The organism is Vibrio maerlii (assembly GCF_003415655.1).
Taxonomy (GTDB): Bacteria; Pseudomonadota; Gammaproteobacteria; order Enterobacterales; family Vibrionaceae; genus Vibrio; species Vibrio maerlii.
Window position 1 is genome coordinate 403,700 of record NZ_QRHC01000003.1, and the last position, 115,343, is coordinate 519,042.

A 115,343-nucleotide genomic window follows, 5' to 3' on the forward strand; every position below is an offset into this window, starting at 1 on the left:
TTTCCAGCAGCGAAGCGATCCTGACTATCTTGCACAAAAAAGCGCAAACCGAACGAACGATTTGCGCTTCTATTCAAGCCAGTACTTTGACTTTAGCTACCTACGGGCGGTAAACCTTCACATTGCTGTAGCCTTGCTCTTGCAGGTATAGTGCCTGAAGACGGCTCATTACACCACGGTCACAGTACAGTAGGTACTCTTTAGACTGGTCTAGATCACCGAACTTAGTGCTTAGTTTGAAGAATGGGATGTGAACAACTTCGACACCATCGATCTCTAGAGGGCTTTCGTCCTCTTCTTCCACACTACGGATATCGAGGACAGTCGCATCGTTACCTACCGATTGAACTTGTTCAACTTCTGGCGCTTGCTCTTGACTCTCTTTCTCGATATCACGGATGTCCATCATGCGAGAGTCAGCAACAACTTGCTCTAGTACAGCAAAATCAAACTTCGCTTCTTCACGTTCAAGCTTCTCTTTTACTGCTTTTACTGTTGGCTTCTTGGAGATAACGCCACAGTACTCAGGCATTGTCTTAGCGAAGTCTTCAGTACCGATTTCACGAGCAAGATCGATAATGTCTTCTTTATCCCAGTTGATAAGAGGACGAAGAATCAACGTATCGGTCACGCCATCGATATGGCGCAGGTTCGTTAGCGTCTGGCTTGATACTTGACCTAGCGCTTCGCCGGTTACCAGTGCTTCAATACCGTACTTTTCCGCCAGCATACCACCAGCACGCATAAACATACGCTTCAGTACCACGCCCATTTGGCCGTCATCCACTTTCTCGAGAATTTCAGCGACAACAGGTTCAAAGTCCACAGACAAGAACTTCACTTTCGCTGAAGAGCCGTATTTGTTCCAAAGGAAGTGAGCAACTTGCTTAACACCGATCTCGTGAGCAGGGCCACCTAGGTTAAAGAAGCAGTAATGCGTTTTAGAGCCGCGCTTGATATGTAGGTAACTTGATACACCAGAGTCAAAGCCACCAGAAATCAGGCTCAATACATCTTCTTGCGTGCCAAGAGGGAAACCACCTAAACCTTTGTGACGAGCAATGATTTGGTTTAGCTTGTCATTCGCAATTTCAACCTTAACCGTCACGTCAGGATCTTTTAGCTTCACGCGAGCTGAATCTACCGCTTGGTTTAGACCGCCACCTACGTAACGCTCCAGTTCGATAGAGGTAAAGTCGTGCTTACCACGACGCTTTGCACGTACAGAGAAAGTCTTGCCTTCAATATCTGCACGGCTACGCTCTAGTACTTGTTCAAAGATATTGTGAAGATCAGTAAACTCAGATTGCTGAACTTCTAGAATATGGTGAATACCCGGAGTTTGCGTCAGGATCTCTAGTACTTCGTTGTAGTATTTATCACTCTCAGAAGTCACTTCAATATGATCTCTACGGTTGAATACCGCCACAGACTCCGTTCTGCGTTGAATGATGATACGAATGTTACATTCAAGAATTCTCGTAAAGCGTTTACGAACTGATTCACTTTTTACAAAAATTTCTGGATGTGGCTTAACAATAAATTTCATAATTTCTTCGCAGTTTAAGGACGGCCTACACTTTGTTCTCGAGAACAAAACTCTGACCATCTCAATCAAAATTCATTTAATTCGTTCTTATCTAAATAGACGTTCGATAAGAAAGGCGCAAGATTATACATGAATTGAATCAAAAATAACAAAGCGCCAGTGTATTTCTACGCTGGCGCTTTTCTAAAGGATTAACTCGATTACTGGTCGAGGGAGCGAACTTCTTCGCTGTATATGGGTTTGCCCTGCATCACATGGATTTCCACACGGCGGTTTAAGGCACGTTGCGCTTCAGTATCATTCGGCCCCAGAGGTTCGGTATCTGCCATACCGCGAACCCGGAGTCGTTGATGGGCAAAGCCATCGACTTTCTCCATCTCATGAGCAACAGATACAGCGCGCTGAGAAGAGAGATCCCAGTTAGAGCGATACAGTTCAGAATCGAGAATCGAGTTGTCGGTATGGCCTGAGACCTGAATAATTCCAGGAACATCTTTGACCATATCGGCAATCTGACGGACAAGAGGACGGAACTTAGGCTGCAAGAAAGCAGAACCCGCCGGGAATGCCCCCTTCTCACGAATGCGAATAACGAACTGTTGGCCAAGGTTTTCTAGCTCAATAGCACCCTCATCAATCTCTCGTTCAAGCGCTTTCTTGATACTCTCCATCACCGTTTCCATCTCTTCAGACATGGCTTCGGATTGCTGCTGTTCCATATCAGATTCAGAGCTTTGGTTATTTTTGGTTGCTGTATCGGCAGTTTGACCACCAGTCAACTTACCTTTATCACGCTGAGTACCACCAGCACGATCGGACTCACCTTCATGGAACTCAACAGTCTGCTGAGTAATATCGATGGTTTGCTGCATGATTACATCAATAGGCGTTGGTTCTGGGCGACCAGGACGGAATTCCATTGCGATAATACTCGTTCCCTTTGGAATATCTTTGACTTCCAAGCGGTTTTGCACACCAAAAGCGAACTTCATTGAACCAGCAATCTGTTTAAACTTAAGCACATCCATTTCGGAAAATGAGAGTAGAAGTACAAAGAAACACATTAACAGCGACATCAAATCAGCGAATGTTCCCATCCACTGAGGAAGACCGGGAGGTGGACATTTAGCTTTTTCTTCTTCCATTAACCCACCCTCCTATTAATCAACAGCGTCAAGTACACGCTTGCCTTCATTGAGGTAGTTTTTCAGGTAACCATCGATAACGCGAGGGTTTTGACCATCTTGGATTGCAAGCACGCCATCCATAATGAGGCGTCGGTTAAGCTTCTCTTGCTCACGACGAAGCGACAGCTTGTCGGCAATAGGGAAGAAAACCATGTTAGACAGGATTGCACCATAAAGCGTGGTCAAAAGTGCTACCGCCATCGCTGGACCGATTGATTTAGGATCATCCATATTGGAAAGCATAGCAACCAGGCCAACCAATGTACCGATCATTCCCATTGCCGGCGCAACATCACCAAAAGCACGAAATACAGCAGAACCAGCCTCATGACGTTCATCCGTTAGAGCAATATCTTTTTGCATCGCAGAACGAACAACATCCGCGTCATGACCATCAACTAACAAGTCGATGCCTTTTTGCATAAAGCTATTGGTGATTTCCATCTCTTCAAGCGCAAGGAAGCCACCTTTACGAGCTGCATCCGCCATCTCAACCACTTTAGCGATCAGATCTTCTGGAGTGTCCGTTTTAAACATAAAGGCTTTGGCCGCGATCTTAGCTGCACCAAAGAACTGCCCCATAGTAAATTTCATCATTACAACAAACAGCGAACCACACACAACGATCAAAATAGATGTTGTGTCGTAGAACATGCCTAGACTGCCACCTAAGATCATCGCCATGATTACAAAGGCAAAGCCACCGATTAGGCCAAGTAACGTTGCTAAATCCACAAAGCACTCCTCATGCTGTTTGTTCTTTTACGCTCTGTGCGTGAATACTTTATTTATCGACCGATTCAAAGGATCTTTAACAAAAAATTGAGCACAGCGTCTCATAAAAATAAACTGTGTCTATCTATCGCCCCAAAAGCGTCATTATTTATATCACCTCAACTGCGAGATATCATTACGCCACTTATATTTGTTCGACTTTTTATAACAAAACTGAGCGGTTAAATTTGACCAAGTGTACGGGCTAATGTAACTTTCGAGCATCCCTCACTATCGTGAATTATTATGGCGACGAAAAAACCAGAAAACATGACATTTGAAGCGACTATGGATGAGCTTGATACTCTGGTCGATCAACTTGAAAGCGGCGATCTAGCCCTTGATGATGCGTTGAAAAAATTCGAACGTGGTATTGCATTGGCGCGTGCAGGACAGACCAAACTAGGGGAAGCAGAGCAACGCGTTGCGATTCTTCTAAGCAATGATGACAACGCCCCTCTGAGTGAGTTTACTCCAGACGAGTAATGCGACCTGCAACCTCTCTCAAAGCAATTTTCATAACAAAGAATCCAATAGTATGAACAACACTTTATTGCACTATCAACAACGCAATAATCAGCAGCTTGAACAATGGCTAGACCAAATCCCTCTGCAAACTGAGCGCCTCGTCGAAGCGATGCGTTACGGCTTGCTATTGGGCGGCAAACGTGTACGCCCCTTCTTGGTTTACATCACGGGTAAGATGTTAGGTTGTGATGATCACCAACTCGACACACCCGCTTCTGCGATTGAATGTGTTCATGCTTACTCTTTGATCCACGACGATCTTCCTGCAATGGATGATGATGATCTTCGTCGTGGCCAAACCACTTGTCACATCAAGTTTGATGAAGCTACGGCGATTCTAACCGGCGATGCACTGCAAACACTGGCTTTTACTATCCTTGCCGAGGGTGAGCTTGCTCCTGAAGCAGAAATCAACCGTATAAAAATGGTGAAATCACTGGCGCAATCTTCTGGTGCTCAAGGAATGTGTATTGGCCAATCATTGGATTTAGCCGCAGAAGGCAAACAGGTTTCTCTGAATGAACTAGAGCGTATTCACAAGAATAAAACCGGAGCTTTGCTAAAATGTTCAATACAGCTTGGTGCTCTTGCTGCTGGTTCAAAGGGTGAAGAAATCCTTCCACAGTTAGAGCGTTATGCCGAGGCAATTGGCCTGGCTTTCCAAGTCCAAGACGACATTTTGGATATCATCAGCGACACCGAAACACTAGGGAAACCACAAGGTTCTGATCAAGAGCTTGATAAAAGCACTTACCCAGCCCTTCTTGGTCTAGATGGAGCGCAACAAAAAGCCAACGATTTGTTAAACGAAGCGCTTCTTGCTTTACAAGCAATCCCGTACAATACCCAGTTACTTGAAGAGTTCGCCAGATACGTTGTCGAGCGAAAGAATTAAAAAAGACAAATATGACTCTTGATATTTCGAAGTACCCAACTCTTGCATTGGTAGACAATCCGGAAGAGTTACGCACCTTACCAAAAGATACACTGCCTAAGCTGTGCGATGAACTACGTACTTACCTTTTAAATTCAGTAAGTCAGTCAAGTGGACACCTTGCTTCTGGATTGGGCACGGTTGAATTAACCGTTGCGCTGCACTATGTGTACAACACCCCATTTGACCAGTTGGTTTGGGACGTTGGCCATCAAGCGTACCCACATAAAATCCTGACTGGTCGCCGTGACCAGATGTCGACTATCCGTCAAAAGGATGGACTTCACCCGTTCCCATGGCGTGAAGAGAGCGAGTACGACACGCTTTCTGTCGGCCACTCATCGACATCCATCAGTGCCGCACTAGGCATGGCTATCAGTGCTGGTAAGGAAGACAAGGATCGTAAGGTTGTTAGTGTCATTGGTGATGGCGCTATTACAGCGGGTATGGCATTTGAGGCAATGAACCACGCAGGTGACGTTCACCCAGATATGCTGGTGATCCTCAACGACAACGAAATGTCGATCTCTGAGAATGTTGGTGCACTAAACAATCATCTTGCTCAAGTTCTCTCGGGTAACCTATACACTTCTATCCGTGAAGGTGGCAAGAAAGTACTCTCTGGTGTTCCACCAATTAAAGAGCTAGTACGCCGCACTGAAGAACATCTCAAAGGCATGGTCGTCCCAGGTACCATGTTTGAAGAACTCGGCTTTAACTACATTGGCCCTATCGACGGTCATGATGTTAATGAGCTGGTTAAAACGCTCAAGAATATGCGTAACCTAAAAGGTCCGCAATTCTTGCATATCATGACTAAGAAAGGCAAAGGCTACGCACCTGCTGAAAAGGATCCTATTGGCTACCACGGTGTACCTAAGTTCGACCCAGCAGAATCAAAACTGCCAAAAAGCACAGGTGGCAAACCAAGCTTCTCGAAGATCTTTGGTGACTTCCTATGTGATATGGCAGCGCAAGATCCAAAGTTGATGGCAATCACTCCAGCGATGCGTGAAGGCTCAGGTATGGTTCGTTTCTCGAAAGAGTTCCCTGAGCAATATTTTGATGTTGCCATCGCAGAGCAACACGCCGTAACTCTTGCTACTGGTATGGCGATCGCGGGGAATAACCCTATCGTTGCTATCTACTCAACCTTCTTACAACGTGGCTACGATCAGCTAATTCATGATGTCGCTATCATGAACTTACCGGTCATGTTTGCGATCGATCGAGCGGGCTTGGTTGGCGCCGATGGTCAAACTCACCAAGGTGCATTCGACCTCAGCTTTATGCGTTGTATTCCGAACATGGTTATCATGGCACCGAGTGATGAGAATGAATGTCGCCAAATGCTGTACACCGGCCACAAACACAATGGTCCTACCGCTGTTCGATACCCACGCGGTAATGGCATGGGCACTGAGATTGAACAAGAATTCACGCCACTAGAAATTGGTAAAGGACGCGTAGTTCGTCAAGCTGATGAAAATCAACAGAGCGATAAAGTGGCTATCCTGAGCTTTGGTACCTTCCTAGAAAGCGCTTTAGAGGCCGCAGACAAGCTAAACGCAACCGTTGCTGACATGCGCTTTGTCAAACCTCTCGATGAAGCGCTCATTCGTGATCTTGTTGCATCGCACGATGTCATCGTGACCCTAGAAGAAAATGCTATCGCGGGTGGTGCCGGTGCAGGTGTTATCGAGTTTATGATGCAAGAAAAACTGCTGAAACCTGTGCTCAACCTTGGCTTGCCAGATGAATTTGTGGCTCAGGGTACACAACAAGAGCTTCACAGTGAGCTTGGCTTAGATGCGGAAGGCATTGAGAAGTCAATTCGCGACTATATAGAGCTAGAGAGCTAGAGAGCTAGAGAGCTAGAGAGCTAGAGAGCTAGAGAGCTAGAGAGCTAGAGAGCTAGAGAGCTAGAGAGCTAGAGAGCTAGAGAGCTAGAGAGCTAGAGAGCTAGAGAGCTAGAGAGCTAGAGAGCTAGAGACAAAATAGGGGTTGACGTGAAAGCGTCAACCCCTATTTTTATCTTTGGCACTAAAAATCTAAATATCTAGTTTTCGAGCAGCAAAACGAACTAGTTATCTAACTGACGAAGTCTGTTCAAGTTCTTGAGCCAGCAACTAACCTTCTAACTCGCCTAACATAGGTGCATCGTAGTTATTTGGTTCATCGGTGTAGATACACACGTTAAACTTATCAACCAGACCAGTCTCAGCGACACACTGCTCTTGGAAGAAGGCTTTGATCTCTTCACGCTGACAGTGTGCTTCAAACGCTTCGTTGTCCGCCCAAATCTCATTGAATGCGATTGGGTAGCTCTCACCTTCGGCAAATGGTGTTTGGATATGACGAGTTACCGTATATTGCAGACAGCCATCTTCACGCATTGTATTCGGCTCTAGCGCTTGTAATACTTTAAATAGCTCATCCAGTTTGCCTTCTTTTGGCAAAAACTGGGCGATGCAATAAACCTTCTTAGACATAATTTTCTCTTTGTTTTTTTTAGGATTTATAGAACGGTTAACCCAACCAGCCAAGGTATTGGCCGATTAGCCATAACGCAATACCCGCCATTGCGCCAGCAACAATATCATCAATCATGATACCTAAACCGCCATGAATTCGTTTGTCCAGCCAGCCAATAGGCCATGGCTTGACCATATCGAAGAAGCGAAATAGCACGAAACCAAGCAGCAACCACTTCCACTCTGTCACTGGAATATTCAATGCAGGCACGATGATCATGGTAATCCAAAAGCCGGCAAACTCATCCCATACGATAGAGCCATGGTCATGTACGCCCATGTCATCAGAAGTCACCTGACAGATTTTCACTCCGATAATGCACGACACCAACACGACCACCAGGTAGATTGATAGAGGTAGCTGAGCTAGCAACAAGAAAAGTGGAATGGATGCCAGAGTACCCATAGTGCCAGGTACGATTGGAGATAAGCCACTACCGAAGCCCGTTGCTAACAAATGCCACGGATTAGAAAGTGAGATATGAGATAAAGGGTTCGACATAGTTAGTCCTTGAAGTGGTCAAAGCCAGAAAGTGAGTCGTGTAAACCACTCGGCTTGCCATTTTCTAAAAGTGTAAGCTCTCCGGAGCCATTAATCTGTCCAATACAGGTAAAAGGCGTTCTTGCATGAGCAAGTGAGCTTTCTAGCGCACCTTTGTTTTCTTCTGGCACGGTAAAGCAAAGCTCGTACTCTTCGCCGCTCGTCAGTGCATACTCAAAAACTTGCGTGGTTGAGTTGCAATAAGTCACTAGCTCAGGTGAAACAGGTAAAGAGGTCAACTCTACCTCAGCACCTACTTGAGAGCGATTCAAAATGTGTTTCAAATCTGAAATGAGGCCATCTGAGATATCAATGGCGGAGCTTGCGATGTGAGTCAGGGACTGCCCAGCAAGAACTCGAGGTGTTGATAGATAGTGGCGCTGCTCTAGGATTTCTTCCAAAGCGTTTACAGATTCGGCCTCGGATAACACCACATCCAAGCCAGCTTTGCTCTCACCTAGGTCACCTGTCACGTATATCCAATCTCCAGCCTGAGCGCCATCTCGACGTAGCGCCTTACCTTCTGCGACAAAGCCTTGTACTGTGAGTGTAAGGCTCAGAGGACCTTTGGTAGTATCGCCGCCAATCAATTGAATACCGTAATAATCCGCTAGTTCAAAGAAGCTATCGCAGAATGGCTTAAGCCACCCTTCATCAACACTCGGCATCGTCAATGCAAATGACACCCAAGCAGGTGATGCGCCCATAGCCGCTAGATCACTAATGTTTGATGCCAGTGCTTTATGAGCAACCCATGCAGGGTTGGCTTGCGGTAAAAAATGAGTGCCTGCAACCAAGGTATCGGTACTGATCGCTATCTGGACATTTTCGGGGGCTTTTACCAATGCACAATCATCACCAGCCGCAAGATGTACATCCTTACGCTGTTTCTGACGTCCTACAAAGTATTGCTCTATAAGGTTAAATTCGCCTGACATAACCGTATGATAATAGTGAAAAATAGAATGTGATTATTACAAAAAAGGCCAGCGTATGCTGGCCTTTTATAACTTGAACGAAGATTATTTCTTACGTACGTGAGGTGCCGCTTTATCAAGCACACCGTTAACGAACTTATGGCTATCTTCTGCTGCAAATACTTTTGCTAGCTCAATCGCTTCGTTGATAACAACCTTGTATGGTACGTCATCACGGCGAGTCATTTCGTACATTGCTAGACGTAGAAGCGCAAGCTCCATTAGGTCTAGGTCTTGCATTGGGCGAGACACGAATGGACGAAGTTTGCTATCCAGTTCCATGTGGCTTAGAGCAACACCAGTAAGTAGATCGCGGAAGTAAGCAACGTCTGTCTCAGGAGCAGCTAGAGCTGGCTCAGCAGCGTGATGTTGTTCTTCATCATACTTACCACCAGATAAGAACTGTTCTTCTACAGTTGCAATGTTTTCTTTAGTAATTTGCCAAGAATAAATTGCTTGCAGAGCAAATTGACGTGCGTTACGACGTGCGGCTGGTTTCACACTGGCCCCCATTAGGAATCGATTTCAGAAAGAACGTTGATCATCTCAAGTGCGCTAAGTGCAGCTTCTGCACCTTTATTACCAGCCTTGGTTCCTGCGCGTTCAATAGCTTGATCGATCGTATCAACAGTCAGCACACCGAATGCTACTGGAAGAGAGTATTCCATAGAAACTTGTGCCAGACCTTTATTACATTCACTACAAACATAGTCAAAGTGTGGAGTACCACCACGGATTACGGTACCTAGCGATACGATTGCATCAAACTTACCTGTTTTTGCAACGCGTTGTGCAACAAGTGGTAGCTCAACTGCACCTGGGCAACGAACTACAGTGATGTTGTCTTCGCTAACTTGGCCGTGACGCTTTAAAGTATCGATCGCACCAGAAAGCAGACTTTCGTTAATAAAACTGTTGAAACGAGAAATAACGATAGCAATTTTTGCATTTGGCGCTGGGAAGCCACCCTCGATCACTTTCATAAGCCTTCCTTTAACTACGTTTATCAAGTGAGAATCGCCGGATTCTATCACAACAATGTGATCTAATCCTAGTCTCTAGAGGTGAGAATATCTATTTTCCTCTAGGGACTAGGAACTCGACTCTCAGGCTCTACTTACAAACGTATTCAACAACGTTAAGACCAAAGCCACCCAATGCATGGTACTTCTTATCTTCAGAAGAAAGTAAGCGCATATCGTGCACACCTAGATCTTGTAGAATCTGAGAGCCAACACCTACGCGACGAGAAGTACCTTGTTTCTTAGCAAGCGTCGGTGCTTCGCCTTTATCTTGAGCTTCAAACATCTTCACGCGATGTACGAGAAGGTCTGTAGACTCTTCGTTGCCAAGGATAACCAATACGCCGCCTTCATCACCGATACGTTTCATTGCTGCATCTAGTGTCCAGCTACGGTCAGCATTACGGTTACTGTGTAGCAGGTCAGTGAAGGTATCTTGTAGGTGAACACGAACTAAAGGTGCGTCTTTAGAAAGGTCACCATTACACAATGCATAGTGCACTTGGTTATCGATGGTGTCACGGTAGGTCACAAGGTCAAACTCACCAAACTCTGTTGGCAGCTTGCACTTCGCTACACACTCAATCGTTGTTTCCGTGTTGTTGCGGTATTCAATCAGGTCCGCAATCGTGCCTAACTTGATACCGTGCTTTTCAGCAAAGATTTCAAGGTCTGGACGACGTGCCATTGTGCCATCGTCGTTTAGGATCTCAACGATAACACCCGCAGGCTCACAACCCGCAAGACGAGCTAAATCACAACCCGCTTCGGTATGACCTGCGCGAGTTAGAACACCGCCCTCTTGAGCCGCAAGTGGGAAGATGTGACCTGGCTGAACAAGGTCCGCTGCTTTTGCATCTTTCGCTACCGCAGCCTCTACAGTGCGAGAGCGGTCTGCTGCAGAGATACCTGTCGTGACACCTTCAGCGGCTTCAATCGATACAGTAAAGTTAGTGGTGTACTGCGCGTTGTTGTCTTGAACCATAGGAGGTAGACCTAGCATCTCACAACGCTCTTTTGTCATAGTTAGACAAATTAGGCCACGGCCATGAGTGGCCATAAAGTTAATCGCTTCAGGCGTTACATGTTCTGCAGCCATAATTAGATCGCCTTCATTCTCACGGTCTTCGTCATCCATCAAGACGACCATTTTACCAAGGCGAATATCTTCAATAATTTCCTGTGGAGTACTAATTGGCATTGTTGCTTCCTATGACAGCGGTAAATTATTTGATGTGTGCTGACAGGTTAAATGTCGTAAAAATATCAGCAAGCACAATAGGTTATCGTTTGCGTAACGATACTAAAAATAAGGGCACTCGCCCTTATGCAAAACCATTTTGTTGTAAAAATTCCATGGTAATTCGTGATTCAGGCTCGGCTTGTTGACCACGCAGTAGCTGCTCCATATAGCGAGCCAACACATCCACTTCTAAGTTCACCAATCGACCAACTTGAAAATCATCAATCGTCGTTTCAGATGAAGTATGCGGAACAATGGTCAGCTTGAAGGCATTTTTACGAAGAGCGTTGACGGTCAAGCTGATACCATCGACGGTAATCGACCCCTTCTCTGCCACATACTTTGACAGTTCAGCAGGCATCTCAACCCAGAACTCAATCGCGCGACCCACGCTGTTACGCTCGATGATTTTACCAACACCATCAACATGACCAGACACAATGTGACCACCGAAACGCGTGGTTGGTAGCATCGCTTTCTCAAGGTTAACCTCATCCCCAGCCTGGTACTGAGCGAAGCCAGTTTTGTTCAGAGTCTCTAGAGATAAATCCGCTTGATAGCTTTGACTGTCAAAGTCGATCACAGTCAGGCACACACCATTGGTTGCAATACTGTCTCCAAGCTTCACATCAGACATATCCAGACTACCGACTTGAACGGTCACCGTAACGTCTTCACCTTTTGGCGTAATTGCACTTAGAGTACCTACAGCCTCAACAATTCCTGTAAACATAACTTCTTCTTAATCTTTCTTTTTTACGATCTTAGCCGTCACTCTGATATCCGATCCTACCATTCGTAGATCTTGAATATCCAAGTTAATCACTTCACTCATCTCAGCAAAACCAAGCGAACTAAACAGCCCTCGCCCATCAGCACCCATCAGTTTTGGAGCAAGATAGATAATAAGCTCATCCACTAACCCTTGCTCAACAAAGCTCTTTGCTAGTGTTGCGCCAGCTTCTACCCACAGGTGATTAACGTTGTGCCTTGAAGCCAAGGTTTCAAGCAACTGAGGTAAATCAATTTTGTTATTTTCAACGACGATTGCGACATCACTACGGTCACTTTCGCTCACGATGAGCAACTCACCGTCGGTATGATGAATCTTTAATTCAGAATTGGCTGACAGTTGATTTTGGCGATCTAGGATAATTCTAGCAGGTTGGCGCAGCTGAGCCGGCTCAATATTGTCACTCACAGAGCTTGGTAAATCATCCCATCGAACATTGAGAGAGGCATTATCGTCAATAACCGTTTTACTGGTTGAGAGTATCGCACCACTTAACGCACGATAGCATTGAACATCTTGGCGCGCTTTTACTGCGGTGATCCACTGACTTTTACCGTTAGCAAGCGCCGTTTGCCCATCTAAGCTCGCCGCTAATTTCAGTTGAACGAAAGGATGCCCCGTTTCCATTTTAGTCAAGAAACCGGGATTAAGCCGACGAGACTCTTGTTCAAGCAAACCAACATCCACTTGGATCCCGGCCTCTCGGAGCATTGAAAAACCACGTCCAGCAACTTGAGGGTTTGGGTCACTCATCGCGCAGACAACTCGGCTGACACCTGCCTTAATCAAGCCTTCAGCACAGGGTGGGGTTCGCCCATAATGAGAACACGGCTCAAGCGTGACATAAGCTGTCGCCCCCTGGGTTTTATCGCCCGCTTGACGGATAGCGTGCACCTCAGCGTGAGGTTCACCAGCTTTGAAGTGAAAGCCTTCACCGACAATCTGATCATCGAGTGTGATGACACAACCCACGTTCGGATTTGGCGCGGTTGTAAAACGCCCTTTCGCTGCCAGCTTTATCGCCTTTGCCATCATTTGATGGTCTAAGGTGGAGAAATTAGGAGTCATCAGTGCCTACCTACGAAGTTAATCTTCTAGCTTGGCAATTTCTTCACCAAACTCACGAATATCTTCAAAGCTACGGTAAACCGAGGCAAAACGAATGTAGGCTACTTTATCGAGCTCTTTTAGCTGATCCATCACCAAGTTACCGATCATATCGCTCGGGACTTCACGCTCACCCGTTGCTCTCAACTGAGATTTAATCGTGCTGATCGCAAGCTCAATAGAATCCGCACTAACTGGACGCTTCTCTAAGGCACGTTGAAAACCACCCACCATTTTATCTTCATTAAATGGTTCGCGGTTACCATTTGATTTGATGACTTTTGGCATGACAAGCTCAGCGGTTTCAAAAGTCGTGAAGCGTTCATTACACGCTAAACATTGACGACGGCGACGGACCTGATGACCATCCGCCACCAAGCGAGAATCAATTACCTTGGTATCGTTCTCTGAGCAAAAAGGACAATGCATATCATCTCCATATCATGAGTTAGGTTTCGTCACACTAGTTTCTATTCATCTAGGTCACTCAAACCAATACTTTTGGCTTGCATATCTGCTTAAGTTTAACGGAATCGTAATAACTAAGGAAAGAAAAAGGGCCTATATAGGCCCTTAATTCAATGAAATATCATAATTTGAGTGATATGACTCACGGTAAGTAAATCACCTTATGAACGAATCAGGTAATCCGCTTTACCCACCCACTTGTAGCTAGTGAGCTCTTCTAGTCCCATAGGACCTCGAGCATGCAGCTTTTGCGTTGATACCGCGACCTCAGCACCTAGGCCAAATTGCGCACCATCGGTGAAACGAGTTGAAGCGTTCACATATACTGCAGCAGATCCCACAGAGTTAATGAATAGCTCTGAGTTTTGCAGACTGTTGGTCATTATGGCATCAGAGTGACTCGCGTTATGAACTCTCATGTGGTCAATAGCTTCTTTTACATCCGCAACCACCTTCACACCTAATGTGTAACTTAGCCACTCAGTATCAAAATCGCCTTCCTGTGCATCACGCACATCAGCGGCATTTGCTACCAAAGGTTTAGCTGAAGCATCAGAAACCAATGCCACTTTACCGTTCAAGCGCTCAACCAACTTAGGCAAGAACTCTTCAGCAACCGCTTTGTGTACTAGCAAGGTGTCTAGAGCATTACACGCAGATGGGCGTTGAACCTTCGAGTTTTCAACCACATTTAGAGAGCGCTCGAGATCAGCACTTTCATCAATGAAGATATGGCTGATACCAAATCCACCGATGATCACTGGAATCGTACTGTTCTCCTGACACATTTTGTGTAGACCAGCACCTCCGCGAGGGATAATCATATCCACGTATTCGTCTAACTTAAGCAGTTGAGCAACAAGCTCGCGATCTGGCTTCTCAATGTATTGCACCGATGCTGCTGGAAGTTCAGCTTTTTCAAGAGCAGATTGAATAACCTTAACCAGCTCCATGTTTGAGAAGAAGGTTTCTTTACCACCACGTAGAATACTTGCGTTGCCCGTTTTTAAGCACAGTGCAGCAATATCGATGGTCACGTTTGGACGCGCTTCATAGATAACACCGACCACGCCTAAAGGTACGCGACGACGAGACAACGCCATACCATTTTCAAGTACCTTGCTATCGATTTCGCTACCTACAGGGTCGTTTAAGCTAATGACATTACGTACATCGTTAGCGATACCAGTTAAGCGCTCTTCGTTTAAAAGAAGACGATCAAGCAACGCATCGGTCAAGCCAGCTTCACGACCTAACTCTATGTCTTTCGCGTTCGCCGCCAAAATCACTTCAGAGTTCGCTTCCAATTCATCGGCGATGATTGCCAGAGCTTTGTTCTTCTGCGCAGTCGATGCTGTCGCAAGGTGAAATGCAGCGTCTTTTGCTGCGATCCCCATGTTAGTTAAATCCACGTTTAACTCTCCTAAAATCTGTTTACGAAACGGGTTCGTGTTGTCATTGGTCTTTAAGTAGCATCTACTCTTGAATGACAACCAGGTCATCACGATGAATCACTTCAGATCCGTAGTCATAACCTAAAATATCGGTAATATCTTTACTGTGTTTGCCACTAATCTTAGCAAGGTCTTGGCTAGAGTAGCTCGAAATACCACGTGCAATCAGTTTGCCCTGGGCATTTAAGACGCGAATCACGCCACCACGAGAAAACTCGCCACTGACTCTCACTACACCTTTCGCTAACAAGCTACTGCCTTTGTTGATGACAGCATTGGTGGCACCATCATCGATCACGATGTCGCCTGCGGCGGCTGGCCCAGCTAAAATCCAACGCTTGCGGTTCTCTAAGGCCTCTTCCAATGGTAGGAATCGAGTACCTTGCGGGTTTGCACTTAATGCGTCAAACACCACATTCTCGGCGCTACCAGCTGCAATAATAACTTCAATACCAGCACGACGTGCAATATCTGCAGCTTGTAGTTTCGTCGCCATACCACCCGTGCCCAGAGTGGTTCCACTGCCACCAGCAATCTTTCTCAATGTATCGTCTATGGTTTTGACTTCTTTGATCAACTCAGCATTCGGGTCTTTACGAGGATCGGCGGTAAACAAACCTTTCTGGTCGGTTAACAGCAGCAGTTTATCCGCACCACAAAGAATACCTACCAAAGCAGATAGGTTGTCGTTATCACCAACCTTAATCTCGCTGGTCGCAACGGCGTCATTCTCGTTAACAATAGGGATGATGCCGTTATCGACTAGCGCATTGATGGTGTCGCGTGCATTCAAAAAGCGCTCACGGTCATCGAGGTCGGCGCGAGTTAGCAACATTTGACCAATTTTGAGACCATAAATCGCGAACAAGGATTCCCAAGCTTGGATAAGCTGACTCTGCCCTACTGCAGCGAGTAATTGCTTACTTGCCATAGAGTTGGGCAATGCGGGGTAGTTCAGATGTTCACGTCCAGCGGCAATAGCGCCTGATGAAACCATAACCACAGAGTGGCCTTGTTTAATTAGCTCTGCGCACTGACGCACCAGCTCAACCATATGAGCGCGGTCAAGTGCTAACGTACCGCCAGTAAGAACACTTGTTCCTAACTTTACGACGATGGTTTGGCGTTGAGATTGGTTTTGATTTGTTTCCACAATTGCCACTATATGCTGTTAGATTTTCGGCTAGAAAGCCAAATAATCACTTGGGACATGAAAAATGAAGATTTGGATGTTTTATCAATGACTGGAGGATTTCACAAGAAGAAAAGGTGCAAAATTGCACCTTTTTCGTTTGAATTGTTTGTTAGCGACTAAAATCAGACGAATTCGCTAGATGATTCGTGTAAAGCTACGCTCAGTTCGAACTCTTTTTGCAGCATCTCTTCAAGCTTGCTATGGAAGCTCTCTTGAGTGCGTAAAACCTCTTTCTTGGCACTATCTGGTAAGGCTTGCTCAACCCAATCCCCAGCTTGGTTATAGCAACCGATGCTATAATTTGCATCAAAGCCCGTCTCGGTGCGAGCGAGCTCTAACCACCAGCCCCAAAATTCACGCTCTTCTGGAGATTTTTTATCGTCAACACACACAGATAAGCAGTCAAAAAGATAGTGAGTTTCGTTTGACTCATTCTCTCTAAGATATGGGCCTATCGCTTTTAGCTTACTAAGTAAGCGAAAATGAGTGGGTACAGCCTTTTCTGACATTGAAAGGTCCTCTTCCTTGTTAAAGTTACCTACCACTTGTTTGTTATGTTATCAGTGGCAATGAAATTAATCCGTTAACAATATCTTTACATGATTCCGCTCAAAATGTCACCTAAACAATTCATCTTCAAGCCATTTTATTGCCAGAGCTAACGATTTTTCGTAACCACCAGACAAACTCTTCGAGTCGATCTTTTTCGCTTTACCGTATTGAGAGAACATTGCGACTAACTGATTGTCAGTGTGCGGTGATACCGGATCGCCATCTAGACTGAGTGCCAAAATAGGCACCTTGGTTTTCTTCGAGGTCAAGAAGCCTTGAACTTTTAACGACCAAGCCATCATTTGCGAAGCCAGAGAATTAATATCCAGAGGCACTTTATCAAGACGCGAGCCTAAAACATCTAGGTACATCTTAGACATTTGCTTCATCTTATTTGGAGAAGCTAAAACATCATGAATTGGTGCACCTAATGCAACACACGCCTTAACCTTTTCTTGCTCCAGAAATGCAAGGCGCACAGCAGCATTACCACCAAAACGATAACCAAATAGGCCGACCTTGTGTTGGTCAACCCACGGTAGGTTCGGCAATTCATTTAACACCGCTTGATGCACAGCACTGGAGTCTTCACTCAATGTCACATGAGCACTTTGGCCAAGGGCTGGCATATCAAGGGTAATCATCGCGATCTCTTTTGGCGCAAGGTAATCGCGGAAGATTCGCCACATGTCAGTTTGTAAGCTATCCAAACCAGCGCTGACAATGACAACTGGCAGTGGTCGGTCCGTATGAGGTAGGTGTAGGTTGGCTTTGATCGTTTTCCCTTGAATCGGGATATCGAGCGTCTTGATTTGATACTTAGACAACTTCGCGGCTTCTTGGAAAGCATTGTTCGCTAGAACCTGGGCTTGATTCGCGAGATTGTCTCCTTTCAAATGAGGATAGCCAGCTATAGAAAAACACAGGGAAGCATTGAACAGTTCTTCGGCGGCATCATCTCCCTGCATGCCATTTGCTTGCTTTTGATGGTGCATTCCAAGCTTTGTCCATTCATAAGCCCAGTTACCAGAGTGATACCCCATCACAGTATCTAACCAATCGTCTTCCGTTCGAGAGTGATCAGATGATGCTATACGCGACAACACACTCTCTTGTTCGATAGGATCCATCCCCAGCCAGATCCATTGCATGCGACGGACATGGCGATACCACGAACTTCGATCGGTTTTCTTTTTCGTTTCTAGTAGGGTTTCACTGCTCGGCATATAACGCGTCAACCCAGAGGTCTCTTTGGCTTGTTTATGCTTTACGAATAGGGTTTCTGATAGATTTTTACTGCTATTTTCAGACATATCGACTCACAATCTAGACGGGATCACCTTCCCAATAGGTCGATAATAGCAAAAAAAATGCCCCTAAGATTAGGGGCATTTAATCAATTCTTACCGAAGTTTATTTGATCTTACGGTTAATTGGCTCTGCGTACTGGATTGACATATCCCAAGGTTGCTCAATCCAAGTCTCTTGAGCGATATCAACTACGTAATCGTCAAGTAGTTCAACACCAGCAGGCTTAGCACATACCGCGATAAGCTTCGCTTTCGGGTACATTTCACGTAATTTACGAGCAGTGTCGCCGCTATCTACTAGGTCTTCAACGATTAGGAAACCTTCACCGTCACCTTCTGGTGCTTTAACTACGGTCATATCACGTTGGTGATCGTGGTCGTAGCTAGAGATACAAATAGTATCAACGTGACGAATACCCAGTTCACGCGCTAGGATCGCACCAGGAACTAGACCACCACGGCTTACCGCCCAAATACCTTTCCATTGCTCTGCTGGCATCTGTTTTTCTGCTAGTTCGCGGCAGTATGTCTGCATCGCATCCCAAGTGATAATGAATTTCTTGCTCATTGTAATAACCTAATAGTTTAAAGAGTCACTCATCCCAGTTACACCAATTGATGTACTTGCTTGAAAATGTGCAGTAAGCAAGAGGGGAAAAGTCGCGCAAACGTTTATTTTACCGAAAGCGCCTGACAATACCAACGGAGAATACCTCCACGGAAAAAAATTAATCGCCATAGTTAATCTCTAACTATGGCGATTGAACAACTTTTTATTTTGAGTACAGGTAGTTAGCTGCACTTTAGCCAACACGACACTTCATAAGAAATACGTGATGCTCTAAGCCACTCTTAAGTGACGAATCTACGCTTAAGCAAATAGATACTTAAGAACAAAGACTGCTGATAGAACCCAAACGCTGATAGATACGTCACGGCCCTTACCACTTAGCAGCTTAATTGCAGCGTAAGAGATAAAGCCTAGTGCAATACCTTCAGCAATTGAGTAAGTCAGTGGCATTAGAAGACAAGTCACTACAACTGGTGCTGCTTCTGTTAGGTCACGCCAGTCAACACTTACTAGACCAGACATCATTAGGATAGCTACGTAGAATAGCGCACCTGCTGTTGCGTAAGCTGGAATCATACCCGCTAATGGTGAGAAGAATAGTGCCAGTAGGAACATTACACCAACAACTACAGCAGTTAGACCAGTACGACCACCAGCTGCAACACCTGCTGTAGATTCAACGTAAGAGGTTGTGCTTGACGTACCTAGAACCGCACCAACAGAAGTTGCCGTTGAGTCAGCAAGAAGGGCTTTGCTTAGACGAGGAAGCTTACCATCTTCTTTGATTAGGTCCGCTTTTTGAGCAACACCAACTAGCGTGCCCGCTGTATCAAATAGGTCAACGAATAGGAAAGCGAATACGACAGAGATCATGCCAACTTCAAATACGTCAGCAATGTTCATTTCCATTAGCGTTGGCGCAATGCTTGGTGGTGTAGACATGATGCCGCCCCACTGTACATCACCCAAGATTAGGCCGATACCAGTGATCACTAGGATAGAGATCATTACTGCACCACGAACACCTCGATAAACCAAAGCGATAGTCAGGAAGAAACCTAGTGCAGCAAGTGCTTGTTGTAGACCTGTGATGTTGCCAAGACCCACTAGCGTTGCCGGGTTATCAACAACAATACCTGAATTTTGTAGACCGATGAACGCTAGGAAAAGACCGATACCTGCAGAGATACCTGTGCGTAACGACATTGGGATCGAGTTAATGATCCACTCTCGTACCTTAAAGATACTCAGTGCCATGAAGATAATACCTGATACGAATACCGCACCAAGTGCTACTTGCCATGAGTGTCCCATGCCTAGAACAACACCGTAGGTGAAGAAAGCATTCAGGCCCATACCCGGCGCTAGTGCAATTGGGTAGTTGGCAACAAAGCCCATGATGAAACAGCCGATAGCTGCAGCAAGACAGGTAGCAACAAATACAGCACCTTTGTCCATACCAGCATCTGCCAGCATTGCAGGGTTAACAAAGATAATGTATGCCATCGTTAGGAAGGTAGTGATACCTGCGATGATCTCAGTGCGCACGTTCGTGCCGTTTTCACTGAGTTTAAATAGCTTTTCCAGCATAATCGAGTTCCTAAAGGGTAAAAAGTAAACGGTTGCGTAATCGATTGGCTGAGGATTATAAAGTCATAAAATATGAAATTCCAGATAGAATTTTCACTCTAAACAAATTTTATCGAACAACGTTATGAAACCAAGATAGTAACTTCGCAATAAGTAAGCGAGTTAATCAATAACTTTCAATAACTTACATTTTGAAACTGTTCAGTATAAAAATGAATAAAAAACGTACCATGTTGTTTTCTTTCATCTTCAAATATCACTCACAACAAACATAAAATGAAGCATTTCATCTAATTGACTGGCGTTAAACGCAGAAATAAAAGAAAAGATTGGGTTGGAGTGCAAATTTGCACCACTAGGGTTGGATAATAAGATAAAAAAACGCCACTCAAATTGAGTGGCGGTGAATTCTTCAGCCAAATAGCTGTAAAAAAATTTCAATAATATAGGGGGGTGAACATACGTTCATATCACATGCTTGCGCATATGGCTTTTTGGCTTCAGTAGCCAAAAGTCGGGTTGTACACAAAGTTGCTTTTGTATAGAGAGTTAAACTCCCAAAACTTTGCAGACGGTAAACCATTCATTGCTATCACCTTTCAATCTAGTCGTAAATTACTGTTTGATTTCTCGGTTCCATGGAGGCGATATTCGGACTCATCCTTTGAGCATTTACTCTTCACTTGTGAAGTTGGTTATAAATATACCACCATGAAAAAAAATTACAACACAAAAGTAGACCCAACTCACAATTAGTCCTAAGATCGATAAGATCACAAGTAATTCTGTAATTTAATTACATAATTATATGCCAGATTTAGATTTGTATCAGTTTACAGCGCAAAGACGAGGGATTTGTGATTGCTAGCACGACAACTCCCCTATTCCACCTTGTTAGTAAATGGTATTCTTTCATGCTAAATCACTAAAGATACTCAGTTATATTGGCTAAATATGGGCCGATATATCGAATAGAGTACTACCAAACTATAGTAAAGGAGTCGTCCGTGTCGGAATTCCACTCAGAGATCAGTAAGTTATCTCCAGCACCTCTATGGCAGTTCTTCGATAAGATTTGTTCAATCCCACATCCATCTAAGTACGAAGAAGAGCTAGCTCAATACATCGTAAACTGGGCAACAGAACAAGGTCTAGAGGTTCGCCGAGATCCAACTGGCAATGTATTCATCAAAAAACCAGCAACTGCGGGTATGGAAAACAAGAAAGGTGTGGTGCTACAAGCTCACATCGACATGGTTCCACAGAAAAACGAAGACACAGACCACGACTTTACTAAAGATCCAATCCAGCCATACATTGATGGCGAGTGGGTAACCGCAAAAGGCACGACTCTTGGTGCAGATAACGGCATGGGCATGGCTTCATGTCTTGCGGTTCTTGCTTCAACAGAAATCAAGCACGGTCCGATCGAAGTTCTACTAACAATAGATGAAGAAGCAGGCATGACTGGCGCATTTGGTCTTGAGGCTGGTTGGTTAGAAGGTGACATCCTACTAAACACGGATTCAGAGCAAGAGGGCGAAGTTTACATGGGCTGTGCCGGTGGTATCGATGGCGCAATGACATTCGACATCGCTCGCGAAGCAATTCCAGCAGGCTTTGTGACTCGTCAGCTTACGCTGAAAGGTCTAAAAGGCGGCCACTCTGGCTGTGACATCCACACTGGTCGCGGTAACGCAAACAAGCTAGTTGCTCGTTTCCTAGCAGGTCACGCAGAGGAGCTAGGTCTTCGACTCGTTGAATTCCGTGGTGGTAGCCTACGTAACGCGATTCCTCGTGAAGCATTCGTTACAGTTGCACTTCCTCAAGAGAACGAAGCAAAACTTGCTGAACTGTTCGAGTTCTACACGACCCTTCTTCAAACTGAGCTAGGCAAAGTAGAAACTGACATTGTCACATTCAACGAAGCCATAGAAGCTCACCACGAAGTTATTGCTACTGCCGATCAAAAACGTTTTATCGCAGCACTAAACGCTTGTCCAAATGGCGTGATCCGCATGAGTGATGAAATTGAAGGCGTGGTAGAGACATCTCTAAACGTGGGTGTTATTACAACAGATGCTGATAAGATCACTGTGTTGTGTTTGATCCGCTCTCTGATCGACTCTGGTCGTGAACAAGTTGAAGGTATGCTTCATTCAGTAGCCGAACTTGCAGGCGCTTCAATTGATTTCTCTGGCGCTTACCCAGGTTGGAAACCAGATGCAGATTCTGAGATCATGGCAATCTTCCGTGATATGTACGAAGGCATCTACGGTCACAAGCCAAACATCATGGTGATTCACGCAGGTCTTGAATGTGGTCTATTTAAAAAACCTTACCCTGAAATGGACATGGTTTCATTTGGCCCTACTATCAAGTTCCCACACTCACCAGACGAGAAAGTAAAGATTGATACAGTTCAGCTATTCTGGGATCAAATGGTTGCGCTACTAGAAGCAATCCCTGAGAAAGCGTAACTCGTACTTTAGTAACAACCCGATACAACAAAGCCGAGCTATCGCTCGGCTTTTCTATTTTGCCTTACCCGTTACGCACTTTCAGCAGCAAGTTGCTCCAGTGCTTGGATCGAGGTTTCAGATACAAGCTGACCATCCATATAGTAGCTTACCTTGTCACCATCTTTAACCCCCATCAATACCGACGTTTCACCTGTATTGTAAGTAATATCCATTCGGAATGTATTCTCATCAATCTGATTCATCTCGCCTTTTTCAATCTGGCGGTTGTAGGAGATTGGAGCAACAGGCGCTTCTTTCAATGAATCATCTAGATCATCGTTGATATCAATCATAGTGTCTGTTTTTGTATCAAAGATGTGTGGGGAGCCAGTTAATGGGTTTTTACCAGTCCAGAATTCGAGTGAGTTAAAGACGATATAGTCGGCTGCTGTTGTAATTGCGTATACCGGAGCCAAAAGGAAGTTAACCCCAGCCCTTGCATAACGGTTATCCACTACTTCAACATTAAATTGCATCAGTTTACCGGTTACTGCGTTACTACCCACACAGCCCGAAAGTGCAACTGCCACTGCTGTTAATGCTACTACCTTTGTCATTGTCTTTTTCATAGCTTCCTCTTTTATGGTTAATTACATGTCACTTTGCCTGTTCATGTTACAACTCACTTTTGAGACTAGTTCAGTTCACAGAGATAACAAGTATGAAAAGACTCGGAATATTCTGATTCATAAAAGAAAACCCCAGAGCTCATGCTCTGGGGTTTTCTAAAATCGCTTGTTGAACTGAGTGAATTATTCAGTTTCTTCTGCTGCGCGGCGCTGCTCTGCCTCAAACTTCTTACGAAGTGCTGCTGCTTTTTGCTCTGCCTCACGCTCTTTACGTGCAACTGCTTTACGCTCGTTACGTGCAGCTTGGTTTACAACAAAACCCGCTAACTCTTTTTCAGCCCACTCTTGAGCAAGAGCTTCGGTATCAAATCCAGCTTCACGCTTTGATACGACGGTCTTGTTACGACTTACTTGGCGAGTGATCTCTGCACACCAACCGTTACGCTTTTCAGTTACACGGATGGCAAATTTTTTATTCGACATAATATGTTTCCTAAGGGATTAATTAGGGATATAGCCATCCCTTGGCAAGCGCGGTATTAGAGCATAAAACGCGCCAAAGAACACTTTTTATTTCTAGGAGCTAGAGAGCTAGAGAGCTAGAGAGCTAGAGAGCTAGAGAGCTAGAGAATATTGGAAGGTTGACGTTAGGGCGTCAACCCTTTGTCCATCTTCAGATTCAAAAATCTAGATATCTAGTTTTCTAGTTTTCTAGTTTTCTAGTTTTCTACAAGCGAAGCGCACTAGCTGTCTAATAAAAAGAAAACGCAGACCTTTCGATCTGCGCTTTTGCTTTCTAGGAACTAGCTTCTAATTAACTGGGAACTCATTAACCCACATTCTTACGTGCGTTCTGGAACATACGCATCCAAGCACCGTTTTCGCCCCAACCTTCTGGAGACCATGAGTTCGCCACTGTGCGGAATACACGCTCAGGGTGCGGCATCATGATAGTTACACGGCCATCTTGAGTCGTTAGACCTGTGATTGCATTTGGTGAACCGTTCGGGTTGTTCGGGTATTGTTGCGTTGCGTTACCGTGGTTGTCCACGTAACGTACTGCAACTGTTCCTGAAGCTTCAATCGCTGCTAGGTGGTCAGCACCACGTACTTCTACGCGGCCTTCACCGTGTGACACTGCGATTGGCATACGAGAGCCAGCCATGCCGTCGAAGAATACAGAATCAGACTTCTGAACTTCCACTAGGCTAAAGCGAGCTTCAAAGCGCTCAGATTCGTTACGAACGAAGCGTGGCCATAGGTCTGCACCAGGGATTAGCTCTTTCAGGTTCGATAGCATCTGACAGCCGTTACATACACCTAGTGAGAAGGTATCTTCACGCTGGAAGAAGCCTTCAAACTGGTTGCGAGCTTGCTCGTTGAACAGGATAGACTTAGCCCAACCTTCACCAGCACCTAGTACGTCACCGTAAGAGAAGCCACCACAAGCCACAAGGCCTTGGTACTCTTCTAACGCAGCTTGACCGGTTAGGATGTCGCTCATGTGAATATCTGTTGCTTCAAAGCCTGCACGGTCGAAGGCTGCTGCCATCTCAACGTGAGAGTTAACACCCTGCTCACGTAGGATTGCCATCTTAGGCTTAGCGCCTTTATTTATCATAGAACCGGCAATGTATGGTGCTGCGATGTCTTCGTTCACATCAAAGCTTAGGTTAACGTTCAGACCTGGGTCAGAGTTGTCTTTCTTCGCTTCATGCTCTTGGTCAGCACATGCTGGATTATCACGTAGACCTTGCATCTTGTGCGTAGTCTCAGCCCAGATTGTACGTAGCTCAGTACGGTTACGCTCAAGAACTACTGTTTCGCCAGAAGTGATCACTAGCTCATCTGATGCTTCAACGCTTCCGATTACGTGTGAACATGCTTCTAGGCCGTTCGCTGCTAGAGTAGCAAGTACAGCTTCTAGATCATCGTTCTTAACCTGAAGTACTGCGCCTAGCTCTTCGTTAAATAGTGCTGCTAATGCGTCATCGCCTAGGTTAGCGATATCCGCTTTCACACCACAGTGACCTGCGAACGCCATCTCAGCAAGAGTAACGAATAGACCGCCATCGCCTTTATCGTGGTAAGCCACAACTTGCTCGTTAGCAACCAACGCTTGAACACCTTCGTAGAAACCTTTTAGCTGAGCAGCGTTGTCTACGTCTGCTGGCTTATCACCTAGCTGCTTGTAAACCTGTGCTAGTGCTGTTGCGCCTAGACGGTTTTGACCGTTACCTAGGTCGATAAGAACTAGTGACGTGTTACCCTTGTCAGTACGAAGCTGAGGTGTGATTGTCTTACGAACGTCTTCAACACGAGCAAACGCTGTGATGATTAGAGAAAGCGGAGACGTTACTTCTTTCTGCTCGCCGTTATCTTCCCACTTAGTCTTCATCGACATTGAGTCTTTACCAACAGGGATAGTCAGACCAAGTGCTGGACATAGCTCTTCACCCACAGCTTTCACTGCTTCGTAAAGACCTGCATCTTCACCTGGGTGGCCTGCTGGAGACATCCAGTTTGCAGACAGTTTAATGTGCTTGATATCACCGATGTTTGTCGCTGCAATGTTGGTGATTGCTTCACCCACTGCTAGACGAGCTGATGCACCGAAGTCTAGTAGAGCCACTGGTGTACGCTCACCCATCGACATTGCTTCACCGTGGTAAGTGTCGTAGCTTGCTGCTGTTACTGCACAGTTTGCTACTGGAACCTGCCATGGGCCAACCATTTGGTCACGAGCAACTAGGCCTGTTACCGAGCGGTCACCGATAGTGATAAGGAATGTTTTCTCTGCAACGGTTGGTAGACGTAGAACACGGTCTGCCGCTTCGTTAAGCTCAATACCGTCGCGGTTAACCGCAGGGTTGTTCGCTTTTAGCGTCTTCGCATCACGGTGCATCTTAGGCGTTTTGCCTAGCAGGATGTCCATTGGCATATCGATTGGCGTGTTGTCGAAGTGTGAATCTTCTAGTTTCAGATCACGCTCTTCTGTTGCCACACCTACTACAGCGTAAGGTGCGCGCTCACGCTTACAGATTGCATCGAATGCTTCCATGTTCTCTGGAGCAACAGCCATTACGTAACGCTCTTGAGATTCGTTACACCAGATCTCAAGTGGGCTCATGCCCGGCTCATCGTTTGGTACGTCACGTAGCTGGAAGATACCGCCACGTTCGCCATCGTCTACAAGCTCTGGAAGTGCGTTAGAGATACCGCCCGCGCCCACATCGTGGATAAATGCGATTGGGTTGTCATCACCAAGCTGCCAACAACGGTCGATAACTTCCTGACAGCGACGTTCCATCTCTGGGTTTTCACGCTGTACTGAAGCGAAATCTAGGTCTTCTGCTGATTGACCAGATGCCATAGAAGATGCCGCGCCGCCACCAAGGCCGATATTCATCGCTGGACCACCAAGAACGATTAGGCTTGCTCCTACTGGGATCTCTTTCTTCTGAACGTGCTCGTCACGGATGTTACCCATACCACCGGCAATCATGATTGGCTTGTGGTAACCACGAACTTCTTCACCTGCGTGAGAGTTTACTTTCTCTTCGTAAGTACGGAAGTAACCAAGAAGGTTTGGACGACCAAATTCGTTGTTGAACGCCGCGCCACCTAGTGGGCCCTCTAGCATGATGTCTAGAGCGTTAACGATGCGACCTGGCTTACCGAAGTCTGTTTCCCATGGCTGTTCAAAGCCAGGAATACGTAGGTTAGACGTTGTGAAACCAACAAGACCCGCTTTTGGCTTACCACCAATACCTGTTGCGCCTTCGTCACGGATTTCGCCACCTGAACCTGTTGAAGCGCCCGGCCAAGGAGAAATAGCGGTTGGGTGGTTGTGAGTCTCCACCTTCATTAGGATGTGCGCTTTCTCTTGGTTGTAGCCGTACTGACGAGTTTCAGGATTCGGGAAGAAGCGACCAACATCAGAACCTACCATTACCGCTGCGTTATCTTTGTAAGCAGACAATACGTTTTCAGGTGTGGTTTCGAAGGTGTTTTTGATCATCTTGAACAGTGACTTATCTTGCTTAACGCCATCGATAGTCCAGTCTGCATTGAAGATCTTGTGACGACAGTGCTCTGAGTTCGCTTGTGCAAACATCATCAGCTCAATGTCAGTTGGGTTACGATCTAGCTTGTTTACAAAGCTGTCGTATAGGTATTCGATTTCATCGTCTGCCAGTGCAAGACCAAGCGTTACGTTTGCAGTAACCAGTGCTTCACGGCCGCCGTTTAGTAGGTCAACGTCAGCAACTGGTGCTGGCTCTGCTACTTGGAAAAGTGCCGCTGCTGATTCAAAATCAGTGAAGATCACTTCCATCATGCGATCGTGCAGGATAGCTTTCAGCTCAACCAGTTGAAGCTCTGAAAGTTCAGCAGACGTTTCGATGTAGTAAGCCGTACCGCGCTCAAGACGTACGATCTTATCTAGACCACAGTTATTTGCGATATCAGTCGATTTTGAAGACCAAGGCGAGATGGTGCCTGGGCGAGGAGTCGCAAGCAGAAGCATACCTTCTGGCGCGTGCTCTTCAATTGTTGGACCGTAAGTTAGCAGTTTTTCTAGTTTCTCAACTTCAGACGCATCTAGGTCTGCCGTTAGATCAGCAAAATGTGCAAACTCAGCGTAGATACCTGTTACAGGTAGGCCTAGTTCACGACAAAGCTCTAAAAGCTTGTTAACACGAAATTCAGATAGAGCTGGGGAGCCACGAAAAATTCTCATGTGCTTAGGTCTCTTATGCAATTGATTAAGGTGATATTGGAATAGATTCAGTGGGTTTTAGGAGTAACCTAACTGTTTTCTTCGAACATATGCCAATTCCACCTTTCGATGCGGGCGCATTATATAGGATTTTTTTTTGTGACGTAACACCAAACGCAACCGTTTGCGTCTTTTTTTTTGAATCTAGCCTTTTGGTCAGAATTGCGCCATTTTACGCATCTTTGTTTAAAGCTACTTTTTCAATATCTTGGGCTCTGCTATAAAGAGACCATAATGACACTTGTCCTCAAAATACGAATAAAATAAGCCATTACTTATGCATGTTAATAGGCGAAGCAAGATTTTGTGCTTCCTATCAAAACTAAATCTAAGAACCCTGTTCACCTCGTTGTCTATGTTGCTATCGATCACGATACTCTCCGGGTGTCAGATCGAGTCCGAGCCACCAAGCGAGTTAGACAAGATAAAAGAGCGTGGTGTCCTTCGTGTGGGGACTTTAAACAATCAACTTTCTTACTACATCGGTCCAGATGGCTCAGTCGGACTTGACTATGAGTTAGCACGAAAGTTTGCCGATGAGCTCGGTGTTAAGTTGGAGATGACACCAGCATTCAGGTTGTCATCACTCTTCCCTGCGCTAGAAAAAGGCGACATTGATGTAATCGCAGCAGGGTTCAGCCAGTCAGAACAACGCCTTAAGAAGTTTCGAGCCGGCCCTGCGTATTACTATGTGAGCCAGCAACTGGTCTACAAAAAAGGCCAATGGCGCCCTAGAAACATCGAACAATTGGTCGCCAAGCAAATTGAACTGAAAGAGCAAGGCGACTCTAGTGCTGTTGTGAAAATTGTTCGTGGCTCTCACTTTGAAAGTACGCTCTATCAAGTACAAGCCGAGCATCCAAGCTTTGAGTTTGAAATCGTTGATGACTCAGACGTCAACGACCTACTCAAAGACGTGGCTAACGGCGATCTTCTCTTTACTCTAGCAGACTCTGTCGAGCTATCCCTAACTCAGAGAATCTACCCAGATGTTGCACTGGCGTTTGAGTTAACGGAAGACCAGCCTATCTCTTGGTACATGAGAAAATCTGAAGACGAGAGCTTATATGCTCTGATGATCGAGTTTTTCGGTTTCCAAAAACAATCCGGTGATCTCGCTACGCTTGAAGAAAAATATATCGGTCATATCGGCAACTTTGATTACGTCGATACTCGCGCATTCATTCGTGCTCTGGATAGTAAATTGCCTGAATGGGCCCCACTATTTCAAAAGTATGCAGATGAGTTTGATTGGCGACTGATAGCAGCACTGGCTTATCAAGAGTCGCACTGGAACCCTGTCGCTAAGTCTCCAACAGGTGTACGCGGTATGATGATGCTTACATTGCCAACGGCGAAAAGTGTTGGAGTGACGAATCGACTGGATCCCGAGCAGTCTGTTAAGGGTGGGGTTGAGTACCTTCGTCGCATCGTAGGTCGAGTACCTGATTCTATTCCTCCGCACGAAAAGATCTGGTTTGCTTTGGCATCTTACAACGTCGGATACGGTCATATGATGGATGCGCGTCGCCTCACAAGATCTCAAGGTGGTGACCTTAACGCTTGGGCAGATGTGAAAGATCGCCTTCCCCTGCTACGTAAAAAGCAGTACTACAGCAAAACACGTTACGGCTATGCCCGTGGTGATGAGGCTCGCAATTATGTAGAGAATATACGCCGCTATTATCAGAGTATTATCGGTCATGTCGATCAGACTCAAGCGACTGAAGAGGATGTTTCCGTCGATGACTTGGTCGTGATACCTGCTCTAGAAGAAGCTCCAGAAGAAAGCCCAGAAACAGAGACTGTTGAGGGTGAGCAATCTGAAGCAACTGAAAGTTCAGAGCCCTAATGTTTGTCTCGTCCTAAACTAGAAAAGGCCTCTTCGGAGGCTTTTTCTATGTCTGCAGTTATGCCATTAAACCGTCATATTGCTTTCATCAATTAGTCACAAATCAAATCTAATAATGGAGGGATAAATTAAAGAAAACAATGACTGCATATAGGAACGATTATGCTTAGAAAACTTCGAACAACCAAGCGCTTGAGTAACACCTCTTGCACCAACCGCCGCAAACGCATGCTTGCTAACAACAAGAAGAAAGTCATCTGGCGTAACCGAGCCTTTATGCAAAACCTAGATTAACTTTCTGTCGCACTATAGCGTTAGTTACTTAGGCTTCACCTATTCATCCTTGAGTGCTTTCTGCTTTGCTTGTTTTAACGCTTTCTTCTCTTTACGGCGCTTCTTAAAAAATGCTTGCAGCTGATGGCGGCACTCTTCTTCTAATAGGCCACTTTCAACATCAGCATAATGATACGCGGCTTGGTGCTCAAACAAGTTTAATACTGTACCTGCAGCACCAGCCTTTAAGTCTGGGGCACCAAATACAATGCGCTTCACTCTGCTATGGAGTAGAGCTCCAGCGCACATTGGACAAGGTTCTAAAGTGACATACAAAGTCGTATCGAGCAGTCGATAGTTTTCCAACACCTGTCCAGCTCTGCGTAAGGTTTCCACTTCAGCATGCGCAGTCGCATCGTGAGTACCAATAGAGCGATTCCACCCTTCTGCTATCACCTCACCATCTTTAACCAGCACAGCGCCAACCGGCACCTCGCCTTCATTCTCGGCTTGCTCAGCGAGTTCCATAGCTCGGCGCATAAAGAATTCATCTTGCTGGGTGAACTGAGTATTAGACAAGGGAGGCTCCTTAAAAGTATGACACTAGGTTGCGAAGGATAGCGAATCTTACTCTTCGACGCTAACGTTGTTGCTCGGTGGTATTCATCAAATGTAAAACTCTTACTTCAATGATTCGATTGCTATCCGCTTTTAAGACTTCAAACTGCCACTGTTGGTAATGCACCACTTCACCTTCTGCAGGTAAGTGCCCCAAAAGCCACGTTAGCATGCCATTTAAGGTTTGAAAGCCCTCATCTTCACCCTCAATTTCAGACAGGTCTAGGCGGTTTTTGAGTTCACTCAAGGGGATCAATGCATCGACTACTAATGAGCCGTCTTCAAGCTTCTCTGACCACAGGTCTTGCTTTTCCATCGATAGCTCACCAGCGATAGCCTCCAAGACATCATAGTGAGTGACTAAGCCCTGGATATCACCATACTCATCAACGATAAACGCCATCTCAGCTCCCGTCTGTTTAAAGAAGGTAAGAAGATGCAGTGCCTTCATTGATTCTGGAACATATACCGGTTGTTTCACCATAGCGACCAAAGATTGGCAAGTTAGCCTATCATCATTGAGCATGCTCTTGGCCGAAACTGTACCAATAATTTCACCCAAATTTCCACGACATAGCGGGAATACACTATGTTTGGTTGCACGAATCTGCTTTAGGGTGCTTTCCATCGGCTTATCGATATTCAAGTAATTAATCCCTCGTCGAGGGGTCATCAAGGAGCTCACCAAGCGATCATCAAGCTGCAAGATGTTACGGATCATCTCTTGCTCTCCTTGTTCAATCGCGCCCGATTCAGAGCCTTCTTTGACTAACGCATGGATGTCATCTTCAGTGACCTCTTCTCCCTGACTCTTATCTCCAAAAAGCTTTAGAATCGTTTCGGTAGATATAGAGAGAGCAAATACAAACGGCTTGGTGAGACGTGATAACCAATAAATCGGCAGCGCAACCAACACGGCAATACTTTCTGCTCGCGATTGGGCAAATCGTTTTGGAACAAGTTCCCCGACAACGATAGCAAAGTAGGTAATACCAACAACCACTAACAAAGTAGATAACACTTCAGCAGTAGACGAATCCATGCCGCTTGAAATCAAGCTTTGTGCCAATGGCGCTGACAAGGTTGCCTCACCAACGATACCGCTGAGCAGACCAATTACGGTGATACCAATCTGAATCGTGGATAGGAAGATGGTAGGGTCATCTTTAAGTTGAAGCGCAATCTGAGCCGAGCGATGCTTTTCAGCCAGACGTTTTAGCCGACTTGTTTTCGCTGCCACCAACGCGATCTCTGACATCGCGAATAGACCGTTCAAAACAATCAAGCCAACCAATAAGAGCACTTTCATTTAATCTATATTCTCATCATCAGCACACATGTGCCGATCGCGAATATAGATCTGAATTGAAAAATAATAAATACCTAAAATTAAAAAAAGAGCCAACTCAGAGAGTTGGCTCTTAAAAAAGGAATTACTAAATAATTGTTGTTCTAGCTAGGCGACAAGCAAATCCAGCCCTATGAGCATAGGTCTCCTATGTGATTAGGGTGGATTTACGTAGTCAACAACGCTAGAGCAGCAAGTATGACGTTATTTTACATTGTGTAAGTGTAAGGTGCCTGAATACCTAGAGGAATACCGATCATCCAGTATGCGATTAGGAAGATTGACCAACCAATTAGCATCGCGATAGAGAATGGCATCATTAGAGACGCTAGAGTACCGATACCCGTCGACTTCACGTAACGCTGACAGTAAACAACCACTAGTGGGAAGAATACCATTAGAGGTGAAATGATGTTCGATACAGAGTCACCTACACGGTAAGCCGCTTGAGATAGCTCCGGAGAGATACCTACCGCCATTAGCATTGGTACTAGGATTGGACCAATTAGAGCCCATTTAGCTGATGCAGAACCGATTAGAAGGTTAACCATCGCAGTAAGAAGAATCATACCTACGATTGTTGCTTCACCAGGTAGGTCCATCGCTTTCAGGCCTTCTGCACCGTAAAGCGCAAGCATAGTACCGATGTTTGATTGACCAAATGCAGATAGGAACTGAGCACAGAAGAACGACATTACGATGTAAGCGCCCATTGTTGCCATAGTGTCTGACATCGCTTTGATTACGTCGTTACTTGTCTTAAATGTACCAGCAACTTTACCGTAAACGTAACCTGGGATGATAAACAGGATGAAGATCAATGGAACGATTGACTTCATGATTGGCGCAGAGAACGACGTTAGTTCGCCTTCTGGAGAACGTAGTGCTGAAGTTTCTGGCCATGCTGCTGCAACAAGAGCCGCGATACCAGCAAGCATTGCCCAACCCGCGTAACGGAACGCTTTAGATTCGATCTCTGTAAACGTGCCAAGATCTGGTGCTTGTTCTGCATCTTCATCAACAGGCGTGTTTGCTAGGCGAGGTTCGATGATTTTCTCAGTTACCCACCAACCGATACCAACAATGATGATTGAAGATAGGCCAGTGAAGAAAATGTTCGCTAATGGGTTGATCACGTAATCTGGGTCAAGAACGTTTGCCGCAGTTTGAGTGAAGCCCGCAAGTAGTGGATCGATACCTGAAGGGATGAAGTTTGCAGAGAAACCACCTGATACACCAGCGAACGCTGCTGCGATACCCGCTAGAGGGTGACGACCAGCTGCGTGGAAGATGATACCACCTAGAGGGATTACCAATACGTAACCCGCATCCGCTGCAGTGTGCGATACGATAGCAACTAGGATTAGCATTGGAGTAAGAAGTTTTGCTGGCGTGAAGTTCAGCATCTTCTTAAGACCCGTCGTGATGAAGCCAGACGCATCCGCTACACCAACACCTAGCATCGCTACCAATACGATACCTAGAGGGGCGAAACCAGAGAAGGTTGTCACCATGTTAGCAAGGAAGTTTGCTAGAGCTTCGCCAGTAAGAAGGTTATTAATTACCAGTGCCTCACCCGTACGTGGGTTGATTAAATCAAAAGAGACATTTGATAGAAGAGCTGACGTAGCCCAAGTAATGATTAGTGCCCAGAAGAACAGGATTGCTGGATCTGGGATCTTGTTACCTGCACGCTCAATCGCGTTTAGGAATCGGTCCATACGGCTAGTCTTAGCAGAAGGAGCCTGATTGACAGCTTGGTTACTCATGGTAGTTCCGAAGTTTATGTTGTGTTTGTGAGGCTAAAAAACGGCAGCCTCTCTTTGGCCGCACATCTTACCCTAGCAGCGAAATAAAAGCTTAATATTCTATAAAAATATTCATATTTGGAGACATATTTTGCAAAAACGCCACCCTGCAAATACATTTATTTAACAGCCTAAATAAGTATTAACCACACCTCGATAACTGGCACATAAAAACCCCCTCTTTAGCCCTTATGGGTTAAAGAGGTCAATTTGGATTAAATTCGTTATATTGTGAAATCATGGTTTCAAGGGTAACCGATTGCTCTTTCTGTTCTCTGTCTAACCAATAAGCCGACATACGAACCGTACTTACAGCGCCAGACAAATCGTTCAACTTGTTGGCTGAGCAACTCAATTGAATATGACTTGCCGCACTCACCTTGCTCATCCCATTACAGCCACTAATAATCTGTTCAAAGGTATAAGTTCCTGCTGCCGAGCTCATACCACCAGTTCGAAACAACTCAAGTTGAGTTTCAGCTAGGTTCAACGCGTCCATGCTAATCACTGCATAGCTAGCCTGCCTCTCCATATAAACTTGTAGCTGGATGAGCCCCAAGCTCCCCACCCCGATCAATAAAAACGAGAGCATCACCTCCAGTAGACTTATTCCAACCTGCAGCTTCTTATTCATCATGCCAAGATCCTTGTAACCATCTAGGTTGTTTAGGTCCTATAGCCTGATCGATTGCGTCTGCACTGTAGCGAAAATTCATCGAACTATTAGATAGCGCCAGCTCATTGCTGGTATCAAACACCACTCCCCCATTAAAAGTTATGGCACCAGATTGTAGAAACGTTGCGTTGCGAGGCACTATGGTTCTGTTAGCTCCATAAATAGTATCCAGTGAGGCATCAAAAACTGTAACGGCGCCATCAAGTGCGCTTTTACCTCGAGTATCATTCCAGTGATTTGGTTGATGAGAATAATCGTTATTGAAGTGGTAAAGCAGCCCGTTGATAGGATTAATCACACCCTCACTACCATCGTTATTCAAAGACAGAATTCCATTTTGAACGACAATCAAAGCAGGTGCTGTCGCCGTCATATCGTTGATTGCTTTTAAGGCTGTAGCATCTAGTTCACATGAACCTTGTACCCAGACATGATTGGCTTTTCCAGCATTCCTTCTGGCCCTTAGTGCCGCTAGAACACTGGCGCCACAAGCACTCACGCTCTGCGGAACAATAGCTTCATCAAAGTCATACTGCTCACTATTAAGTACCTTGATCCACTCAGTTTTAGGGTAATCAAACAGCGCTTGAAAAGGAGAAAGATCAGTCTGTTGAGAAAAGTCTAAACCAATGTTGAAATGTTGATTGCCTATGGGATGGCCATCGCTATCAAAACTGTCTGGCACAACTCCCGAATAACTAGAGCTTGAGGTTCGATAGCTTTGACTAGAGTTTGAGTGGGTTGCGCATGCTCCACCAGAGAAATCACCATAGGGTGAAGGCGTACCCACTAGCCCTTGATTCCGCACCCCACTCGAATAAAAGTAACGATTGAATACTACAGCTTTACATTCCCACCCATCGCTAGAAAGCGTGCCTGGATCGGGAGGGCTAAAAACTGTTGAGCCGTGCACGATTAAATCTGAAGTTGACTGAAGGGCTCCCGAACTCACAGTCCGTCGATAATCGATATGTTTATGTACGCTAGAATTACCGTAACTAGCGGTAAGTTGATATAGATTCCTCGACGTTTTAGTCGAATGGACTGAAAGTCCTGAATTTACGTTTTCACACTCACTCGACCAAAAATCCTCAGCAAAATCTGGATTGATATTGTAATAGTTTTGGTCAAAATACTTTGGTGAAACAAAGAGTACGGCTTTTGTGTAAGCGCACTCCAATCCCCCTTCGGCTAACCAATATTGTTGACGAGCATTGACTTCATTCTGTGCTCGTTTGATTTGATAAAATAGCCCTTTGTAGTATCCCAAGATAATCAAGAGCGATCCTATCAATAACGCACTTGTAACCAGTAAAGTGATGACACCAGATTGATTCTTTCTTGAAGATACCAGAAGATGACTCATTACATTTACTGCCAATTTCGCTGAAGAATCGTGCTCGTAAGCTCATGAACAATTTGGTTGTCGTACCGTAGATAAGCGCCCAAAGAGATTGTCACAAATGCAGAATCCACCACATCGCTAGAAACAGCGGCTTGTGTCACATCAAAATGGCTTACCCGAATCTGCCTTTCCGCAAAGAGGCTGCTACATCCGGAAACTGAGGCTAACGAAGACACATTCCATAAGGTCGCTTGTTCTGATTCACAATACATAATCTGGGTAGGCGTAGAATCACTCTGGCGATACATCACATTACGATATTCATACCCTCCTGACATCGTTGGGATCTGATAGGCATAAGCAATCAAGCCATCATTGGTACCATTATCTTCGACATAAATAGTATGGGTCGCACCGGGCAGTTTTAATGATTCCCCTTGCACTCCGTTGTAACCCGCTCGTTGCAGATCTTCTTTGAGCAGCTGAATTGTCGAGAACAAGTTTTGCTGCAATAACAGCTCTTTTCCTCGTTCTGTTGCCGATCTCTGAATTGAGAGAAACAAAGTACCAACCAAAATTAGAACCACTGCGCCTACTAATGAGGCAACACTCATCTCAAACAAAGAGGCGCCACTTTGATTACGCAAGGTAATTAGGTTTTGGGCTTTGGTGAGGTATGGGGGCTTAACACAATGCATAGTTGTAGAACCCCACTGTATTACGAGCGTTTGGATCAGGGTCGGCGCTGCAGATCCTCACTCTTCCTGAAATATTGGCCGCTTTTATTTGCAACCAATGTGCGTTGTTCCCAACCGGATGAAACTCAATGTTGCCGTTTGCTAAGCGACCTCTGACGCCCTCAACCTTAATCTTGGTTTGATTACTGAAGTTAAGTGCCACATTAATCCCATCAAATGGGCTTCCATTGAGCAAGAGAATCGTGTCATCAGCGTCGTAGCTCTGATCATCAGTGAGCACCAGTAACCATTCTCCCGTCGAGTTTTGCCTCGCACCTGACTGCGAAGGAACAATGAAGTGTGCGTAAAGAGAGCTGTTGCGCAAAACCGCCTCAGATCGCGCTGCCAACAAAAAACCATGAACCTCAGGGACAATGCGCTGCATCTTAGTGTTAACCATCATTGAAGAAAACCTAGGAGCAGCTGCAGATAATAATATCCCCAAAACCAATACCGAGATCAGAAACTCTAATAAGGTAAAGCCGCGATGCATTTCCAAAAAACCTGTGTAAGTGAATGAGAGCTGAATGATTGAGTTGATTTGATGCTAGCAGCCAACAACAATAGCGCTAGAAATCAGCAAGGAGTGCTGGAAATGATTCTTAGAAATGAATGTAAAGCGACAAGCAACCAACATCACGGCATGACATTGATCGAGTTATTAATTGTTGTTGCCATACTTGGGGTATTAGCTTCCCTCGCCTACCCAAGCTATACCCAACACATAATCCTGTCTCAACGAACATCTGCACTCGCTGATATGTCACGCATTCAATTGCAGTTAGAAAAGGATTTCGATGGCAATAGCTATAAGGCTACCAATGTCGTTAAAAGTAATTCAAACCAATGCGATACCGATGATTCTGATGGAAACGTTTTTTGTCATACCGCCACCGATAGATACGTTATTACTATCGCAACTACCACCACGGGATACACGATTACCGCCACAGCTCAAAGCGCAACCGGGCAAACAAATGATACGTGTTTAGGGATTGGAACAACGATGACGCTGAATGAGAAAGATGTGTTGATGCCAGAGGAGTGTGGGTGGTGAGAGCTAGAATCTTGAGGGTTGGCGTAAATGCGTCAAGCCTTTTTCACATCTAAAGGTAATATGAAACTAGATATGTAATTCTCTACGAGCGTAGTGCCTTAGCTATCTAAATAAAAAACCCCAGCAATGCTGGGGTTCCAAAACTATTCCAAACTAAACAATTAGCTTGTTAGATCATCAAAGAACTTCTTAACGCCGTTGAAAAATCCTTCAGATTTTGGAGAGTGCTTGGTTGCGGCTTCACCACCACACGACTCTTCAAACTCTTTAAGTAGCGCTTTTTGACGATTACTTAGGTTAACAGGCGTCTCAACGACTAGTTTAACGATAAGGTCACCAACACCGCCACCACGAACACCTTTTACGCCCTTGCCACGCATACGGAACATACGGCCAGTTTGTGTCTCACGAGGCACTTTTAGGCTTACACGACCATCAAGGGTAGGAACTTCAACCTCACCACCGATTGCCGCCATGCAGAAGCTTACTGGTACTTCACAGTAAAGATTGTTGCCGTCACGTTCAAAGATATGGTGCTCTTTTACGTGTACTTGAACATATAGGTCACCCGCTGGAGCGCCACGCTCTCCTGCTTCACCCTCACCGGATAGGCGAATACGATCACCAGTGTCCACGCCAGCAGGGATCTTAACGTTAAGCGTCTTCGTCTTCTGTTTACGACCTTCACCATGACAAGACTTACAAGGATTCTTGATGATCTTGCCTTTACCGTTACACGTTGGACAAGTTTGTTGAACAGCAAAGAAGCCTTGACGCATTTGTACTTGGCCGTGACCGTGACAAGTACCACAGGTTTCAACTGCAGAACCTTTCTCAGCGCCGCTGCCGTCACACGTATCACATTCAACTAGAGTAGGAACTTCAATCTCTTTAGAAACGCCTTTTACCGCTTCTTCTAGTGAGAGTTCCATGTTGTAGCGAAGGTCGGCACCACGTTGTGCACGTTGTTGACCACCACCACGGCGACCACCACCAAAGATATCACCAAATACATCACCGAAGATGTCACCAAAGTCTGCGCCAGCACCGCCGCCGAAACCGCCGCCACCGCCCATGCCGCCTTGTTCGAAGGCTGCATGACCGTATTGGTCATAGGCTGCTTTCTTCTGAGCGTCAGTGAGGATTTCGTACGCCACTTTTACTTCTTTAAATTTTTCAGCAGCAGAGTCATCACCCTGATTACGGTCTGGATGGTATTTCATCGCCAAGCGTTTATACGCTTTCTTGATATCACGCTCTGAGGCATCACGGCTTACGCCTAGTACTTCGTAAAAATCACGTTTTGACATGTTCTCTGTCACCAAATTAAAAACTACTAATGAGACTAGATGCTAGTTCCTAGTGCCTAGTCGTCTTTTAAACTAAGGACTAGGAACTAGTATCTTCAATCTGTTATTACAGACATACGGGCGTATGAGTTGCCTCAAACGCCCGCAATAAAGACTGTATTCAATTTCTAGGCAGATAAGCTTGCTCGCTTCCTCAGCGAAATCAAGCTACTCTGCGACGAAATTACTTCTTGTCGTCTTTCACTTCTTCAAACTCAGCGTCTACAACGTCGTCATCTTGAGCTTGTTGTTGACCGGCATCAGCGCCTTGCGCTTGCTGTGCTTGAGCTTGTTGCTGAGCGATTTCCATTAGTTTTTGAGCAGCTTGCATTAGCTCTTGAACTTTAGCATCGATCGCTTCTTTGTCGTCACCAGACTTCACTTCTTCTAGAGCTTTGATTGCTGCTTCAATCTTCTCTTTCTCGTCTGCAGGTAGTGCTTCACCAGCTTCTTCTACTTGCTTGCGAGTACCGTGAATCATTTGGTCAGCTTGGTTACGTGCAGTTACTAGCTCTTCGAACTTCTTGTCCGCTTCTTTGTTAGCTTCTGCTTCTTGTACCATTGCTTCGATCTCTTCCTCAGACAGACCGCCTGAAGCTTGGATAGTGATCTTCTGCTCTTTACCCGTCGCTTTATCTTTCGCAGATACGTTTAGGATACCGTCTGCATCAAGGTCGAAAGATACTTCGATTTGAGGCATACCACGTGGTGCAGGCTGGATACCTTCTAGGTTGAACTGACCAAGAGACTTGTTGTAAGTCGCTTGCTTACGCTCACCTTGTAGTACGTGGATAGTTACCGCGCTTTGGTTATCTTCAGCTGTAGAGAACACCTGATCCGCTTTTGTAGGGATAGTTGTGTTTTTCTCGATTAGCTTAGTCATTACGCCACCCATCGTTTCGATACCGAAAGATAGAGGAGTAACGTCTAGAAGTAGTACGTCTTTAACGTCACCAGCTAGTACACCACCTTGAACTGCAGCACCCATTGCTACTGCTTCATCAGGGTTCACGTCTTTACGAGCTTCTTTACCGAAGAACTCAGCAACTTTCGCTTGAACCATAGGCATACGAGTCTGACCACCTACAAGGATAACGTCAGTAATGTCGTTTACAGATAGGTCAGCATCAGCTAGAGCAACTTTTAGAGGCTCAAGAGAGCGTTGAACTAGGTCTTCAACTAGAGATTCAAGCTTCGCACGAGTTACTTTGATGTTCATGTGCTTAGGACCAGTTGCATCAGCAGTTACGTAAGGTAGGTTTACGTCTGTTTGCTGTGCTGAAGAAAGTTCGATTTTCGCTTTCTCTGCTGCTTCTTTAACACGTTGCATCGCTAGAGGATCGTTCTTAAGATCGATGCCTTGCTCTGATTTGAACTCATCTACTAGGTAGTTGATTAGACGGTTGTCAAAGTCTTCACCACCTAGGTGCGTGTCACCGTTAGTAGAAAGAACTTCAAAAGTCTTCTCACCTTCTACTTCATCGATTTCGATGATAGAGATATCGAATGTACCACCACCAAGGTCGTATACAGCGATAGTGCGATCACCACCTTGCTTGTCTAGACCGTAAGCTAGAGCAGCAGCAGTTGGTTCGTTGATAATACGTTTAACGTCTAGACCTGCGATACGACCAGCATCTTTAGTTGCTTGACGCTGAGCATCGTTGAAGTAAGCAGGTACAGTTACAACAGCGCCAGTAACTTCTTCACCTAAGAAGTCTTCTGCTGTTTTCTTCATTTTCTTAAGTACTTCAGCAGAAACCTGAGGAGCCGCCATTTTTTGGCCTTGTGCTTCTACCCAAGCATCACCGTTGTCAGCCTTAACGATTTTGAAAGGCATGATCTCGATGTCGCGTTGTACTTCTTCGTCTTCAAAACGACGACCGATCAGACGCTTAATAGCAAATAGCGTGTTCGTTGGGTTAGTAACCGCTTGACGTTTCGCTGGCTGACCAACTAGCGTTTCGCCATCAGTGTATGCAATTACCGATGCTGTTGTACGCTCGCCTTCTGCGTTTTCGATTACGCGTGGCTTGTCACCGTCAAGAACAGCAACACAAGAGTTAGTAGTACCTAAGTCAATACCAATGATTTTACCCATCAGGCTATCTCCGAATAAATTCTATATGATTTTCTATACCCACATATGTGGGGGGTGGTAAATCGGCTTTCAACCCTTTACCGAATAATTAATCAAGCAATGACAATTGCTCTTTCCATGCCACATAGATAAGGGCAGAGAATTGGTTTTCAAGGGAGCGAGTTAAAAAAAGTCCATTTTTTTGCAATTAAAAAAGCGAGCCCTAAAGAGCTCGCTCATCAAATTACTTTCTTTTAAATATAGCGACGGTTTATGCTTCCGCTTTTTGTAGTTCTACTTCTACATCAGCTTCAACACCGATTTCATTTTCAGATTTAGCAACGATTGTGTTAACCGCCGTGTCACCGACTACGTTAGAAGACGTACAGAACATGTCGTTAATACGGTCAACCGCAGCAACGATTGCTAGACCTTCTGGTGGTAGACCTAGTTGGTGAAGGATTACACCTACCATTACAACACCACCGCCTGGAACACCACCGGCACCGATAGACAGTAGCAGTACAGTGAAGCCGAGAGTAACCAAGTCACCCGTTGCGATAGGTTGACCAAATGCGTTTGCACAAAATACTGCTGCAATTGCGATATAGATAGACGCACCCGCCATGTTCATAGTCGCACCTAGTGGTACACCAAAACCAGCGACTGACTTCGATACGCCGATCTTGTCCGTAAGGGTACGCATTGTTACTGGAATAGTTGCGTTCGAGCTCGCTGTCGATAGTGAGAATAGAACTTGCTCACGAGTCTTACGAGAGAACTCACGTGCTGAGATACCAGTCGTTAGTTGAACCATCATTGGGTAGAACACGAAGATCCAGAACACAAGCATTGCGACGACTAGCGCAACGTAACCTGCTACTGACATTAGCGTGTTTGCGTCTAGCGTTGCACCTAGTTGAATCATCAGTGCGAATACACCGTATGGTGCAAGACTCATAACTAGGCCAATCAGCTTCATCATGATTTCGTTAGCCATCTTAAACGTCTTAATAGCCGGGCCACCTTTATGATCAAGCGCTTGAATAGCTAGACCCGTTAGGATTGCCATGAAGATGATTTGCAGCATGTCACCGTTTGCAAACGCCTGTACAGGGTTACTCGGTACGATGTTTACGACCATAGAGAAGATGTCAGGCGTTGTTGTTGAAGTGATTTCAACGGCATTAGCCACTGTACCTGACAGGTTAGCGTCCGCACCTGGTTGAACAATCATTGCAACTGTAAGAGCAGCAATAATCGCGATGATGGTATTCATAATGTAAAGACCAAAGGTTTTACCACCAAGGCGACCGAATGAACGGATGTCTTTTAGCTCAACGATACCGCATACGATAGATACGTACACCAGTGGAACAACGAGCAGTTTAATCAGCGATACAAACATACCACCGGCGCCTTCCGCTAGGCCTAGTAGGTACGTGTCGAAAATCGCTACGCCATTGAACAGGTACTGGATTGCAGTACCAATGATTAGACCAGTGAAAAGGCCTATAAAGATTTTACTTGATAGTGATTTGTCCATGTATAAATCTCCGGACTATTGTGTTTGCAATCTACTGTTTATAAGAATTTTCTCGCTCTTTTGGCGAGAATTGCGAAGCATTCTACAAGTCGGAGTATAAAAAGAAAGCATTTTTTACAGAAAATTCACATTTTTGACATCAAAATAAAATGTCAATAGATGACACCCTTTCATATAAAAAACGCCATACCACACTATGCAACAAGCAAACTCAAAGCATGATCATCTAGAAATAAAAAAAGGAGAGGCATAAGCCTCTCCTTTATTTGTAATTTAATAGTTAATAACTTTGCAAGTTACCGTCCATCAAACTATTTAGATACCATCACCATTGCTGGTCGGATCACTCGTCCATTTAGTTCGTAACCTTTCTGCATTACAAACATAACTGTGTTTGATTCGTGATCTGCGCTTTCCTGGATAGACATCGCCTGATGGAATTCCGGGTTGAACGTCTCACCTTCAGGGTTGATCTCTTTTAGACCAAACTTCTCTACTGCGGTGATGAATGACTTGTGTGTCATTTCAACACCTTCAAGTAGTGGCTTAATCGCTTCGTTCTCGGCATCAGCTGCTTGAATTGCGCGCTCTAGGTTATCGATAACAGGAAGCAGTTCTTCAGAAAACTTATTGAGAGCATATTTACGCGCCTTATCGATCTCTTGTTCTGTACGGCGACGCATGTTGTCTACTTCTGCTTTTGCGCGAAGTACAGAATCTTGCTGCTCTTTAATTTTCGCTTCGCTTGATAACAAAGCAGCCTCTAACTGAGCGATCTTCGCTTCTTGCTCATCAATCGCATCTTCAGTTGCCGCTTCTGCCTCTGCAGCAGCTTCTGCTTTCTCTGCTTCTTCGATGATTTGATCTAGCTCTTCTTCAGTTACTTTGTTTTCTTCGTTGCTCATGATTTCTCCACGTATTTCTATACCATGCGTTTTGACGTTTGGTTTAGCTCGAATAGCGCACATTTACGCCACAAATCAGCTCCAAATGAAACAAAAATTCGCATAAATCTGTGTCTTGCCTTTATTATGGGGACGATGTCCAATGATTCAAGCACATTTGAGCTGGAAAACACATGAAAAAGCCATTTGAAACTATCGCCATCATCGGTAAGCCTCGAGACCAAAAAGCAATTGCTACTCATAAAGAGTTGTTTCACTGGTTACTTGACGAAGGTTTTCAGGTCGTCATTGATGATAGATTGCGTGAGATCTTAAATGACATACCAGCTCAATATTTCACTAACTTGATTGCTATTGGCAAACAAGCTGACTTGGCTGTCGTGGTCGGTGGCGACGGAAATATGCTGGGGGCAGCACGTGTTTTGTCACGCTTCGATATTTCAGTGATTGGTGTTAACCGCGGTAACCTCGGCTTCCTGACCGATCTCAACCCAGAAGAATTCCAAACCGCTTTAAAGGAAGTACTCGACGGTAAGTTTATCGAAGAAGAGCGCTTCTTACTTGAAGCTGAGATTCACCGACACGGCCAAGTGAAAAGTCACAACGCTGCATTGAATGAAGCGGTGCTCCACCCGGGCCAAGTAGCGCGCATGATTGAGTTCGAAGTCTATATCGATCAAACGTTCGCGTTCTCACAGCGTTCAGACGGCTTAATCATATCAACTCCTACCGGTTCAACCGCTTATTCACTGTCTGGCGGCGGTCCAATTCTATCTCCTAGCCTCAATGCAATCTCACTTGTGCCGATGTTCCCGCACACACTATCTAGCCGACCGTTAGTGGTTGACGGTAATCGTAAGATAAAACTGGTTGTCTCTCCTGATAATAGAGGTACTCAAGAAGTAAGCTGTGACGGTCAAATCTCACTACCCGTTTCACCTGGTGATGAAATCCATATCTATCAAAGCCCGAACGTACTTAAGCTAATCCACCCAGAAGGCTACAGCTACTATCATGTCCTTAGAAATAAACTCGGTTGGTCGAGTAAGTTGTTTTGAGAAGGGCTAGAGAGCTAGAGAGCTAGAGAGCTAGAGAGCTAGAGAGCTAGAGAGCTAGAGAGCTAGAGAGCTAGAGAGCTAGAGAGCTAGAGAGCTAGAGAGCTAGAGAGCTAGAGAGCTAGAGAGCTAGTAAAGTTTGAGGGTTGACGCGAAGGCGTCAACCCTTTTTAACATCTAAAGTAAACCTGAATCTAGATATCTAGTTTTCTAGAAACAACGCGTCCTATCAATCCGCTATCAAAATTTCTCTCCTGATCACTTTACTGTATAGAAAACCAGTATATACTGTCCATATCAACAGTATGTTTGGTTATACAGGTAATTTGAGATGCTGGCACATTTGAGTGTAAATAACTTCGCAATCGTAAAGTCACTTCAGTTAGAGCTTTCTGGTGGCATGACAACTATTACAGGTGAAACTGGTGCAGGTAAATCCATTGCGATTGATGCGCTTGGCCTTTGCTTAGGTGGCAGAGCAGAAGCAGGGATGGTCCGCCAAGGAGAAGAAAAGACCGAAGTCAGTGCGGCATTCTTACTCGATAGCAACTTACATGCGACTCGCTGGTTAGAAGATAACGAACTGTTGGACGGTTCGGAGTGCATCTTACGCCGTGTGATTACCAAAGAAGGGCGTAGCCGTGCCTTCATTAATGGTAGCCCAGTTCCTCTTGCACAACTGAAAAGCTTGGGGCAATTACTGATCAATATCCACGGACAGCATGCTCATCATCAACTAATGAAGAGCGATCATCAGCTAGCGATGCTTGATCAATATGCAGGACACAAATCTTTATTGAACAACACCAATCGTGCGTATCAACAGTGGCGACAGGCTGACAATCACTTCAAACAATTGATTGAAAACAGTCAACAAAACCAGGCACAAAAGCAGTTGTTGGAATACCAAATCAAGGAACTGAATGAGCTGGCAATCAATGAAGATGAATTCCAAGAGCTCGAACAAGAGCATAAACGACTATCCAATAGCGGCGAGCTTGCCTCAAGCTGTCAGCAAGCCATCGAACTTATTTATGAGGGTGAAGAGGTTAATGCGCTTGGTATTCTCCAATCAGCCAGTCACACCCTGATTCAATTAGCCGAGTTGGATGAAAAGCTTGCCGAGCTTCCGAGCATGTTGTCTGAAGCGATTATTCAGGTAGAGGAAGCGAACGGTGAGCTGCGTAATTACCTAGACTCAATCGATGTTGACCCTGCTCGCATGGCTTATGTTGAAGAACGTTTCTCAAAGATCATGTCGATTTCTCGCAAGCACCATGTACTACCTGAAGACCTTTATGCTCATCATCAAGATCTATTACAACAGATCGAATTGTTAGATTGCTCTGATGAAAAGCTTGATGCGATTCGTGAAGATGTTGAACTCAAGTATCAACAATTCTCAACTCAAGCTGAAAAACTGAGCAAATCACGTTCTCGATATGCCAAAGAACTAAACAAACTAATCACAGCAAGTATGCACGAGCTGAGTATGGAAAAAGCTAAATTCGAAATTGAAGTGGCACAACAAACCGCACACTCGTCACCATTAGGTATTGATAACATCTGTTTCACGGTTTCAACTAACCCAGGTCAACCACTTCAACCAATCGCTAAAGTAGCGTCAGGCGGTGAGCTTTCACGTATATCACTCGCTATTCAGGTGATTACCGCTCAAAAAGTGGATACTCCAAGTTTAATTTTCGATGAAGTGGATGTGGGTATCAGTGGCCCAACAGCAGCCGTCGTTGGAAAAATGCTACGTACGCTTGGTAAGTCGACACAAGTATTGTGTGTAACGCACCTTCCTCAAGTGGCGGGATGTGGTCATCAACAACTCTTCGTTGCCAAGTCGACAAAAGCAGGCAAGACAGAAACACAGATGCGTGAGCTTAACGAGGAACAACGCATAGGTGAACTTGCACGTTTACTGTGTGGTACCGAAATTACCGATTCGGCACTTGCCAATGCAAAAGAGTTGTTAATGGCAGCTTAACTTCCCTCTTTCAGCGCCTCAAATCACTAATATGTGAACTTTGAGGCGCTTAGCTCGTAATTCTTAGCTAAAGATTGCAACTAAATTCAAAAAACTCGGTCAGAATGTTGCTCTCACAATTTAGAGCTTTTACATCTGGGCGAAGCTTGTTTATCATCTTCCCAGTTTCATAAATATCAGATTAAGAATTTACCTATGCGATTGAACAAGTGGTTAGTAGCCGTTCCGCTATCACTAACATTATTGACGGGCTGCTCGTTGCTAGAAAAACTGGTGTATCGAATAGACATCAACCAGGGCAACTATGTTGAGCAAGAAGCTGTAGATAAACTTCGCTTCGGTATGACGAAAGAACAAGTCCGTTTTGTTATGGGCTCACCTATGCTGATTGAAAACGGCTACCCAGATACTTGGTACTACATCTACCACCACACCAAGGGACATGAAGATTCAATTCAAAGAAACTTGGTTGTTAACTTCAATAGCTCAGGCACACTCGTAGATGTCACCGGTGATTTCCCTGCGGGTGATGCTTTCTTCGAGAGTTTGAACTAAGAGCTAGAGAGCTAGAGAGCTAGAGAGCTAGAGAGCTAGAGAGCTAGAATGTTGAAGGGTTGACGCTCAGCGTCAACCCTTCTTTGTAATTGGAGCCTCGTTATCAGGCTTTCTATGAGCAAAACGACCTAATCTTCGATTACTTCGCCTTCGCTTGCTCTGCTCGTTTACGCCGAATCTCTTTTGGATCAGCAAGTAGTGGTCGATAAATCTCGATGCGGTCTTTATCGCGAACCATTGCATCCAGCTTCACGTTACGGCTAAACACACCCACCTTATTTTTTTTCAGGTCAACGTCTGGGTACAGGGATAACACGCCAGACTGTTGGATGATTTCTTCAACCGTCATGTTCTTGTTTACAACAAGTGTAAATACACGCTGCTCATGTGGTAGTGCATAAACCACTTCCACATGGATCATATCGGATTCAATACTCATCTATTGATAAACCTGCTTAGCACGGTGTGTAAAAGCGTTAACCATATTACTGGTCAGTTCATTGAAGATCTTGCCAAAGGCCATCTCGATCATCTTACTTGAGAATTCAAAGTCGAGTTTCAGCTCAACCTTACAGGCTTGCTCATCAAGCTCGGTAAAGTACCAACCGCCTTTTAGCATCTTAAATGGACCGTCCACCAGCTCCATAAGGATCGCTTCACCTTGTTGTAAGGTATTAAGCGTGGTGAAAGACTTACTGATCCCAGCTTTCGATACGTCAACAGAAGCGACCATCTTATCGCTTTGATTTTCTATAATTTCAGAGCCAGAACAACCAGGTAAGAACTCTGGGTAACTTGCTACATCATTAACCAAATCATACATCTGCTCTGCACTAAACGAGACCAGTGCGGAACGAACGACTTGAGCCATAAAAACTCCTTCAAACACCTGATAAATATCAGACGCATTTTAATATCTATGATGAGAGTAGAATAAAAAGGATTCCCCATTATGGGAGCAACCCGTATAATGACGCCATTATGGCAAAGAAAAAATCAAAAACCAAAGCTGGTAGCAATACAATTGCGCTAAACAAGAAAGCTCGCCACGAATATTTCATCGATGATGAGATAGAAGCGGGCATGGAACTGCAAGGTTGGGAAGTTAAGGCAATTCGCCAAGGCAAGGTCAACATTGCAGAAAGTTACGTATACATCCGTGATGGTGAAGCATTTGTAAGTGGTATCACCATTACCCCACTAAACCAAGCATCGACACACGTGGTAGCTAATCCTACTCGTATTCGTAAGTTGCTAATGTCACGTCGTGAGTTGGATAACCTAATTGGTCGTATCAACCGCGAAGGTATGACACTGGCTGCACTTTCTATGTACTGGTCACGCTCTTGGGTAAAAATCAAGATTGGTGTAGCGAAAGGTAAAAAGCTACATGACAAGCGTACTGACATGAAAGAAAAAGATTGGGCTCGTGATAAGGCGCGTATTATGAAGAGTAAGCTGCGTTAATCTTGAGCATTTGAATCTAATGGTGCTAGACAGGCGAAGCTTTTCTGGTACTATGCTCTCAAACACTTTGGGCCTGATTTAGGATTCGACGGGAATGCTGAAGTCTGAGGTGCATGCCGAGGTGCGGTAGGCCTCGTTAATAAACCGCAAAAAAATAGTCGCAAACGACGAAAACTACGCACTAGCAGCTTAATAACCTGCTCAGAGCTCTCTCGCCCTAGCTTCCGCACGTAAGACGGGGACCAACGAGAGATCAAACCCAAACGCGCTAGCTCGGATTCTCCCGCCTGAGAGATGAACAGCGAATTATAATTCAGGATAGTCATTTACTAGCGTGTCGGTTCGCAGGTACTTGGTGAATTTAAAGATCGACTAAGCATGTAGTACCAATGATGAATGGTTTTCGGACGCGGGTTCAACTCCCGCCAGGTCCACCAATTCAATGAATTAAGACGTCCTAGGGCGTCTTTTTTTATGCTCGCAACAAAGTAAAATCAATCACTTAGCTTCCATTGGCGTTTTCTAACATCCAATGACTTCTTTGCATTATGGGTACATCCATGGGCACACTATCTAAAGTTCGTTAATTTGGTGTACCCAAAATGGCAAAAACTACAACTAGACTGACTGACTGACTGACTAGGAAATCAAAGCCTATGGCTTTGATAAATCTACTTTCTTCCCTAGCCTACTACCTTGCACCATCTTTACTAATATACTCCCCCCAATCACTGACCATTCTCTCATATTGCCCTAAACTTATTGATAACTTAAAGTGTCACTAAAACCTTAAAATCAAAACAATGAGTAGATTAAGTTACTTAATTTAAGGTAACATGACTTTATGAGTAAAATAACTCTCATAAATCAGGAGATATTGATGGAATCACTCACGATACAAGCTTATTTATCAGATCAATGGTCTGATATAGCTCAGGTTACCTTCCCGAAAAGTGAGGAAGGCAACTTCTTTACAACTGAAATTCACTACCTACCTGATTACGCTATTGAGTCGATTGATAAAGATGATATGCATTCCGTATCACTAAACCACCCTGTTAGTTTCTTCTTTGATGATAAAGGACGTCCAGGTTGGTTGAGGTTTCTAGATGACATAATGCCGAGTGGAGCCAGTAGAAGATACTGGGTCAAACAGCTTGATATCGAAGATCTTCCCATTGATCAACAAGACTTTATCCTATTGAAATATGGGACAATATCTCCCGTTGGTAACCTCAGAATTAAAGAGTCACTTCCAAATCGCTCAGAAAAGTCTGACTCACTATTTTTCTCTACGTATGACGTTATCAATCGTGGTAGTGATTTTCTAGATTATGCGCAAGAAAGAGGGGCTGCGGCAGGCGGTGCAACGGGTGCTGGAGGAGAAGCGCCAAAGTTATTATTGCGCTGCTCTACAGAAAATAGAATTTGGATCGATAGCTACCAAGACGACAACAAAAATCAAGATACGCACTATCTAGTCAAATACCCTAGAGGCTCAAGAGGCAATACTGACTGTAACATTCTACGAGCTGAATATCATTTCTACCATGAACTAACAAGCTTAGGGATAGAGACTATTCCTGTAGAGTTCATGAGATTAGAAGAAGGAGAAAACTACCCTTCTCTTTGGCTACCGAGATTTGATGTCTATATCGATCAACAAGGAATCATGCAGCGTTTCGCTATGGAATCAGTCTACTCTATTTTAACTAAAGGACCTGCTAGCACTCTTGATCATGAAGAAACCATTAGAGCACTGATTGATAAAATCATGAATAGCCATATAGTAACTGAACAAGGCTATCAGTTTGATATTCAAAACTTTGTTATAGAGTGGGTAAAAAGAGATCTCGTAAACATCCTCTTTGGTAACAGCGATAATCACGGAAGAAACACTTCTTTTGTTAAAGGGGATGGGTTTATCAAGCTCGCCCCTGTCTATGACTTTGCCCCAATGAAAGCCGATCCAGAAGGGATACCTAGAGCAACCAAATGGAAATCACCACTTGAAGTAGGTGGAGAGTATGACTTCGAAGGTATTACAGACGCATTATCAGATTTAGTGCCGCAAGAAGTGCTTATGCATGAGCTAAAAGTGTTGGCAAAGAGCTGTCTAACCTTAAAAGATAGGCTTCAAAAACGAGGCGTACCTGAGCAAATCTTAGCAATGCCAAGTATCGGTATGGACTTCATTGAATCAAAAATAGAAAAATGGGGATTGCTATGAGTAATAACGACTCAAAACGCCAAGATGAACATACTTCGAATTCCTCATCAGAGTCCGTGCATGACACCATCGCACGACTCCGCTCAAATCAAGCTCGTTTAAATACAGTTGGTTCCGCACAGAGTTCTTCAGAGCAAACTTCTAGCACTTATACTAAAGGCGTGCAGAAAAGAGCCTCTAAAAATGCTCAAGCGGTTTCTGCACTTGAAAGACAAAAACGGATAAATAAGGTTATTCATGCTTTGCTATTAAGAGAATTAACACAAGGTCAAGCTCTTAAAGAACTGAGAATGGAAGTGCTAGGCATCAAGCAAGACGCTTTTGCCAAGATGGTGGGTGTATCAAGAAAAACCATCTCAGAGATCGAGAATGACCGTGGAGCGTTTAAAACCGATATTCTCGACAAAGTGTTTAAGCCGTTTGGACTAAGAGTTGGACTTGTCCCTGTTTCAGCGAGCCTCCTACATTCTGTACTTCAAGAGCAAAGCTAATCAACATTACAGGTATGAGGCATTCTTTCAACATAGAAAGCACAAAGAGCAGAAGCTCTTTGTGTTCCCTACTTGGTAGCTGTTGGCTGCGGGTTCAGTTCCCTATCTCGCAGTTGAACTGAGTAAAATCGTAAGAAAAACGTGATTAAGATAACAAAAACACACATAAAATCACGGTCTTCCCAGTTTATTCCCAAGCCGACCTTCGAGTACCACAAATCCCTATACAACAAGGGATAGAGCCTCCAACTTGCTTTTCCAAGTGCTCCACCAAACGTTTGGAAAAGGTGACCTTTTTTGTATCTGAGCTTTATTCCACACTCAGAGCACTACTGCTCTACCAAAACTGGCTCATATCCCAGAGTTTCAACGATCTGTTCAACGTTCGCCTCAACCCAAGCTCTATCAATCGGCCCCCAGGACTTAATTTCATAATGGCCGTTTCTTAACGCTCCAGTAAAATCACACTCAATATCCAATTCAATTAAGGCTTGAATCGTGTCTTGAGCTGTCCTTCTTGGAATCTCAATCAGTTGTTGGATCTTGGGGATGGTGTTGTAGCCCGTATCTATCAGGTAAGCGATATAGAGGCGGCGATAGAATGAAGACTTTGTTTTGCTAAGCATTAATTTCTCTTTCCTTGATATAACAAAGCCTCCGTACGGAGGCTTTGGCTTGATAACTCTCCAGTAGATGGCATTTCTATCCATCTACCGATTAAGCTTAAGACATTACTTGCCTTTCGGCTTGTCTTGATACATTTCTTCGATTTCATCTTGGTAACGGTCGTTAATCACCTTACGACGCAGTTTCTGCGTTGGTGTTAACTCACCAGAGTCCATCGAGAATGGTTTATGCAGCAGCTTGAACTTCTTCACTTGCTCAAATTTCGCCAACTCACCTTGTAATGAGCTGATGCGTTTTTCAAACATCTCAACTACTTGATGGTTCTTAATCAGTTCCATACGGTCGTGATATTTGATATTAAGCTCTTTCGCGTACTCTTCTAGAGTATCGAAACATGGTACAACTAGCGCAGATACAAACTTACGAGTGTCGGCAATGACTGCAATTTGCTCGATGAAGTGGTCTTTACCGATAGCACCCTCAACAACTTGAGGTGCAATGTACTTACCACCTGAGGTTTTCATCAGCTCTTTAATGCGGTCAGTGATGAACAAGTTACCGTTCTCATCGATATGACCCGCATCACCCGTTTTAAGGAAGCCATTTTCGTCAAATGTCTTCGCAGTTTCTTCGGGCATTTTGTAGTAACCGCGCATCACCATTGGACCACGAACAAGAATCTCATTGTTCTCGCCAATTTTCACATCCGCACCTGGCATCGACATACCGATCGAATCAGGGTTGAAACAACGATCATCCCAACAAGATACGGTGGCTGTAGTTTCGGTCATGCCATAACCCAGCTTTACGTTGATACCGATAGCGTGGAAGAAGCGACCAATAGTCTCATCTAACTTAGCGCCACCACATGGCATGAAGTTAATATTACCGCCTAGTAATGCTCGCAATTTAGACATCACAATCTTGTCAGCAAAGGCATGTGACTTCTTAAGTAGGAATGAAGGCTCACGACCTTCTTGGTGGCATGCAGCAACCTTAGCGCCCATGTTTACCGCCCAGGTAAACATGACTTTGCGATGGATAGGTGCTCGTGCCACTTTCTCATGAATAGCAGAGAATATCTTCTCGTAGAAGCGAGGTACCGCACACATCACCGTCGGCTTAACGTCGCTTAGTGCATCACGTACTTGCATCGTGTCTTGCAAATAGCAGTTAGTACCGCCTTTATAGAGCACGTAGAATGTCCATGCTCGCTCAAAAACGTGTGAAAGCGGCAAGAAGCAGAGTGAGACATCTTTTTCGCTCAAGCTTAGACGCTCATCGTGACCGACCAACTGCGCGGCAATGTTGGCGTAATCCAGCATAACCCCTTTCGGTTGACCGGTTGTGCCTGAGGTGTAGATCAGCGTCAGCAAGTCTTCTAGATTCGCATCTTCGATTCGTTGATTGAACTCCGCTAGCTGAGCTTCGCTACCTCGAGCCATAAAGGCATGCCAGCTGATACCGGCTGGGTGGTTCTCAAGGTCCACATCGTCAGACATCGCAACAATAAGTTCTAATTGCTCACACTCATCAAAGATAGAGAGCGCAGCATCGTATTGGTCTTGTTCACCAACAAACAGAACACGTACGTCAGCATTCTGAATAATATAAGAAGACTGCGCTGCAGTATTAGTTGGGTAGATAGGAACAGTTACAACTCGCGCTTGAAGCGCGCCAAAATCAGCAATTGTCCACTGAGGCATGTTATTAGAATAAATGCCGATCTTATCTTGAACTCGTAATCCTTGAGCCAATAGCGCTAACGACAGCGCATCCAAATCTTGACCAAACTGCGTCCAGCTAATACCACGCCATACGTCTCCAACTTTATGTTTAAGAGCGATGCGATCAGCGCCTTTAGCAACCTGCTCACGAATACGTTTTACGATATGAAAATCTAAATTGGCCATCTCTTTCACCTAAGGCTTACATTTGTAAGCTAATTTGAGCGCACAAGTGTACAGTTGGCACTTCAAAAGACAACTAGCTACCTCTCAAAATCGCAACCCTCTTCGCCTTAAGCCTTTACTTTATTGAGTTTAAGCTCTGATCTGACCAGTTGACTGTATTGTTAATAAATTTTAAAGAGGTATAAATGAGAGGGTGAGACCAGATTGCTCTATCAAGAATGGTAATCAGGAGTCGCAAAAGTAACAGATACCTAATAGGAAAAAGCGCCAGCTATAAAGCTGACGCTGATAGATAGTTTATAGAATTGAGACTACTTTTTTATCAACCCAGCAAGGAAGAGTAGCAAGACTGCACCCACTGTTGCGCTGACTACTGAGCCGATAAACCCACCAAAAGATAAACCGATTAATCCCAAAACAAACCCACCGATAAATGAACCTACGACACCAATAATGATGTTCGTTACGAGCCCAAATCCAGAGCCTTTCATTAACTGACCGGCAAGCCAACCTGCAATCGCACCAATCAAGATAAAAACTAAGATGTTCATTCACACTCTCCTTTTGTCGATGATTACGTTATTGCTAAAGCTAAATAACAATCGAATCACTTTCAACGTAGCAAAGAAGTACATAACATCAAGTCAGTCTATAAATCTTCTTATGACCTTTAATACCTATTTATGGTCGAGTGAGCACACTGTGCACGGGCCTGCTGTGCATCTTTGAAGCTACCTTGAATCACACAATCTCGGTAGCTCCGAGTGTACTGCTCGAATAGTTTCATCGCTTGGTTCTTAGGTAGCGAGACCAGCTTATTGACGAATGCTCTTGAGCCAACTTCAAAGTGTTGGGTATCGATAGGTGTATTCCAATCCCCACCCCATATCAAGAAGCCATGATGAGCAAAGAGATCCACAACCTCTTCCGCCATACCCACCCTTTTGACTTCGGAGCGAGCGCGATACTCCTTTCGATTCACGTATTGTTTGAGAGATTGAGGCGGCTTTACGGTAATGGTTCCGTCTGGCGCGAATGCAAGATAGGGGTTTTGAACCGGGTTAATATCTATCGCAACGCCATAAGCATGCTTTGACCAACCGGAGCCACCCGTAATGGGTCTTGCGTTGAATGCGCTGGAGTTATTAGCTGACATAGAGGCATTGTCGTCCCCTTTAAACTCGCGCATCAGACGTGCAGAGTTCAGAGGGAAGTGGCGCTCTCTTAAACCAACAAAGATCTGCTCAACGGAGGGGGCAATAACATCCAAAACAATCACACTGCCTTGCTGGACTTTGTGCTCAAAATCAACGAACTCAAAATCAACCTTGGATAACCGATCACACCCTACCGGCGCGCTCTCTGCCAGTACGCCTGTTTTTTTCATCATTCCGCACTGCCAGTCCGAGACGGGTGCGACTTTGGCGTGAATAAACGAGCTGAACAGCAATACTGTTATTGTGAGGAATATCTTTGCCTTGTTCATTAGATTGGAATTAATAAGACTATGTCACTGAAGAGTATATGAAAGTGTCGCTAAGTCATAATCCTCACAATAATTTTTCGCAACGAGATCGTTAAGCTTTTCAAACTCTCCATTGAGGTCCTGAAGTGCTTCATTTTGACCTAGCTGATAAAGAAGTGAAGAGTAAAGAGTGTCGTGATACAAAACCCATGGTGTGTCAATTCTAGGGTTTCGCTCACCAAGTTCTTGCATACATTGTTGCCAACCTGATAAGGCAGCAAACAGGCTAATGACCTCTTGTTCGAGCAGGTTGATAGACTCGTCGAGTTCCAACTGATGCAGTGCACGGTAAACAAACGAAGCGTTCAGCGCCAAGCGTTGCAGTTCTGTAGAAGGATAAGTGTGAAGCACTTTGAATTCCAAGCGATCTTTAATGTGATTTCGATTGATGTCCTCACCAAGAATAAATTCAACAGAATGGGGTAGATGGCGGTCAACATCAGAGATTCCAGTCACATTTAGATAGTCATCTGAAGCTAACCTGCGCCAATACCATGATTCTGCAGGCAACTCATTCCTATTGCCCCATTTAGCAAGATAAATGTCCCCATAATATTCAACCACATCACCACTGTCATAATCCGAGCCCCAATTAAACCGGGTAATTTCTGCTTCAACAAGTAGCCAGCCATCCCAATAGGTATTGCTAGGTTTAGGAGCATTTGAAAGATTCCAATGAGTAGAAACGTATTGAATATCTTGGTAGAAAACTCGTTCACCAGGAGAGTAGCGCTTGTGACTATTCCAGCTTTCCAGCGCCAATATTGGCTCAGAAAAACATAAACTAAGTACGAGTAACGTCCTGAACATGTCATCCCTTATCTGTCGCTATAGGTTATAGCAAGAGTGATGCTTTACATCACGGGAGCAAGTTAAATGGCTACATTCTCGACCGACTCTGCATTAACACGTATCTTACTCTCAGTAAATTACACGGTATTACCGAGCGATATCACTCAGGCTGCCAATAAATAATCTCTTGGGAGGTATCCGCTGCAATACTCTCATGCTTACCAGGAAGGGAAGTGAGTTGCGTAGAATTAATCGCCACCAGCAAGAGCGCTAGTGCGTCAATCAAATCATCCGCTGCGGCATAAGACTTCTTGGTTGATTCAAGCGCGGCTTTAAGAGTAGGAATCCAATCCGGTTTATAGCGAGCAATGATTTCCATTCGCTCCTGTTGGCCATCAAGGATTTTTTTGCTGAACGCTAAATGTTCCCCCTGAAGTGCTTTAAATACAACTTCCGGGTGCGACTCTCTCAATTGAATTTTTGTATTCTTTGCCAACAGCGCATCGACTTCTCGCACCTTAGGTAATATATACCAAGTCTGTTTAGAGAGCTTCTTCCCAACAGTATTAAGGTTAATCAAACACGCTTGTTGGTAATCTTCGGCGTACGCGGCTTCACGGCAAGGAACTGGGAATACTGACGAGCCTCGTTTCGGTGACAAGAACTTGCGCGCAGCCTTATCACAAGGACGATCTGGGTTTTTCTCATCACTAAAGCCAATTGGGATATCAATCATAGCGATCCCCTGCTCTAGCTCAGATTCAATATTGGATAGGTTGTGGACAAGCTTCATGAATGGTCTATCCCCCTCTAAGGACCATACTACCCAGCCAGTTTTACAACCATCGATACCGAAATACTTCATTCTTTTTCCTCTTTGGCGATCGCCAAAAAGATCTTTATTCATTAGTTCAGATAATTCAATACGATTCCGAGCGACCTCACAGACAAAGTTTATTGAGTCGCTATAAAACCGATTAAGATATTTTCAGGCATGCGTGGTGCAATGGAACAATGAGGGGTTATATGCAGGTGATTCATCATGGTGGCAAAGATACCGTTACCGGCTCTTGCCATGAACTAAGACTCGATGACCAATCTATTTTAATTGATTGCGGATTATTTCAAGGGGCAGACTCTCGCAACCTAGAGATCGATTTTAGCACTAGGAACATCGTAGCCCTTTTACTTACCCATAGTCATATTGATCATGTTGGTCGCATTCCTTGGTTGCTCGCTAAAGGCTTTGAAAAGCCTATCATCTGTACCAAAGCCACAGCAGAACTACTGCCTTTGATGCTTACTGATGGCCTTAAAATACAAGGACTTAACAATAGGCAAACAGAACGAGTACTGAGAAAAGTAAAGCGTATGGTCATCGCTTGTGAATACAATGAATGGATTGCAATTCCCACTCCATTCAAGATGGGTGTACAGCTTAATAACGGAAAGGATCATAGTAGGCCAAATACTCTCTATGCTCGGTTTCAACCTGCGGGACACATCTTAGGCTCAGCATACATTGAGGTAAAGCTACCCAATCAGGAAGTCATCGTCTTTTCTGGTGACCTCGGCCCAAGCCACACGCCACTTCTCCCCGATCCCCTCCCGCCAGAGCGTGCTGACTACTTGTTTATCGAATCAACCTATGGAGATAGACAACATGACGACATTGCTACACGTGGACAAAGACTCAAAAAGATTATCGAGCGTTCTTTGAGAGATGGTGGAACCATCCTCATTCCTGCTTTTAGTGTCGGGAGAACTCAAGAATTGTTATTCGATATTGAACAGTTGATTTACCAACACGACATTGACATCTCCATGCCGATCATTCTTGATTCTCCAATGGCAAGCAAAGTCACACGCTCCTATCAGCGCTTCAAGAAGCTTTGGGGAAATGAAGCGAAAGCAAAGCTCGAGGCCCATCGGCACCCGCTTGAATTTGAACAGTGTATTACGGTTGAAGACTATCGAACCCATCAAAGACTGGTTAATAGGCTCGCTTCAACAGGTGAACCCACAATAGTGGTTGCCGCTTCAGGTATGTGCCAAGGGGGAAGGATCATGGCATACCTAAAGGCATTGCTCAGCGACAAGCGTACCGATGTTATCTTTGCTGGATATCAAGCCGATGGAACCTTGGGTGCTGAACTACAGTCTGGAACCAGTGAGGTTGAGATTGATGGAGAGATGATTAAGGTTAAAGCACAGCTTCATACTATGTCAGGTTATTCTGCCCATGCCGACAAAAATGATCTGATGGAATTTGTCTGTGGAATCGCAAACAAACCGAAAGAGATACATTTGATACATGGTGTTCCTAAAACTAAATCATACTTTGCGAAGGAGTTAAAGAAGCAGGGTTTTGACGTACGCTGATCTCTATAACGAACCAGCTTTTACAAGTAGTCTCAACATCAAATAGAACAAAAAGGGTTTAGCAAAGACAACTCATATAAATGTTAGAGATATGTAACTACTTTTTGTTATATAGCCATATGAAATAACACACCAAATCGCATGCTATATTGCAGTCCATTTTAATAAATGGATTTATAACAATGTCACAAGCTATTGAATTTACCCACCACCAAGCGACCATCGACCATGTCGGTATCGTTAATAAAAAACTGGCTATTTCTACAGAGATCTTTGAAGCATTAGGCTTTAAATCAGGCAAAGCATCAAAGCTTGATGTCGGTCTAAATGAGCTCAACATCTGCCCTATCAATATCCACTATATGTTTGATAACTCTTACATTGAAGTTATTGAAACAACGGGTAAAGACTACCTACTAGACCTATTAAACTCTGACTGCGCCTTGCATATGTCTCTGCTTGTATCAAAAGATATTGCAGCGACTCACGCTAAATTTATGGCAAGTGATATTGAGGTAAGCGACCCTATTACCGATTCGAGTCGCCCTGCGGATCACGGTGAGTTAAAAGGTACGGCTAAGTTCCAGTGGTTCCGTTTTATGCAGCCAGTATTAGATAACAACGGCATGGTGGCCGTGATGCAGCACCACACACCAGAGCTAATCTTCCAACCTAACCGCTACCAGCATGGCAATGGCGTATACGCGATGGAAGCCATCTATGCCGATATCACAGCAGAACAAGGTGAGAAACTTACTGAGCTAAGTAGCTACATGGATGGTGACTTTACGACTGAAAACAGTATTCAGTCACTGCGTGTCGTAGATTGTGATCAGGTAAACAATGCTTTAGATATTCAGTTAGATAAGACTCGTAGTCCATACGTTGGCATGACCTTCCTAACCCAAGATATTAGCTTAACTAAATCATTTATCGAGCGTTCTGGTTACTCGTTCCGTGAAATCGACGGCTCTCTATTTGTTGACACCAGCAAAGAGATGAACCTGTTTTTAGAGTTTAAGCAGGCATAAACTCACGTAAGTAAAGGATTTTACGATGAATTTAGGATTTAAAGAGCTGGTTACGATTGGTCTTGGTTTGATCATTGGTGGCGGCGTTATCACAGTAACGGGCTATGGTATTGGTTATACCGATACCGGGATATCACTGGCGTATCTGGTTGCGGGCATTGCGTTTATCTTCTCGATGATCCCAACTCTGATTGTTGGCTTAACCATTCCACGCACGAGCTTTTCGTACACGGTAACCAATGAGCTTATGTCACCATTTGCCGGTGGTATGTTCCTGTGGATCTTCTTTATTGGCCGCATCATCATGGCGTTCTTCGGAGTTGCCTTTGCGAGCTATGTGACTTCTATCCTGCCGGATCTCAATGCAACCTATGTCGCGGTTGGTGCGATTACCCTGTTCTATGTAATCAACCTGCTCGGCGCGCAATCCGCAACGAAGATCCAAAAGGTACTTAACGTGGTGCTGATTGTTGCTTTGGTTTCATTTTCAGCACTTGGAATCATGAAGCTTCAGCCTGATGCACTTACTGCTGAGCGCCTGTTTCCAAATGGCAGTGACGGCTTTATCTCTGCGGTAACCATGCTGATGTTCTCGATGGGCGGAGGTTTGGTTCTGCTTGAGTTCGGTGGCATGGTTAAAGAACCGCAAAAAGTACTGTTTAAAGCAATCCTAACGGTAACCGCGATTGCGACGGTGCTGTTTGCTTGTATTGGCTTAGCTGGCTCTGGCGTTCTACCTTACGAACAAGTGGCTAACAAACCAATGACTTACGCAGCTGAGACTATCTTCGGTAATGAGGCTGGTGTGCTGTTCTTTGTTATTGGCGGTGCATTAATGGCACTAGCAACGACAATGAACTCTTCATACATGTGGTACTGCAATACGATGATCAAAGGCTGTGAAGATGGCTGGTTCCCAACCTTCCTTGCGAAGAAGAATCGCTTTGGCACGCCTTACATCTTACTGACTATCTTTTGGTTGATGGGAGTAGCGCCCGTTATCGCCGGAATGGATATTGGCGTACTTGTTCGTGTCGCAACAGGCCTTGCGCTGCTATTCTTCGCCATTCCAAACTTTGCGCTACTTGGCCTACCAAGTAAGTACCCACAAGAGTGGCAAGCATCTCGCTTCTATATCAAGAGCAAAGCAGTTCTTGTGACATTAACCGTTGTGTGTAATGCCGTATTCCTTGGTTTGATCTTTAAGAGCTTCTCAGGCTTCAGCTCAAGCATCTTGACGATTATCGCTGCAACCGTTGGTGTTGGCGTGATCTACATTCTGTTTAAGAACAAGCAAATGAAGGCACAACAACAGCTAACACCAGCTACTGAAGTGTAATTAATTTCTTCACTAAAATGAAAAAGCGCCGCTGATGAGAGTCAGCGGCGCTTTTATTTGTATTCGAGCCTAAGCTATTAGACGTTATCTAGCTGACCTGTCATTGAAAGTGCTACAGCTTCAGCTACTTTAATACCATCAATACCCGCTGACAAAATACCACCAGCGTAACCTGCGCCCTCACCTGCTGGGAAAAAGCCTTTTAGGTTGATGCTCTGGTAATCTTTACCACGCTTGATGTTTACTGGTGATGATGTACGCGTCTCAACACCCGTTAGTAGTGCATCTGCACTTGCGAAGCCTTTGATCTTACGGTCAAATGCAGGGATCGCTTCACGGATAGCTTCGATTGCAAAGTCTGGTAGTGCTTTCGAGATATCCGTTAGGTGGATGCCCGGTGTGAATGAAGGTGCGACATCACCAAGCTCACTCGGGTTAGCACCTTTCAGGAAGTCACCGACTTTTTGCGCCGGTGCATCGTATGTCTCACCACCGAGTACATACGCACCAGACTCAAGCTTACGCTGCAGCTCGATACCTGCCAGTGGATGACCTGGGAAGTCACGCTCAGGATCGATTCCCACTACGATAGCGGCGTTTGCATTACGTTCTGCTCGTGAGTATTGGCTCATGCCGTTGGTTACGACACGCTTCTCTTCTGATGTTGCCGCAACAACGGTACCACCCGGACACATACAGAAGCTGTAAACCGTGCGACCATTCTTACAGTGGTGAACCAGTTTGTAATCCGCAGCGCCAAGAATTGGGTTGCCTGCATTTGGACCAAAACGTGCTTCGTCGATCATTGACTGTTTGTGCTCAATTCGGAAACCTACCGAGAATGGCTTCGCTTCCATGTATACGCCGCGCTCGTAAAGCATCTCAAATGTGTCACGAGCACTATGGCCAACCGCTAGAACCACGTGACGAGATTTAATCTCTTCGCCGTTTGATAACGTGACGCCTGTGATTTGACCATCTTCCATATGAAGATCATCAACGCGAGTGCTAAAGCGAATCTCACCACCAAGTTCGATGATTTTTGCACGCATTTTTTCGATCATCGTCACCAGTTTAAAGGTACCGATGTGCGGTTTGCTTACGTAGCGGATCTCTTCTGGTGCGCCTGATGCAACAAACTCTTCAATTACCTTGCGGCTGTAATGCTTAGGGTCTTTGATTTGGCTGTAAAGCTTACCGTCAGAGAACGTACCTGCACCGCCCTCACCAAACTGTACGTTTGATTCAGGATTCAGGTTACGCTTACGCCAGAAGCCGAAGGTGTCTTTAGTACGCTCACGTACCTCTTTACCGCGCTCAACCACAATTGGCTTGAAGCCACTTTGAGCAAGAATGAGTGCAGCGAATAGACCAGCAGGGCCAAAACCAACAACCACTGGGCGCTCTGTAAGATCAGCAGGTGCTTGCGCAACGAACTTGTACTCCATATCCGGAGTCAATTTTACGTGAGGGTCCTGAGTGAATTGCTCAAGTAAAGCAACTTCGTTCTCTACCTCCACATCCAGAGTGTAGATCAGTAGAATCTTAGCTTTCTTACGAGCATCGTAGCCACGTTTAAATACATTGAAAGAAAGGATTTGTTCTGGCGTAAGACCAAGCTTTTTCTCAATAGCAGCTTGGATTTCGCCTTCTTCATGATCAAGTGGAAGCTTGATTTCAGTTAAACGTATCATTCGATGTCTCGCATTTCTTGGGTAGGTGTCTTAGCCAATGAGTTACCAATTGGGTTACTGGTAGCCAAAAGCTCACAATGGCGCGCATTCTACGATAACTTCGAGGTGGTGTCATACGAAATCCACCCTTACATCTGATTATAAAAGCATCACTATCTATACTTAACTGTATATTGATATTTACATGGGGATCAGTATCATCGCCCCTCCGCAATTAGACACTCACACAATCAAATAAGAGCAAAGAACCATGGCGTTTGTCGTAACTGATAACTGTATTCAATGTAAGTACACCGACTGTGTGGCTGTATGTCCTGCCGATGCCTTCCACGAAGGCCCAAACTTTATGGTAATCAATCCAATTGAGTGTATCGATTGTGGTCTGTGTGTTCCGGAATGTGATGCCCAAGCCATCTTCCAAGAAGACGAAGTACCCGCCGATCAAGAGATCTTCATTGAAATGAATTCAGTTTTATCTGAAGTATGGCCAGTACGCACTGAAGTGATTCCAGCAATGGAAGACGCAGAAAAGTGGAACGGTGTAGAAGATAAGCTTGGTAAAGGGATGTTGGAGAAATAGGATTAGATTCCTAGGTTAGAGTTCCTAGTTCCTAGAAGCTGGTTCCTAGAAACTGCTTCCGAGAGACTTGCTCCCAGATGTTCGTGCCTAGAAGAAGATCTGGTGTCGTACTCCTCTTCTAGGAACTCGTTAACTAGGCACTAGGATCTTATCCATGCTGCCTACGCAAATTATCCAAAATAATCCCAGTCGCCATTGCCACATTCAGTGATTCTGCACCGCCAAAGGCTGGGATAGTGATTTTGTCAGTCACAAATCTCTCTGCTGCTGGACGCACGCCGTGAGATTCACTCCCCATCAATAAAATACCTTGTGCTGAGAATTCCGTTTTATGCACGCTCTCGCCTTCCAGAAAAGCCCCATATACAGGAATGCTTGCTTGCTCTAAGTAGCTAGGAAGATCCAATAAACTTACCTGCACGCGGCCAAAGCTGCCCATCGTTGCGCGGATAGTTTTTGGATTGTATGGGTCCGCACAATCTGAGCTAGCCACAATGTGCTGAATATCATACCAGTCGGCAATTCGGATAATAGTACCTAAGTTTCCAGGGTCAGATACGCCATCAAGGGCTATCATCAAACCTTCGGCTTTTGGTGCTTCAACCTTTGGGATCTCAACAATCGCGACCGCCGCGTTGTTGCTCACTAGACTGCTTGCTTTAGTCAGCTCATCAAGGCTTGCTTCAACGCATTCATACTGGCGAAGTATATTCGCATGCTCAGCTAAAAACTCACTGGTTGCGAAAACCTGTTGTACGGTCAGCGGTGAATCAACCAACTCAAGAACGTTCTTCTCACCCTCCACAAGAAATAGGCCATGAGCTTTACGCTGCTTTTTTTGCCCCAAAGCGCGGAGCAGTTTTAGTTGGTTCTTTGAAATCATAGTGAAGGGTCTCAGGTTGGTTAAGAGAGGCATTTTACTCATAATACTAACTAGTTCCTAGAGCCTAGTCCTTAGAAACATAAATAGAGATATAGATAGAACAATGCCTAGTCTGCTATGAACTAGGCATTTGTTGTTCTTCTAGGTACAAGAAACTAGCCTCTAGAACCTCTATGCATTCAACGCTTGCTCCAGATCGGCAATAATGTCATCAATGTGCTCAATGCCTACTGATAGGCGGATCATCTCTGGCGATACACCCGCTTGTTTTTGCTCGGCTTCATCTAACTGACGGTGCGTGGTTGAGGCAGGATGACAAGCCAATGATTTTGCATCACCAATGTTTACTAAGCGCTTAAAGATCTTCAGAGCATCATAAAAGCGTACCCCTGCGTCATAGCCATCTTTTAGACCAAACGATAAGATCGCCGATGGCTTACCCTTCATGTATTTTTCAGCCAGTGGATAAAATTCAGAATCCGTTAAGCCCGCATAGCTAACCCAGCTCACCTTCTCGTGTTTACTCAGGTATTCCGCGACTTTTAAAGCGTTCTCTGTGTGACGCTCCATACGCAGAGAGAGCGTCTCAAGGCCTTGCATCAACATAAACGCATTCATTGGTGATAAGGCTGAGCCCGTATTACGCAGCGGCACAGTGCGACAGCGGCCAATAAATGCAGCATCACCAAAGGCTTCACTATAAACAACACCGTGATAAGAAGGCTCTGGTTGGTTAAACACCGGAAATCGTTCTTTGTGCTCTGCCCATGGGAACTTACCAGAATCGATAACGATGCCACCTAAGGTTGTACCGTGGCCACCAACATACTTAGTTAATGAATGCACGACAATGTCAGCGCCAAACTCAATCGGCTTACAAATTGCTGGGGTCGCAACGGTATTATCGACGATCACAGGAACACCTTGGGCGTGAGCAAGCGTTGAGATCGCTTCAAGATCGACAATGTTACCCGCAGGGTTTCCGATACTTTCACAATAAACAGCTTTGGTATTTTCATCGATAAGTTCAGCTAAGCTCTCAGGTTTATCATCTTTAGCAAACTTAACCTGAATACCTTGGTTAGGAAGCATATGGGCAAAAAGAGTATAGGTGCCGCCGTAAAGCTGAGGAGTTGATACTATGTTATCGCCTGCTTGCGCCAGAGTTAGGATCGCATAGTTAATTGCAGCACTACCAGCGCTCACCACCAGCCCAGCAATACCACCCTCTAAAGCTGCCATTCGCTTTTCAAGTACGTCATTGGTTGGGTTCATAATGCGGGTGTAGATGTTGCCCGGAACTTCTAGATTAAAGAGATCAGCGCCATGTTGGGCATTTTCAAACTCATACGCGACTGTTTGATAGATTGGCGTTGCTACAGATTTAGTTGTTGGATCAGTCTCGTAGCCGTAATGGATGGAAAGGGTCTCGTCTTTCATTGTTCTTCCTTGATGATTATCCTTACTATTTTTGTTGATATTCAGCATCTCGTGTTAAAGATCGAAAGTCAACCAAGAGTAAAGCGTAAACCATCACGGCGTGATACGCAGATTCATCGCGTCATTTTCTTAACGAACACCACAACAAACAAAGCCATCGTAAAACTTCCAAGAAAAGCTTCAAGCGCAGCAATAAAGCGGGCAAAACCAACTGGAGAGATATCCCCGTAGCCTAAGGTGGTAAACGTCACGACACTAAAATAAAGCGCATTGAAAAACTCAAACAGATAGTACTTCCAACCAGTAACCCCCTCATAGATAGGATGAGCACTGGTGGTATCTAGCGCAAAGTACGCAAGTGCACAGGTAAAAATAAGAGCAATAGAGAATGTCACCACTCGCAGCGGATCTTCTCCGTAACCACAGAATAGATCGACGACTTTAGACACCATGCGCTTGAAGCTCATACGTGGCATCTGAAAACGACGAAAGCGCATCTCTCGCTTAAAGAAGTCCCCTGCAATCTCAAACAGCCCTTGTTTTTCGCACTGTTTGCGAATGTTACGACAAACCTCTTCTGCCTCCTGATAAAGCGAAAGCGATTTTTCTTTGTTGCCTTGCTTTCTTGCTTGTTTAGCCGCTAACTCTTGCTTGAGGTTATCGCCCCAATCAACATTCTCAATTTTCGTTCGTCCAAGTATCATCCCGAGTAAGTTGCAGTTATCGAGCTTAGCGCAATGCAAATTAGCGCCGATGAGCTTTGCCTTCATTAAGGATGAACCACGAAGATCAATCCCAAACATGTGAGCTTCACTAAGGTCTGCTCGATAGAAGTCTGCATCACGACAGGAGTAGCCCTTTTTACACCCTTTGTTCACCAAATTGATATCTTCGAGCTGAGTTCTTGCCAACTGAAAACCATCGAGTGGTTTTCCCGATGCCGCCCACTCCTCAACCGCGCATTTAACATCGTCATTGCTTTTATCAACCTTGGGATCATGCCAGTAACACAGCCCAGACTCCCCGGCAGGTTCGTCACAGCACCAACCTTCAGAATTCTGATATTTACACTGCTTTGTTGTGGAGCCCATGACCACTTCCTTACAACTCTAAAACATCCGTTTATTCGGTTAAGTTTAGAAGAAAACCTTCCAATCATTCATTGGATAATTAACTTACTTACTGTCCAATAAACCATTCATTATACTATTAATTAACATTTTTGCAGCATTTTGTGCAAATGGTCACGATAATGAGACTCAGATCTACATTTCTCTTAAACGACTGAATTTTAAAGGTTAACATTCGACTGGGATTTAAATTTATAAAACAATAACAAGGAATATGTTATGCAGTCATTTGTTGATTTCATGAATGGAATCATCTGGAGCCCAGCACTTATCTATTTATGCTTAGGTGCCGGTTTGTTCTACTCAATATTAACCCGCTTTGTCCAAGTTCGACACTTTGGAGAAATGTGGCGCTTACTCTTATCAGGAAAAAGCTCCACTAAGGGGATCTCCTCTTTTCAAGCGCTCGCAGTTTCACTGTCCGGTCGTGTCGGTACAGGTAACATTGCTGGTGTCGCTGCCGCTATTGGCTTTGGTGGGCCGGGTGCGGTTTTCTGGATGTGGATGGTAGCGTTTTTCGGCGCAGCTACAGCATATGCAGAATCGACCTTAGCGCAAATCTACAAAGAAGAAGATAATGGCGAGTTTCGTGGTGGCCCTGCTTACTACATTGAAAAGTGTATGGGGCAAACTTGGTACGCGGTGATCTTTGCTATTGCAACCATCTTTGCTTGTGGTTTCTTACTACCGGGCGTGCAATCAAATAGTATTGGTAACGCCGTTGAAGCAGCATTTGGTTCTGGCGACATGATTGAAACCGCAGTTGGAACTTTCAGCTTTGCTAAGATCCTAACGGGTACGATCATCTCAATTATTCTTGCATTCATCATTTTTGGTGGTGTTAAGCGTATTGCGAACTTCACTCAGGTCGTGGTGCCATTCATGGCACTGGCATACATCATCACAGCATTCATCATCATCTTACTGAATATCAGTGAAGTACCACGTATCTTCTCTATGATCATTTCAGATGCATTCACACCAATGGCAGGCTTTGGTGCCGCAATTGGTTGGGGTGTAAAACGCGGGGTTTACTCGAACGAAGCGGGTCAGGGCACAGGTCCTCATGCAGCAGCAGCGGCGAATGTTGATCACCCAGCACAGCAAGGTTTGGTTCAATCTTTCTCTATCTACATCGATACACTGCTAGTATGTTCTGCGACTGCCTTTATGATTCTTATCACAGGTGCGTATAACGTCCATGGTGCAGAGGATTTCTTGATTCAAAACGTTGGGGCAGACATTGCAGCTAACGGTCCAGTCTTCACTCAAATGGCTATAGAGAGCGCGCTACCAGGCATTGGTAAACCGTTCATTGCTATCGCCCTGTTCTTCTTTGCTTTCACAACGATCCTTGCGTACTACTACATTGCAGAAACGAATGTGGCTTACATCCGTCGCTTTATCAAAGTAAACGGCTTAATGTTTGTTCTTAAGTTAGCTTTGATTGCTGTCGTATTCTATGGAACAGTGAAGACGGCCAACCTTGCATGGGCAATGGGTGATGTCGGTGTTGGTCTCATGGCGTGGCTCAACATCGTCGGTATCTTGGTGATCTTCTTTATGGCGAAGCCAGCAATGAAGGCACTGAAAGACTACGAAGAGCAGCAAAAGCAAGGTGTTGAAGCGTACACATTCAACCCTGTAAAACTAGGTATCAAAAATGCCGATTATTGGGAGGCTCGCTATCGTCGTGAAACAGGTAAAGATCCTCAATCAGAAGTGCAGAAAGAAACGGTAGAACAGCCTTCTACTTAACGCTCTAGTCACCTAATAGCAAAAAAGGGGTGTTAACCATTCGGTTAACACCCCTTTTGTTTTTCACTTCAATCTAGTGCTAGAAATTATTCCCACTCGATTGTTGCTGGTGGCTTACCAGAGATATCGTAAACCACGCGAGAGATGCCATCGACTTCATTGATGATACGGTTAGAAACCTTACCTAGGAAGTCGTATGGTAGGTGTGCCCAGTGAGCAGTCATAAAGTCGATCGTCTCTACAGCACGTAGTGATACAACCCAATCGTACTTACGGCCATCGCCCATTACACCCACAGAGCGAACTGGTAGGAATACCGTGAACGCTTGAGATACTTTGTGGTAAAGGTCTGCTGCGTGCAGCTCTTCAATGAAGATAGCGTCTGCGCGGCGTAGCAGATCACAGTACTCTTTCTTGATTTCACCAAGAACACGAACACCTAGACCAGGACCTGGGAATGGGTGGCGGTAAAGCATGTTGTAAGGAAGACCTAGCTCTAGACCGATCTTACGTACTTCATCTTTAAACAGCTCACGTAGTGGCTCAACAAGGCCCATTTCCATGTCATCAGGAAGACCACCAACGTTGTGGTGAGATTTAATTACGTGCGCTTTACCCGTCTTAGATGCTGCTGACTCGATTACGTCTGGGTAGATAGTACCCTGAGCTAACCATTTAGCGTTCTTAAGTTTCTTAGACTCTTCATCGAAGATATCTACGAACACGTGACCGATGATCTTACGCTTCGCTTCAGGATCGTTCTCGCCTTTCAGCGCTTCTAGGAAACGGTCTTCAGCGTTAACGTGAATAATGTTTAGGCCGAACTTGTTGCCGAACATATCCATAACCTGCTCTGCTTCGTTTAGGCGAAGTAGGCCGTTATCTACGAATACACACGTTAGCTTGTCGCCGATTGCACGGTGAGCAAGCATCGCAACCACTGATGAGTCAACACCACCAGATAGACCAAGGATTACCTCGTCATCGCCTACTTGCTCTTTAATACGAGCAACTGCGTCTTCAATGATTGAAGCAGAAGTCCATAGACCTTCACAGCCACATACATTAAGAACAAAGTTCTCAAGCATTTTTAGGCCGTTCTTCGTGTGTGTTACTTCTGGGTGGAACTGAACGCCGTAGTATTTCTTCTCTTCGTTCGCCATTGCTGCGAATGGACAAGTTTCTGTTTCACCTGTCTTAACGAAGTCTGATGGGATTTCTACAACTTTGTCGCCGTGGCTCATCCAAACATCTTGAGATGCATCTAAACCAGCAAACAGTGCTGACTCTCCAGAGATTTGTACTGCTGCGTAGCCGAACTCACGTTCAGTAGACGTTGCGACTTTACCGCCAAGCTGTTCAGCCATTGTCTGCATGCCGTAACAGATACCAAATACAGGAACACCTGAATCGAATACGTACTGAGGTGCACGAGGAGAGTTTGCTTCTGTTACGCTTTCTGGGCCACCAGATAGGATGATGCCATCTGGGTTGAATTCACGAATATCCGCTTCTTCTACATCCCAGCTCCAAAGCTCACAGTAAACACCGATTTCACGAATACGGCGTGCTACTAGCTGAGTGTACTGAGAACCGAAGTCCAGGATCAGAATACGTTGGTCATGAATATTTTTAGTCATTTTGAGCAGTCTTTTTAGTTAATACTGATGGCAACCGGGCAGATTTCACCAGTATAGAAATGTGATCGGGGGCGAGTTTACCCGCCCCACAGAAATGCTTCAAGAAAAAAGCAAACGTTTACGTAAGATTTCTTTTACCTCAATTCAGGTAAAATCTCGCAACGATTTAATTAACCCAAACGGTAGTTTGGTGCTTCTTTCGTGATCTGAACGTCGTGTACATGCGACTCTTTCATACCTGCGCCTGAGATACGAACGAACTCCGCTTTAGTACGCATGTCTTCAACTGTTGGAGAGCCAGTTAGACCCATGCTTGAACGAAGACCACCCATTTGTTGGTGAACGATCTCTTTTAGGCGACCTTTGTATGCGATGCGACCTTCGATACCTTCTGGTACTAGCTTGTCTGCTGCGTTGTCAGACTGGAAGTAACGGTCAGAAGAACCTTGAGACATTGCGCCAAGTGAACCCATACCACGGTAAGACTTGTAAGAACGACCGTTGTAAAGGATAACCTCACCCGGTGCTTCTTCAGTACCCGCAAACATAGAGCCAACCATTACACATGATGCGCCAGCTACGATAGCTTTACAGATGTCACCAGAGAAACGGATACCGCCGTCAGCGATAACTGGAATGCCGTATTCGTTCGCAACTTCCGCAGCGTCTGCAATAGCAGTAACCTGAGGAACACCAACACCAGTAACGATACGAGTTGTACAGATTGAACCAGGGCCGATACCAACTTTAACGGCGCTTACACCCGCTTCGATAAGAGCACGTGCGCCTGCACCAGTTGCTACGTTACCACCGATGATGTCTAGGTCTGGATATGCTGCGCGAGTTTCGCGGATGCGGTTCAGAACACCTTCAGAGTGACCGTGTGAAGAGTCGATAAGTAGAACGTCAACACCCGCTTCAACTAGAGCTGCTACGCGCTCTTCGTTACCTGCGCCTGCACCAACTGCAGCTCCAACACGCAGACTGCCACGTTCGTCTTTACATGCATTTGGTTTACGTTCTGCTTTATGGAAATCTTTTGCAGTGATCATACCGGTTAGTTGGAACTCATCGTTCACTACCAGCACTTTCTCTACACGTGCTTCGTGCATTTTCTCTTGCACTTCTTCACGAGTTGCACCTTCTTTAACAGATGCTAGACGCGCTTTTGGCGTCATAACTACTTCAACTTTCTTAGAAAGATCTGTAACAAAGCGAACATCACGTCCAGTAATGATACCGACTAGTTCATTGGTATCCGTTACCACTGGGAAACCAGCGAAGCCGTGTTTTTCAGTTAGAGCAACAACATCAGCGATGGTTGCATCTGGATTTACTGTTACAGGATCAGTAACAACACCCGCTTCAAATTTCTTAACCGCACGAACTTCTGCTGCCTGCTGCTCAATAGACATGTTCTTATGGATAAAACCAAGACCACCCTCTTGCGCTAGGGCAATAGCTAGGCGAGCTTCAGTCACTGTATCCATAGATGCAGAAATCATTGGGATGTTTAGCGTGATGTTTTTAGTCAGCTGTGTGCGAAGATCAGCTGTGTTTGGGAGAACAGTGGAGTGTGCTGGCACTAGCAGTACGTCGTCGAATGTCAGCGCTTCTTTGGCAATTCTTAGCATTTGCAATATCTCACAATAGAAAGTGTGTAAAAGGAGTTAATCCATCTCATCGTTTCGCATAATGAGAGTAACCAAAAAGAATTATTCAGTTACTTTGGATTAGATATTGCGGTGGGATTATACGGTCAAGGTAATCGCTTGGCTACACATTTTTCTATTTTTAATTTGCATTCCCCCCCTTGATATGTATTATATTGCCGCTATCTTCCATACTCACGTCTGGTGAGTAACTTCTTCTAGGATGATAGTCTCCTCATGAGCAACCCCAATATTTATACCGTCTCTCGCCTCAACTCTGAGGTACGTCTGTTATTAGAAAATGAAATGGGCATCGTTTGGTTAGTTGGTGAAATATCTAACTTTTCTGCGCCGGTTTCTGGTCACTGGTACCTGACCTTAAAAGACAGCCGCGCCCAAGTGAAGTGTGCAATGTTCAAAGGCAGCAATCGTCGAGTCACTTTTAAGCCGCAGAACGGTAATCAAGTGTTGGTAAAGGCACGCCTCTCTTTGTACGAACCACGTGGTGACTATCAACTCATCATCGAGAGCATGCAACCGGAAGGTGATGGTCGACTTCAACAAGAGTTTGAAGCCCTTAAGATGAAATTGGCGGGAGAAGGCCTATTTTCTCAAATCGGTAAACAGCCCCTACCGGAACACCCACAGCGTGTAGGTATTGTGACCTCAAAAACGGGCGCTGCTCTTTATGACATTCTTGACGTGCTAAAACGTCGTGACCCGACTCTCCCGGTTGTGGTTTACCCAACCTTAGTGCAAGGTGATGAGGCTGCGATTCAGATTGCTCAAGCGATTGGACGAGCTAATGAGCGTCGAGAATGTGATGTACTTATTGTTGGGCGTGGTGGTGGTTCATTAGAAGACCTTTGGTGCTTTAACAATGAAATCGTTGCGCGAACCATTGCCGCAAGTCAGATCCCAATCATTAGTGCAGTTGGTCATGAGGTTGATGTCACCATTGCTGATTTTGTTGCAGATATGCGTGCCCCTACGCCATCTGCTGCTGCTGAGATTGTGAGTCGCGATCAAAGCCATAAACGCCAACAGATCGATACTCGCTTAAATAAGCTACGTAGCGCGATTCAGTATTTCTTGTCTGGTCAGCAACACCAACTGACTAAGCAGTTGCATGCGCTAGAAAAGCAGCATCCCCAGCAAAAGCTTAATGAGCAGAGTCAACGCCTTGATGAACTTGATTCACGATTAAGAAATGCAATGCAACGCCAACTAAATCAGAGTCAGCAACACCTAGAGCGCAAACAACACAGGTTAGAACGCCACTCGCCAACCGAAAAACTGTCAGGGCAAAAGATCAAACTATCTGTATTGGAACAAAGACTGAAAACGGCTATCAATCGAGATATCACCGCTAGGCAACATCAGTTGGCAATCGCAGCAGAAAAGCTCGACACCGTCAGCCCTTTAGCAACCTTGATGCGCGGCTATTCCATCACTAAGAATGAGCAAGACAAAGTTCTCACTAAAACCTCAGAGATCAAAAAGGGTGACACTCTGGTCACCCGTTTGTCTGATGGCGAGGTTCGCTCGACTGTAATCTAGTAAACACCTGCGTCAACTAGCTATTATGGGATGTTAAGCGTGCCGCTTAGCATTCCAACTTCTAGCTCTCTAGCTCTCTAGCTCTCTAGCTCTCTAGCTCTCTAGCTCTCTAGCTCAATCCTAAGTTTCCATCTCATGAAACTCAAATCGAATACGGGATTTAGACTTCAGCTCATTGCAGTCGTTGCAGAAATAGTTCGCAGCACCGCACGCTTGAAGCTTCTCTAGGCGCCCTAGACACTCTGGACAAAAGGCGATCTTCTTAAAGTCCGTTGAACACTTCTTGCAATGATATTGACCTTCCCATGTCAGCTCTTCATTGCACTCAGGACACTTGTTTTCGCTCATTGACGATACCTCTATCAATATTCACTAAGCTAGGGTCTATTGACCCTCGCTATATCTCGAACTAAAAACTTAGCAGATACTTGTCCCGAAACTATGATCTCTGTCATCTATGCCTGTACTGCGACATCAACACATTAAGATCTTTTAGCGATCTTTGGCTTTATCTGATCTGATCAGCGATCAGCCCCTAAAAGAACATTTATATAACCACACACCGAAAGCATAAGTTACATATCCTGCATATGGATTTTAAAAAGAATAAAAATCCATTTAAAAAACCAAAAATCAATGCAAACAGGATAACGTAAAAAGATCTCGATTTTAATGATTAGTTACGGTCGTATGCATTTCTATAGTTTGAGCATCAATCTGATGTAGTTCAACCGAGATAGCTGAATATTCATCAGTATGGTTAATATGTGTCCCTCCACACGGTAACTCAAGGGCTTTTCCATCTAAAGTAGTGCTCCAATAACGCGAATCTGTCAGGCTTTCTCCCTCCAAACGCATCGAAACGGCACTGCCCGTAGCTAACCATTGTTTTACTTGTTCATTTACAGACAATGTAACTTGCTCTAAGTCTTCCAGCATATTTGCGCTGTTTAAGCCTCGTTTACGCAATGTTTTACCTAAACGATAAGTATCAACGCATCTATCTGGATGCACGAAACTGGTTTCTTGAGCGTAGCTATTGAAGTCATAATGACCTAATGGGTCTTTACGATCGGCATCCTTGCGCCAGTATGCTTGGTTAAGTACTTTATTCAGAGCCAAGTAAGCTATATGACCAGCAGAATGGCCGCGACTCAAGCTCTGTTGGTACTCTTGGTCTACGTTCAATTGAATCTCGTCACCTGACTCAACGTTAATCTCTTCCAAAGGTGTCGTAAGTTCATGAACAACGACAAACGCCCACCCTTGTGTATCACGTTTTACGGGGATCGCTTTATCAACATACAACTCGCCATTCTCTAGATCGACGGCACCTACTAAGCAATTCTTGACGGAGTAAACTTTATCTCCATGACGTACTTCACCTTGGTCGGCAGGGTGATCAGGCCAAATATGACTGACTGGGTGAAATGGCGTTTTGTCGGCCACAAGATAAACGCCATTATCGATGCTTGGCACAACTAGCTGTACTTGCGCAGCTGAATGCCACTGGTTGTGACAAAAAAGGATCTTGGTTGGGGTTATTTTCATCTTTAACTCATTCTGATAGATATAAAAAAACGCCTGCTATTGCTAGCGAGGCGTTTCTTAATTGTCTTACGCGTTACTTGTTGCGACCTTTCATCGCACTCATTAGGCGTTTACGCTTACGCTCTTGTGAAAGAGTCAGCTTGTTGGTCTTACCCTCAAATGGGTTTGCGCTATTTTGGAAACGGATACGAATCGGTGTACCCATGATTTCCAATGAACGACGGTAGTAGTTCATCAGGTAACGCTTGTATGAATCCGGAAGATCCGTTACTTGGTTACCGTGGATAACAACGATTGGTGGATTGTAACCACCTGCGTGCGCATACTTCAGCTTCACGCGACGGCCACGTACCAGTGGTGGTTGGTGATCATCTGTCGCCATCTTCATGATACGAGTTAGAACAGAAGTACCAACACGAGTCGTCGCTGACTTATAGGCTTCTTCTACTGATTCAAATAGGTGGCCAACACCGGTACCGTGAAGTGCAGAAATAAAGTGGATACGAGCAAAATCAACGAAGCCTAGGCGACGATCTAGCTCTTTCTTCACCGATTCTTTGACGTCATTATCTAGACCGTCCCACTTGTTCACTGCGATAACAATCGAGCGACCCGCGTTCAGAGCAAAGCCCAATAGGCTGAGATCTTGATCTGAGATATTCTCACGAGCATCAATAATCAGTAACACAACGTTCGCATCTTCAACTGCTTTCAGCGTTTTAACGACTGAGAACTTTTCAACGGCTTGGTTGATATTCTTACGACGACGGATACCTGCAGTATCGATCAACACGTATTCACGATCATCACGTTCCATTGGAATGTAGATAGAGTCACGCGTTGTACCCGGCATATCATAAACAACTACGCGCTCTTCACCCAGAATACGGTTAGTTAGCGTCGACTTACCTACGTTTGGACGACCAATGATAGCGAGCTTAATCGGTTGATCCTGTAGACGTTGGAACTCCGCTTCAGCTTCTTCTTCAGTAAAGTCTAGTTGCTCTTCTTCTGCATCTTCAAACTCAGTCAGGTCAGTGATTTCGCCCTGCTCTGCATTTAGCTTTTCAGCAAAAGGATTAAGTGCATGCTCGATAAGTACTGTTACACCACGGTTATGTGCCGCCGCGATTTGGTACATATCATCCACACCAAGCTGCCAGAAATCAGCACTTGCTGCATCAGCATCGATACCATCAACCTTGTTCACTACAAGGATCGAAGGTTTCTCAAGCTTACGAAGGTGTTTTGCAATTGCTTCGTCAGAAGGAGTAAGACCAGCACGGCCATCTACCATGAATAGAACGACATCAGCTTCATCAATCGCTGCTAGCGATTGTTCTGCCATTTTCGTTTCTACACCTTCTTCTGTGCCATCGATACCACCAGTATCAATAACGATAAATTCGTGTTCACCAAGCTGAGCTTGGCCGTATTTACGGTCACGCGTTAAGCCAGGGAAGTCCGCAACAAGTGCATCACGTGTGCGAGTCAATCGGTTAAATAGCGTCGACTTTCCTACGTTGGGACGCCCTACTAAGGCAACAACAGGTACCATAACTTACCTCTACATTCTGTATTTACTTGTGATGTAGCTATAGGTAAATGCTTTATATACAGACACTTACCTATAACTACATACTCTCTCTTCTAGAGTTCTGCTTGGTAATCCCTCACAAGCATTCACTCAATAAAACGGCTCCTAACTGTTGCCAGCGAGGAGCCAAGTGTGAATTATATCACGGATTTTCGCCTCAGCGATAATCCTATTCTGCTTCAGGTAATGATAGCTTGCGAATATCACCGTTACGAGTCACCACTAGGTAACCGTCATCCATCACTACTGGACCTACCGAGAAGCCTGAATCGTTCACTAGCTGCTGAGCAACAAACTCACCCGTTAGGCGATCAATCCAGTGTAGGTAACCTTCTGCGTCACCGACAACCACGTAGCCATCAATAATAACTGGACCAGTCAATAAGCGGTTTTCTAGCTTATCGTTAGTCCAAATCTCTGTGCCACTACGTGCATCGACTGCAACCATGTGATCAGAATCCGTCACAAGGAAAAGACGGCGGTTATCTGTCGCCATATCAATTGCAGAAGAGTAGTTGCGCTTCCAGGTCGGTTTACCCGAGCGAAGATCAATAGAGATCAACTGACCATTAATACCTACAGTAAATAGGTTACTGCCAATCACAATTGGCGACGCATCGACATCAACAATACGGTCAATCTCTGTTGCACCTTTTGGTGTACCAACCGGTTGTTGCCAGATCAGCTGTCCGCGCTCAGCAATTGCTGCTGCAAGGCGACCATTAGCCGTACCCCAGAAAACACCACCAGCAACCGCTACCGGTGAGCTATCACCACGTAGCGTCAAGTTGGGAACCTCAGTACTGATGTTCCACTTCTCTTCGCCCGTTTCAGCATCAAGTGCTGTCAAGATACCGCGGCTGGTATTCACAATCACTAGGTTACTGTCGACAACAGGACGAGCAAGCACTTCACCGTTAACTGTGCTGCGCCATTTCACTTCACCTGTTTCAGCCTCTAATGCGATCACTTCACCGTTTTCAGAGCCGATAAAGAGAGCGCTATATGCTGCAACGATGCCACCAGACAAACGAGCGATAGTCTCGTCTTCTAGATCAATGCTCCAAAGTGTTTTACCGTTCTCTGGATCTAGAGCTTTGACTTCACCATCACGGCTACCAACAAACACTTTTCCGTAAGCAACATCTGGCGAGAGCTGAGAGAAGAAGTGACCAACACCATTACCAATAGAGCTTGTCCACTCGCTCTTCGGAGTAAACTCACTTTTCACTGCCGGTACCGGCGCCATGATTACGGTGTCTTCTTCGCTAGAACAACCAACAATGGCTCCTAACAGTAAAGAACATGACAACGCTTTAGAAAGAATCTTCTTCATGTCGGCCCTTACTTGGCTAGGTCATCCAGCTTCATTTGTAGCATTTGGCTCGCATCAGAAGCTTGTTGTGCTTCAACGTATGCTGTGTAAGCCGCTTCAGTATTACCACTGCGTAGTTCAATATCTCCACGTAGTTCTGCAACGCGACCTTTCCAAGCTTCATCTTGAATGCCAGATAGTTCAGTAATTGCTGCTGTGTACTGCTCAAGCTCAGCTTGAACACGAGCAACACGGTAAGATGCCAATGGTAGAATTGCTGGATCTTGAGTATTTGCTTTTGCCCACTCTAGTTGAGCAAGTGCTGCATCAAGATCGCCCGCCTCTACTTGTGCTTTAGCCAGTTGTAGCGCAGCCAATACTGAGTATTCAGATTTGCTGTTTGCATCAATAAAGCCTTGTACTTGCGCCGCAGCGTCAGCACCTTGAGCTTGTAGAGTGGTCGTTACTTGCGTGTAGCTATGTGACGCTGCTTCTTTATCAGCGATCACAGAGTCTTGGTAAAAACGCCAGCCAAAGATGCCGCCCAAACCAACCACAGCGCCTAAGATCACAGCTTTGCCGTTCTCTTTCCACCACTCTTTAATTGCTTCTACCTGTTGTTCTTCAGAATCGTAGAGTTCCACTTCCTGTCCTCTTATATCGATGCCAGCTTAGGTACTTACCTATTTCGAATGCTCTGGCATTTAAAAAGTGGTGATATCGAAATACCACCACTTACATAAACTAAATTTGATTAGACTAGCTCAACAAGCTTAGTCACAACCTCTGCTTGAGAATAAGTCTCTTGTGTACCGCCAATTAGGTCTTTCAGTACCACAGTATTGTCAGCGACTTCATTCTCACCAAGCACGAGTGCAACAGCAGCACCCGCTTTATCAGCACGCTTAAACTGCTTCTTGAAGTTACCGCCACCAAAGTGACTCATAACTCGCAGGCCTGGTACTTGCTCGCGAAGTTGTTCCGCCAGCTTCATCCCCGCCATCATAGTGCCTTCGCCCGCTGTTACCATGTAAACGTCGACGCTGCGGCGCACATCGTTTAGCTCTAAAGTTTCAAGCATAAGTACTAGACGCTCTAGACCCATAGCAAAACCAACTGCTGGAGTATCTTTACCACCTAGCTGCTCAACAAGGCCATCGTAGCGACCACCGCCACATACTGTGCCTTGAGCACCTAAGCTTTCGGTAATCCATTCAAATACAGTGCGGTTGTAGTAATCCAGACCACGAACTAGACGCTCGTTAACTGTGTATTCGATGCCAGCTGCGTCTAAAAGTTCACACAGACCAGCAAAGTGTGCCTTAGATTCTTCACCTAGGTATTCAGAAAGGCGAGGTGCGTCACCCAAAATAGCCTGAACATCTGGATTTTTGGTATCTAGAACACGTAGTGGGTTAGTGTGCATGCGGCGCTTACAATCGTCATCTAAGACATCAACGTGTTGCTCTAAGAAAGCAACCAGCGCAGTACGGTAGCTTGCACGATCCTCTAGAGAACCAATGGAGTTCAACTCAAGACGGACGTGTTCATTGATACCAAGTTCACGCCATAGACGTGCGGTCATCATGATCAGCTCTGCGTCAACATCGGGACCGTTCAGGCCAAAGACTTCCACACCACATTGGTGAAATTGACGGTAACGACCTTTCTGTGGGCGTTCATAACGGAACATTGGGCCCATGTACCATAGACGTTGCTCGTCACGGTTAATCAGGTTGTTTTGAATACATGCACGGACACAACCAGCTGTACCCTCTGGGCGAAGTGTTAGGCTATCACCATTACGGTCTTCAAAGGTGTACATTTCTTTTGAAACTACATCTGTCTCTTCACCAACCGCACGACTAAATAGGCTTGTTTCTTCAACGATAGGCATACGTACTTCGTTGTAGCCGTATGCGCTTACAACGCTCTTAACCGCATTTTCTAGCTTCTGCCAAAGTGGAGATTGAGTTGGAAGGCAATCGTTCATGCCTCGAATAGCTTGGATTGTTTTTGCCACAATAAATACCGTATATGTTTAGGCTTATCGCTGATAACAGTGAGCCATCAGCGATAAGATTAATCTTGTTGTTTGATGTCGATGCGGTTTGCTTCGTCTAATACCGATGCTTTAGCACGGATTTTCGCCTCGAGTTGGTCGACCAAATCATTGTTGTCGAAACGCTCTTTTTGACGCTTGCCATCTTCGTAGAACGCACTCTTACGAGCACTGCCAGCTAGACCAAGATGTGATACTTCTGCTTCACCTGGGCCGTTTACCACACAACCGATGATTGATACATCCATTGGCGTAATAACGTCCTCTAAGCGCTCTTCTAGTGCATTTACAGTACTGATTACATCAAACTCTTGGCGTGAGCAGCTTGGGCAAGCAATAAAGTTAATACCGCGAGAGCGAATACGCAGCGATTTAAGAATATCAAAACCGACTTTGATCTCTTCTACTGGATCAGCTGCCAAAGAAATACGCAGCGTGTCACCGATACCTTCTGCTAGAAGCATACCAAGACCAACTGAAGACTTAACAGCACCAGCACGCGCGCCCCCCGCTTCAGTGATACCTAAGTGAAGAGGCTGATCAATCTCTTTTGCGAGCAAGCGATATGAATCTACGGCTAGGAATACATCTGATGCCTTAACGCTCACCTTAAACTGATCGAAGTTAAGGCGGTCAAGGATGTCAACGTGGCGCATTGCAGATTCGATTAATGCCGCTGGTGTCGGCTCAGTATATTTCACCTGAATATCTTTCTCTAGTGAGCCACCGTTAACACCGATACGGATTGGAATGTTCTTATCACGTGCACAATCCACGACGGCACGGATTCGATCTTCCTTACCAATATTTCCTGGGTTGATACGCAGACAGTCAGCGCCGTACTCTGCCACCTGAAGTGCGATGCGGTAATCAAAGTGAATATCCGCGACCAGTGGGATATTGACCTGCTGTTTGATCTGCTTGAACGCTTCTGCTGCATCCATAGTCGGTACAGAGACACGAACAATATCAGCGCCTACATTTTCAAGCGCTTTAATCTGAGCGACAGTCGCTTCAACGTCTGTCGTTCTGGTGTTTGTCATCGATTGAACGGCAATAGGTGCACCGTCACCGATTGGCACGTCACCAACATAAATTCGCGTTGAAGGACGACGCTTAATAGGAGATTCGTGTTGCATAGTAATTTCTAAGGTAAAGTGATTCTTGCTACTTTGCCTGAAGTATACCCAGAAAGGTCGACAGGTTCACTTCCAAATGTCATTGAAACAGCCTCAGGAGCACCTAAAACAACTTTTAATGGTCTTTCACCGTCTAAGTTGAGAGTTTGTCCTGCTTTCTTAATGCCCGTCGAAAGTGTTTTACCACTCGCATCCGTCACTTGGATCCAGCAATCCGCATTGAATGTCATAGCTAATAATGTATTAACCGCTTCAATAGGAGTCGTCGTTTCTTCCACTGCAACAGGCGCAGATTCCGTAACTACGTTATTTTGAATTTGAGGCTCTGAAGCTTCTACTGGCTCATCAACCGATGCTGTAGTCTCAAGCTCTGGCTGGTCAGTCGTTTCCATTAATTCTGGTTCGAGCGGTTCAATCTCTTCTGCTGGAGCTTCTGTTACTGAAGGCTCAACTGCAAAATCCGCCGCAGACGGACCCGAGTCTGTTAAACTTGTTGTCTCGATTTGCGCAGCCTGACCTTCAAGCACTTCTTGCGCCACCTCTGGTGAGATCTCTACACTATTATCTTGGTTACTTTGCCAGTACCAGGTTGCAGAAATACCCACCACAATCAAAGCAATACCCCAAGTGATCTTCATGATATGGCTATCATGCTTATCCCGCTTAGTTTTACGAGAAAAGCTCTGCATATTTTGCTCAGCATGCTGTGCTTCTCCACGAGCATCTAAGGTTGCCAGTAACTTTTTCTCATCCAACTGAACAAGTTTTGCATAAGAGCGCAGGTAGCCACGAGTAAAGGTCGCTACTTGACCGTCCTCAAAAGTGTTGCTTTCGATGTTATCAATAACTGAAACTTTTAGGCGCAAGCGATCCGCAATTTGCTGTTTAGTAAATCCAAGCGCTTCACGACGCTCTTTAAGTAAATCACCTGCATTAATCAGAGTCGAATCTTGTTGTGAAGGGGTTGCTGGTTGTGTTTGTTCTGTAATGTCTTGCTCAGTACTCATTGTGCCGTACTTCTCTACGTTAATAGTTCTCGTCAATCCGTTTGTTTTTTTCTGTTAGTACTTGGACAAGAATGAAAATGAAAAATTGCCAACGCTATTATAGGCTAGCGCAATAATAAGCGAATGTACCACGATAATAGAAACGATTTACTTCAAAATTCACAACAAGCTCAAGGTTTTGCGCAATATTGACATCAATAGACCTGCCATATTCCATAAACTATTGAAATAGGGCTTAACATTAATTGAGCCAAATATAAAAAACGCCCCGAATCACTTCGGAGCGTTTTCTACAAAACAGAGGTTCTAGCTAGGTTAAACCGCTTTCACTGGGATATCGCCTTGCTGCTTTTGCTGAGTACGTTTCGTACGGTCAATCACATCACCCACCAGCTGACCACAGGCTGCATCAATATCATCACCACGAGTCTTACGAACCGTCACGGTGTGCTCATATTGCATCAGCGTTTTTTGGAAACGGTCAATACGTGAGTTGCTTGGCTTGTTGTATGGTGAGCCTGGATACGGGTTAAATGGGATCAGGTTGATCTTACACGGCGTATCTTTCAATAGCTCAGCAAGTTCGCGAGCATGGTCCATATCGTCGTTCACACGATCGAGTAGCACATACTCAACCGTCACCTTGCCACGGTTCGCATTCGAAGATGCAATATAGCGACGCACAGAAGCTAGGAAGTCTTGGATATCCCAACGATCGTTGATTGGCATGATGTCACTACGGATTTTGTCGTTTGGCGCGTGCAGAGAAATAGCCAATGCTACGTCAATCGTACCAGTCATTTGATCCAGACCTGATACCACACCAGATGTAGATACAGTTACGCGACGCTTAGATAGGCCAAAACCCAAATCATCAAGCATAAGCTCAAGCGAAGGAATCAGGTTCTTCATGTTAAGTAATGGTTCACCCATACCCATCATTACCACGTTAGTAATTGGGCGGCGACCTGTTTCTTTCTCTAGACCAACTTCACGAGCAGCGCGCCATACCTGACCGATGATTTCCGATACTTTCAGGTTACGGTTGAAGCCTTGTTGAGCGGTTGAACAGAATTTACATTCCAATGCACACCCCACTTGTGACGAAACACATAACGTTGCACGGTCATCTTCTGGGATGTATACCGTTTCTACGTCTTGGTCGCCTACTTTCATCGCCCACTTAATTGTGCCGTCTGAAGAGTGTTGTGCTTCAGAAACAACAGGAGCTTTCACTTCACAGCGATGTTTTAGCTTCTCACGCAGTTTCTTATTGATGTTTGTCATATTGTCGAAGTCATCTACACCAAAATGGTAGATCCACTTCATTACCTGTTCTGCACGGAACGGCTTCTCACCTAGCTCTTCAGCAAATAGGTTACGTAGGCCCTTACGGTCATAATCAAGTAAGTTAAATTTTGCAGTGGTCATGATGCCTCACAAATGACGGAACAATATTAAGGGCGCGAATTGTACAGCCTTTAAGCGGGTTCAACAAGGGCGATAAAACCGTGAATTTATTAAGGTGTTAATAATTCAGTGATTAAAGTTTGAGCGGAGCTAGAGAGCTAGAGAGCTAGAGAGCTAGAGAGCTAGAGAGCTAGAGAGCTAGAATTTTGGAAGGTCGGTATGAGAACGTCAATGCAACATTGGTGCTGCAGATTAAAAGAGGCTAGATATCTAACCTCTATAGGACGAAGTCCGTTCTTATTATTACGAGAATTGCTTCTCTGGGCGCTCGCAGATTTCTGCTTGAGGGAAGAAATATTCAATCTCTCGTGCTGCAGACTCTGGAGAGTCAGAGCCGTGTACAGAGTTGTAACGCATGCTTAGTGCGTAGTCAGCACGGATACTGCCACATGTTGCTTCTTCCGGGTTTGTTTTTCCCATTAGCTCACGGTAGCGTGCGATTGCATCTTCACCTTCCAACACCTGAACCATGATAGGTCCAGAAGTCATAAATTTAAGAAGATCTGGGAAGAACTCTTTGCCTTCGTGTTCAGCATAGAAGCCAGCTGCTTGTGCTTCCGTTAAGCGAACCATTTTTGCTGCAATAATGCGAAGGTTTGCGTTCTCAATACGATGATAGATTTCACCAATTAAATTACGCTCAACTGCATCAGGTTTAACGATTGAGAATGTTCTTTCTAGAGCCATTGGTTTTCCTTTACTTATAATAGGTCTGACTTTGAGTATATTTATAGTTATATCAAGCAGTGAGAAGGCTCTCACTGCTTGTTGCTAGTAATTGTGAGCTAACCACGACAAATTCAGTCCCGTGGTAATCAAAAGGCTGTAGGCAATTACTTTGCTTGTTCCGTCAAAATTCGCGCAAGTGTGCGAACACCCATACCAGTCGCACCAGCTGCCCACTTGTCGGTTGCTGACTTACGGTAGGTACCAGCACAATCCAAGTGCAACCAACCTTTCTTGTAATCATCAACGAAGTAAGACAGGAATGCCGCTGCAGTACTTGCACCTGGCGTGTAATCACCCGAACTGATATTAGATAGATCCGCAAAGTTAGATGGCAGCATACCACGGTGGAAATCCGCCAGAGGCAAAGGCCATAGACCTTCTTTCTCTTGATTTGCGGCAGTTAGCGCTTGGTGAGAAAGTTCATCATCAAAACTCATCAGTGCATGATAGTCATTACCTAGCGCGTTCTTTGCAGCGCCGGTAAGTGTTGCACAATCAATGATAAGCTCCGGGTTTTGCTCACTCGCGTAAAGCAGACCATCCGCTAGAACTAAACGACCTTCTGCATCGGTGTTCATGATCTCAACCGTTTTACCATTCTTGTAGGTAATGATGTCGCCAAGCTTAAGCGCGCGGCCAGAAATCATGTTCTCAGCGCAACATAGGATCAGCTTCACACGCTTGTTTAGACCGCGCATGATTGCAAGACCTAGACCACCAGTAATGGTACCTGCGCCACCCATATCAGCTTTCATCGCAGTCATGAAATTAGAAGGTTTAATGCTATAACCGCCAGAGTCAAAGGTAATCCCCTTACCTACCAGACATGCCCACACCGGTGCGTTCTCATCACCTGTAGGGTTGAAGTCCAGTTGTAGCATGGCTGATGTTCGTTCAGAGCCTCGGCCTACCGCGTAGATACCTTCCCAGCCTTCTGTTAGTAGGTCTTTGTCTTTAACGATCTTCGCCGTCACAGTGCCTTGAGGAGCAACAGACTTAATAAACTCCATTGCCATTGTCGCTAGCTGACGCGGAGCAACTTCTTCAGCTGTTTTATTGATGATGTCACGAGTAAACTCGGTAGAAGTAATACGCGCTTCCAGTTCAGCTTGTTCGTCTTCAGCTAATGGAGTCCAAGTCACTTGATTGGCTTTTTTTGGACCACGGTAACCCTGGTAGAAAGCCCAAACACTTTCTAGATCCCAGCCTTCACCTTGAAGTTCAAGAGACTTAATACCTTGTGAATCGAGTTTACGAGCGGCACGCTGAACTGCGCCAAGATCATGGCCTTCACCAAGGTGGATAGTTGCACCGTTTTCAGTAAACGAAAGAATAGCTTTCTCACCCCATTGTGGTTGAGCAGCTTCGCGACTAATAAATACAGACATGTTTGTCGACATGTTTTCTCCTTGCCTTTTTGTGTGGCTTATTTCTTTGTATTAAATAGGGCTTATCGCCCTAATATTGTCTACGATGTTAACACCTTGTAGAGACAAAATGTTGTAGGCATAAAAAAAACGAGCAAAATCGCTCGTTTTTTTAGTAATAATTGTTAACTTTCTACTTTCAGCAACATTAATCGGCTTCATCCATCCAACACAGGATCACCGCTTCAAGGATCTTTTCATTTGAACGATTAGGATCGTCATCGAAATCTTCCAAGTCCAGAATCCACTGATGAAGGTCAGTGAAACGAACGGTTTTCGGGTCCGTATCTGGATATAGGTCGCAAAGCTCAATCGCAATATCGCGAGAATCTGTCCATTTCATCGTTGCTCTCCTTGTTTATCGTTAACCTGATGACTGAAGATTAATGGTCTTCTGATGCGTGGTTCAGCGTGTACTTGGGAATCTCTACAACAAGATCCTCATCCGCTACTTTCGCCTGACAACCTAAGCGTGATTCCGGCTCTAGACCCCACGCTTTATCGAGCATGTCATCTTCCAGCTCTTCGCTCTCTTCTAGAGAGTCAAAACCTTCACGAATAACAACGTGACACGTTGTACACGCACATGATTTCTCACACGCATGTTCAATACCAATACCGGCTTTTAGCGCTACATCTAGGACTGTTTCACCTGTTTCTGCTTCCAGCACAGCACCCTCTGGGCAAAGATCTTCATGTGGTAAAACTACAATTTTAGGCATGACTGCTTCTCTTACAAAGTAATTTGCTCTGGTATACCGAGCTTTTAAATATCATCAACCGACTGGCCAGAAAGTGCGGCACGAATCGATTTGTCCATTCGACGTGAAGCAAACTCTTGGCTTGCCTTGTCTGTGTCCTTAATACCTAGTTCAATCGCATCGGCATTATCGCCATTACGAAGCTCGATAAGAGCCTCGATGCTTTTCAGAAGGTTTTGACGTTCTTGCTCAGCAAGTAGTTCATCACCATCCGCTTGCATCGCTGCAATCAAACCCTCGATAACACGGTCTGCTTCAACACGTTGCTCTGCCAGTGCACGAGCATCCATATCTTCCTTAGCGAATGTCATCGAGTCTTTTAGCATGCTAGCCACTTCATCGTCACTCAAACCGTAAGATGGTTTCACCTGAATCTCAGCTTGAACACCCGTACTCTTCTCCATTGCCGTGACAGACAAAAGGCCATCCGCATCGACTTGGTAGGTCACACGAATATGTGCAGCACCCGCCGCCATTGGAGGAATACCTTTAAGCGCAAATCGTGCCAGTGAGCGGCAATCGTCGACCATTTCACGTTCACCCTGAACGGTATGAACGGTCATAGCGGTTTGACCATCTTTGAACGTTGTGAATTCTTGTGCGCGAGCCACAGGGATCGTGGTATTGCGTGGGATGATTTTCTCAACGAGACCACCCATCGTCTCTATACCGAGAGAGAGTGGAATTACATCTAACAGTAACATCTCAGAGTCTGGCTTGTTGCCCGCTAAAATATCCGCTTGAATCGCAGCACCAATCGCCACAACTTCATCAGGATTAATGCTGGTTAATGGTGTACGGCCGAAGAAATCACCAACCATGTCACGAACAAGAGGCGTACGTGTAGAGCCGCCAACCATGACAACCTCAAGTACATCTTCAGCATCGACCTCTGCATCTTTCAATGCTCGGCGGCAAGACATCAGCGTCTTTTTCACCAGGCGCTCAATAATTGAGTTAAATGTTTCGCGTGTTAGCGTTCCCGTCCAATCAAGAACAGAAACCTTTGCGCTGTCTGCATTTGACAGTGCAATTTTCGCTTGAGTTGCGGCATCCAATAGCGCACGGTTTTGCTCTGCTGTTAACTCACTTGTTAAGCCCATCTGTTCTTTGAAGTAGTCTGCAACCAAATGGTCAAAGTCGTCCCCACCTAGAGCTGAATCACCGCCTGTCGCTAGCACTTCAAACACACCTTTAGATAGGCGAAGGATAGAGATATCAAACGTACCACCACCAAGGTCATAAACAGCGATAATACCTTCTTGGCCAGAATCTAAGCCATATGCAATTGCAGCAGCTGTTGGTTCATTCAGTAAACGAAGCACATGCAAACCAGCAAGGTTGGCCGCATCTTTAGTGCCAGCACGCTGCGCATCATCAAAATATGCAGGAACCGTAATAACAACACCGGCAAGCTCACCGCCAAGGGTTTGCTCAGCACGCTGCCCTAGTTTACGTAAAATATCTGCCGACACTTGAATTGGGTTTTTATCGCCCTGCGCCGTCTCAATCACTGGCAAACCATTTTCACTTTGCTTGAATTGGTATGGCAGAGATGGGTAGCGTGATTGGATATCTTCTAGCGAGCGACCTAGCAGGCGCTTTACTGAAATAACCGTGTTCTTAGGATCTGTCTGAGCATGCTCACGTGCCGCATCACCAACGCTCAGCTCATCTTGGTTGTAGTAAACCACTGATGGCAAGATACTTTTACCATTACTGGCTGTCAGGGTCTTTGCTTCACCACTGCGCACCGATGCAACCAATGAGTTGGTCGTGCCAAGGTCGATACCTGCAGCTAGCTTGTGTTCGTGTGGGGCTGAACTTTGTCCAGGCTCGGCAATTTGAAGTAATGCCATGAGAGATCCTTGTACTTTTAGTCTTTAGTCGAGTAGATGATCTTCGACTTGCTCGATTTCTTTCTTGAGTTTTGCGATAAATTTAAGCTTACGTACACCGTCTGCCGCCGACATCCAATCGGCTTGGTTCAGCTGAGCTTCGAGCTCCGCCAAATGTTGTTTGTACATTTTGCTAATCTTGCTATCAAAATCAAATAGCTCGTCTGCACCATCAGGACTCGCTGCAATATGCTCTAGCTCCTCACGCAATTCCATTTGCTCCATCAGGAACATAGGATCTTGCATGGTTTGTTGCTCACCACGAATCTCTACGCCGTTTTCGGCCAGCAGGTACTCTGCTCGTGAAATAGGATTCTTAAGTACTTGGTAAGCATCATTAATCTGAGCCGCTTTTTGAACAGCTAGCAACTTGTCACGCTCAGAAGCGGTCGCAAAGTTGTCTGGGTGAAAGCGCTTTTGTAGTTCTCTAAATTGAGAAGAAAGAAGGCTACCATCCAGCTCAAACTGGATCGGTAGCCCAAATAATTCAAAGTGATTCATTCAAATGGTCCTGTTCCTTAGCCGCGAGGTGCTAAGTTAACTGAGCATGCTGAGTTATTCAATCTCAGCCTACTCTTAAGAATGATTAAACGTTGAAGCTCTCGCCACAACCACATTCACTTTTCGCGTTAGGGTTGTTGAATTCAAAGCCTTCGTTAAGACCTTCTTTTACATAGTCTAGCTCGGTGCCATCTAAGTAAACGAGGCTCTTAGGGTCAATAATCACCTTTACGCCACTGTGTTCGAACACTTCATCTTCTTCATTCAGCTCATCAACAAACTCAAGGACGTAAGCCATGCCCGAACACCCTGTTGTCTTCACGCCTAGACGCAAACCGATGCCTTTACCTCGGTTTTCTAGGAATGTTCTAACGCGACTTGCCGCGGTGTCTGTCATTGTGATGGCCATACTACAACCTTAAATCTGGATATCTATTTGAATGAAAAGTAGGGAGTGAGTTTTCACTCCCTGACGATATTAATCGTGTTTTTTCTTGTAATCAGCAACTGCTGCTTTAATTGCATCTTCTGCAAGGATTGAGCAGTGTACTTTTACTGGTGGAAGCTCAAGCTCTTCTGCAATTTCAGAGTTCTTGATTGCAGCCGCTTCATCGATGCTCTTGCCTTTAACCCACTCTGTAACAAGTGAGCTTGATGCGATTGCACTACCACAGCCGTACGTCTTGAACTTCGCATCTTCGATAATGCCTTCTGGCGTTACCTTGATCTGAAGCTTCATAACGTCACCACATGCTGGTGCACCAACCATGCCGCTACCTACATTTGGATCTTCTTTATCGAATGAACCTACGTTACGCGGGTTCTCGTAATGATCGATTACTTTTTCACTATATGCCATAACTATTACCTCGAATCCTCTACCTTAAGGATTAGTGATGAGCCCACTCAACGGTGCTCAGGTCAATCCCTTCTTTGTACATATCCCATAGAGGAGACATGTCGCGTAATTTGTTTACTGCTACACGAATTTGCTCAATAGCGTAGTCTACTTCCTCTTCCGTCGTGAAACGACCGAATGAGAAGCGAACAGAGCTGTGTGCAAGTTCATCATCTAGACCAAGAGCACGTAGAACGTAAGATGGCTCAAGGCTTGCTGATGTACATGCAGAACCCGAAGATACTGCTAAGTCTTTGAGAGACATCAGTAGTGACTCACCCTCAACGAAAGCAAAGCTCACATTTAGGTTATGAGGTACACGCTGCTCTAGGTCACCGTTTACTGTTACTGCTTCAAGGTCTTTTACGCCGTTCAATAGACGATCGCGTAGTGCTTTAGCGTGGTCGAAGTCTTTTTGCATGTCTTGCTTAGCAATAGCAAACGCTTCACCCATACCCACGATTTGGTGAGTAGGAAGCGTACCAGAGCGGAAACCACGCTCATGACCACCACCGTGCATTTGAGCTTCTAGACGGATACGTGGCTTACGACGAACGTACAGTGCGCCGATACCTTTCGGTCCGTAGATCTTGTGAGCAGAAAGAGAGATCAGGTCTACCTTCATCTCTTGCACGTCGATTGGTAATTTACCTGCAGATTGTGCTGCATCAACGTGGAAAATAATCTTGCGAGAGCGGCAAAGCTCACCGATTTCAGCAATATCTTGGATTACGCCAATTTCGTTGTTCACATGCATAATTGACACAAGCACAGTGTCTTCACGCATTGCAGCTTCAAGTTTCTTAAGATCAATAATGCCGTTCGCTTCTGGCTCAAGGTAAGTCACCTCAAAGCCTTCACGCTCTAGTTGACGACATGGATCAAGTACTGCTTTGTGCTCAGTCTTACAAGTAATTACATGCTTGCCCTTCTTGCTGTAGAAGTTAGCTGCACCTTTAATTGCAAGGTTGTCTGATTCTGTTGCACCAGATGTAAATACGATTTCACGAGGATCTGCGTTTAGTAGATCTGCGATTTGTTCACGCGCAGTATCTACGGCTTCTTCTGCCTGCCAGCCATAACGATGCGAACGTGACGCTGGGTTACCAAAAGTACCATCCATCGTCATGTACTGAACCATCTTTTCAGCAACACGCGGATCGACCGGGCAAGTTGCTGAATAGTCGAAATAAATAGGCAGTTTCATTTTCTACTCCAATGTAATGACATTGCCGCTATGAGCGAACATTTACACCGATGGGTGCGGCGCTTGTATTTTTTTGTGCAAACCCATGGTTCACGGCAAGATCAATATCTTGTCGATCAGAAATTTCTAGGACTTCATTATCATTCATCAGCTCACCGAGCGTGATGTTGTTTAGGAAATCACTAATACGAGAGCTTAAGTCTCGCCATAATGTGTGCGTTAAGCAGCGTGTGCCACCTTGGCAATCGCCTTTGCCGTTGCATTTTGTTGCATCTACCGACTCATCAACCGCAGCAATCACTGTACCGATTGAGATCGTTGTCGCGTCTTCACCTAGTCGGTAACCACCACCAGGCCCGCGAACACTTGCTACCAGACCAGCTTTACGTAACTTCGAAAAAAGCTGCTCTAGATAAGATAGAGAGATGCCTTGACGTTCCGAAATATCGGCTAGCGGTACAGGGCTCTGCTGCGAATGCAGTGCTACATCGAGCATGGCTGTAACCGCGTATCTTCCTTTTGATGTCAGTCTCATATCACACCGTATCCACATTGATTGTATGGATAGGAGTTTTTCATACCCGACTATTTTGGTCAAGTATTTATTTGACTAAAACAGTCAGGTATTTAACCATGAGCTTTAAATGGTTATTTATTGCACAAATTCTTTTCAATTGAAGATAGAATTCCACGTAAAATATTGAGCTCTTGAGCTTCTGGACGTGCTCGTGTGAATAAACGTCGCAGCTTATTCATAACCATGCCTGGCTTGTCCTTGGATATAAACTGGGTATCGGTAATCACGTTTTCAAGGTGTTGATAGAACATTTCTAGTTCTTTATGGCGTGGATACTCGTTTTCTGCTTGAGCTGGGTAGCGACTCTTCTCTCTATTCAAATGCGCGACACGCACTTCGTAGGAAATGGTCTGTACGGCCATTGCTAAGTTCAATGAGCTGTATTCTGGGTTTGCAGGGATGCATACATGGTAATGACATCTCTGTAGCTCTTCATTGGTTAGGCCGATACGTTCACGACCAAACACTAACGCCACTGGGTATTTTTCGCCTTCCACCGCGAATAACTCGCCACACTCACGAGGTTCAAGCATCGGCCACTCCAGTGTACGAGAACGAGCACTTGAACCGACAACCAAACCACAATCGGCAACGGCTTCTTCCAAGGTGTCCACAATCGTTGCATTAGCAGCAATATCTGCGGCACCTGCTGCTAATGCAATAGCTTGATCATCGACTTCACACTCAGGGGCAACTAAAACCATTTGGCTAAGTCCCATGACTTTCATCGCTCTCGCTGCTGAGCCAATATTACCGGAGTGAGAGGTGCCAACGAGGACAACTTTTACGTGATCAAGCATGGATAGTTCCGTGTCAAAAATAAAACCGAGGGATAATAACACAATAAAAGGCATAGAGTGATTAGCTTGTTTCATTTACGTAATTAACACGATATCGATTGCATTAGCTCGTACAAAAAATAACCACTTCCCTTTCCTGAAATGTTTGGTTATACTCCACGCCGCTTTTTATTGTTCTTTAACATCCGTTGGGTATATTTGTATGCATCCTATGCTAAACATTGCGATTCGCGCTGCGCGAAAAGCAGGCAATCACATTGCTAAATCTCTAGAAACAGCTGACAAAATCGAAACTTCTCAAAAAGGTAACAATGACTTTGTTACTAACATCGATCGCGAAGCTGAAGCGCTAATCATCGATACTATCAAGGCTTCTTACCCTGACCACACTATCGTGGCAGAAGAGAGCGGTCTGACTGAAGGTAAAGACAGCGCGGTACAATGGATCATCGACCCACTGGATGGCACTAACAACTTCGTTAAAGGTATCCCACACTTCTCAGTATCTATCGCAGTTCGCATGAACGGCCGTACTGAAGTTGCGTGTGTTTACGACCCAATGCTTAACGAGCTATTCACTGCACAACGTGGTGCTGGCGCTCAACTAAACAACGCACGTATCCGTGTAAACCAACTTAAAGATCTTCAAGGCACTGTTCTTGCGACTGGTTTCCCATTCAAGCAAAAGCAACACTCTGAATCTTACATGAAGATCCTATCTGCTCTATTCGTAGATTGTTCAGACTTCCGTCGTCAAGGTTCTGCTGCTCTAGACCTATGTTACCTAGCAGCTGGCCGTGTAGATGGTTACTTTGAACTTGGCCTAAAACCTTGGGACATGGCTGCTGGCGAACTGATCGCTCGTGAAGCAGGTGCAATCCTAACTGACTTTGCTGGCGGTACTGAGTACATGAAGTCTGGCAACGTAGTAGGCTCAAGCGCACGTGGTGTTAAGGCTATCCTTAAACACGTTCGTGAAAACGGCAACGAAGCTATCCTTAAGTAATAGCCCAGATAAAAAGCACCGTCACTGCTGAAGTTGGCTGGTTATCCTCAACACTATAATGATGGAAATGAGCCAATAAAAAAGCCGAAGCTAATTAGATTAGCTTCGGCTTTTTGTTTTTCGGTAATAGATAATAGGACGCTTCGCTAAAGGTAAAAGCTCTTATCACTTTAACCTTATACCTATTTACCTTAACTCTGTTCTTCTTCGCGGAACACTACAAGACGCTTTGGTGCGATCTTACCGTCATCGTTCATTTCAGCAACGCCGATGAAAGTACGCTCGGCACCTGAAGTCATGCGGATCGAGCCTTCACTTGGTGCACCAAATACTTGAACCGGTTGACCGTGTTGAACCATGTTTGTTAGCTCTGCATTCAGATTCACTTCTGGTAGGTCTTCTACCGCAGTATCCATTGGCAACAGAAGAGGATCTAGCAGATCCTTTGGTGCAATCTCTTCACGCTTCGCTTGCTCAAGTAGCTCATTTAGTTGCTCAAGCGTTACCATGCGTTCGTATGGGTATTTTGCAACCCCCGTGCGGCGCAGCATAGTAACGTGAGCACCACATCCGAGCATTTCGCCAAGGTCGTCAGTGATCGTACGAATGTAAGTTCCCTTCGAACAGTGAACTTCCATCTCTACCTCATCACCTTCAAAGCGCAGTAACTCAATTGAGTAAACGGTGATCTTACGCGATTCACGTGGCACTTCGATACCGGCACGAGCATATTCGTACAACGGTTTACCTTGATACTTAAGTGCAGAGAACATCGATGGGATTTGGTCCGTTTCGCCTTTAAACTTCTCAATACACTCTTCAAGGAATTCGCGAGTTACGTTAACTGGACGAGTTTCTACCACTTCTCCATCAGAGTCAGATGTATTAGTACGCTCACCAAGTTTTGCGATAACCACATAACGCTTATCTGAGTCCAATAAGAACTGAGAGAACTTGGTCGCTTCACCCAAGCAGATCGGTAACATACCAGTCGCTAAAGGATCAAGCGCACCAGTATGGCCTGCTTTTTCAGCAAAGTAGATACGTTTTACTTTTTGCAGTGCGTCGTTAGAAGAGATACCCGTTGGCTTATCAAGTAAGACAACGCCATTAATTGGGCGACCTTTACGACGGCGAGCCATTACGCTTCACCTTCGCTGTCAGACTCATCAGAGCGGCCAGCTTCTGCTTGCTTCGCTTTATCTTTACTTACAACTTCACTTACTAGGTTAGACATACGCATACCTTCAACAAGTGTGTTGTCGTAAGTAAAACGAATCTCTGGAGTCAGACGTAGGCGGATACGCTTACCTAGCATCATACGCAGTGATGGCTCATGCTCTTTCAACGCTTCAAGGCTTGACTCTGGCGTCTGATCACCGACACACAGGAAAGTAACGAATACTTTTGCATAAGCTAGGTCACGAGAAACCTCAACGTCTGAGATTGTAACCATACCGATACGTGAATCACGAACTTCACGTTGTAGCATTACTGCTAGTTCTTTTTGTAGTTGTTGCGACACGCGTTGCGTGCGGCTGAATTCTTTTGACATTTTCTCTTTACCCTAAATAAAAAAGGCCTAATAGAAAGAATGGGGGGATGGTTAATACCAGCCCCCCAGGTGTATTCAACAACCATTACATTGCCAAGGGCTCTGTAATTTTAGTCAATTTATCGTTGATAAGACGAACTCTTAGTCTAGAGTACGCTTAACCTCAACGATTTCGAATACTTCGATTTGGTCACCAACGCGAACGTCGTTGTAGTTCTTAACGCCGATACCACACTCGTAGCCGTTCTTAACTTCTTGAACGTCGTCTTTGAAGCGGCGTAGAGATTCTAGCTCACCTTCGTAGATTACAACGTTATCGCGAAGAACGCGGATTGGGTTATTACGCTTGATTGTACCTTCAGTAACCATACAACCTGCGATTGCACCAAGCTTAGGCGACTTAAACACGTCACGCACTTCAGCAAGACCAATGATCTCTTGCTTGAATTCTGGAGCAAGCATACCGCCCATCGCTTGTTTCACTTCATCAATCAATTGGTAAATGATTGAGTAGTAGCGAAGGTCTAGGTTTTCAGTTTCGATTGCACGACGCGCAGTTGCATCAGCACGAACGTTGAAACCAAGGATGATAGCGTTAGAAGCAGCTGCAAGTACCGCATCAGTCTCAGTGATACCACCAACACCAGAACCAACGATGTTAACTTTAACTTCGTCAGTCGATAGCTTACGAAGAGAATCTGCGATTGCTTCAACAGAGCCTTGTACGTCAGCCTTAAGTACCACGTTAAGCTCAGCAACTTCACCAGCAGCCATGTTAGAGAACATGTTCTCAAGCTTAGCTTTTTGCTGACGTGCTAGTTTAACATCACGGAATTTACCTTGACGGTAGTTCGCAACTTCACGTGCTTTACGCTCATCACGTACAACTGTAGCTTCATCACCCGATGCAGGAACACCAGATAGACCAATGATTTCTACAGGGATAGATGGACCAGCTTCAGTGATCTCTTTACCGTTCTCATCGCGCATTGCACGAACACGACCGTATTCTTGACCACAAAGTAGGATATCACCCTTGTTCAACGTACCTGATTGAACCAGTACCGTTGCAACTGGACCACGACCTTTATCTAGGCGAGATTCAACAACAACACCAGAAGCCATACCTTGATCTACCGCTGTTAGTTCAAGAACTTCAGATTGTAGAAGGATAGTTTCTAGAAGACCGTCAATGTTTGTACCCTGTTTCGCAGAGATGTGAACAAACATGTTCTCACCGCCCCACTCTTCAGGGATAACATCGTACTGTGCCAGTTCGTTCTTAACGTTATCTGGGTTCGCGTCTTCTTTGTCGATCTTGTTTACAGCAACAATTAGAGGAACATCAGCCGCTTTTGCGTGCTGAATCGCTTCAATCGTTTGTGGCATTACGCCATCGTCCGCTGCTACTACAAGAACAACGATATCTGTCGCTTGAGCACCACGTGCACGCATAGCGGTAAACGCTGCGTGTCCAGGAGTATCAAGGAAAGTGATCATACCGTTGTCAGTTTCTACGTGGTACGCACCGATGTGCTGCGTAATACCACCCGCTTCACCCGAAGCAACGTGTGCTTTACGGATGTAGTCAAGTGTAGACGTCTTACCGTGGTCAACGTGACCCATGATAGTAACAACAGGAGCACGAGATACTGCTTCTAGTGTTTCATCACGATCAGACAGTACTGCTTCTTCAAGCTCATTTTCTTTGCGTAGGATTACCTTGTGACCCATTTCTTCTGCGACTAGCTGAGCAGTTTCTTGGTCGATCACTTGGTTGATAGTCGCCATTGCGCCCATCTTCATCATTACTTTGATTACTTCTGTCGCTTTCACTGCCATCTTATTAGCAAGCTCAGAAAGTACGATTGTCTCACCAATTACAACATCTGCTTTAGCAACAGTTGCAGTCTTGTCGAAACCTTGTTGCATTGAAGTTGGCTTAGCCAGCTTACCGCGGTTACGACCTTTACCACGTTGGTTGTTGCGACCGCCACGGTCGTCGTTACCAGCTGCTTTCTTCTTCTTCTTACGGCGACCGCCTTCTTCTTTACGGTCCGCTGCATCTTCTGCTTCACGAGCGTAAGTAGAAGTCGTCACGTGGTAGTCAGAGTTCTCTAACTCTTTCTTTTTCTTTTCTTCTTCAGTCCAGCGAGCTTCGTTCTCTTCAGCTAGCTTACGAGCTTCTTCTACAAGCTTCGCTGCTTCTGCTTCTGCTTTACGCTTCGCTTCTTCGTCTTGGCGACGTTTTAGTTCATCTGCTTCTTTCTGCACGGCTTCTTGCTTCGCTATATCTTCAGCAGAACGTGATGCATCTGCTTCTTCACGTTTTGCTTTTGCTTCACGCTTAGCTTTATCTTCCGCTTCGCGTTTCGCTTTCTCTTCAGCTTCACGCTTAGCTTTTTCTTCAGCCTCGCGTTTTGCTTTCTCTTCAGCCTCACGTTTTGCTGCTTCCTCAGCTTCACGTTTAGCCGCTGCCTCTGCTTCGCGTTGTGCTGTTTCTTCAGCTTCACGCTTCGCTTCATCTTCAACCGTACTACGTTTTACGTATGTACGTTTTTTGCGCACCTCTACTTTAACATCTTTGCTCTTACCACCGCCAGCGTTAACGCTTAGGGTGCTGCGAGTCTTACGTTGTAAAGTAAGGCGCGTTGGCTCAGTTTCACCTGATGTGTCACCGTGTTCTTTCTTAAGATGAACAAGCAATTGCTGCTTTTCTTCATCAGAAACTGTGTCGGTGCCCGCTTTCTTCATGCCTGCATCAGCAAGTTGTTCAATCAAGCGGTCTACTGGCGTGCCAATTTCCTCACTAAGTGCTGTAACTGTAAGTTTCGTCATGCCATTACCTCCTTGCTGATATTATTCTTCGTCACCGAACCAACAGATGTTACGCGCAGCCATGATCAGTTCACCTGCACGCTCTTCAGTTAGACCTTCGATACCTTCTAGGTCATCAATGCCTTGGTCGGCTAAATCTTCTAGTGTTGCTACGCCCTTCGCTGCTAGTTTGAACGCCATTTCGCGCTCTAGACCTTCAAGACCCAGTAGGTCTTCAGCAGGCTCTACACCATCGAAAGACTCTTCTTGTGCTAGCGCTTGAGTCGTTAGTGCATCTTTCGCACGGTTACGTAGCTCTTCAACGATCTCTTCGTTTAGACCGTCAACTTCAAGTAGTTCATTTACTGGAACGTAAGCCACTTCTTCTAGCGTAGAGAAGCCTTCTTCAACAAGCAGTTGAGCGAAGTCTTCTTCGATATCTAGGTGCTTCATGAAGTTTTCGATTGAAGCAACAGACTCTTCTTGGTGCTTCTTCTCTAGGTCTTCAACCGTCATTACGTTGAGTTCCCAACCAGTCAGTTGAGACGCTAGACGTACGTTCTGGCCAGAACGACCAATCGCTTGAGCTAGGTTGTCGGCTTCTACCGCGATGTCCATTGAGTGTGCATCTTCATCAACGATGATAGAAGCAACGTCAGCTGGTGCCATAGCGTTGATAACGAATTGAGCTGGGTTATCGTCCCAAAGCACGATATCAATACGCTCACCACCAAGCTCACCAGATACAGCTTGTACACGTGCACCACGCATACCAACACACGCACCAACAGGGTCGATACGCTTGTCGTTTGTTTTCACTGCGATCTTAGCACGAGAACCTGGATCACGAGCCGCACCTTTCAGTTCGATTAGCTCCTCACCGATTTCCGGTACTTCAACACGGAATAGCTCAGCAAGCATTTCAGGCTTAGAACGAGTTACGAACAGTTGGAAGCCACGAGCTTCTGGCGCTACTTTGTATAGTAGTCCACGAACGCGGTCACCTGGACGGAAGTTTTCACGTGGAAGTTGGTCATCACGTAGGATAACTGCTTCTGCGTTGTTACCTAGGTCTAGGATAACTGTGTCACGGTTAACTTTCTTAACGGCACCAGTTACTAGCTCACCTTCGTTGTCGATGAACTGCTCAACGATTTGTGCACGCTCAGCTTCACGTACTTTCTGTACGATAACTTGCTTAGCAGTTTGAGTCGTAATACGGTCGAACGTTACTGACTCAATATCGTCTTCAATGAAACCACCAAGTTCAATCTCTGGATCATCAAACTTCGCAGCTTCTAAAGAGATCTGCTTTGTTGGGAATTCAACTTCTTCTACAACTTCCCAACGACGGAAAGTTTCGAATTCACCTGTTTTGCGATCGATTTCAACACGAACTTCAATCTCCATTTCGTGTTTTTTCTTGCTTGATGTAGCAAGAGCGATTTCTAGCGCTTCAAAAATACGCTCACGAGGTACAGCCTTCTCGTTTGAAACAGCTTCTACTACCGCTAAAATTTCTTTACTCATTTATCTAGCCTCTTCAGCTTTTAATTTTTCTAGAGCTTATTTCTCTAAAAACTAAAATTTAGGGATTAAGTTAGCTTTTGAAATGTTGCTTAGCATGAAGTCTTCTTCTTGCCCATCAACAGTTACAGCAATGGTTTCACCGTCAACAGAGTGAATAGTACCTTTCCACTTACGACGGTTGCCAACTGCCATTTTCAATACGAGGTTAACCTCGTGACCAATAAATTGGGTGTAGTGTTCAGCTTTGAAGAGTGGTCTTTCTAAACCTGGAGAAGACACTTCTAAGTTGTAAACCACAGAGATCGGATCTTCAACATCAAGTACAGCACCCACTTGATGACTTACTTCAGCACAATCATCAACCGTGATGCCATTTTCCGCATCGATGTAGATTCGTAGTGTTGAGTGCTCGCCCGCACGAATAAACTCTAATCCAACTAACTCGTAGCCTGCTGCTTCTACAGGAGCTTCAAGCATTTCAGTAAGTTGTCTTTCTAAACCAGTCATTTAACCACTCCAGAAACAAAAAAAGGGCATAGAGCCCAATTTAAATTCCAAGCATTACCCAAACACTAATGTTCAGATAACAAAAAACCCCGAGTAAGTCGGGGTTTTTTGTTGCTGGACCCTTATATGTTAAGAAGAAATTCTTCTTAACCGCAGTGGGGAACCACTGCACAAACTTGTCCACTTTCTTTAATGAGAACTTAACTCTTTAAAGAGAATTGGTTGCGGGGGCCGGATTTGAACCGACGACCTTCGGGTTATGAGCCCGACGAGCTACCAAGCTGCTCCACCCCGCGTCCGACTAGAGAACATTATACGTCCTACTAGGTGTTTTACAAGTTTGTAAAATAATGGTGCCGAGAGAGGGACTCGAACCCTCACACCAAAGGCACCAGCACCTCATGCTGGCGTGTCTACCAATTTCACCATCTCGGCATCAAAATCGCTTTGAGTTAAGACTCAAAGACTTATTGAGGAATTTCGTTGCTGTTTTCAGCAGGAATTTCGCTCATTGCATCTTCAGCTTGCTGGATAGTTTGACCTTGAGTTGGGTCAACCCACTGAGACTCGGTTTTATGCGTAGACATGTTACCAAGCACTAAGCTGATGATGAAAAATACTGTTGCAAAAATTGCAGTCATTCGAGTTAGGAAGTTACCTGAGCCGCTCGCGCCAAACACTGTGTTTGAAGCACCAGCACCGAATGAGGCTCCCATATCTGCGCCTTTACCTTGTTGAATCAACACAAGGCCAATTACACCAAGCGCTGCCAACAGGTAAATCACAAGTAGAGCTGTAAACATGTTTCCACCTATGTTCCAAATTGTTGAGCCAGCGCGTTTCTTAAAAATCGGTTAAAAACTTATTTTTAAGAACAAGGCTAGCGACCTCCTTACCGAAGGCCGAGCAATACTAGCGAAAGCCTATTACGCTGACAAGGAGAAATTAATAAAAAGCCCAAACTTTTGACTCAAACGGTCAAAAAGAGCACAAACCTTGCACCTAACCGTCGGTTCAGTACAAGGTTTAGTTATGCATTTCTATTTTTCTAAAACCACAAGGTCTAGAAGCTCGCCCTCACTGCATCGGCGATCTTAACGGCTGAAGCCTTAACAAGCTCAGCATCTTCCCCTTCAACCATTACGCGAATCAGTGGCTCTGTACCCGATTTACGAAGAAGCACACGACCCTTCTCACCCAGCTCAGCTTCCACTTCTTTAGTCGCTACTTTAACAGCCTCTTCGTCTAATGGGTTTGAATCACCTTCAAAACGAACGTTTTCTAGCACTTGAGGGTAAAGTGTCATGCCTTGAGACAGATCATGCAAAGTCATATCGCTACCAACAACAGAAGCAAGCACCTGAAGCGCAGCAACAATCGCGTCACCAGTCGTCACTTTATCCAGTAGGATGACGTGGCCTGAGTTTTCAGCGCCAATGTTCCAGCCTTTCTCTTTTAGCTGCTCCATTACGTAACGGTCACCCACAGCAGCACGAACAAATGGAATACCTAGCTGTTTTAGGCCGTTTTCCATACCTAGGTTAGTCATCAAAGTACCAACCACACCGCCTTTTAGTTCACCACGGCGAAGCGCATCGCGTGCAAGGATATAAGCGATCTGGTCCCCATCAATCACATTACCCAAGTGGTCAACCATCATGATACGGTCGCCATCGCCATCAAAAGCTAAACCCAAATGAGCTTGTTCTTCAACAACACGTGCCTGAAGCGCACGAGTATCCGTCGCACCTACTTCATGGTTAATATTAGTACCATTAGGCTCAACACCCATTGCAATCACTTCTGCACCAAGCTCTGAAAATACTGCCGGAGCAATGTGGTAAGTGGCACCATGAGCACAATCCACAACGATCTTCAGGTCTTTAAGGCTCAGCTCATGTGGGAAAGTACTCTTACAGAACTCAATGTAGCGACCAGCCGCGTCAACAAGACGGCTAGCCTTACCTAACATTGCTGACTCTACGCACTCAATCTCTTTATCAAGTTCAGCCTCGATTGCCAACTCAATATCGTCTGGCAGTTTAGTTCCTTCTGATGAGAAAAATTTTATGCCGTTGTCGTAGTATGGGTTGTGCGAAGCAGAGATAACAATACCTGCTTCAGCACGAAATGTTTGAGTCAAGTAAGCCACTGCAGGTGTTGGCATTGGACCAGTAAAGGTCGCTTTAAGACCCGCGGCAGCTAGGCCGGCTTCTAACGCAGACTCAAGCATGTAACCAGAGATACGGGTATCTTTACCGATGATAACTTTCTTAGTGCCTTGCTTTGCAAGTACGCGGCCAGCAGCCCAACCAAGCTTAAGTACAAAATCTGGAGTAATCGGGTATTGACCCACTTTGCCACGTACTCCATCAGTACCAAAATAACGTCTGTTCGACATAGGTTTTTCCTTAACTTTTTATTCTATTGGTTCGCTAGTATCATCGAGGTGACTTTCATTGCATCGATGGTTTCTTCAATGTCGTGCACTCGAATAATCTGCGCCCCTTTTGCTGCTGCAATCGTAGCACAAGCCACACTGCCTGCCACACACTGAGCGGGTTGTTTATCTAATAATTTAAAGATCATCGACTTTCGCGACATACCAGCAAGAATCGGTAAGCCTAGTTGATGATAGTGCTCAAGGTTTGCCAGCAATCGGTAGTTGTGCTCTAGCGTCTTTCCAAAACCAAAGCCCGGATCAAGAATAAGCTGTCGACGCTCAATACCGACCGCTTCGCATGCCTCTACGCGCTCTTCCAAGAATTCTGCCACCTCACCAATCACTTCATCGTATTGCGGGTTTTGCTGCATTGTTCGTGGTTGACCTTTCATATGCATTAAACAAACCGGTACCCCAGCATCTGCAGCTGCCTCGAGTGCTCCCGGCTCTTGCAAAGCACGAACGTCATTGATTAAGTCCGCTCCAGCAGCAACAGCCTGGCGCATCACTTCAGCCTTACTAGTGTCAATAGATACCCAGATATCAAACCGTTGTTTAATCGCTTTAATGACAGGGATAACGCGCTGAAGCTCCTCTTCAAGAGCCACCTCAGGGGCACCTGGACGGGTGGATTCACCACCGATATCAATAATACCGACACCAAGCTCAACCATTTTCTGCGCTTGATCTAACGCATTGTCTAACGAGTTAAACTTACCGCCATCTGAAAACGAGTCCGGTGTAACATTAAGAATGCCCATCACCACAGGTTGGCTTAGGTCTAACTGTTTGTCTTTGCTGATAAGTTTCATACATCCATCCTTATCAATAAACCGTAAATAGAAAAAACCCCGAGTCTCCCCGGGGTTTTGTTTAATCAGAGCAGGAATTATTCTGCGTCTTTTTTATCAGCTTCTGTGCTTTCAGCTTTGGCTTCTGGCTCAGCTTCCGCTGCAGGTTTCTCAGCTTCTTTAGGCTCAGCTGCTTTTTCAGCTTCAGCCGCCTTAGCTTCTTGTGCTTGAGCTTGTTCAACCCAGCCTGCTGGCTCACGGATTTCGTCTTTACGTTCCATCAGGTCATCAATCTGACCCGCGTCGATGGTTTCGTACTTCATTAACGCATCTTTCATCGCGTGCATGATATCCATGTTATCTTCAAGGATCTTCTTAGCACGGTCGTAGTTGCGGTCGATGATCTTGCGAACCTCAACGTCAATCAGCTTAGCAGTGTCTTCAGACATGTGCTTGGTCTGAGTCACGCTACGGCCTAGGAATACTTCACCTTCTTCCTCTGCGTATAGTAGAGGACCAAGTTTTTCGGAGAAGCCCCACTGAGTCACCATCTTACGAGCGATGTCTGTTGCACGTTCGATATCGTTAGAAGCACCTGTCGATACTTTGTCAGCACCGTAGATAAGCTCTTCCGCTAGACGACCACCGTACAGGCTAGAAACCATCGATTCTAGGTGCTGACGAGACATACTTACGCGATCTTGTTCTGGTAGGTACATAGTCACACCCAGCGCACGGCCACGTGGGATAATCGATACCTTGTACACAGGATCATGCTCAGGCACTAGGCGACCAACAATCGCGTGGCCTGCTTCGTGGTAAGCTGTAGACTCTTTCGTCTCTTCAGACATTACCATCGAGCGGCGTTCCGCACCCATCATGATTTTGTCTTTCGCAAGTTCGAACTCAACCATAGAAACGTTGCGTTTGTTACCACGTGCAGCAAATAGAGCCGCTTCGTTTACTAGGTTTGCAAGGTCAGCACCTGAGAAACCAGGAGTACCACGAGCAATCAGAGATGGCTCTACGTCACCCGCTAGAGGTACTTTACGCATGTGTACTTTAAGAATCTGCTCACGACCACGAACGTCTGGTAGACCAACCACAACTTGACGGTCAAAACGACCAGGACGAAGTAGTGCAGGGTCAAGTACGTCTGGACGGTTAGTCGCCGCGATAACGATAATACCTTCGTTACCTTCAAAACCATCCATCTCTACCAGCATTTGGTTAAGTGTTTGCTCACGCTCATCGTGACCACCACCAACACCAGCGCCACGCTGACGACCTACGGCATCAATCTCATCGATGAAGATGATACAAGGCGCAGCTTTCTTCGCTTGTTCGAACATGTCACGCACACGAGATGCACCTACACCAACGAACATTTCTACGAAGTCAGAACCAGAGATAGTAAAGAACGGTACTTTCGCTTCACCAGCGATCGCTTTCGCCAGTAGTGTTTTACCCGTACCAGGAGGACCTACCATTAGGACACCCGTTGGAATCTTACCACCCAGCTTTTGGAAACGGCTTGGGTCGCGAAGGTAATCAACTAGCTCTTTAACGTCTTCTTTAGCTTCGTCACAACCAGCAACGTCAGCAAAAGTCGTTTTAATTTGCTCTTCGCTCATCATACGAGCTTTACTCTTACCGAAGGACATAGCGCCTTTGCCGCCGCCGCCTTGCATCTGACGCATGAAGAAAATCCACACACCAATAAGTAAGATCATAGGGAACCAAGAAATGAAGATAGTACCTAACAGGCTTTGCTCTTCTGGAGGCGTGCCTTGTACTTTCACATTTTGGTTGATTAGGTCATCAAGCAGCTTGTCATCATAAACTGGCATGTACGTTACGTACTTACCACCACCACGGCGAGTGAAGGTAATTTCCATATTATTGAATTGAGCTTCCTGAACTTGGCCTTGGCCAACTTCCTGTACAAACGTGGTGTAATCTACGCTTTTCCCGTTGTTTTCCCCAGGGCCAAAGCTCTGGAAAACCGACATCAGGACTACCGCGATAACTAGCCACAGAATTAAATTTTTTGCCATGTCACTCAAGGTGTCAGCCTCTCGATAACTAATTGTAATTAAAGGTAGGGTACTACAGTTTGTAACCTGTAGCTACAGTGTAAAATTCACATTCCAACTAGAATGGTTAGCCTTTGTAACCAGTCGCTACAACGAATACTTCTCGTGAACGAGCTCGGGAAGAGTCAGGCTTACGGATTTTTACCACCTTAAACATGCTACGTACTTCCTTCACGTATTGGTCAAAGCCTTCACCTTGGAATACTTTTGCTACGAAACTACCATTGGTAGCTAGAACTTGTCGACACATATCTAAAGCTAGTTCAACAAGATACATTGCTCTAGGTTGATCGACAGAATTATTTCCTGCAATGTTCGGAGCCATGTCCGACATCACCACATCCACCATGTCTGGTTGGATACGTTCAAGCAGTGCGTCAAGTACCGCTTCATCACGGAAATCGCCTTGCAGAAAACTCACCCCTGCAATTGGATCCATTGGTAACAAGTCACAAGCAATGATCTGACCACTGTCTCCAACGATCTTAGCTGCATACTGTGACCAACCGCCAGGTGCTGCACCTAAATCAACCACTGTCATGCCAGGAGAAAATAGCTTGTCTTTGTTTTGAATCTCTTCAATTTTGAAATAAGCGCGAGAACGGTAGCCTTTCTTACGAGCTTCATTGGCGAACTTATCATCGAAGTGTTCTTTCAACCAGCGACCAGAGCTCGCTGAATGTTTTTGTTTACTCATTCTAATCCTAATAAGAAAGAAACTGGACTTGTTACTACTATAACTGCAATAGGGAAAATCTATTGATCAATAAAATATAGTCATTGCCAATAGATGGCGTTAAAATAGCTTTTTTCAACCCTTATTCTAAAGAAAATTGGCCGCGTAATGAACCTAAGCACAAAACAAAAGCAGCATCTAAAAGGCCTAGCACACAGTCTAAAACCTGTCGTGCTTATGGGCGCAAATGGACTAACTGAAGCTGTTCTAGCGGAAATTGAAATCGCACTAGACCACCACGAGTTGATCAAAATTAAAGTTGCTTCTGAAGATCGTGAGACTAAGCAACTGATTATCGACGCTATTGTTCGTGAAACTGGTGCAGAAAAAGTTCAGACGATTGGTAAAGTTCTTGTACTTTTCCGTCAATCTGAAGAGCGTAAAATCGAAATCCCTCGCAAGTAATCACGCGAGCACAAACCATCGCTAACGGTTTGTCTTTCGATTTCAGTTACGACTGAACATAAAAAACACGGCTATTTAGCCGTGTTTTTTTGTATTTTGTTACAACTATTTTTCTCACAAATCTATTTGTGGATTAGATGTACTCTACTTTATCGATTTCGAAATCTTTATCGCCACCTGGAGTAGAGATAATCACTTCGTCGCCTTCCATCTTACCGATCAGACCACGAGCGATTGGAGAGCTCACAGAGATACGACCGGACTTAATGTCTGCTTCGTCATCGCCAACGATTTGGTAAGTTTTTTCTTCATCTGTATCAACATCGATAACGGTGACAGTCGTACCGAAGATAACTTTGCCAGTGTTGTCCATCTTAGTGACATCAATTACTTGAGCAACAGAAAGCTTGTATTCGATATCTCGGATTTGAGCTTCACAAATACCCTGCTCTTCACGAGCTGCGTGGTACTCTGCGTTCTCTTTAAGGTCACCCAGTTCACGAGCTTCAGCGATAGCTTCAGAAATCTGAGGACGTAGTTTAAGTAGACGATCTAGCTCTGTACGTAGCGCTTGTTCGCCACGTACAGTCATTGGAACCTTTTCCATTTTATAACCTCTAGCCAAAGCTTAACGATAACTTTGAACAATAAAAACCCGCCCACTTGTATCAGCCTAATTGAAGCTAAAAGTGAGAAGGGAATAAATACTTGATTTGTTCTAGTGTAAACAAACTTCTCGGTTAAATCATCAAGTTCAGTTCACGAACCGGGCAAATTTGCTTGATCCAAACAATGAACGAATACTGTTATAGGATTCCATTGTCATATAACGCATACTGGCACTTGCTTTGTAAATCGCACATAGCAAACTACACTTCTTGATTGATTCTAAAGGAATAGGCTTCATATGATGCGCTCCCCCCTGCTCGTCGCACTCAGCGTCTTTTCGTCTATGGCTTTTTCAGCGCCACCGTCTGATTTACTCCCTTCAGGCAGTCGGTCTGCTCTGGTTGTTGCACCATTAGATGGCTCGGTATCAACACTGACTCAAGACGAGAATAGCTTTTACCCACCAGCGAGCACATTGAAGATCGTCACTGCCTTGGCTGCTAAATTGGAGCTAGGTGAGGCATTCACTTTTAATACATCGATTAGCGCGCTCAAAAACGATAAGCAAGACAGTGATTTAGTCATCACGTTTTCTGGTGACCCTTCGCTTGAACGTGAAAATATCCGTAGCTTGCTCAACAGTGCAAAAGAACAGGGGCATACAACCATCAACCACGTTTGGTTAGATGACAGTGTATTCAGTGGCTATGAGAAAGCAGTTGGCTGGCCATGGGATATACTTGGTGTCTGTTATAGCGCACCTTCGAGTGCGATCAGTCTCGATGGCAACTGTGTACAAGCATCAATATCAACCGATAAGAATGGTTCAGCGACTTCGGTTTTTGTTCCGAAGCATCAGCCTATTTCTGTCTCAACCAACGCAGTTACGCTCTCCAAAAAACAAAAAGAATCACGACACTGCGACCTGGAGCTTGTTCCATCTGCCAATAATCAATACCAAATCTCCGGCTGCTTAGTGAAGCGAGACAAGCCACTACCGCTTAAATTTGCGGTGCAAAATACCACGCTCTATACCCAAGCCGTAATTCGCCAAGAGATGCGCCAGCTCGGTATGACGTTGAATGGACAAATAAAGCAAGGTAAGCCTCAGCAAGAAGCACAACAGATTGCCGAACACCGCAGCGAATCACTCAACACATTGCTTGAAACCATGCTCAAGAAATCCAACAACCTATATGCAGATAACATCACTAAAGCCATCGGTCACAAGTTTTATCTGCAAGCTGGAAGCTTTAGCAATGGCACAGAAGCAATCAAACAGATCATCTATTCAAACACCGGAATCGATATCAACGATGCAAAACTGGCTGATGGTTCTGGGTTGTCGCGCAACAACAAAATGACTGCCAGTGATCTGAGTGCAATCCTGCGTTACATCTACAACCACAATGATCAGCTCGGGCTGATTGAGTTGATGCCAAAATCTGGTGAAGAGGGCACTCTGAAATATCGTCGCAGTATGCGAAAGTCACCGATTAAGGGCAATCTTATCGCCAAGAGTGGCTCACTCTATGGTAGCTCTAATATGGCTGGGTTTGGATTAGATAAACAGGGTAAACCAAGTACCTTATTCGTTCAGTTCGTCACCGATTATCACCCACCTAAATTGGACAGTAATAAACCAGTAGAGGCCCCTATCGTGAGCTTTGAAAAAGCCTTTTACAAACAAGTGGTCGAACAAAGCCAATAACTGGAAAACAAAACGGAGCTAAATAAGCTCCGTTTTGGTATCACTTAAGAGTAGAGGATGTTTGAGGTTTATCCGATATTTAAGAAGTAGTTAACGACCGAAAAGTAAATCCACATCCCTGATATATCTACCACAGAGGCAAGCACAGGGCTCACGAGTACCGCAGGGTCGAGCTTAAAAGCGCGGGCAAGAATAGGTAACCCTCCACCTAGCGTCGTAGATATCGTCACCTGAATAAACAGAGCAACAGCAATCGCCAAGGCAATGAGCTCCAGTTCAAATCCACCCGTTGAAGTCTCAGCACTGAATAACATGATGCGAGCAACGATGACCACAGAGATAGCAAATGCAAGACACACCGCTACTCGACTCTCTTTCCAAAGCACTTGCAACCACTGACGCTTTTTCACTTCACCCGTAGCTAAAGCCCTAACGACCAAGGTCGCTGCTTGAGAGCCGGTATTACCACCCGCAGCGGCTATGACTGGCATATAGATAGCTAACAGTACAAGCTGACTTAACGTGTCCTCGTAATGAGAGATGATCAGGCCAGAAACAATCCCCAATAAAGCAAGGGAAATAATCCAACCGATTCTTTGCTTAACATGTTCCATCACGCTGGTTTGCAAATAACCACGTGTTGGTTCAGCCTCTGAATGGATAAAACCTAATTGGTGTGCAAAGTGTCGAGCACGCTTGTCATGGCCGGTGAGCTCGAGCTCATTGATCCACTCTTGCACAAGGGACACACTGCATTGACTCATGATTGCCACTGCCTCTTCAATAGGCATGACCGTGAGCAACTGAATTTGTTTACTTAGCTCATACTGCAAAAACGCATTACGAGCTGCGCCAATTTCCTCAAAAGAAAATAGCTGTGAATCATTAATATAATTATTGGTTAATACCGTCATGGCGAATCTCCCGATTAGCGTAGACGACCATCGTGTTGCACTTTCATCTCGTCATTATTCCCTACAGTGAGGAACGAACGTGATAGGGAATCTTTTAAAAAGCGATCACTACAGCGAAGTAGTCGATAAAACAGATCCCCGATGCACTCGTCGACTCTCGCTCGAGGATGACGGTACATAGCAATGCAACAAAGAGTTAGGGGAGGGAAAAATAGAAGAGTAGAAATCTACCATTGCGGTAGATCGAACAACGAATACCGAAATAGCCTATTTACAATCTGCTAGTACATCCCTCTCCAAACTGGGAGGATGGTCGATAGTGTTCATATAAGTCTCCGAAACCACCGCACGATTTGCGGCAGGCGTATTCTACACAAGTTTGTAGAAAGTGTTTTGTCAGGATTAGGTTAATAAAAAGGCAACCATCAGGCTGCCTTTTGTTATCAAAGTGAACTATCTACGGGGATAATTACTTGATCGTGATACGAGCAAATTTACGCTTACCAACCTGGAATACGTAAGTGCCTGCTTCTGGTGCGAACTTGCTGTCTGCAACTTTTTCACCATCGATCTTCGCAGCGCCTGCTTTAACCATGCGCATTGCTTCAGATGAAGATGGGCATAGACCCGCTTCTTTCAGTAGGTTACTTACAGGGCGGCCTGCATCAAACTCAAACTCAGGCATTTCATCTGGGATTTGGTTTTTAGCGAAACGGTTCACGAATTCTTGCTCAGCTTTCTCTGCATCTTCTTCAGAGTGGAATCGCGCAATGATTTCTTTAGCAAGTAGAACTTTAACGTTACGTGGGTTCTCACCCGCTTCAACGTCAGCTTTCAGCTTTGCAATCTCTTCTAGTGGACGGAACGACAGTAGATCGTAGTAGTCCCACATTAGGTCATCAGAGATAGACATCAGCTTACCGAACATTTCGCTTGGCGCTTCACTCACACCAATGTAGTTATGAGCTGACTTAGACATCTTCTTCTCGCCATCAAGGCCAACAAGAAGAGGCATCATTAGCACAACCTGAGGTTTCTGTCCGTTTGCTTTTTGTAGCTCACGACCCATTAGTAGGTTGAACTTCTGGTCAGTACCACCAAGCTCTACGTCAGTTTCCATTGCTACTGAATCGTAACCTTGTAGCAGTGGGTACATGAACTCATGGATTGCGATTGGCTGGTTGTTCGCGTAACGCTTTTTGAAGTCATCACGCTCAAGCATGCGTGCTACAGTTTGGTTCGCCGCTAGACGAATCATACCTTCCGCACCTAGCTCAGATAGCCACTCAGAGTTGAATTGGATCTTAGTTTTTGCAGGATCTAGGATCTTGAAAACTTGCTGCTTGTACGTTTCAGCGTTGTTTAGAACGTCTTCACGAGTTAGTGGTGGACGCGTGGTGTTTTTACCCGTTGGGTCACCAACCATACCGGTGAAATCACCGATTAGGAATGTTACGTCGTGGCCTAGCTCTTGGAACGCACGAAGCTTGTTCAAAATTACTGTGTGACCAAGGTGGATATCAGGTGCTGTTGGATCGGCGCCTAGTTTGATTCGTAGAGGACGGCCTTCTTTCAGCTTGGCAATCAGTTCTTCTTCTGGAATTAGCTCTTCAACGCCGCGTTTAATCTCGGCTAGTGCAGCTTCAATGCTCGCCATTCTCGTTTACTCCCACAGATTTGGCAAAAAATAATAATTCGACAGTCTACTCGAATAGCGATGTTATTTGAAACCAGTTAGACTACGGAATTCTTTATTTTCACAATTTTTGCAAAACGAACCTCACATGTTGTCCATTTTTGCTCGTCTTCCCTGGATTCACCGAGCCCTAATTGCTTTTTTTAGTGCCGTTATCGTCATTGCACTGTTCTTTTTGCCGGATGCCAATGAGCTTCGCAACACTGAAAATCAACTGGAAGTGGGTCGCCACTACCCATTGACCATTAACATGGAAGCGTTAGATATCACCAATACGGCAGTACCAGTCGCGGTTTTGCGCTGGGAAAAGCACACCGTCAAATCCGGTGAGAGCGCAGCGCTGCTATTCAAACGTATCGGACTCTCACCTCGCCTTTTGCATCAATTGGTGACTTCTGATAAAGAAATTGAAAAGCAGCTGACACGCTTACGCCCTGGTGATGTGCTTAGTTTTGGCTTTGATGAAAATAGCGATTTAATTCAAATCACGCGAAAAATCAGTGCGTTTGAGACCTACAAGATTACCCGTTCAGACTCTGGTTTCAGCTCTTCTATCGATAAAAAAGAAGTGAACTACCAGTACAACTACGCCGAAGCATCCATTACCTCGAACTTCTGGAATGCTGCTGTTGGTGCAGGGTTAACCGCAAACCAAATTATGGAATTGGCTGGTATCTTTGGTTGGGATATCGACTTTGCTTTGGATATTCGTAGCAACGACAGCTTCCGAGTGCTTTATCAAGAAAAAGTGGTAGAGGGTGAAGTCATTGGCCGTGGGCGTATCATCGCTGCAATGTTTACCAACCAAGGCGACACATTTAAGGCAATCTACGACGATAAGAGCGGAAATTACTACGACCAAGATGGTCGAGCAATGAAGAAAGCCTTCTTGCGCTCACCCGTCGACTTCCGCCGTGTAACCTCGAATTTCAACCCGAACCGTCGTCACCCAGTGACTGGTAAGGTGCGTGCGCACCGAGGTACAGACTACGCCGCGCCAGTGGGCACACCAATCTGGGCTGCCGGTGATGGTATTGTAACCAAGTCATCGTATAACCAGTTCAACGGCAACTATGTGTTCATTAAACACAGCAACACCTACATCACTAAGTATCTGCACCTTAAGCGTCGCTCAGTGAAGCAAGGGCAACGCGTTAAGCAAGGCCAGACTATCGGTACCCTTGGTGGCACCGGTCGTGTAACCGGCCCTCACCTACACTATGAGTTCCTAGTGAATGGTGTGCATAAGAACCCAAGAACTGTAAAGCTACCACAATCTAAATCGTTGACGGGCAAAGCCAAGCAAACCTTTATTGCCAATGCGAAGATTCGTTTAGATAACCTGGAGCGATATGGGCAATTGTTAGCGACGAGGTAAAAGCTAGAGAGCTAGAGAGCTAGAGAGCTAGAGAGCTAGAGAGCTAGAGAGCTAGAGAGCTAGAGAGCTAGAGTTTTGAAGGGTTGATGTTTGGCGTCAACCCTTTTTATATCTTCAGCTTAGGTGGGGCTAGATTTCTAGTTCTCTACAAGCGTAGCGTCCTAGTTATCTAGACTCTTGTTTCTACCAAGCATCAACAAACACGGCGTCAATACCAGTGTCAGCACAGTAGCAAATGCCAGCCCACCGGCTACCGCAGTCGCTAACTGCGACCACCATTGAGTACTTGGCGCTCCAAACTCTATCTTCTGATTGACTAAGTCGATATTCATCTCTAGTACCATTGGCAGCAAACCTAGAATCGTCGTCACTGTGGTTAGCAATACAGGTCGAAGACGCTGAACCCCCGTTCTTAGCACTGCCTCTTTCTTATCTAACCCACGCTTGAGCAACTGATTATAGGTGTCGATCAATACGATGTTGTTATTCACAACAATACCAGCCAAAGCAATCACACCGATGCCTGACATGATGATGCCAAACGGTCGTTGGAAGATCAGCAAGCCTGCAAATACACCTACCGTTGAGAACAACACAGCACTGAGTATAAGAAACGCTTGGTAAAAACTGTTGAACTGGGTGATCAAGATAAGGGCCATCACGGCAAGAGCAACGATGAACGCATTCATCAAGAAAGCTTGTGAGTTTTCTTGCTCTTCATTTTGTCCACGAATTTGAAACTCGACCCCACTAGGTAAATCTAGCTCTTGTAGCGCTTGATTTATCTTAGGTAGTTCCAATGCAAGGTTATACCCTTCGGCCATATCTGCGACGACATTGATGACGCGCTTACCGTCAATACGCTTAATCGTATCTTGTTTGTGGTCAGGAATAATGCGTGCAAAGTTGGTAATAGGCACCATGCCTGCTGCAGTTTTCACTTTCAGCTCATCAAAACGGCCAATATCTCTTTTTTCATCAGGATAGCGAACCAGAATATCGACCTCCTCATTTGAGTCATCAGGTAGATAATCGCCAATTTTGAGGCCATTTGTGACGAACTGGACAGTATTTCCGACCAAGGTAGCGTCCGCCGCAAAACGTGCCGCATCGTCGCGACGAATATCGACCTGCCAATCAATACCCGGTTTGCTTGAGGTATCGCTGATATTGGTCAGTGCTGAGTTCCCATCCGCCCAAGCTCGCACCACCTTGGCCGCTCTATCCAATTGTTCTGGCACTTTCGCGCTCATCTCAATAACCAGGTCGTTTTCAACCGGTGGACCCGCATCTGGGAACTTATATTCGATTTCTACACCAGCAAAACCATCGGTGGTTTTCTTAAGCTCTTCAATAATGGCTTTGACCGAGCGACGATATTGCCAATCAACCGGGGTAATCTGAATCTGTCCAATCTCTTCATCACCACCTGTCTTGGTATACACGCTTTCAAATTCATCATGTCCTAGCATCACGGTTTCAATATCGCGCATGATGATGTCTTGCTCATAGATAGACAGGTCACCGTGAGAACGTACTTTTACCGTGAAGTATGGTGGATCTACCTCAGGGAAGAATTCGGCACCTAGTCCAGCTTTGGCATAAGTGAAACCGACCGCTAGCGCCAGCAGTATCGCAGCAATAAGGATCTTAATTGGATGCTGAATCGCGATAGCCAGCGTCTTGAAATACAACTTGGTGATACCTGTTGCTTGCTCAAAGTCCCCATCATGCAAGGCAACCATCTTGCGCTGGTTGCTCTCAGAGACATACTGAGGCTTACCGATCAAGCTACCAAGCACGGGGACAAACAATAGCGCCATTACGAGAGACGCTGAGAGTGTAGCGATTAGGGTGAGAGGCAAGTACTTCATGAACTCACCTGTTGTATCGGGCCAGAACAATAGCGGAGCAAAAGCGGCTAACGTGGTCGCTGTCGATGCGGTAATGGGCCACGCCATGCGTTTCGCTGCATCACGATAGGCTTCTTTTTTCGGTGTTCCCTCTTGCATTCGTCGGTCTGCGAACTCGGTGACAACAATTGCACCATCCACCAGCATACCGACGGCCATGATTAGAGAGAATAGCACGATGATATTGACGGTTAGTCCGAATACAGAGAGCACTAGTAAGCCGGTTAAAAATGAACCTGGAATCGAGACACCGACCAAAAACGCCGTACGCACACCAAGGATTGCGATGATGACAATCACCACTAGAATAATTGCAGACAAGATGTTGTTCTGCAGATCATTAAGCATCATCTTTACATCTTTTGACTCATCCCAAGTGTATTTCACGGCTAGGTTCGTCGGCCACTCTTCCCTCGTTTGAGCTTCAGCCATCACCGCCTTGACTAGCTCTACCGTTTCGATAATGTTCTCACCGGCGCGCTTCTTAATATCCAGAACGATTGCGCCTTTTCCATCTAGTCGAGCAAAGCTTTCAGGATCGCGGAACGCACGCCTTACGGTGGCGACATCACCAAAGGTCACAACTTGTCGACCATCTATCTTGACTGGAAGATCGAGCAAGTCATTCAATGAATTAAAGACGGACGGTACCTTAACCGAGAATCGCCCATACCCGGTATCGACAAAGCCAGCAGCAACCACTCGGTTATTCAGAGAGACCAAATTGAAGACATCGTTTTGGTCAAGCCCATAGCTTTCCATC

The 115,343-nt window shown here is 45.2% G+C and carries 104 protein-coding genes, 2 tRNA genes and 1 other RNA gene (1 of these 107 cut by a window edge); 25 read left to right on the forward strand and 82 right to left on the reverse strand.

The features are described from left to right. Positions 1–100: 100 nt before the first annotated feature. From thiI to pomA, 3 genes are all read right to left on the reverse strand, one after another. The gene (thiI, locus tag DPF91_RS06235; RefSeq protein WP_117233568.1) at positions 101–1,549 is read right to left on the reverse strand and encodes a tRNA uracil 4-sulfurtransferase ThiI; all 1,449 of its coding nucleotides are present in this window, start codon (positions 1,547–1,549) and stop codon (positions 101–103) included. A gap of 200 nt (positions 1,550–1,749) precedes the next feature. Beyond that, a complete protein-coding gene (locus DPF91_RS06240; protein WP_117233569.1) occupies positions 1,750–2,694 on the reverse strand; it encodes a flagellar motor protein MotB in 945 nt (314 codons plus the stop codon). Between the two features lie 15 nt (positions 2,695–2,709). Then, positions 2,710–3,471 carry a flagellar motor protein PomA gene (pomA, locus tag DPF91_RS06245; protein WP_117233570.1) on the reverse strand — a complete coding sequence of 254 codons (762 nt, stop codon included), beginning with the start codon at positions 3,469–3,471 and terminating at the stop codon, positions 2,710–2,712. A 285-nt stretch (positions 3,472–3,756) separates the two neighbouring features. Here pomA and xseB point away from each other — a divergent pair, with 285 nt between their 5' ends. The 3 genes from xseB to dxs are packed head-to-tail and all read left to right on the forward strand — an operon-like array spanning position 3,757 to position 6,834. Continuing rightward, on the forward strand, positions 3,757–3,996 hold the full coding sequence (xseB, locus tag DPF91_RS06250) for an exodeoxyribonuclease VII small subunit (protein WP_117233571.1): 240 nt from the start codon (positions 3,757–3,759) through the stop codon (positions 3,994–3,996). Positions 3,997–4,048: 52 nt separating this feature from the next. Beyond that, positions 4,049–4,933, forward strand: coding sequence for a (2E,6E)-farnesyl diphosphate synthase (ispA, locus tag DPF91_RS06255; RefSeq protein ID WP_117233572.1), 885 nt, complete (start codon positions 4,049–4,051; stop codon positions 4,931–4,933). An 11-nt stretch (positions 4,934–4,944) separates the two neighbouring features. Continuing rightward, the gene (gene dxs, locus DPF91_RS06260; protein WP_117233573.1) at positions 4,945–6,834 is read left to right on the forward strand and encodes a 1-deoxy-D-xylulose-5-phosphate synthase; all 1,890 of its coding nucleotides are present in this window, start codon (positions 4,945–4,947) and stop codon (positions 6,832–6,834) included. 267 nt (positions 6,835–7,101) lie between these two features. Here dxs and DPF91_RS06265 read toward each other — a convergent pair whose 3' ends face one another. From DPF91_RS06265 to DPF91_RS06335, 15 genes are all read right to left on the reverse strand, one after another. Further along, positions 7,102–7,464, reverse strand: coding sequence for a putative quinol monooxygenase (locus DPF91_RS06265; protein ID WP_117233574.1), 363 nt, complete (start codon positions 7,462–7,464; stop codon positions 7,102–7,104). Between the two features lie 37 nt (positions 7,465–7,501). Further along, entirely contained in the window at positions 7,502–8,008 is a 507-nt protein-coding gene (pgpA, locus tag DPF91_RS06270) for a phosphatidylglycerophosphatase A (RefSeq protein WP_117233575.1), read from the reverse strand. Positions 8,009–8,010: 2 nt separating this feature from the next. Then, complete coding sequence (gene thiL / locus DPF91_RS06275) at positions 8,011–8,985, reverse strand: thiamine-phosphate kinase (RefSeq protein ID WP_117233576.1); 975 nt, start codon at positions 8,983–8,985, stop codon at positions 8,011–8,013. 84 nt (positions 8,986–9,069) lie between these two features. Next, positions 9,070–9,537, reverse strand: a complete 468-nt coding sequence (gene nusB, locus DPF91_RS06280) for a transcription antitermination factor NusB (protein ID WP_117233577.1) — start codon at positions 9,535–9,537, stop codon at positions 9,070–9,072. Then, entirely contained in the window at positions 9,537–10,007 is a 471-nt protein-coding gene (gene ribH, locus DPF91_RS06285; RefSeq protein ID WP_047049936.1) for a 6,7-dimethyl-8-ribityllumazine synthase, read from the reverse strand. The genes nusB and ribH overlap by 1 nt, the downstream gene beginning before the upstream one ends. 130 nt (positions 10,008–10,137) lie before the next feature. Continuing rightward, positions 10,138–11,247 carry a bifunctional 3,4-dihydroxy-2-butanone-4-phosphate synthase/GTP cyclohydrolase II gene (gene ribBA / locus DPF91_RS06290; protein WP_117233578.1) on the reverse strand — a complete coding sequence of 370 codons (1,110 nt, stop codon included), beginning with the start codon at positions 11,245–11,247 and terminating at the stop codon, positions 10,138–10,140. A 124-nt stretch (positions 11,248–11,371) separates the two neighbouring features. Next, the gene (locus DPF91_RS06295; protein ID WP_117233579.1) at positions 11,372–12,022 is read right to left on the reverse strand and encodes a riboflavin synthase; all 651 of its coding nucleotides are present in this window, start codon (positions 12,020–12,022) and stop codon (positions 11,372–11,374) included. A gap of 9 nt (positions 12,023–12,031) precedes the next feature. After that, on the reverse strand, positions 12,032–13,150 hold the full coding sequence (gene ribD / locus DPF91_RS06300) for a bifunctional diaminohydroxyphosphoribosylaminopyrimidine deaminase/5-amino-6-(5-phosphoribosylamino)uracil reductase RibD (RefSeq protein WP_117233580.1): 1,119 nt from the start codon (positions 13,148–13,150) through the stop codon (positions 12,032–12,034). 18 nt (positions 13,151–13,168) lie between these two features. Next, entirely contained in the window at positions 13,169–13,618 is a 450-nt protein-coding gene (gene nrdR, locus DPF91_RS06305) for a transcriptional regulator NrdR (protein ID WP_117233581.1), read from the reverse strand. A gap of 200 nt (positions 13,619–13,818) precedes the next feature. Beyond that, on the reverse strand, positions 13,819–15,069 hold the full coding sequence (locus DPF91_RS06310) for a glutamate-5-semialdehyde dehydrogenase (RefSeq protein WP_241033765.1): 1,251 nt from the start codon (positions 15,067–15,069) through the stop codon (positions 13,819–13,821). A 64-nt stretch (positions 15,070–15,133) separates the two neighbouring features. Then, positions 15,134–16,273, reverse strand: coding sequence for a glutamate 5-kinase (gene proB / locus DPF91_RS06315; protein ID WP_206355543.1), 1,140 nt, complete (start codon positions 16,271–16,273; stop codon positions 15,134–15,136). 155 nt (positions 16,274–16,428) lie between these two features. Continuing rightward, positions 16,429–16,815: a sigma factor-binding protein Crl gene (gene crl, locus DPF91_RS06320; protein WP_117233582.1), complete on the reverse strand. Its 387-nt coding sequence runs from the start codon at positions 16,813–16,815 to the stop codon at positions 16,429–16,431. Between the two features lie 108 nt (positions 16,816–16,923). Beyond that, on the reverse strand, positions 16,924–18,171 hold the full coding sequence (gene frsA / locus DPF91_RS06325; protein ID WP_117233583.1) for an esterase FrsA: 1,248 nt from the start codon (positions 18,169–18,171) through the stop codon (positions 16,924–16,926). Between the two features lie 100 nt (positions 18,172–18,271). Further along, positions 18,272–18,736, reverse strand: coding sequence for a xanthine phosphoribosyltransferase (gene gpt, locus DPF91_RS06330; protein WP_117233584.1), 465 nt, complete (start codon positions 18,734–18,736; stop codon positions 18,272–18,274). 303 nt (positions 18,737–19,039) lie between these two features. Beyond that, complete coding sequence (locus DPF91_RS06335) at positions 19,040–20,329, reverse strand: NCS2 family permease (RefSeq protein ID WP_117233585.1); 1,290 nt, start codon at positions 20,327–20,329, stop codon at positions 19,040–19,042. Positions 20,330–21,336: 1,007 nt separating this feature from the next. Between DPF91_RS06335 and DPF91_RS06340 the strand changes: the two genes are divergently transcribed. After that, complete coding sequence (locus tag DPF91_RS06340; protein WP_117233586.1) at positions 21,337–22,809, forward strand: aminoacyl-histidine dipeptidase; 1,473 nt, start codon at positions 21,337–21,339, stop codon at positions 22,807–22,809. Between the two features lie 71 nt (positions 22,810–22,880). On the opposite strand, the gene DPF91_RS06345 is transcribed toward DPF91_RS06340, so the two are convergent. The 3 genes from DPF91_RS06345 to purL all read right to left on the reverse strand — a co-directional run bounded on the left by DPF91_RS06345 (position 22,881) and on the right by purL (position 28,161). Next, a complete protein-coding gene (locus DPF91_RS06345) occupies positions 22,881–23,420 on the reverse strand; it encodes a DUF3332 family protein (RefSeq protein WP_117233587.1) in 540 nt (179 codons plus the stop codon). 183 nt (positions 23,421–23,603) lie between these two features. Then, positions 23,604–23,906 (reverse strand): DUF3622 domain-containing protein, encoded by a 303-nt coding sequence (locus DPF91_RS06350; protein WP_117233588.1) that lies wholly within the window; start codon positions 23,904–23,906, stop codon positions 23,604–23,606. A gap of 343 nt (positions 23,907–24,249) precedes the next feature. Beyond that, complete coding sequence (purL, locus tag DPF91_RS06355; RefSeq protein ID WP_117233589.1) at positions 24,250–28,161, reverse strand: phosphoribosylformylglycinamidine synthase; 3,912 nt, start codon at positions 28,159–28,161, stop codon at positions 24,250–24,252. A gap of 394 nt (positions 28,162–28,555) precedes the next feature. Here purL and mltF point away from each other — a divergent pair, with 394 nt between their 5' ends. Continuing rightward, complete coding sequence (gene mltF / locus DPF91_RS06360; RefSeq protein WP_241033774.1) at positions 28,556–30,052, forward strand: membrane-bound lytic murein transglycosylase MltF; 1,497 nt, start codon at positions 28,556–28,558, stop codon at positions 30,050–30,052. Positions 30,053–30,214: 162 nt separating this feature from the next. Continuing rightward, a complete protein-coding gene (locus DPF91_RS22320; protein ID WP_277392891.1) occupies positions 30,215–30,346 on the forward strand; it encodes a hypothetical protein in 132 nt (43 codons plus the stop codon). Positions 30,347–30,385: 39 nt separating this feature from the next. On the opposite strand, the gene tadA is transcribed toward DPF91_RS22320, so the two are convergent. From tadA to DPF91_RS06395, 7 genes are all read right to left on the reverse strand, one after another. Next, complete coding sequence (gene tadA, locus DPF91_RS06365) at positions 30,386–30,904, reverse strand: tRNA adenosine(34) deaminase TadA (protein ID WP_117233591.1); 519 nt, start codon at positions 30,902–30,904, stop codon at positions 30,386–30,388. A gap of 61 nt (positions 30,905–30,965) precedes the next feature. Continuing rightward, complete coding sequence (locus tag DPF91_RS06370; RefSeq protein WP_117233592.1) at positions 30,966–32,252, reverse strand: hemolysin family protein; 1,287 nt, start codon at positions 32,250–32,252, stop codon at positions 30,966–30,968. Between the two features lie 248 nt (positions 32,253–32,500). Then, positions 32,501–34,060: an AbgT family transporter gene (locus DPF91_RS06375; RefSeq protein WP_117233593.1), complete on the reverse strand. Its 1,560-nt coding sequence runs from the start codon at positions 34,058–34,060 to the stop codon at positions 32,501–32,503. 244 nt (positions 34,061–34,304) lie between these two features. Next, entirely contained in the window at positions 34,305–34,736 is a 432-nt protein-coding gene (locus tag DPF91_RS06380) for a type IV pilus modification PilV family protein (RefSeq protein ID WP_117233594.1), read from the reverse strand. Then, positions 34,726–36,141: a hypothetical protein gene (locus DPF91_RS06385; protein WP_123766752.1), complete on the reverse strand. Its 1,416-nt coding sequence runs from the start codon at positions 36,139–36,141 to the stop codon at positions 34,726–34,728. Before DPF91_RS06385 ends, DPF91_RS06380 begins: the two co-directional genes overlap by 11 nt. Before the next feature lie 5 nt (positions 36,142–36,146). Continuing rightward, a complete protein-coding gene (locus DPF91_RS06390) occupies positions 36,147–36,818 on the reverse strand; it encodes a PilW family protein (protein ID WP_117233596.1) in 672 nt (223 codons plus the stop codon). After that, complete coding sequence (locus tag DPF91_RS06395) at positions 36,805–37,350, reverse strand: GspH/FimT family pseudopilin (protein WP_117233597.1); 546 nt, start codon at positions 37,348–37,350, stop codon at positions 36,805–36,807. Before DPF91_RS06395 ends, DPF91_RS06390 begins: the two co-directional genes overlap by 14 nt. A gap of 51 nt (positions 37,351–37,401) precedes the next feature. On the opposite strand from DPF91_RS06395, the gene DPF91_RS06400 reads away from it, so the two are divergent. Continuing rightward, on the forward strand, positions 37,402–37,914 hold the full coding sequence (locus tag DPF91_RS06400; protein ID WP_420855576.1) for a type IV pilin protein: 513 nt from the start codon (positions 37,402–37,404) through the stop codon (positions 37,912–37,914). Positions 37,915–38,075: 161 nt separating this feature from the next. Here DPF91_RS06400 and dnaJ read toward each other — a convergent pair whose 3' ends face one another. The 4 genes from dnaJ to grpE form a co-directional block, all read right to left on the reverse strand. After that, complete coding sequence (dnaJ, locus tag DPF91_RS06405) at positions 38,076–39,224, reverse strand: molecular chaperone DnaJ (protein WP_117233598.1); 1,149 nt, start codon at positions 39,222–39,224, stop codon at positions 38,076–38,078. A 223-nt stretch (positions 39,225–39,447) separates the two neighbouring features. Continuing rightward, positions 39,448–41,364, reverse strand: a complete 1,917-nt coding sequence (gene dnaK / locus DPF91_RS06410; protein WP_117233599.1) for a molecular chaperone DnaK — start codon at positions 41,362–41,364, stop codon at positions 39,448–39,450. A gap of 250 nt (positions 41,365–41,614) precedes the next feature. Next, positions 41,615–42,889 carry a dicarboxylate/amino acid:cation symporter gene (locus DPF91_RS06415; protein ID WP_117233600.1) on the reverse strand — a complete coding sequence of 425 codons (1,275 nt, stop codon included), beginning with the start codon at positions 42,887–42,889 and terminating at the stop codon, positions 41,615–41,617. A gap of 311 nt (positions 42,890–43,200) precedes the next feature. Continuing rightward, a complete protein-coding gene (grpE, locus tag DPF91_RS06420; protein WP_117233601.1) occupies positions 43,201–43,794 on the reverse strand; it encodes a nucleotide exchange factor GrpE in 594 nt (197 codons plus the stop codon). Positions 43,795–43,967: 173 nt separating this feature from the next. Between grpE and nadK the strand changes: the two genes are divergently transcribed. The 3 genes from nadK to bamE all read left to right on the forward strand — a co-directional run bounded on the left by nadK (position 43,968) and on the right by bamE (position 47,400). Next, entirely contained in the window at positions 43,968–44,852 is an 885-nt protein-coding gene (nadK, locus tag DPF91_RS06425) for an NAD(+) kinase (RefSeq protein ID WP_117233602.1), read from the forward strand. A 328-nt stretch (positions 44,853–45,180) separates the two neighbouring features. After that, positions 45,181–46,845: a DNA repair protein RecN gene (gene recN, locus DPF91_RS06430; protein WP_117233603.1), complete on the forward strand. Its 1,665-nt coding sequence runs from the start codon at positions 45,181–45,183 to the stop codon at positions 46,843–46,845. A gap of 195 nt (positions 46,846–47,040) precedes the next feature. After that, complete coding sequence (bamE, locus tag DPF91_RS06435) at positions 47,041–47,400, forward strand: outer membrane protein assembly factor BamE (RefSeq protein WP_117233604.1); 360 nt, start codon at positions 47,041–47,043, stop codon at positions 47,398–47,400. 139 nt (positions 47,401–47,539) lie between these two features. Here bamE and DPF91_RS06440 read toward each other — a convergent pair whose 3' ends face one another. Together DPF91_RS06440 and DPF91_RS06445 are read right to left on the reverse strand one after the other, a co-directional pair. Further along, a complete protein-coding gene (locus tag DPF91_RS06440) occupies positions 47,540–47,839 on the reverse strand; it encodes an RnfH family protein (protein WP_117233605.1) in 300 nt (99 codons plus the stop codon). Then, the gene (locus DPF91_RS06445; protein ID WP_117233606.1) at positions 47,840–48,271 is read right to left on the reverse strand and encodes an SRPBCC family protein; all 432 of its coding nucleotides are present in this window, start codon (positions 48,269–48,271) and stop codon (positions 47,840–47,842) included. A gap of 110 nt (positions 48,272–48,381) precedes the next feature. Between DPF91_RS06445 and smpB the strand changes: the two genes are divergently transcribed. From smpB to DPF91_RS06465, 4 genes are all read left to right on the forward strand, one after another. Next, positions 48,382–48,867, forward strand: a complete 486-nt coding sequence (gene smpB, locus DPF91_RS06450; RefSeq protein ID WP_117233607.1) for an SsrA-binding protein SmpB — start codon at positions 48,382–48,384, stop codon at positions 48,865–48,867. A 69-nt stretch (positions 48,868–48,936) separates the two neighbouring features. Further along, positions 48,937–49,304, forward strand: a transfer-messenger RNA (tmRNA) gene (ssrA, locus tag DPF91_RS06455). 443 nt (positions 49,305–49,747) lie between these two features. Continuing rightward, complete coding sequence (locus DPF91_RS06460; RefSeq protein ID WP_117233608.1) at positions 49,748–51,097, forward strand: type II toxin-antitoxin system HipA family toxin; 1,350 nt, start codon at positions 49,748–49,750, stop codon at positions 51,095–51,097. Continuing rightward, on the forward strand, positions 51,094–51,588 hold the full coding sequence (locus tag DPF91_RS06465) for a helix-turn-helix transcriptional regulator (RefSeq protein ID WP_117233609.1): 495 nt from the start codon (positions 51,094–51,096) through the stop codon (positions 51,586–51,588). Before DPF91_RS06460 ends, DPF91_RS06465 begins: the two co-directional genes overlap by 4 nt. Positions 51,589–51,917: 329 nt before the next feature. Here the strand turns inward: DPF91_RS06465 and DPF91_RS06470 are convergent, their stop codons facing one another. The 6 genes from DPF91_RS06470 to DPF91_RS06495 form a co-directional block, all read right to left on the reverse strand. Further along, positions 51,918–52,214 (reverse strand): helix-turn-helix domain-containing protein, encoded by a 297-nt coding sequence (locus DPF91_RS06470; RefSeq protein WP_164684060.1) that lies wholly within the window; start codon positions 52,212–52,214, stop codon positions 51,918–51,920. 105 nt (positions 52,215–52,319) lie between these two features. Then, positions 52,320–54,128, reverse strand: coding sequence for an AMP-dependent synthetase/ligase (locus DPF91_RS06475; RefSeq protein WP_117233611.1), 1,809 nt, complete (start codon positions 54,126–54,128; stop codon positions 52,320–52,322). A 311-nt stretch (positions 54,129–54,439) separates the two neighbouring features. Beyond that, complete coding sequence (locus tag DPF91_RS06480; RefSeq protein ID WP_117233612.1) at positions 54,440–54,679, reverse strand: GlsB/YeaQ/YmgE family stress response membrane protein; 240 nt, start codon at positions 54,677–54,679, stop codon at positions 54,440–54,442. Positions 54,680–54,798: 119 nt separating this feature from the next. Further along, the gene (locus DPF91_RS06485) at positions 54,799–55,614 is read right to left on the reverse strand and encodes a M15 family metallopeptidase (RefSeq protein WP_241033768.1); all 816 of its coding nucleotides are present in this window, start codon (positions 55,612–55,614) and stop codon (positions 54,799–54,801) included. Positions 55,615–55,638: 24 nt separating this feature from the next. Further along, complete coding sequence (locus DPF91_RS06490; protein ID WP_123766753.1) at positions 55,639–56,463, reverse strand: hypothetical protein; 825 nt, start codon at positions 56,461–56,463, stop codon at positions 55,639–55,641. Positions 56,464–56,605: 142 nt separating this feature from the next. Then, a complete protein-coding gene (locus tag DPF91_RS06495; protein WP_164684062.1) occupies positions 56,606–57,310 on the reverse strand; it encodes a DUF429 domain-containing protein in 705 nt (234 codons plus the stop codon). A 161-nt stretch (positions 57,311–57,471) separates the two neighbouring features. Here DPF91_RS06495 and DPF91_RS06500 point away from each other — a divergent pair, with 161 nt between their 5' ends. The 3 genes from DPF91_RS06500 to DPF91_RS06510 all read left to right on the forward strand — a co-directional run bounded on the left by DPF91_RS06500 (position 57,472) and on the right by DPF91_RS06510 (position 61,197). After that, positions 57,472–58,827: an MBL fold metallo-hydrolase RNA specificity domain-containing protein gene (locus DPF91_RS06500; RefSeq protein ID WP_117233616.1), complete on the forward strand. Its 1,356-nt coding sequence runs from the start codon at positions 57,472–57,474 to the stop codon at positions 58,825–58,827. A 182-nt stretch (positions 58,828–59,009) separates the two neighbouring features. After that, complete coding sequence (locus DPF91_RS06505) at positions 59,010–59,858, forward strand: VOC family protein (protein ID WP_117233617.1); 849 nt, start codon at positions 59,010–59,012, stop codon at positions 59,856–59,858. Positions 59,859–59,883: 25 nt separating this feature from the next. Continuing rightward, entirely contained in the window at positions 59,884–61,197 is a 1,314-nt protein-coding gene (locus DPF91_RS06510) for an APC family permease (protein ID WP_117233618.1), read from the forward strand. Positions 61,198–61,274: 77 nt separating this feature from the next. On the opposite strand, the gene DPF91_RS06515 is transcribed toward DPF91_RS06510, so the two are convergent. Next, a complete protein-coding gene (locus DPF91_RS06515; RefSeq protein WP_117233619.1) occupies positions 61,275–62,891 on the reverse strand; it encodes an NAD(P)/FAD-dependent oxidoreductase in 1,617 nt (538 codons plus the stop codon). A 3-nt stretch (positions 62,892–62,894) separates the two neighbouring features. On the opposite strand from DPF91_RS06515, the gene DPF91_RS22325 reads away from it, so the two are divergent. Beyond that, positions 62,895–63,029 carry a hypothetical protein gene (locus DPF91_RS22325; RefSeq protein ID WP_277392892.1) on the forward strand — a complete coding sequence of 45 codons (135 nt, stop codon included), beginning with the start codon at positions 62,895–62,897 and terminating at the stop codon, positions 63,027–63,029. A 112-nt stretch (positions 63,030–63,141) separates the two neighbouring features. Then, complete coding sequence (gene fdxA, locus DPF91_RS06520) at positions 63,142–63,471, forward strand: ferredoxin FdxA (RefSeq protein ID WP_117233620.1); 330 nt, start codon at positions 63,142–63,144, stop codon at positions 63,469–63,471. A 148-nt stretch (positions 63,472–63,619) separates the two neighbouring features. On the opposite strand, the gene DPF91_RS06525 is transcribed toward fdxA, so the two are convergent. The 3 genes from DPF91_RS06525 to DPF91_RS06535 form a co-directional block, all read right to left on the reverse strand. Further along, on the reverse strand, positions 63,620–64,354 hold the full coding sequence (locus DPF91_RS06525; protein ID WP_117233796.1) for an RNA methyltransferase: 735 nt from the start codon (positions 64,352–64,354) through the stop codon (positions 63,620–63,622). 171 nt (positions 64,355–64,525) lie between these two features. Then, positions 64,526–65,794, reverse strand: a complete 1,269-nt coding sequence (locus DPF91_RS06530; protein ID WP_117233621.1) for an O-acetylhomoserine aminocarboxypropyltransferase/cysteine synthase family protein — start codon at positions 65,792–65,794, stop codon at positions 64,526–64,528. Between the two features lie 113 nt (positions 65,795–65,907). After that, positions 65,908–66,885: an ion channel gene (locus tag DPF91_RS06535; RefSeq protein WP_117233622.1), complete on the reverse strand. Its 978-nt coding sequence runs from the start codon at positions 66,883–66,885 to the stop codon at positions 65,908–65,910. A 258-nt stretch (positions 66,886–67,143) separates the two neighbouring features. Between DPF91_RS06535 and DPF91_RS06540 the strand changes: the two genes are divergently transcribed. Beyond that, positions 67,144–68,682, forward strand: coding sequence for an alanine/glycine:cation symporter family protein (locus DPF91_RS06540; RefSeq protein ID WP_117233623.1), 1,539 nt, complete (start codon positions 67,144–67,146; stop codon positions 68,680–68,682). Positions 68,683–68,768: 86 nt separating this feature from the next. Here the strand turns inward: DPF91_RS06540 and guaA are convergent, their stop codons facing one another. Both guaA and guaB read right to left on the reverse strand, forming a co-directional pair. Next, complete coding sequence (gene guaA, locus DPF91_RS06545) at positions 68,769–70,322, reverse strand: glutamine-hydrolyzing GMP synthase (RefSeq protein ID WP_117233624.1); 1,554 nt, start codon at positions 70,320–70,322, stop codon at positions 68,769–68,771. Between the two features lie 170 nt (positions 70,323–70,492). Then, positions 70,493–71,956 (reverse strand): IMP dehydrogenase, encoded by a 1,464-nt coding sequence (gene guaB / locus DPF91_RS06550; protein ID WP_117233625.1) that lies wholly within the window; start codon positions 71,954–71,956, stop codon positions 70,493–70,495. 255 nt (positions 71,957–72,211) lie between these two features. Here guaB and xseA point away from each other — a divergent pair, with 255 nt between their 5' ends. Next, complete coding sequence (xseA, locus tag DPF91_RS06555) at positions 72,212–73,534, forward strand: exodeoxyribonuclease VII large subunit (RefSeq protein ID WP_117233626.1); 1,323 nt, start codon at positions 72,212–72,214, stop codon at positions 73,532–73,534. A gap of 120 nt (positions 73,535–73,654) precedes the next feature. On the opposite strand, the gene DPF91_RS06560 is transcribed toward xseA, so the two are convergent. The 20 genes from DPF91_RS06560 to trmJ all read right to left on the reverse strand — a co-directional run bounded on the left by DPF91_RS06560 (position 73,655) and on the right by trmJ (position 92,473). Next, on the reverse strand, positions 73,655–73,882 hold the full coding sequence (locus tag DPF91_RS06560; protein WP_117233627.1) for a zinc ribbon domain-containing protein: 228 nt from the start codon (positions 73,880–73,882) through the stop codon (positions 73,655–73,657). A 321-nt stretch (positions 73,883–74,203) separates the two neighbouring features. Continuing rightward, positions 74,204–75,085, reverse strand: coding sequence for an alanyl-tRNA editing protein (locus tag DPF91_RS06565; RefSeq protein ID WP_117233628.1), 882 nt, complete (start codon positions 75,083–75,085; stop codon positions 74,204–74,206). 73 nt (positions 75,086–75,158) lie between these two features. Further along, positions 75,159–76,643, reverse strand: coding sequence for a ribosome biogenesis GTPase Der (gene der, locus DPF91_RS06570; RefSeq protein ID WP_117233629.1), 1,485 nt, complete (start codon positions 76,641–76,643; stop codon positions 75,159–75,161). Positions 76,644–76,851: 208 nt separating this feature from the next. Then, positions 76,852–78,018, reverse strand: coding sequence for an outer membrane protein assembly factor BamB (gene bamB, locus DPF91_RS06575; RefSeq protein ID WP_117233630.1), 1,167 nt, complete (start codon positions 78,016–78,018; stop codon positions 76,852–76,854). Between the two features lie 8 nt (positions 78,019–78,026). Continuing rightward, complete coding sequence (locus tag DPF91_RS06580) at positions 78,027–78,641, reverse strand: YfgM family protein (RefSeq protein ID WP_117233631.1); 615 nt, start codon at positions 78,639–78,641, stop codon at positions 78,027–78,029. Positions 78,642–78,751: 110 nt separating this feature from the next. Beyond that, positions 78,752–80,020, reverse strand: a complete 1,269-nt coding sequence (hisS, locus tag DPF91_RS06585) for a histidine--tRNA ligase (RefSeq protein WP_117233632.1) — start codon at positions 80,018–80,020, stop codon at positions 78,752–78,754. Between the two features lie 59 nt (positions 80,021–80,079). Then, positions 80,080–81,198, reverse strand: coding sequence for a flavodoxin-dependent (E)-4-hydroxy-3-methylbut-2-enyl-diphosphate synthase (gene ispG / locus DPF91_RS06590; protein WP_117233633.1), 1,119 nt, complete (start codon positions 81,196–81,198; stop codon positions 80,080–80,082). An 8-nt stretch (positions 81,199–81,206) separates the two neighbouring features. Beyond that, positions 81,207–82,205, reverse strand: coding sequence for a cytoskeleton protein RodZ (gene rodZ, locus DPF91_RS06595; protein WP_117233634.1), 999 nt, complete (start codon positions 82,203–82,205; stop codon positions 81,207–81,209). Positions 82,206–82,520: 315 nt separating this feature from the next. Continuing rightward, positions 82,521–83,636: a dual-specificity RNA methyltransferase RlmN gene (gene rlmN, locus DPF91_RS06600; protein ID WP_117233635.1), complete on the reverse strand. Its 1,116-nt coding sequence runs from the start codon at positions 83,634–83,636 to the stop codon at positions 82,521–82,523. A 282-nt stretch (positions 83,637–83,918) separates the two neighbouring features. After that, positions 83,919–84,362, reverse strand: a complete 444-nt coding sequence (gene ndk / locus DPF91_RS06605) for a nucleoside-diphosphate kinase (RefSeq protein ID WP_117233636.1) — start codon at positions 84,360–84,362, stop codon at positions 83,919–83,921. A 146-nt stretch (positions 84,363–84,508) separates the two neighbouring features. Continuing rightward, complete coding sequence (pepB, locus tag DPF91_RS06610; protein WP_117233637.1) at positions 84,509–85,804, reverse strand: aminopeptidase PepB; 1,296 nt, start codon at positions 85,802–85,804, stop codon at positions 84,509–84,511. Positions 85,805–85,979: 175 nt separating this feature from the next. Further along, positions 85,980–86,174: a Fe-S cluster assembly protein IscX gene (gene iscX / locus DPF91_RS06615; RefSeq protein ID WP_117233638.1), complete on the reverse strand. Its 195-nt coding sequence runs from the start codon at positions 86,172–86,174 to the stop codon at positions 85,980–85,982. 40 nt (positions 86,175–86,214) lie between these two features. Beyond that, complete coding sequence (gene fdx, locus DPF91_RS06620) at positions 86,215–86,553, reverse strand: ISC system 2Fe-2S type ferredoxin (RefSeq protein ID WP_117233639.1); 339 nt, start codon at positions 86,551–86,553, stop codon at positions 86,215–86,217. 44 nt (positions 86,554–86,597) lie between these two features. Next, on the reverse strand, positions 86,598–88,451 hold the full coding sequence (gene hscA, locus DPF91_RS06625; RefSeq protein WP_117233640.1) for a Fe-S protein assembly chaperone HscA: 1,854 nt from the start codon (positions 88,449–88,451) through the stop codon (positions 86,598–86,600). A 24-nt stretch (positions 88,452–88,475) separates the two neighbouring features. Beyond that, entirely contained in the window at positions 88,476–88,991 is a 516-nt protein-coding gene (gene hscB / locus DPF91_RS06630) for a co-chaperone HscB (protein WP_117233641.1), read from the reverse strand. An 85-nt stretch (positions 88,992–89,076) separates the two neighbouring features. Beyond that, on the reverse strand, positions 89,077–89,400 hold the full coding sequence (gene iscA / locus DPF91_RS06635) for an iron-sulfur cluster assembly protein IscA (RefSeq protein ID WP_117233642.1): 324 nt from the start codon (positions 89,398–89,400) through the stop codon (positions 89,077–89,079). Between the two features lie 69 nt (positions 89,401–89,469). Then, on the reverse strand, positions 89,470–89,850 hold the full coding sequence (iscU, locus tag DPF91_RS06640; RefSeq protein WP_117233643.1) for a Fe-S cluster assembly scaffold IscU: 381 nt from the start codon (positions 89,848–89,850) through the stop codon (positions 89,470–89,472). A gap of 31 nt (positions 89,851–89,881) precedes the next feature. Continuing rightward, positions 89,882–91,096: an IscS subfamily cysteine desulfurase gene (locus DPF91_RS06645; protein WP_117233644.1), complete on the reverse strand. Its 1,215-nt coding sequence runs from the start codon at positions 91,094–91,096 to the stop codon at positions 89,882–89,884. Positions 91,097–91,124: 28 nt separating this feature from the next. Further along, positions 91,125–91,631 carry a Fe-S cluster assembly transcriptional regulator IscR gene (gene iscR / locus DPF91_RS06650; RefSeq protein ID WP_117233645.1) on the reverse strand — a complete coding sequence of 169 codons (507 nt, stop codon included), beginning with the start codon at positions 91,629–91,631 and terminating at the stop codon, positions 91,125–91,127. Between the two features lie 113 nt (positions 91,632–91,744). Beyond that, the gene (gene trmJ / locus DPF91_RS06655; protein WP_117233646.1) at positions 91,745–92,473 is read right to left on the reverse strand and encodes a tRNA (cytosine(32)/uridine(32)-2'-O)-methyltransferase TrmJ; all 729 of its coding nucleotides are present in this window, start codon (positions 92,471–92,473) and stop codon (positions 91,745–91,747) included. Positions 92,474–92,675: 202 nt separating this feature from the next. Here trmJ and suhB point away from each other — a divergent pair, with 202 nt between their 5' ends. Continuing rightward, positions 92,676–93,479: an inositol-1-monophosphatase gene (gene suhB, locus DPF91_RS06660; RefSeq protein WP_117233647.1), complete on the forward strand. Its 804-nt coding sequence runs from the start codon at positions 92,676–92,678 to the stop codon at positions 93,477–93,479. Between the two features lie 191 nt (positions 93,480–93,670). Here suhB and truB read toward each other — a convergent pair whose 3' ends face one another. The 12 genes from truB to rlmE form a co-directional block, all read right to left on the reverse strand. Then, complete coding sequence (gene truB / locus DPF91_RS06665) at positions 93,671–94,621, reverse strand: tRNA pseudouridine(55) synthase TruB (protein ID WP_117233648.1); 951 nt, start codon at positions 94,619–94,621, stop codon at positions 93,671–93,673. Continuing rightward, entirely contained in the window at positions 94,621–95,034 is a 414-nt protein-coding gene (rbfA, locus tag DPF91_RS06670) for a 30S ribosome-binding factor RbfA (RefSeq protein WP_117233649.1), read from the reverse strand. The genes truB and rbfA overlap by 1 nt, the downstream gene beginning before the upstream one ends. A 141-nt stretch (positions 95,035–95,175) precedes the next feature. Next, positions 95,176–97,872: a translation initiation factor IF-2 gene (gene infB / locus DPF91_RS06675; RefSeq protein ID WP_117233650.1), complete on the reverse strand. Its 2,697-nt coding sequence runs from the start codon at positions 97,870–97,872 to the stop codon at positions 95,176–95,178. Positions 97,873–97,893: 21 nt separating this feature from the next. Continuing rightward, a complete protein-coding gene (gene nusA, locus DPF91_RS06680; RefSeq protein ID WP_117233651.1) occupies positions 97,894–99,381 on the reverse strand; it encodes a transcription termination factor NusA in 1,488 nt (495 codons plus the stop codon). 51 nt (positions 99,382–99,432) lie between these two features. Beyond that, positions 99,433–99,888, reverse strand: coding sequence for a ribosome maturation factor RimP (rimP, locus tag DPF91_RS06685; protein ID WP_117233652.1), 456 nt, complete (start codon positions 99,886–99,888; stop codon positions 99,433–99,435). A gap of 219 nt (positions 99,889–100,107) precedes the next feature. After that, positions 100,108–100,184: transfer RNA gene (locus DPF91_RS06690), tRNA-Met, on the reverse strand. A 55-nt stretch (positions 100,185–100,239) separates the two neighbouring features. Beyond that, positions 100,240–100,323, reverse strand: a tRNA-Leu gene (locus tag DPF91_RS06695). 32 nt (positions 100,324–100,355) lie between these two features. Then, the gene (secG, locus tag DPF91_RS06700; protein WP_117233653.1) at positions 100,356–100,691 is read right to left on the reverse strand and encodes a preprotein translocase subunit SecG; all 336 of its coding nucleotides are present in this window, start codon (positions 100,689–100,691) and stop codon (positions 100,356–100,358) included. 260 nt (positions 100,692–100,951) lie between these two features. Beyond that, entirely contained in the window at positions 100,952–102,289 is a 1,338-nt protein-coding gene (gene glmM / locus DPF91_RS06705; protein ID WP_117233654.1) for a phosphoglucosamine mutase, read from the reverse strand. A 23-nt stretch (positions 102,290–102,312) separates the two neighbouring features. Further along, a complete protein-coding gene (gene folP, locus DPF91_RS06710) occupies positions 102,313–103,143 on the reverse strand; it encodes a dihydropteroate synthase (RefSeq protein ID WP_117233655.1) in 831 nt (276 codons plus the stop codon). A gap of 77 nt (positions 103,144–103,220) precedes the next feature. Beyond that, positions 103,221–105,179: an ATP-dependent zinc metalloprotease FtsH gene (gene ftsH, locus DPF91_RS06715; protein ID WP_206355544.1), complete on the reverse strand. Its 1,959-nt coding sequence runs from the start codon at positions 105,177–105,179 to the stop codon at positions 103,221–103,223. A gap of 106 nt (positions 105,180–105,285) precedes the next feature. After that, complete coding sequence (gene rlmE, locus DPF91_RS06720; RefSeq protein WP_117233657.1) at positions 105,286–105,915, reverse strand: 23S rRNA (uridine(2552)-2'-O)-methyltransferase RlmE; 630 nt, start codon at positions 105,913–105,915, stop codon at positions 105,286–105,288. Between the two features lie 147 nt (positions 105,916–106,062). Here rlmE and yhbY point away from each other — a divergent pair, with 147 nt between their 5' ends. After that, positions 106,063–106,359, forward strand: coding sequence for a ribosome assembly RNA-binding protein YhbY (gene yhbY / locus DPF91_RS06725; protein WP_117233658.1), 297 nt, complete (start codon positions 106,063–106,065; stop codon positions 106,357–106,359). Between the two features lie 133 nt (positions 106,360–106,492). On the opposite strand, the gene greA is transcribed toward yhbY, so the two are convergent. Continuing rightward, on the reverse strand, positions 106,493–106,966 hold the full coding sequence (gene greA / locus DPF91_RS06730) for a transcription elongation factor GreA (protein ID WP_117233659.1): 474 nt from the start codon (positions 106,964–106,966) through the stop codon (positions 106,493–106,495). A gap of 303 nt (positions 106,967–107,269) precedes the next feature. Between greA and dacB the strand changes: the two genes are divergently transcribed. Next, positions 107,270–108,679 (forward strand): serine-type D-Ala-D-Ala carboxypeptidase, encoded by a 1,410-nt coding sequence (dacB, locus tag DPF91_RS06735; protein ID WP_241033776.1) that lies wholly within the window; start codon positions 107,270–107,272, stop codon positions 108,677–108,679. A gap of 68 nt (positions 108,680–108,747) precedes the next feature. Here dacB and DPF91_RS06740 read toward each other — a convergent pair whose 3' ends face one another. Then, a complete protein-coding gene (locus tag DPF91_RS06740; protein WP_117233660.1) occupies positions 108,748–109,593 on the reverse strand; it encodes a magnesium transporter in 846 nt (281 codons plus the stop codon). Between the two features lie 469 nt (positions 109,594–110,062). After that, positions 110,063–111,250: a tyrosine--tRNA ligase gene (gene tyrS, locus DPF91_RS06745; protein ID WP_117233661.1), complete on the reverse strand. Its 1,188-nt coding sequence runs from the start codon at positions 111,248–111,250 to the stop codon at positions 110,063–110,065. Positions 111,251–111,377: 127 nt separating this feature from the next. On the opposite strand from tyrS, the gene DPF91_RS06750 reads away from it, so the two are divergent. Beyond that, complete coding sequence (locus tag DPF91_RS06750; protein ID WP_117233662.1) at positions 111,378–112,667, forward strand: peptidoglycan DD-metalloendopeptidase family protein; 1,290 nt, start codon at positions 111,378–111,380, stop codon at positions 112,665–112,667. A gap of 161 nt (positions 112,668–112,828) precedes the next feature. Here DPF91_RS06750 and DPF91_RS06755 read toward each other — a convergent pair whose 3' ends face one another. Continuing rightward, positions 112,829–115,343, reverse strand: partial view of an efflux RND transporter permease subunit gene (locus DPF91_RS06755; RefSeq protein ID WP_117233663.1) — the 3' portion only. The gene runs 575 nt beyond the window's last position; only the last 2,515 of its 3,090 coding nucleotides appear in the window; its start codon lies off the right edge, out of view; its stop codon occupies positions 112,829–112,831.

Coding starts and splice junctions, on each gene's coding strand:
- thiI (WP_117233568.1), bottom strand. CDS start 1,549: ATGAAATTTATTGTTAAGCCACATCCAGAAATTTTTGTAAAAAGTGAA.
- DPF91_RS06240 (WP_117233569.1), bottom strand. CDS start 2,694: ATGGAAGAAGAAAAAGCTAAATGTCCACCTCCCGGTCTTCCTCAGTGG.
- xseB (WP_117233571.1), top strand. CDS start 3,757: ATGGCGACGAAAAAACCAGAAAACATGACATTTGAAGCGACTATGGAT.
- ispA (WP_117233572.1), top strand. CDS start 4,049: ATGAACAACACTTTATTGCACTATCAACAACGCAATAATCAGCAGCTT.
- dxs (WP_117233573.1), top strand. CDS start 4,945: ATGACTCTTGATATTTCGAAGTACCCAACTCTTGCATTGGTAGACAAT.
- DPF91_RS06265 (WP_117233574.1), bottom strand. CDS start 7,464: ATGTCTAAGAAGGTTTATTGCATCGCCCAGTTTTTGCCAAAAGAAGGC.
- pgpA (WP_117233575.1), bottom strand. CDS start 8,008: ATGTCGAACCCTTTATCTCATATCTCACTTTCTAATCCGTGGCATTTG.
- thiL (WP_117233576.1), bottom strand. CDS start 8,985: ATGTCAGGCGAATTTAACCTTATAGAGCAATACTTTGTAGGACGTCAG.
- nusB (WP_117233577.1), bottom strand. CDS start 9,537: ATGGGGGCCAGTGTGAAACCAGCCGCACGTCGTAACGCACGTCAATTT.
- ribH (WP_047049936.1), bottom strand. CDS start 10,007: ATGAAAGTGATCGAGGGTGGCTTCCCAGCGCCAAATGCAAAAATTGCT.
- ribBA (WP_117233578.1), bottom strand. CDS start 11,247: ATGCCAATTAGTACTCCACAGGAAATTATTGAAGATATTCGCCTTGGT.
- DPF91_RS06295 (WP_117233579.1), bottom strand. CDS start 12,022: ATGTTTACAGGAATTGTTGAGGCTGTAGGTACTCTAAGTGCAATTACG.
- ribD (WP_117233580.1), bottom strand. CDS start 13,150: ATGACTCCTAATTTCTCCACCTTAGACCATCAAATGATGGCAAAGGCG.
- nrdR (WP_117233581.1), bottom strand. CDS start 13,618: ATGCATTGTCCTTTTTGCTCAGAGAACGATACCAAGGTAATTGATTCT.
- crl (WP_117233582.1), bottom strand. CDS start 16,815: ATGTCAGAAAAGGCTGTACCCACTCATTTTCGCTTACTTAGTAAGCTA.
- frsA (WP_117233583.1), bottom strand. CDS start 18,171: ATGTCTGAAAATAGCAGTAAAAATCTATCAGAAACCCTATTCGTAAAG.
- gpt (WP_117233584.1), bottom strand. CDS start 18,736: ATGAGCAAGAAATTCATTATCACTTGGGATGCGATGCAGACATACTGC.
- DPF91_RS06335 (WP_117233585.1), bottom strand. CDS start 20,329: ATGCTGGAAAAGCTATTTAAACTCAGTGAAAACGGCACGAACGTGCGC.
- DPF91_RS06345 (WP_117233587.1), bottom strand. CDS start 23,420: ATGAAAAAGACAATGACAAAGGTAGTAGCATTAACAGCAGTGGCAGTT.
- purL (WP_117233589.1), bottom strand. CDS start 28,161: ATGAGAATTTTTCGTGGCTCCCCAGCTCTATCTGAATTTCGTGTTAAC.
- mltF (WP_241033774.1), top strand. CDS start 28,556: ATGTTGCTATCGATCACGATACTCTCCGGGTGTCAGATCGAGTCCGAG.
- DPF91_RS22320 (WP_277392891.1), top strand. CDS start 30,215: ATGCTTAGAAAACTTCGAACAACCAAGCGCTTGAGTAACACCTCTTGC.
- DPF91_RS06370 (WP_117233592.1), bottom strand. CDS start 32,252: ATGAAAGTGCTCTTATTGGTTGGCTTGATTGTTTTGAACGGTCTATTC.
- DPF91_RS06375 (WP_117233593.1), bottom strand. CDS start 34,060: ATGAGTAACCAAGCTGTCAATCAGGCTCCTTCTGCTAAGACTAGCCGT.
- DPF91_RS06380 (WP_117233594.1), bottom strand. CDS start 34,736: ATGATGAATAAGAAGCTGCAGGTTGGAATAAGTCTACTGGAGGTGATG.
- DPF91_RS06385 (WP_123766752.1), bottom strand. CDS start 36,141: ATGAGTCATCTTCTGGTATCTTCAAGAAAGAATCAATCTGGTGTCATC.
- DPF91_RS06390 (WP_117233596.1), bottom strand. CDS start 36,818: ATGCATTGTGTTAAGCCCCCATACCTCACCAAAGCCCAAAACCTAATT.
- DPF91_RS06395 (WP_117233597.1), bottom strand. CDS start 37,350: ATGCATCGCGGCTTTACCTTATTAGAGTTTCTGATCTCGGTATTGGTT.
- DPF91_RS06400 (WP_420855576.1), top strand. CDS start 37,402: ATGCTAGCAGCCAACAACAATAGCGCTAGAAATCAGCAAGGAGTGCTG.
- dnaJ (WP_117233598.1), bottom strand. CDS start 39,224: ATGTCAAAACGTGATTTTTACGAAGTACTAGGCGTAAGCCGTGATGCC.
- dnaK (WP_117233599.1), bottom strand. CDS start 41,364: ATGGGTAAAATCATTGGTATTGACTTAGGTACTACTAACTCTTGTGTT.
- DPF91_RS06415 (WP_117233600.1), bottom strand. CDS start 42,889: ATGGACAAATCACTATCAAGTAAAATCTTTATAGGCCTTTTCACTGGT.
- grpE (WP_117233601.1), bottom strand. CDS start 43,794: ATGAGCAACGAAGAAAACAAAGTAACTGAAGAAGAGCTAGATCAAATC.
- nadK (WP_117233602.1), top strand. CDS start 43,968: ATGAAAAAGCCATTTGAAACTATCGCCATCATCGGTAAGCCTCGAGAC.
- recN (WP_117233603.1), top strand. CDS start 45,181: ATGCTGGCACATTTGAGTGTAAATAACTTCGCAATCGTAAAGTCACTT.
- bamE (WP_117233604.1), top strand. CDS start 47,041: ATGCGATTGAACAAGTGGTTAGTAGCCGTTCCGCTATCACTAACATTA.
- DPF91_RS06440 (WP_117233605.1), bottom strand. CDS start 47,839: ATGAGTATTGAATCCGATATGATCCATGTGGAAGTGGTTTATGCACTA.
- DPF91_RS06445 (WP_117233606.1), bottom strand. CDS start 48,271: ATGGCTCAAGTCGTTCGTTCCGCACTGGTCTCGTTTAGTGCAGAGCAG.
- smpB (WP_117233607.1), top strand. CDS start 48,382: ATGGCAAAGAAAAAATCAAAAACCAAAGCTGGTAGCAATACAATTGCG.
- DPF91_RS06460 (WP_117233608.1), top strand. CDS start 49,748: ATGGAATCACTCACGATACAAGCTTATTTATCAGATCAATGGTCTGAT.
- DPF91_RS06465 (WP_117233609.1), top strand. CDS start 51,094: ATGAGTAATAACGACTCAAAACGCCAAGATGAACATACTTCGAATTCC.
- DPF91_RS06470 (WP_164684060.1), bottom strand. CDS start 52,214: ATGCTTAGCAAAACAAAGTCTTCATTCTATCGCCGCCTCTATATCGCT.
- DPF91_RS06475 (WP_117233611.1), bottom strand. CDS start 54,128: ATGGCCAATTTAGATTTTCATATCGTAAAACGTATTCGTGAGCAGGTT.
- DPF91_RS06480 (WP_117233612.1), bottom strand. CDS start 54,679: ATGAACATCTTAGTTTTTATCTTGATTGGTGCGATTGCAGGTTGGCTT.
- DPF91_RS06485 (WP_241033768.1), bottom strand. CDS start 55,614: ATGAACAAGGCAAAGATATTCCTCACAATAACAGTATTGCTGTTCAGC.
- DPF91_RS06490 (WP_123766753.1), bottom strand. CDS start 56,463: ATGTTCAGGACGTTACTCGTACTTAGTTTATGTTTTTCTGAGCCAATA.
- DPF91_RS06495 (WP_164684062.1), bottom strand. CDS start 57,310: ATGAAGTATTTCGGTATCGATGGTTGTAAAACTGGCTGGGTAGTATGG.
- DPF91_RS06500 (WP_117233616.1), top strand. CDS start 57,472: ATGCAGGTGATTCATCATGGTGGCAAAGATACCGTTACCGGCTCTTGC.
- DPF91_RS06505 (WP_117233617.1), top strand. CDS start 59,010: ATGTCACAAGCTATTGAATTTACCCACCACCAAGCGACCATCGACCAT.
- DPF91_RS06510 (WP_117233618.1), top strand. CDS start 59,884: ATGAATTTAGGATTTAAAGAGCTGGTTACGATTGGTCTTGGTTTGATC.
- DPF91_RS06515 (WP_117233619.1), bottom strand. CDS start 62,891: ATGATACGTTTAACTGAAATCAAGCTTCCACTTGATCATGAAGAAGGC.
- DPF91_RS22325 (WP_277392892.1), top strand. CDS start 62,895: ATGTCTCGCATTTCTTGGGTAGGTGTCTTAGCCAATGAGTTACCAATT.
- fdxA (WP_117233620.1), top strand. CDS start 63,142: ATGGCGTTTGTCGTAACTGATAACTGTATTCAATGTAAGTACACCGAC.
- DPF91_RS06525 (WP_117233796.1), bottom strand. CDS start 64,354: ATGATTTCAAAGAACCAACTAAAACTGCTCCGCGCTTTGGGGCAAAAA.
- DPF91_RS06530 (WP_117233621.1), bottom strand. CDS start 65,794: ATGAAAGACGAGACCCTTTCCATCCATTACGGCTACGAGACTGATCCA.
- DPF91_RS06535 (WP_117233622.1), bottom strand. CDS start 66,885: ATGGGCTCCACAACAAAGCAGTGTAAATATCAGAATTCTGAAGGTTGG.
- DPF91_RS06540 (WP_117233623.1), top strand. CDS start 67,144: ATGCAGTCATTTGTTGATTTCATGAATGGAATCATCTGGAGCCCAGCA.
- guaA (WP_117233624.1), bottom strand. CDS start 70,322: ATGACTAAAAATATTCATGACCAACGTATTCTGATCCTGGACTTCGGT.
- guaB (WP_117233625.1), bottom strand. CDS start 71,956: ATGCTAAGAATTGCCAAAGAAGCGCTGACATTCGACGACGTACTGCTA.
- xseA (WP_117233626.1), top strand. CDS start 72,212: ATGAGCAACCCCAATATTTATACCGTCTCTCGCCTCAACTCTGAGGTA.
- DPF91_RS06560 (WP_117233627.1), bottom strand. CDS start 73,882: ATGAGCGAAAACAAGTGTCCTGAGTGCAATGAAGAGCTGACATGGGAA.
- DPF91_RS06565 (WP_117233628.1), bottom strand. CDS start 75,085: ATGAAAATAACCCCAACCAAGATCCTTTTTTGTCACAACCAGTGGCAT.
- der (WP_117233629.1), bottom strand. CDS start 76,643: ATGGTACCTGTTGTTGCCTTAGTAGGGCGTCCCAACGTAGGAAAGTCG.
- bamB (WP_117233630.1), bottom strand. CDS start 78,018: ATGAAGAAGATTCTTTCTAAAGCGTTGTCATGTTCTTTACTGTTAGGA.
- ispG (WP_117233633.1), bottom strand. CDS start 81,198: ATGCAACACGAATCTCCTATTAAGCGTCGTCCTTCAACGCGAATTTAT.
- rodZ (WP_117233634.1), bottom strand. CDS start 82,205: ATGAGTACTGAGCAAGACATTACAGAACAAACACAACCAGCAACCCCT.
- rlmN (WP_117233635.1), bottom strand. CDS start 83,636: ATGACCACTGCAAAATTTAACTTACTTGATTATGACCGTAAGGGCCTA.
- ndk (WP_117233636.1), bottom strand. CDS start 84,362: ATGGCTCTAGAAAGAACATTCTCAATCGTTAAACCTGATGCAGTTGAG.
- pepB (WP_117233637.1), bottom strand. CDS start 85,804: ATGTCGACAAACATGTCTGTATTTATTAGTCGCGAAGCTGCTCAACCA.
- iscX (WP_117233638.1), bottom strand. CDS start 86,174: ATGAAATGGACAGATTCTCGCGATATTGCGATTGAGCTTTGCGACCTA.
- fdx (WP_117233639.1), bottom strand. CDS start 86,553: ATGCCTAAAATTGTAGTTTTACCACATGAAGATCTTTGCCCAGAGGGT.
- hscA (WP_117233640.1), bottom strand. CDS start 88,451: ATGGCATTACTTCAAATTGCCGAGCCTGGACAAAGTTCAGCCCCACAC.
- hscB (WP_117233641.1), bottom strand. CDS start 88,991: ATGAATCACTTTGAATTATTTGGGCTACCGATCCAGTTTGAGCTGGAT.
- iscA (WP_117233642.1), bottom strand. CDS start 89,400: ATGGCCATCACAATGACAGACACCGCGGCAAGTCGCGTTAGAACATTC.
- iscU (WP_117233643.1), bottom strand. CDS start 89,850: ATGGCATATAGTGAAAAAGTAATCGATCATTACGAGAACCCGCGTAAC.
- DPF91_RS06645 (WP_117233644.1), bottom strand. CDS start 91,096: ATGAAACTGCCTATTTATTTCGACTATTCAGCAACTTGCCCGGTCGAT.
- iscR (WP_117233645.1), bottom strand. CDS start 91,631: ATGAGACTGACATCAAAAGGAAGATACGCGGTTACAGCCATGCTCGAT.
- trmJ (WP_117233646.1), bottom strand. CDS start 92,473: ATGCTTGATCACGTAAAAGTTGTCCTCGTTGGCACCTCTCACTCCGGT.
- suhB (WP_117233647.1), top strand. CDS start 92,676: ATGCATCCTATGCTAAACATTGCGATTCGCGCTGCGCGAAAAGCAGGC.
- truB (WP_117233648.1), bottom strand. CDS start 94,621: ATGGCTCGCCGTCGTAAAGGTCGCCCAATTAATGGCGTTGTCTTACTT.
- rbfA (WP_117233649.1), bottom strand. CDS start 95,034: ATGTCAAAAGAATTCAGCCGCACGCAACGCGTGTCGCAACAACTACAA.
- infB (WP_117233650.1), bottom strand. CDS start 97,872: ATGACGAAACTTACAGTTACAGCACTTAGTGAGGAAATTGGCACGCCA.
- nusA (WP_117233651.1), bottom strand. CDS start 99,381: ATGAGTAAAGAAATTTTAGCGGTAGTAGAAGCTGTTTCAAACGAGAAG.
- rimP (WP_117233652.1), bottom strand. CDS start 99,888: ATGACTGGTTTAGAAAGACAACTTACTGAAATGCTTGAAGCTCCTGTA.
- secG (WP_117233653.1), bottom strand. CDS start 100,691: ATGTTTACAGCTCTACTTGTGATTTACCTGTTGGCAGCGCTTGGTGTA.
- glmM (WP_117233654.1), bottom strand. CDS start 102,289: ATGTCGAACAGACGTTATTTTGGTACTGATGGAGTACGTGGCAAAGTG.
- folP (WP_117233655.1), bottom strand. CDS start 103,143: ATGAAACTTATCAGCAAAGACAAACAGTTAGACCTAAGCCAACCTGTG.
- ftsH (WP_206355544.1), bottom strand. CDS start 105,179: ATGGCAAAAAATTTAATTCTGTGGCTAGTTATCGCGGTAGTCCTGATG.
- rlmE (WP_117233657.1), bottom strand. CDS start 105,915: ATGAGTAAACAAAAACATTCAGCGAGCTCTGGTCGCTGGTTGAAAGAA.
- yhbY (WP_117233658.1), top strand. CDS start 106,063: ATGAACCTAAGCACAAAACAAAAGCAGCATCTAAAAGGCCTAGCACAC.
- greA (WP_117233659.1), bottom strand. CDS start 106,966: ATGGAAAAGGTTCCAATGACTGTACGTGGCGAACAAGCGCTACGTACA.
- dacB (WP_241033776.1), top strand. CDS start 107,270: ATGCGCTCCCCCCTGCTCGTCGCACTCAGCGTCTTTTCGTCTATGGCT.
- DPF91_RS06740 (WP_117233660.1), bottom strand. CDS start 109,593: ATGACGGTATTAACCAATAATTATATTAATGATTCACAGCTATTTTCT.
- tyrS (WP_117233661.1), bottom strand. CDS start 111,250: ATGGCGAGCATTGAAGCTGCACTAGCCGAGATTAAACGCGGCGTTGAA.
- DPF91_RS06750 (WP_117233662.1), top strand. CDS start 111,378: ATGTTGTCCATTTTTGCTCGTCTTCCCTGGATTCACCGAGCCCTAATT.